This window comes from Nostoc sp. XA010 (assembly GCF_020829625.1).
In the GTDB taxonomy this organism is placed as follows: Bacteria; Cyanobacteriota; Cyanobacteriia; order Cyanobacteriales; family Nostocaceae; genus Nostoc.
Genome location: NZ_JAIVFX010000010.1, coordinates 1 through 81,681, shown reverse-complemented (window position 1 = coordinate 81,681; position 81,681 = coordinate 1). Strand labels below are relative to the sequence as shown.

Genomic DNA, 81,681 nt, shown 5'->3' with positions numbered 1-81,681 from the left:
GATGGAGCACTTATGACGTTTTGACAGGTGACGTTAATGGCGATGGTCGGACTGATTTGATTTGGAACGAAACAGGAGACATCAATCGCACTTACGTCGGACTTGCTAACAGTAATGGAACTTTTACATTTCTGGGGGCACAAGATCGCCCGGAAGGAGGATGGAGCACTTATGACGTTTTGACAGGTGACGTTAATGGCGATGGTCGGACTGATTTGATTTGGAACGAAACAGGAGACATCAATCGCACTTACGTCGGACTTGCTAACAGTAATGGAACTTTTACATTTCTGGGGGCACAAGATCGCCCGGAAGGAGGATGGAGTAATTATGACGTTTTGGCGGGTGACGTTAATGGCGATAGGCGGACTGATTTGATTTGGAACGAAACAGGAGACATCAATCGCACTTATGTTGGACTTTCTGATTTCTAAATTTGCCTATAAGGGGTAATTTAGATGTGTTTCCTCTGGAGTTTAAGGGAGGGCAAACACATCTAAATTCCTCTTTCTTGATAACAACCAAGGTTAAGAATCAACGCTCATAATCAGCATTTATCTGCCCTTCGGGCAAGATAACTAATTTTGAGCTTATTGATAATAAAATCTTTTTATTGACATGATGCGCCTATTAATAGATGTTAAGCTACTTGCTTTAACTGTGATTTCGCTAATTTATCAGGTGCGATCGCTCCATTCTCTGTAATGATGGCTGTAATCAACTCTGCCGGAGTCACATCAAATGCTGGGTTGTAAAAATCTACACCCGCAGGAGTGAGAATGGTATCGCCAACTTGATAAATTTCTGTTGGTTCGCGTTCTTCAATAGGAATTTTGCTACCATCGGCTAATTCAAAATCAACAGTGGAAAGCGGTGCAGCTACAAAGAAAGGGATATTATGTGCTTTAGCTGCGATCGCCACACTATATGTACCAATTTTATTAGCAGTGTCACCATTAGCAGCAATGCGATCGGCACCCACAACTACAGCATGAATCAAACCTTGTTTCATGCAATGGGCTGCCATATTATCAGTAATTAATGTAACTGGAATACCTTCTTGTACACATTCCCAAGTGGTGAGTTTTGCGCCTTGCAAACGAGGACGAGTTTCATCGGCAAATAAACGTTCTAAACGTCCTTCCCTCCATGCAGAACGCACCACACCCAAGGCTGTGCCATAACCAGCAGTAGCTAACGCCCCAGCGTTACAGTGAGTGAGCAGCCTCAGCTTTTCTGGGGTAGACGGTAAAACAGCCAAACCATGATCACCAATCGCTTGACAGGTTTGTAAATCTTCAATATTAATTGCTTGGGCTATTTGGAAAAGAGTTTGCTTGATGTCTTCTACTGTTCCCAGCGTTTCGTAGGCGGCTTTCAGCATCCGGCTAATTGCCCAAAATAAATTTACCGCCGTTGGACGAGTAGAACGCAACAACTGAGCTACTTTATCTAAGTGTTGCAAAAATTCGTGGCGATCGCTTGTTTTAATTTCCCTTGCACCAAGATACATTCCATAAGCCGCAGCGACACCAATTGCAGGCGCACCCCGGACAATCATGGTTTTAATCGCCCGCGCCATATCTTCACTGCGGTGAATTTCTACAAATGTATATTCGTTGGGTAAGCGAGTTTGGTCAATTAGTGACACTGAGTCATTGTGCCAAATAACGGGATAAACCTGGTTTGTAGAAGGTGTCATAGAGAGAGGTAGTTAGTAGATGGGCAATATTTTTTACTTTAACAAGAAAGAATTTAGGAGCCAGAATTTAATTCTAAATTCTGCGCGACTGGTGAGGCAGTGCGCCCTTGCGGTTCCCTAATTTGTACCCTTACGGGGAAGCAAGCTACGCTCAAGCGCGTTCCCGCTCTTTAGCAACTGCCGTTAACGAGGAAAGAGTGTCACCTCTTGTAGAGAGCGTTTGAATAACCGTGAAACACCACACCAAATTTTCTTGTTTTGTAATCAACTTTCGTAGTGGCGGGTCTGAATTCCCCACTTAATTTATTATGAATTCTGCATCTTGTTTAATGCACTTTGATGATTGAATTTTAAAAACCAAAATTCAATTAACTATTTCTAGCTTTGCTGCGTGGATGGCTACTTAATATTGTTTAACTAATTTCCTGCTTATCTATTTTAACTGTCCTTGCCTTCTCATTAAAAAAGTGAGATTATGTTTCGCTAAAGCGTTGATAAAAATAGACATATTTTTAGCATATAAAATACCTTTGCTTTAACTCTATGCCGAACTCACACCTTGATGAAAAATTGAACTAATTACTCAAAAGTTTTAAATATAACTATGAAACGTATTGTGATTTGCTGCGATGGAACTTGGCAACAGTTAACAAGTCTTTACCCAAGCAATGTAGTTAAGCTAGCTCAATCCGTGAAACCGATCGCTAGTGACGGGGTTACACAGATCATATTTTATGACGAGGGCGTTGGAACCGAGAGTCAAAAGGTTTTAGGGGGAGCTACCGGACTAGGAATTGATAGAAATATAGAAGATGGCTACCGATTTCTTAGCCTCAACTATGTTCCTGGTGACGAAATCTATCTGTTTGGTTTCAGTCGTGGTGCTTACACAGTTAGAAGTCTGGCGGGAATGATCTATTGCTCCGGTCTTCTAGACCGCCCCCATGTCACCAAAGCACATGAAGCTTACGAGCTTTACCGTAACCGGGGTGTTAAACCCAAGGATAAGACAGCAGTGGAATACCGTCAAGCTTACGGCGATCGCGTCCCGATCACATTGCTCGGTTGTTTTGACACAGTTGGGGCCCTTGGTATTCCTGGGATACCCGGCTTCAGCAAGTTACACGAGCAGCTGAATAAGCGGTACAGATTCCATGACACTACTTTAAACAAATGTATTCAAAATGCATTGCACGCGATAGCGATCGACGAAATCCGCGAAATCTTTGATGTTACCCCCATGAAAAAGCATCCTGAGGCCGACGAAAGCCAGAGGATAATTCAAAAGTGGTTCCCAGGTGGGCACGGTTGTGTTGGTGGTGGAACGGAAGAACATAGTGGGTTATCAGATGCTGCCTTACAGTGGATGATTGATGCCATCGGTGAAATGAAATTGGGGCTTGACTTCGATACAAGTGTGATTCCGACAGGTATTAACCCTAATTATGAATGTGACTTTAAAAACGATGTTGGATTCTTTAAATTCGCAGGAATCAAGTTTCGTGAGGTTAGTGATGCCATTGAAGACCTTCATGAAAGCGCGATCAACCGTTTGAAAAGTCGCAAAGACTATCGACCAAAAAATCTACAAAATATTATTTCCAAACTGAAATAATTGGAATTGATTTTGTTAATAGAAACAGATAAATTTCGAGTCTATTTAATACAGAATTGCAAAAAATTAGGTAAAAATTTATGACGGGAAAAAGAGATACATCTAAAGACGGTTTAGATAACAAAATTCAAACATACGTTTTAACGAACTTTAAACCGATTTGGCAACTTCTCCAAAGTAACAAATCTATTGCACGTAAAGTTAATAAAACTTTGCTTAACAGCCTCATCTATAAAATTCCGACTCGTCCTAACCCCTACAGTATGATGAGTCTAGATGAGCATATTCCTGATACTGAAATTCCTAAAAAAACTGATACTTATACTTCCTGGGAATCACTCAACGATCGCACTTATACAGGACGACATCTACCACCCGATCCCAAGCTAAACGCTGAAGGCAATTTACCTAAAGTTGAAGACCTAGCTGTTTTATTTCGTAAAAGAGATGGTAAAACCATTTACTCTAGCAAATCAACTATGCTGTTTCCCTATTGGGTACAGTGGTTTACAGATAGCTTTCTCCGCCTCGATCACTACAATAAACTAAAAAATACTTCCAACCATGAGATTGATTTGTGTAATGTTTATGGTTTAACCAGAAAACAAACACACCTTCTAAGAAGGTTTAAAGGAGGCAAACTAAAATCTCAAAAACTTAAGCGCCAAGATGGTGTAGAAGAAGAATATCCCTTGTTTTATTATGCCGATCCAGCACAGGGTAAAGTTGACGCTCAATTTGAGGGTCTTTATGAACCTGTGAATGATGAAAAAAGGCAGCCCGTAGATAAAAAACAATATATGTTTGCGATGGGAGTAGAACGAGCAAATGTGCAAATTGGCTATGTCATGCTCAATACTCTATGTTTCCGGGAACATAATCGGCTTTGTGATGAATTAGCAAGCAATTATCCAGATTGGGATGATGAACGCCTCTTCCAAACATCGAGAAATATTCTCATGGCGATTATTCTCAAAATCATTATGGAAGAGTACATTAACCACATCACTCCCTATGACTTTAAGTTGTTTGCTGATCCTGAAGCTTTTACTAAGGAAAGCTGGCATCGTCCCAATTATATGGCAATTGAGTTTGACTTTGTATATCGCTGGCATAGTGCGATTCCAGAGACTTTCAACTATAACGGTCAACCAACCCATATAGTTACATCCCTTTGGAACAATAAGATGTTTATTGACCAAGGTTTAGGGGCATTGATGGAAGAAACTTGTTCTCAACCAGGTACAAAAATTGGTTTATTTAACACCCCTGATATATTGGTTGAGTTAACTGAATTACCCTCAATTCGACTGGGACGGCAGTTGCAATTAGCAAGTTACAACGATTATCGAGAAATATGTGGTTTTCCCAGAGTCACGACGTTTGAGCAAGTTACTGGTGATAAGTTTGCTCAAAATAAACTCAAAGAATTATATGGTCATGTTGATAATATTGAGTTCTTTGTAGGACTTTACGCTGAGGATGGGCGGAAAAATTCAACTATCCCTCCGCTAGTAGCACGTTTAATTGGGATTGATGCTTTTTCTCAAGCACTAACGAATCCTTTATTATCACCCAATATCTTCAATGAAAAGACCTTTTCTCCTGTGGGTTGGGAAATTATTCAAAATACCAACACTGTCTCTGATTTACTTAATCGCAACGTTCCTCTCTCAGGCAGAAAGTACAAAGTTAGTTTCGACCTTCACTTAAGATCGGCTTTTAATGCGATCGTACCCTAACTTTTAAAAGCTTGTTATGCATAACATATTGTAAAGAAGACGTTAATGGAGCGATCGCTCTTAATAATACTCTTTTCAATCTATCACTTGAAGCTGACTTGACAATAACTGCAAACAAGCGATGTCTAAGCAGCTTTAAATAAACTCAATTGATTAATTAATCCTACCTAAAAAAATGAAACTATTTACCGAATACCCAGAAAAGGACGAAACCAAATATTCCGATCTTATGAGTGAGCTAGTCAAAAAGAACATGGAAAATCTTTACGGAGGTAAAAAGAAAGAAACTGCAAAGAGAGATACCCACTCTAAAACTAACGCTGCTGTACAAGGGACTTTAAAAATCTTTGACTTTGATGAAGCAGCAATTAAACAGGAATTGAGCAAACGCACCTCATTAACTGAAGCTCAACTTCAAGCCATTTCCCTAAAACAAGGTTTATTTGCCAAACCCAAACAATATCCGGTTTGGCTACGATTTGCAAATGGAGCGTTTTCAGTAAAGAATGATTATGAAGGAGATACACGCTCCATGGCCGTAAAGGTGATAGGGGTAGAAGGAAAACGACTACCGCAAAGTCACGAGTTAAAAACCCAAGATATTATTGTCCACAATACCGAATTCTTTTTTGTTAGAACCATCAAGGACTTCCATAGCTTTTTTGTGGCGGTTTATCGAGCAGGGCTGTTTCCGCTTTTTAAGCTGTTGGTGCTTTTTTGGCTAAAGTTGCATCCCTACGAATCCACTCTTTTACAAACTAGTTTCAAACGCTTTCCCAAGAGTTTGCTCACAGAACGCTATTGGAGTGCTTCGGCGTTTTCTTTGGGACTCAAATCTGATTTTGACCCATCTCAACCAGGTCGAGTTCCTGTGGAATATCCGGTTGTAATTAAATATGCATTTACTCCAGTTTCCAGTCAACCACCTCATCAACAACTTCCTCTCGAATCCAGACCAGAAAGTGAGCTTCAGCGTGCCAAAGCCTCAGGTTCAGAGGACAACTACTACCGAGATGATATCATTCAAGCTTTAGCAAAGCCTGATGCTGAATATTGTTGGGATTTTCAAATTCAATTTCAAACTAGCCCAGAAATGTCTATTGATGATACCACTATTGTTTGGAATGAACAGGAATCACCCTTCATTACAGTTGGTCGCCTAACAGTTAAGCATCAGAAGGTTGATTCTGCTAAAGATAATGACTTTGGGGAAAATCTCAGTTTTTCTCCTGGGAATGGTCTAGCAGTGCATCGTCCTGTCGGTGCTATCAATCGGTTACGCAGCATTGTTTATCCTATCGTTGCTAATGACCGTCATCAAAAACGAGGAGTCAAATACCAGGAACCAACTGTCTGATTTTCAGTAGAGTAAAATGACAGGTTTGCAAATCTTCAGCGATCGCACAGTTGCAGCAGTACCGTTTTCATAAGCAAATGAATCGCCCACACCTGAGTCACAAGTGTGGGCAATTCATTCTACAAAGAATTAACTAGACAACAGCAGCTACTTGCTGCTTAAAGAAAGCTTGCAACACTCTCTCTGCTATTTGATGGCTGGTTAAACCTAATTCTGTCTTAGATTCATTGGGTTCAGCATGATCTACTAATACATCTGGTACACCGAATCGCTTGACAGGAACGAGAATATCTGCATCTAGTAAAGCTTCAGCGATCGCACTACCAAAGCCACCCATGACACAGCCTTCTTCTAAGGTGATAACGCGGCCGATTTTCTTAGCTAAAGGTAAAATCAACTCGGTATCCAAAGGCTTAACAAAACGGGCATTAATTACAGTTGCTTCAATGCCGTGTTCACTGAGAATTTCCGCAGCTTGCATTCCTGGATAAACCATTGTGCCATAGCCGACGATTAACACGTCATCGCCTGTACGCAGAATTTCTCCTTTGCCGATTTCCAAAGGTTCCCAACCTTCTTCCATCAAGGGAACACCGTAGCCATTGCCACGAGGATAGCGCATAGCGATCGGGCCACTATGGTTAACGCCAGTTACTACCATGCTTTGCAGCTCTGCTTCATCCTTGGGTGCCATTATTGTCATATTGGGAATACAACGCAGATAGGCAATGTCATACATACCTTGGTGAGTGGGGCCATCGGCACCGACAATTCCGGCTCTATCCAAGCAGAAGAATACCGGCAGGTTTTGGATGCAGACATCATGAATTATCTGGTCATAAGCGCGTTGCAGAAAGGTAGAATAAATAACCGCAACGGGGCGCATCCCTTGAGTTGCAAGTCCTGCTGCTAGGGTGATTGCGTGTTGTTCAGCAATGCCGACATCAATATATTGATTGGGCAGTTTTGCTTGAAGTTTATCCAAGCCTGTCCCCGTTGCCATCGCCGCAGTAATCCCAACGATTTTCGGGTTTTGTTCGGCAAGTTTCACCAGAGTGTGAGAAAAGACTTTGGCATAAGCTGGGGGTTTGGGTTTGCTGGAAGGAATGGCTTTGCCAGTTGCTACGTTGAAGGGGCTTTGGGCATGGTAGCCAACTTGATCTAGTTCGGCAATTTCATAACCTTTGCCTTTCACTGTTGCCACATGTACTAAGACTGGGCCTTGTATCTGATGTGCTTGTTGGAAGGTGGCAATCAATTCTTCGATATTATGCCCATCCACTGGCCCAATGTAGGTAAAGCCGAGTTCTTCAAAAACTGCACCTACCTTTGGAACAGCCAAGCGTTTCATACCTTCTTTGATGCGTCCGAGTTCGGGAGACAAGGATTCACCCACGAAGGGAATTTGCTTAAATTGTTCTTCAAGATTATCTTTAATAAATTGCACCGGCTGGCTGAGGCGCATTTTGTTCAGATAGCGGGGAATCGCGCCGACGTTGCGAGATATAGACATGTCGTTGTCGTTGAGAACAACCAACAGGTTAGTTTTTGGCAAGTGTCCGGCATGGTTGATGGCTTCTAAAGCCATACCCCCAGTTAACGCCCCATCCCCAATCACAGCAACGGCTTTAAATTTTTCTCCTTTTAAGTCTCGTGCTAAAGCCATGCCCAATGCTGCTGAAATACTTGTAGAAGCATGTCCAGCCCCAAAGTGGTCAAACTTGTTTTCACAGAGTTTGAGATAACCTGCAACTCCGTCTTTTTGTCTGAGGGTGTGGAAGCGATCGTATCGTCCTGTAAGCAGTTTGTGGGGATAAGCCTGGTGTCCTACATCCCAAATCACTTTATCCCGATCTAAGTCCAGTGTCTGGTAAAGTCCTAGTGTTAATTCTACAACACCCAACCCTGGCCCTAAGTGCCCACCATTAACTGCTACGGTTTGGAGATGCTTATCTCGAATCTGACGGGCAATCTGTTGCAGTTGGCGAACAGATAAACCGTGCAACTGATTAGGATGGGTGATTTCGCTCAGATGCATATTATAGGGTTTTCCTCTCTAACTTCAGGTTTTCGGTATTTTGATTTTCCCACGGACGGGTTGTTCACATAATCAGACTCTTACATTGTTACTAAGTTGTAGCGGAAAGTATAACTTCGTAATCGATAATAGTGAAAAATTTGTTAACCATTAACAATTCGGTCAAAAAAGGTTGAAAAAAGTTAAACTCAAAGCACATTTGTCAATAAGTGATGCTACTTAAAGATAGTTGGTAATCCGTAAAAAAAATACATGATCCAGCAGCAGTTTGCGGAGATGCCTTAGCTGGATCGCTCACTTTATCTAAAGTCAGTATTTTTTTAGTAAAATAACCTTTCTAAATTAATAATTATAAAATTTTGTATTACTTTTAAGATAACTAGCAAATAACATGCAGATTAGAATCACAGTATAAAGTTTATAAATTAATCTGTGCAATAATTTAAACTTTCCTAAATTATTTGTAAACAGCAAGATTCCCGACTTTCTACAATAGTCGGGAATCTAAGACTTTCGGTTTGAACGAAATCAAATAGGATTACTATTTACCAAAAGCATCTTTGATATTATCAACAGTGCGCTCAACAACATTCTTTGTGTTGTTTACTGCTTCTTTAGTCCGAGTTGCATCTTCGTTTGCTCTTTTCTGAATTGTAGCCGCATCTTTCTTTGCTTTGCGCTCAACAAAACTACCATTGTCTGTTGATTCATCAACTTTACTGGCATTGCTCTTTGCAGCTTCCTTAACTTTATCTGCCGTATCGTCGATGAAATTTTTGGCTCGTCCAGCATCTTTACTGGTTTTTTCTTGAACTTTATCGCCTGCGTCTGATGATGCGATCAAGGTTGCAGTAGGAGCAGCCATTGCTGAAGTGTTCGATAAAAATGCCCCTTGCCAAACGAAAGCGATCGCTAACATACAAAACAGTGTTGTAGCCATCCAGCGTTTTACCGTAGAAAGCTGTTTTGTAACATAATTCAATTTCATAGAATACAATCTCAATGTGACTTAGTATACTATTTCTACTTCATTTAGTTTATTCGCCATATCGTTCCCTAGATAGAAGTTCTTGCGTCATTAGTTATGAAATGAATTCACTATTTTGATAGATTGAATTTTGAGCCAAGATTTTTTTGTTGGTAATTAAGGAGCGAATTAAACAGTTCACAGATTTTATACATGAGCTTAGACGCGTAGGAGCTTGTTGTTAAACACTGCGCTTAGAGAAAAGTTAGCGATCGCCCTTCAATTAATTAACTTGCGATCGCACCCGCAATGCTATTGTCCAGGCTTTTGGCCAAGCAAGTTAATACTCTACCTAACCGTAAATAACGCTTCTAAAAGGTTATATTTTGACTAATTAATCGAGCGGGCAAATGGCGTATTTTATTCTGAGCAGGCATATATTATATATATTTTTATAAAATACATATATGTGCCCATTAAAACATAAAAACTAACAGTGAAGTGCTGTGAATTCGACAAACCTCTCTATGCTTTAGTGTTGTGTCATCGTCTGAACTTTCTGCACAGACTAACACCAAGAAAGCATCACGCTGACATCAATTGCTGAAGGCGCTGTGGCTCCTCTCCTAGCCAATCTGGATTTTGGGCAGTGCTATCGAAAATTGATGAGGTTTTGAAAGGCTCAAACTCGCCGCGTGATGCCGCTTCTGCTGTTTTTGCTAAAAGCGATCGCACCTGCTGGTCATTCATTGGCTGGAACGTCCGCACTGCTTCAAAAGTTTGCTCTAGAATCTCCATGTTGTCAATTCCGGTAATCACAACCGATGTAGGCAGATTCAAAGCATAGTGTAAACATTCAATTGGCGTTACAGTATTTGACCTTAAAATAATACCGTTTGCCAAGCTTTTCATTCCCAGAACGCCGATGTTTTGTTTAACCAGTTCTGGCACAACCAGCTTTTCAAAGCTCCGGTAGTGGGCATCCATCACATTGAGCGGCATCTGTGCTGTATCAAATTTAAACCCGTTAGTGGCTGCAACTTCCAGCATGTGCAAATGAACATACGGGTCTTTGTGCCCAGTAAAACCAATATATCGGAGTTTGCCAGCTTTCTGTGCCTCAATCAAGGCAGCATTCGCCCCTTCTTCGTCAAAAACTCGATGTGGGTCTTCGTGCCGAAGGATTTCGTGGTGCTGAACGAGATCGATGCAATCAACTTGCAGGCGTTGGAGTGATTCGTCTAGCTGTTTTGCTGCTGCTTTTTTAGAACGACCATCGATTTTGGTCATCAAGAATACTTTATCTCGATAGCGATCGCGCAACGCCTTTCCCATGCGAATCTCGCTGACTCCACCGTTGTAATCCCAACTGTTATCCATAAAGGTAATGCCACGATCAATGGCTGTTCTAACAATTCGGATTGCTAATTGCTCATCAACGTGCTTCAAGGCGATGTGCCAACCACCCAATCCAATGGCGGAAACTTTTTCTCCTGTACTGCCGAGAACTCGATATAGCATTTCTGAATTTGACGTAGTTCCTGCCATCTATTCTCCAAGTCTTTCAACTATTACTTAAATACATATAGATATGTGCCAATTCAAACACAAAGATAAGTTGACAATATCTTGCTGAAGATACACTTTTCAAGCCGATCAGGAAATTATTGAAGAAGCCAAAATACCGATGGCAATTTGGAATGTGTGAGATAAAGAATTGAATGGGTGAATTTCGAGAAGCGACTTACATCAATGCACCGCTATGTATTCCTACGAACGTCCTTGTATTCAAAATAAAACCGTTATATAACAAGTATTAACGGTCAGCTAATATATTCAAGTCTTGTCTCAATTTTAAATGCACTATTACCAATTAGTTTTGGTAACAAGAGAAACTATTGGAACCTCTTTAAGGATCAGAATCTACTGATCTTTTTTGTTGTAATATAGCAATCCGATAGCGAAGCGGTAGCGAGTCAGACGCTCCTGCGTCGCTAACGCTGCGCTATCGAGCGTCTTTGATTTCTGAATCACTCGTAGAGGTAAGGGACTGGGGACTGAGGACTGGGGACTGGGAAGAAGGAATAAAGGTGTACTGAGTTTTGTTCAAAAATCAAATATGAGTCCTATATTATCCCGATATGAGCGATCGCTTTGGATCAAAATCCCATTGATAGGGCACAGTTAGCCGTGCCCATATCAGGGTTTCATACCAGTACCTATGGGGTGTCTAGTAAATTAGCTGTTGCGGGTGAGTCGGTACAGGGCATTTTTACTGTGGAGTGGTGGAACAAAGTTTCCAGATAGACTCGAGCAGCACGGCGATCGCTATCTCCATTTTGGAGTAAAAACAATGATAGCGCCGCCGTTAATACTCTGTTTTCATCCCAATCGGGATGGCTTTCTAAGTAGTTTTTTAAGGATTCGTGGAGTGTTTCAGGAATTTCTGTAAAGATGCTAACCGTTGCTTTCATGAGATTTTCCTCCTATGAGGATAATCAAGAGGGACAAGTTGCTTGCGCTGAAGCGGCTTAGGACTACTTCACACGCTCTTTTGCCAGCCCGCCAATCTACGCTTACATCTGGTAGTAATATATTTTACACATTTGATGCGAACGGTTGAACGGATTACAAAAGCAAGCCGAATCATTGTGCGCCAAGAGGGGGTGGGTTTGTCAATGCTGCGAAATGTTAAAAACGAGTGTATAAAAAATAAATGCGAACGAAATAATCAGCATTAGAAGCTCTTTTTCGTTACGTAACTTTATAAGAACTCAGTCCTTTAAGTTCCTTACCACTGTTTATCAACAATCCCCAACAGGAGAGTAAGAAGCCTATTAGCTCGTAGAGAACCTGTGGAAAACTGTTAAAATCCCTGTGGAAACCCTGTGGAATGAGTGAGTAAAATAGCAGCCAATGATAAGAATTACAAAAATGTCATGGTTTCGTGACATTTAAACTTATGAAATTAGCTTCGCAATCGCAGTTATCATCGTGGCTGCCTTCGATACATCCCCAGGTATGGATTTTTGCAATTGGTAGATTTCTATCGGAAGTTGGTACTGGCTGTACTCTGTTTTACGCTCCGATCTTTTTTGTAAATCAAGTTGGTTTATCTGCAACCAGTGTTGGGGTAGCCTTGGGTAGCGCCTCGATTTCCGGCATTGTAGGGCGGATTGTAGGTGGTTCTTTGGCTGATTCTGAACACTGGGGACGTCGCCGCACTTTGTTGCTAGCCACGGCGATTTCCGCAATTGGTTCTCTGGTTTTAGCTACAACCAATAATTTTACGATTTTGGTAATCGGTAGCTTGATTAGCGGTTTGGGGATAGGTTTCTATTGGCCGGCGGCTGAATCTGTTGTTGCTGACGCTAGCCAGATTGACAATCGCCGCGAAACTTTTGCGATCGCCCGCCTAGCTGATAATCTTGGGTTAGCGATCGGAATTATCCTAGCTGGGTTTTTGATCGCGATAATTGGAAGTTATCGATGGCTTTTTGTGATTGATGCCATCTCTTTTCTGGTATTTTTTGGGGTTGTCTATGCAGGAATTAGTGAAACTGAACAACAGCAGATAGGGGAATCTGAAAAGACAGAATATATTGCTTCTTGGATGGCAGTATTAAGAGATGGCCGTTTCTTAGTCTACATAGGGGTTAATATATTCTTCACAATCTATATTTCTCAAATCCACAGCACCCTGCCCCTTTTCTTCAAAAACTTTGTTATAAAAAGTACTAGCGAAGGATTTGCTCAAACTACGATTAGCGTTCTATTTGCTTGGCATCTGGTGTTCGCCATCATCTGCCAGTTGCCTGTAACTAGCATTTTAAAACGCTGCTCTCACACACTCGCGCTTACTGTTTCCGCTATTTTCTGGGCAATTGGTTTTGGACTGATTTGGGTAAGCGGCACTGCCCCATCTGATAATCTGGTTTGGGCAATATTGGCATTAGGAGTGTTTGCTGTGGCGATTGTCTCCTATACCCCATCTGCTGCCTCTTTAGTGACTGAGTTAGCCCCGGAAAATCAACGCGGCGTTTATTTTTCCATCAATGCTTTGTGCTGGGCTGTTGGCTCTTTTATTGGTCATCCCTTGGGTGGATGGGCATTAGATCAACCGCAAATTCTTACCAATAGTTACTGGCTATATTTTATCTTGAGTGTAGCGATCGCTATGGCAATTTTACAATACCTGAATCGAATTTTGTCTGAGTAGGGGCGCAGAAGAGGCAGGGGGGCAGGGAGCAGCGGGCAGAGGAGAAAGAATACTGGAATTTTCCTGCAAAAAGGGTTTCATATCAAGTCCTGCTAATCACTTAATGATTACCGCATCTGTGCAGAAATCGGAAAAGCCTCTTTCCCCCTGCCCCCTGCTCCCTGCTCCCTGCCCCCTCTTCCCTGCCCCCTTTCCTCCTCATTGACGACGTTCTTGTAACTTACGATATACAGATTTCAAATCAACTTGATGGTGAGCTAAGGCAACCAAAGTATGATATAGCAAATCAGCCACTTCACCTGCGATCGCATCTGCTTCATCATCCTTAAAAGCCATTACCACCTCGGCGGTTTCCTCACCAATCTTTTTCAAAATTTTGTTATCGCCACCTGCGAATAGTTTACAGGTATAAGAACTTTCTGTCGGATTATCGCGGCGATCGCATATTATTTGAAACAATTGTGACAATGTATCCCCTGGTGGTGAGGCAATTTCCCCTTCTATTTGGTGAAAGCAACTACGTTCTCCAGTGTGACAGGCAATATCTCCTAATTGCTCTACACCTATGAGTAGCGCATCACTATCACAGTCATAACGGATACTTTGCACTTTTTGAATATGTCCAGAAGTCGCCCCCTTATGCCACAATTCTTGCCGGGAACGGCTCCAAAACCAAGTTTCTTCAGTTTCTAAAGTTTTTTGTAACGACTCCTGATTCATCCACGCCATCATCAGGACAGTACCATCCAAATAATCTTGCACAATTGCAGGCACTAGACCCCGTTCATCGTAGCGAATTTCCTCAACAGGGATAGTGTAATGAAGTGAGTGCGAACCGTTAGAAGACATACCAGCTAGTTTGCTCTAGTGAGAATAATTCATGGATTCACGATACCATTCTCAATAGGGCAACTGGCATGTTTTTTTGAATTGAACTATTTTATCTAGCTCTAAACAAGAACATTCCGTTCCATAGCAGACTGCATCTTTACAGCACTCAAAGCGACTTTGTGAGCTTTTGAGGCTTCACCATACCAATGGATTGCCGAATTAAAAGCTACTCGGTAAAGATCCTGGTATGCTTCAGATAATCGAGTTTGAATATCTAGAGGTAAGTCTTTATTCGAGTTGTATAACATATTATTATTTTTTGGTTCAGCAATTTTTATAGGATAGAAATTCTAAGTAGTTTTTGACACTATCCTAAGATAGAGCTTTTTATTGCCCACTGTTAGGAGAGAACCTTGGTAAATACCACAATTAAAACAACAAAATCACAAGAAATCTTCGCTGCTGCTCAAAACCTGATGCCCGGAGGAGTCAGTTCTCCAGTTCGTGCCTTTAAGTCTGTGGGCGGACAACCCATTGTTTTTGATCGTGTTAAAGGCGCATATATTTGGGATGTAGATGGCAACCAATATATAGACTATGTAGGCACTTGGGGCCCAGCTATTTGCGGTCATGCTCATCCAGAAGTAATTGCAGCTTTGCATGAAGCTTTAGAAAAAGGCACGAGTTTTGGCGCTCCCTCAGTCCTAGAAAATGTTTTGGCAGAAATGGTCATTGATGCCGTTCCTAGCATCGAAATGGTCAGATTTGTCAACTCTGGAACAGAAGCCTGCATGGGAGTTTTGCGACTGATGCGGGCTTTTACAAAACGAGACAAAATCATCAAGTTTGAAGGCTGCTACCACGGACACGCCGATACCTTTCTAGTCAAGGCAGGTTCTGGTGTCGCCACACTTGGCTTGCCAGACTCACCGGGAGTTCCGAAAGCGGCAACTAGCACCACTCTAACCGCGCCTTTTAACGACTTAGAATCTGTCAAAGCCTTGTTTGAAGAAAACCGCGACGAGATTGCTGGTGTAATTCTTGAGCCAGTTGTCGGCAATGCTGGATTTATTGCACCTGACGCTGGCTTCTTAGAAGGATTACGGGAACTGACTCACGAACATGGAGCGTTATTGGTATTTGACGAAGTGATGACAGGCTTCCGCATTGCTTACGGTGGCGCTCAGGAAAAATTTGGTGTGACTCCCGACTTAACAACTTTGGGTAAAGTGATTGGCGGTGGTTTGCCAGTAGGAGCTTATGGCGGTCGCCGAGATATTATGTCAATGGTTGCCCCCGCCGGTCCCGTATATCAAGCTGGGACTCTTTCTGGTAATCCTTTGGCGATGACTGCTGGTATTAAGACTTTAGAATTGCTGCAAAAGCCAGGTACTTACGAATATCTTGACCGGATTACTAAGAAGCTAGCAGATGGTTTGCTGCAAATTGCCAAAGAAACTGGTCATGGGGTGTGCGGTGGTCAAATCAGCGCCATGTTTGGCTTATTCTTTACCTCTGGCCCAGTTCATAACTACGAAGATGCCAAAAAGTCTGATACAGCCAAATTCGGACGCTTCCATCGGGGTATGTTAGAGCGTGGTGTTTACTTAGCACCCTCTCAATTTGAAGCTGGGTTTACGTCTTTTGCTCACACTGAAGAAGATATTGAGCAGACTTTAGCAGTTGCACGGGATGTAATGTCTAACCTGTAAGGGACTTCCAAATAAAAAAATACCCAGAAAACTGGCGAATAAAACTCTCTCCTCCTCATTGCTCTGTGTCGCGCCAGTTGCTACAACGGGGGGAACCCCCGCAACGCACTGGCTTCTCTGTGTCTCTGTGGTAGCCTGCGGCAAGCCGCTCCGCGTCTACGTTTATTTATAGCGGTTCTCGAATGGAAGCAATACACTTTGACCTCACTTCCATTCCTCTCTCCTAAAAAAAGAGAGGCTTTGAATCTTACTCCCCTTCCCTACAAGGGAAGGGGCTGGGGGTTAGGTCTGTATTGCACTCAACAGAGAAGCGCTATATTTGGGTAATTTATTTCTTGGAAGTCCCTAATACGAATCTAGTCAAAGTAGCGGAGCCAGGGCCTTGCCCAGAGAAGTGTGAGCGGAGGCTTCCTCCGTTCAGAGCTTATCTTCGCTTCTTTACGAAAGGTTTAGCTTGTTTCTCCGGTGTAGCAACTGGCATTGTGTTAGCTGAAAATAAGTACCTTGAATTGTTGATGGTGCGTTACGCTTTCAGCTAACGCACCCTACATTTAAATTTCTTAACTAATCAACAACCACAGCCTCCATGACTACAGCCTTTAATGGTTTTGTGACCTTCAGCACAGCCTTGGGAGCAATAATTTTTGCCGTCTTCTTTAATAGCATCCTCAAGTGAAACGATACACAGGCAAGTCGGACAGGCGCATTTCATTTGGGTTACGGTAGTCATAAATTTCTCCATTTCGTGTTGAGATTACTTTAAGAATACATGAATTGTTTCTGTCTGGTATGCGTCACATAAAGACTTATCATTTAGGCTGACGCGAGGGCACGGGGGCGCAAAGAGATTTTAATGATAAGTGATTAGCCGAACTTAATATCAATCTGCTCTAATTTGTAGGCGGGGTTGCCAATTTAACTCACTTTTATTACAAAAAAACCGTCCAAAACTAACATCTGAACGGGGTTTTTTCCTATTAATATTTAATGCCAACCTAGTCTGCTACAAGTTGTATTTGTACCTAAAAACTACAAGTCAGGAGGCAAAATTACCTGATCAATTGCGTGGATAACACCGTTAGTGCCTGTGATATCTGCCTGTGTCACTTTAGCATCATTGACAGTTACACCAGTCGCAGGATCAACTTTAACGTTGATTGTCCCACCTTCAAGGCTTTTAACTTCACCAGACTTTAAATCAGTAGACAATACCTTACCAGGTACTACATGGTAAGTTAAAATCTTGAGCAATACTTCTTTGTTGGCTGGATTTAACAATTCTTGCAAAGCATCTTGTGGCAACTTAGCAAAAGCTGCATCAGTAGGTGCAAAAATGGTTAAGTTATCTTTGCCTTGTAAAGCTCCAGTCAACCCTGCTGCTTTCAAAGCCCTAGTTAAGGTTTTAAAAGAAGCGTTTGACTCTGCCAACCCTAACAAGGTTTTACCTTGATTGCCCGTTGCTCCTGGTGCTGATGGAGTTGTAGGAAGTGTCTCAGTGGGTTGAGTTCCTGGACGTGGGGTGACGGGTGCAGTTTCACTAGGTGTACCGCCACCACGATTATAGGGCGGCTCGTTGAAAATACTTGGTCTGGGATTTGTTACACTACCTTTTTGCGCTACTTGTTTAGGTTTAGTATTACCCTTTTCCGTTACGGAAGCAGCTTCACTAGATGTGTATTGAGTGTTTACTTGAAGACGTTGACCCTTGTTATAGGGAGCTTCGTTGAAAATACTGGGGTTAGGATTTAGTGCCTCTTTAGCTTCAGATGGTAAAGTAATAACAAGGCTGAAACTACCAAATCCTGCTATGCCTGCCAACGTGATCAGCAATTTGCTGTAACTTGTCTTCATAAATTTTGTTTGTCTTTTTGTCCACACATTACATAAAGATTTATAACATTTTGCTATGCACAAAATCTAACCAAAGAGGGTAGAAAAATTTTCCCACAAGGGTTTGTGCTGGTCAGGTAAAATATCAAACATCGGCTCACGCTGAGAATAATGAAATATATTTAGCACATATTTTATGTAATCAGTATATTTTTTCTTTATACCAAAAAGAGTTAAAAAGCCTAAGTTGCTATAGGGTCAACTCTCAGAAAGTGTGAAAATATTACATCTACAAGGTATGATTTACAATAAACTGTGAGAAATATTTTACTTATTTAAAAGCCAATTTATACACAAAGCTCTACAAATTAATAGGTAATTAGAAAATAGTGAATCCCATAAGGAATAAGGGAATATCCCTGAATTAACCATTGATTATTCAACAAAAGCACAGAAAGTAATTATCTAGATATCTTAACCTAGCCTAAACAGTGACGGAAATTAAAGTAAGTGCTGAAGACTTACAACTGAACTGTTAAGTTTATCTATGTATGCTAAATTGAATTATTTAATTATTTGATATTTTAATCAGAAAATAATACTTTTAAATTGGATGATTTTGCTAAAAATCAGGCATAAGTTCAATCAAAATCTCAATTAGATAGCCAAAAAGTAAATAATGTAAAGAAAAATTACTTTAACTAAAGATACAATTGTAAACTTAAGAAGTTGACCAGTTATAAGGTATACAACATGCTGGAATTATACCAATGGGAACTATCTCAATACTCAGAGAAAGTGCGCCTAATTCTAGATTTCAAAGGACTAGATTACCGCAAAATAGAGGTTACGCCTGGGATTGGACAGGTAGAACTATTCCGGCTGACTGGTCAGAAACAAGTCCCGGTATTAAAGGATCGTAATAGATATATTGCAGATTCTACGGAAATAGCTAAGTATTTAGACTTAGAATATCCCGATCGCCCAATAATACCGCAAGATCCCAAAAAACGGGGTTTAACTTTATTAATAGAAGAATGGGCGGATGAATCTATAGGCATCAAAGGTCGCAAAGCACTATTTGCAGCCATAAGTCAAGATCAAAATTTCCGCAAGTCTTTATTACCCACTTCAACACCAGATATATTTAAAAGTCTGGTCGGAGGAGTACCCACTGACTTACTGACAGTGCTAGGTTTTGGCGTAGGTTATAGTCCAGATATTATCCAGTCAGCGATCGCATCTTTAAAACAAGACTTGGAAGCGGTAACGTTATTATTGGCAGATAGTCCTTATTTAACAGGAGATGAGCCAACTTTAGCTGACTTGGCAGTAGCTGGCTTATCGATATTGCTGAAGTTCCCCTCTGGCCCCTATCTGGATTTACCAGCTTCTATTAGAGGTAAAGGATTACCTATCTTTTCAGAGAATATAGATTATGAACCATTCTTTACCTGGCGCGATCGCCTTTACGCCCAATTCCGCAAACCATTAATCAGTACCACTCCCCCAACGGGAAGTGCGCCAACCTCGATTCAGATTGACTAGTACCGCAAGGCGGAAGTCAAAAGTCAAAAGTCAAAAGTCAAAAGTTTTGTATATCAAGGCTTCTGCAAATTTTAAAATGGTAGCTTGATTGACGTCGCGCTGTACTAGGTAATAGGGCATTGGGCATGGGGCATGGGGCAAAATAACTAATGACTAATGACTAATGACTAATAAAATGAATTCAGAACAGCCATTAGGTTCGGTTATTCAAGGCTCTCTAACTGAAGGCTTAGAAGTACGATTGCATCCTGACATTTCTGTGGAAGATATGCGGGTAGGTAAATTTCTTGTTGTGCAAGGGATGCGATCGCGCTTTTTTTGTATGCTGACAGATGTAGCATTGGGGGCTGCTAATGCCCGAATTATTGCCAGTCCCCCTAGTTGGGAAGACACTTTTTTACGAGATGTTTTAGCCGGAAGTGGTACTTATGGTACTATCAACCTCGCGCCGATGTTGATGTTCACTCCCGAAACTGAAGAATCTTTCTCCCCAACAAATGGCAAATCGGCCAATCCCTTTCTCCCATCGGTGACGGGTTTGGCTTCATTTGTGCCACAAACCAGCACTACAATGGAATTGTTGCCTGTTAAAACTATTCCTAGCCATTTTAGCCAAGTTTACGATGCAAGTGTTGACGATTTTCGCCGGGTATTTGGTTGGGAAGATGACCCCCAAAGGCGTAATTTTTCCATAGGTAAACCTTTGGATATGGATGTGCCCGTTTGCATCGATTTAAACCGCTTCGTAGAACGGAGTAATGGGGTTTTTGGGAAATCTGGTACTGGTAAATCCTTTCTAACACGGTTACTTTTAGCTGGCGTTATCCGTAAAAATGCAGCAGTAAACTTGATTTTTGATATGCACTCTGAGTATGGCTGGGAAGCCGTTGCAGAAGGGAAGAACGTAAATACAGTTAAGGGTTTAAAGCAATTATTTCCTAGCAAAGTAGAAGTTTACACCCTCGACCCGGAATCGACAAAGCGCCGGGGTGTGCGTGATGCTCAAGAACTTTATTTGAGTTATGAGCAAATTGAAGTTGAAGATATTAAGTTATGTAGCCGAGATTTAGGACTCTCTGACGCGGCCCTGGATAACGCCAATATTCTCTATAGCGAGTTTGGCAAGTCTTGGATTGTCCAGTTGCTGAACATGACTAACGAAGAAATCGAAATGTTCTGCGACGAGAAGCGCGGACACAAAGGCTCGATTATGGCATTGCAGCGTAAACTCTTGCGGATGGATAGCTTGAAGTATATGCGAGCGGTTTGCCCCCAAAATTATATTAGTAAAATTGTCCAGTGTCTGGAAGCTGGGAAGAATGTTGTGATAGAATTTGGTTCCCAGTCTAATATGCTCTCTTATATGTTGGTGACGAATATGATCACCCGACGTATACATGAGCATTACGTCAAAAAAGCAGATAAATTCCTGCAAAGCAAGAACCCGAATGATCGCCCCACGCCATTGATGATTACTATTGAAGAGGCGCACCGTTTCCTTGACCCGGCTATCGTACAAAGTACTATCTTTGGGACTATCGCCAGGGAACTGCGAAAGTATTTCGTCACACTTTTGGTAGTTGATCAACGTCCATCGGGTATTGATAATGAAATCATGTCCCAGATTGGGACTCGGATTACTGCTTTGCTTAATGATGAAAAAGACATTGACGCGATTTTTACGGGTGTATCTGGTGGTGGAGGACTGCGATCGGTATTGGCAAAGTTAGACTCTAAGCAACAAGCTTTAATTTTGGGTCATGCTGTTCCTATGCCAGTAGTAGTACGTACCCGTCCTTACGACGCAACTTTTTACGAGGAAATTGGTGAACCAGCTTGGGAAGAAAAGCCTGACGCAGAAGTATTCGCTGCTGCTGAACTAGCCAAAGCTGACCTGGGATTCTAGATAGTCATTTGTCAGTTGTCCTACCCTGCGGGAAGCCACTGGCGCGTCTATGTCTTTTGCAAATGACCAATGACCAATGACCAATCCCTCATTCGTAACATCCCTCCATTTTCACAGGAAATTAAGTTCGGTTATCCGGCTAATTTTGGCAACAGAAGAGAGGTTTTTAGCGTCACTATAGATATAGTCAGTAATTTCAAGGAAGTTTATTTTTTTTTTGCAAATCGGCAATTTTGAATTATAATTAAAGATTTTATCTTAAAGTACTTTACTATTTGCCTGATTTATCGTACTATAAAGTAAAGGGAACTCATACCGACTTCGGATTTCCAGTTGCTATTAGTAACTGCCTAAAAGAAGAATTCTCCAAAACAACCAGCGTGCTTATATAGAAATTGAAAATTTAAGAGATTGAAAATTTAGGGAAGGTAGGGGAACCTATCATTGGGAGTTTACGTCTGAACTACGGCTAGATAAATTGATAATTACTTTTGATAGCTCCCGATATTTAGTGATAGATGTACTACCTTTCTCCCATCGATTTTAGTAAGAAAACATACATTGTGTTTACGGAGTAGAGGATAACACATCAATGCCTACTGTCAACACCCAAACGGAAAACCTCAATACCAAATTCACGGCTGATATGGTGCGAACCTATCTGCGAGAAATTGGTCGTGTACCACTGCTAACCCGTGAACAAGAGATTGTCTATGGGAAGCAGGTGCAACAAATGATGAAGTTCATCGACGCCAAAGAAGCTTTGGCGAAGAAACTGCACCGCGAACCGAATATGTCAGAGTGGGCTGACCACGTTCAACAATCGGAAACCGAGGTACAACAAACGGTAGCGCAAGGGAAGCGGGCGAAGCAAAAAATGATCGAAGCGAATTTGCGCTTGGTCGTTGCTATTGCCAAAAAGTACCAAAAGCGGAATATGGAATTTCTGGATTTAATCCAGGAAGGAACACTAGGATTAGAGCGGGGTGTGGAGAAATTTGACCCAATGAGGGGTTATAAGTTCTCAACCTATGCTTACTGGTGGATTCGCCAAGCGATTACCCGTGCGATCGCTCAACAAGGTCGTACCATCCGCTTACCGATCCACATTACCGAAAAACTGAATAAAATCAAGAAAGTGCAGCGCGAGTTGGCTCAAACCTTGGGGCGATCGCCCACTCCAGCCGAAATTGCGAAAGAACTGGAAATAGAACCTGCTCAGATCCGTGAGTACCTGAACATGGCGCGTCAACCAGTATCTTTGGATGTTAAAGTTGGCGATAACCAGGATACTGAGTTGCAAGAAATGCTCGAAGATGATGGCCCATCACCAGAGTATTACACCAACCAGGAATTCTTACGCCAAGACTTGAACAACCTGCTAGCAGAACTAACCCCGCAACAGCGACAAGTTTTAGCCCTGCGCTTTGGTTTAGAAGATGGTAACGAAATGTCATTGGCGAAAGTGGGTGAGAGATTGAATCTCAGCCGTGAACGCGTCCGTCAGTTAGAGCATCAAGCTTTGGCTCATCTGCGTCGCCGTCGTGCCAATGTCCAAGAATACGTTGCTAGTTAAAATGAGAGACGCGAAATGCCGCGTCTTTCCACCTCCTTGGTGATGCGCCTCCTGAATTCAGGGGGCTATTTTTTTATGCTGATAATTAATTACGCTTGAGTTAAGCATTTTCTCTGTGTCCTCTGCGCCTGTGCGGTTGTCAAAAAATGACAGGGCGCACAGATGTGCGCCCCTACGGAGATACATCTGATAAAAAACATACACTATTTTTATCACCTGAAAAATCTCAAAGGCAAGATGTCAAAAAATTGAATGTTAATTCAGAAGGTTTAATTTGTGATTAACCTCACGCAATGGTATGAATCTATTGAATGAAGAATAAATACTCTAACTGATGCTAATCTAAGCTTGTTGAGCTAAATTAAATAAAAAATTTAGTTTTTGACAGTTTTCTTTTTTGGACAATAGTAATATAAGTCTTTAAGAAAGTCTTTGATAATTAAGACTAGGTTATGCTTTAAGCAAGTTCTAAAGAACTTGGTTCGTTTTTTAACAGGAGAAGTAGGGTGCTTAACAACCTTCATCAGTTCTTATCTCCCCGTCAATGGGGAATTTCCCTCGCAGGCTTAGGCTTACTTCTCGGTTTGGGCTTTATAGCCAAGCAGACTCAAGTAGTACCAGTTACAAATTCTTCATTATCATCGGCTCAAATTCAGAAAACCAGTGAAAACTCTCTTTTGTCGCAGCTAAGAAGAGTTCGAGAGCAGAGAAGTCAACTCAATGCGGCTTCTGGAGATAGAGGGTTTTTTGCCCATAAGAGCGGAAAAACATTACCTACAACCACAGCGTTGGTTCCAGATTCTCAAGGAGCTACAAAAGACGCAGGAGTTTTACCAAAAGTGGATTTTCCTGTAAAAGATGGGATTTACCTCTATGGTCAATCCCCAAAATCAAACCAGCTTGGTCAAGGTTATATCATATTTCAAAAGCAGCAGAACAAGGTAACGGGTGCATTGTTTATGCCCCACTCAGAGTTTAATTGTTTTCAGGGTACACTCAACCCATCAGGAGAGTTGGCGATGACGGTTAATAGTTCGTCAAATGAAGCCAGTACTGCTCAGTCGAATCAGGTAGCTGCAAGCAATAGACTACCTCAAGTGAGTGAAGATGAGTTAAGCAGTTATCCTTACTCGCTGGCTCTGCAAGACTTTTATCATTTAAGTTCTATCACTGCTAGCGATCGCCACACGTTGCAAATGTGCAAGTAATCATCAAGTTAATACTCAATTCCTGGTTGCGCCTTAACGCCTTGATCGCGGAAAGGGTGCTTGACTAAGGTCATTTCAGTTACCAGGTCAGCACGCTCAATTAAAGCAGCTGGTGCGCCTCTACCTGTAAGAATAACGTGCTTATCAGCTGGTTTTTGCGCCAAACCTGCTAAAACATCGTCTACTTCTAAGTAAGACATTTTGAGCGCGATATTGATTTCGTCTAACAACACCATGTGAAAGTCTGGGTTGCGAATATATTCTAATGATTTTTGCCAAGCGGCGCTAGCTTTATCGAGATCGCGATCGCGGTCTTGAGTTTCCCAGGTAAAGCCTTCGCCCATTGCGTGAAATTCTAACTGGTCTTCCCAATTACTGAAAACCCTTTTTTCTGAAGGTTCCCAACTACCTTTGATAAATTGGACGATCGCTACTTTATACCCGTGACCTAGCGATCGTAACACCATCCCCAAAGCCGCAGTAGTTTTACCTTTACCATTACCAGTATTTACAATAATTAATCCTTTTTCTGGTACAGCTTGTGCTATGCGTTGATCCTGCACTTCTTTGCGTCGCTGCATCTTTTTGCGGTACTGTTCATCAGTCAGAGATGAAGACATTACCTGATCAATCAAGCGCCCAATCTCTTTGTCTGGGTTTAGTTCTTCTGGGTTATCGTTTTTCATCAATTTTGTGTGCAAATAACTGTTAAAAGTTTCGAGAATGAACTGAAATTCAGTTTATTCTTTGATTTTACTTAAATTACATAATTGAATATGTCCAGTAAGATTTTACGGAAAAATATTGATACCGTGTTAACTTGTTTAACATCACTAGCAGACAACTAAGTAAAACTCTATGATATACAAACTAAGGTTATAATTTGAGTTCAATATTGCTATTTTAAATAATTTAATAGATTTATTAAATCATTTTACTAAGATTTCCTTCGGCAGGACAGTTAGTTAGGAGAAAGATTATCATTTCATCACTTGTTTAGAAAGTTACATTAGTTTTACCAAAGTTACTATTTTAGAAATCGAGTTACTAAAATAGTACAATTACTCACCCTCATTCTCCTCATCTTCATCCTCACTCCGATACTGTTGAGGTGCATTTCCGTGAACTTCTAAAATCTTTGGTTTTTTGATTTTATTATCAGGCTGATTAATTGCTTCTAACTGCACATCAAATTTCCAGTTATCACCAAAATCATAAAGATAGGTCATTTTAGCACCCGGTTCTAGAGACAAGTCACCAATCTGTACTTGGTCAGCAAATGGGGGTGTTTCCATATAGGGATGACCTATTTTAATTGTGCGACCAAAACGGTCTTTATAACTAAACTCATATAAATGGTCGTAGTCAAAATCAAAAGCATCGAGAATTGTTTCTGCTAACCAGCTTAATGTTTTTTTCGCTGGTATGGCAATGCGTCTCCAAGCGTGAGAAATAGACACTTTAAAAATATAAATGCCATCGGTAAAGCCTTGCTGTGGAACAAATAAGTTATGCTCCCATTCTGGAAAAAATGGTTGTAAATGTGACTGCAATTTTCCAAAATTCACATTTACATCATCCTGTAATTCTCCTTGTATCCCTAATGGGAATAATAATTGTAACAGAGCATCCCCAAAGGGCAAGCGTTGTAAACTGGTAATACGCCATCCCTTACCTTCTTGCGGTTTTCCCTGCTTGATAGATAACAATCCAAATAAGTCTAACAGAGCAACGTTATGCAAACCAGGGTAATAACTAATATTGTGTTGGTCTTCATACTTAGGAAATTTTAAACCTTTATCTGGGACGCGAGGCCAAAGTTGAATACATCTAAATAAATTACCGAATGAGTCTTGATGCTCACCCAAAATTTCGTTATTTCCCCAAATCAACCAGGCTTCTAATAAATTGAAATAGCGTTCTGTTGGGTTGAGATTTGACCATGATTCCAAGGTGGCTGTGTCTAATACTAAAATTTGCTTCTTACCTTGGGATCTAATTTGGGCTAACCCAGAACTGCGTAATAACAGATATAGTCCATTAATGTAAGGGTATGATTTCTGTACAGGACGTTTAAGTTTAGTTTCAATTGGGTGACTTAACCGAGAATTAACTTCTGATAGTACTTTCAGTGGTAAAAGGTTATTAACACTACTAACTTCCACTCCATTTGGTTGCAAGAAATCTATTAGGATTTGAAAATCATGCAGAATCGTACCAGGTTGATTTTCATCAATGTTGAGTTCTTGTAGAAGTTGTTGTTGTGACTCTGCAAGGGTTGGCAGTTCAGGATTGAATGTGCTTTCTAGCCGCGCAAATAAATCTTCCATAAATAAAAGTTATAAATTCACAATTTAACCTTCCGTAAAATCCTGTTCTCTATACTATGACTTCAGCAGTTACCCTAATAAACCTAGAACTGCCAAGTGTCACCGTAGGACTATCAAGACCGTAAGCTTAATGAGATGTGAATAATAATATTTTCACCTTCTAGTTGATCATCCCAGGAATTTGATATGAATAATAACACTCATCTACAGATGATTTTAACTGATACACCTATTGATACAGTATTAAGAGCGATCGCTCAACTAAATTTACCTAACTGGTGGTTAGCCGGGGGTGCAGTCCGAAACACGGTTTGGTCTTCAATTTTTGGCAATGAGTGTAAATTAGGTATTAAAGATTTTGATATTGCATTCTTTGATATAGAGGGAAACCGTTCTCAAGAACTAGCAGCAAAGGCAACTCTCACAGAACAATTTCCTCATGAACAGTTTGATGTAAAAAATCAAGCTAGTTTTGCTCGTTGGCGGCTTGGTAGCAGACCCTACACTAGTACAGAAGATGGAATCACAGATTGGCTACACACTGCTACTGCTGTAGGAGTGCGGCTAGATGCACAAGGCCAATGGCAATTTTTTACTCCCTACGGCTTAGATGACCTGTTTAGTGGCATTATTCGACCTACGCCAGCACATACTCATAACCTAGATGCCCACAATAAGGCAGCTACATTCTTGCAAAAGTGTCCTTATCTGCGGTTGGCGTAAAAGTTACAGTCGGGTTGTAGCCACTAGTTTCCGTTACAAGGGAAATCAGCTTTTTAATTTACAACCCTTGGGTATGGAATGCCATGTTAATAATTTTCTTCCACTGGGAATAATTAAGCTAGAACCCCTTTTACAACAAGCCTAGTACAGGTCGGCGGAAATAAACCTACCATTTCATTACAGCCAGAAAGCCCAAAATTAAAACATGCGTGACTTTTCCGTAGGGACTGGCTTCCGCCTTGCAGTACTAGGGGTGATGCTAATTTTGTAATTTGATAGTTAAAAATCAATGCCAAATCGTACTGGATATCAAATCAACTCGACCATCCACGAAGGATTCCAAACAATTATTTATTTGGGAAAAAGGTAAGGGGTGAATTAAAATATTCACCCCTTTTTACTTTGCCACTTAAGCAAACTATAGTACAATATCAAAAAACACAGTTTAGCATTCAATTATTTAGTGAAAAAATATCCTAATCTGTGCGTTACCAAAGCTGTAAAGTCATCCTTTATTCTGTTTGATGTATGAATAAAGAAGTTCGCGTAGGCGTAGCCCGTCGTAGACATCGCTGTGAGGATTTACAATTAAGCATGGGCTATTTCCACTACTTCCATTACTTACAATAACGACAGTAATGCCAGATTTTGGACAAATCCCTAAACAACTGGTGCTAACAACCCGAAATTCTCCCCATAATCCCTCAAATTTTAAACGAGATTTTAACCAATTCTCTAAGTCTTCGGAAGCTGTTGAGCTTTTGCTATTTGGATGAAAACTATTTGAGCGCTCGTTTGCACATTGTGAACACACAAGCACCAAACCAGATTCCCATCGGGGAGAAACACTAGGAATAGAAGTTTCTAAGGGGCGAGAATTTATTAAGGGCGATGTCTGCTGAGAATTGGATGCAAACTTCTTGAAGATACGTTGCAGCAATTTTTTAATACGCCGGATCAGTTTTTTCATGGACGATCCTATTTATTTCTCTGAACAACTTAAAAAGACCTCTCCCTGGTTTTACTACGTAAAGCCGTCCCTCTCCGAGGCAAAGAGGGATAAAGGGAGGGAGAGGTTTGTTGAACAGGATAGTGTAATTTTCGGGTTTAGTCTGTTCTGGTAGATCATTAGCTGGTGAAAAAGAATTGTTTTGACGTAGCATTGCTACGTCAAAACAAGGGTTCTAGATAACGCATATTTAATTTCACCAGATGTCTATTAAATAATCAGCGTTTCTGAGCAATTTGCTGCAAGTATGCAATTAGCTGTTCTGCTGCGGTGTCAATGTGTCGTTTCAGTAACCTGACAGCAGCTTTTGTATCCTGCTTTTGACAAGCATCTAAGAGTTGATAATGTTCTTTTTGCGATCGCCCCTGGTAATCCATCTGCGCTAATTGTACTCGGACATAGCGATCGCAATTAACGTGTAAAGTTTTAATCATTGTCAGCAACCGGGGACGTTCAGCAGTGGCGTACAGCGTCGCATGAAATTCCCAATTGAGTTTCGCCAACACACCTGCATCAGTTGCTTGATCTGTCGCTTCCAGAATTACAGCAGCTTTTTTTATATCTGTTTCCCTGAACTTGGGTATTGCCAACTGCATCGCTTTCACTTCCAAGGCGCTGCGAATTTCACAGATTTCTTGCGCCTCTTGTGCTGTCAACACCGATACGATCGCACCACGATTTAAATGCAGTGTCACCAATCCTTCTGCTTCTAGCTGCTTGAGCGCTTCACGCACGGGAATACGACTAACTCCAAACTGAGTGGCGATTTCATCCTGTCTCAGCGATTGTCCTTCCTGAAAAATGCCGCGCAGAATAGCTTCCCGCAAAGCATCGGCAATTAAATCTGGTGTACTGCGTTGTTGTTGCAGCACATTTGCTGCCAAGTCATTTAAGTTCATATTGAATATTGTATACAAAATACAAAAAATTGTATACAATATCCAAAGTAAGTTTTTTAAGCATCCCTTCAATACCACGGGAGACAATTATGAGCATCGCATCTCAACCAGACCGAGTTATCATCTTCGACACCACGCTACGGGATGGCGAACAGTCACCGGGCGCAACCCTCAATGTAGAAGAGAAATTAGCGATCGCTCATCAACTAGCTCTCCTTGGTGTCGATGTGATTGAAGCCGGTTTTGCCGTTGCGAGTCCGGGAGATTTTCAAGCTGTCAAAACCATTGCTGAACAAGTCGGAATACCCGGTGGGCCAATCATTTGCAGTTTAGCCAGAGCCATTCGCCAGGATATTCACGCAGCCGCCGAAGCCTTGAAGGGCGCGGCTCGTCCCAGAATCCACACGATGATTTCTACCTCTGATATTCACCTGAAATATCAGTTGAAAAAATCTCGCAGCGAAGTATTAGCGATCGCATCAGAAATGGTTGCTTATGCTAAGTCGTTTGTAGACGATGTAGAATTTTCACCAATGGATGCTAGCCGCACTGAACCAGAGTTTCTTTATGAAGTTTTGGAGATGGCGATCGCAGCAGGTGCAACTACAATCAACATTCCTGATACCGTTGGTTACTGCACACCCAAAGAAATCGGAAATTTGATTCAGGGAATTCGAGAACATGTTTCTAATATCGATGGGGTGATTCTTTCCATTCACACTCAAAATGATTTGGGTTTGGCGACAGCTAACGCTTTGGCAGCAATTGAATATGGTGTGCGTCAGGTGGAATGTACCATTAATGGCATTGGAGAACGGGCTGGAAATGCAGCATTGGAAGAAATCGTGATGGCGTTGCAGGTTCGCAAACCATTTTTCAATCCTTACTTTGGTCGTCCGGTTGATGACGATACACCCTTGACTAATATTAAGACTGAGGAGATTTACAAAACCTCATCCTTGGTTTCCCAATTAACCGGAATGCTGATTCAGCCCAATAAAGCGATCGTGGGAGCAAACGCTTTTGCCCATGAGTCTGGTATTCACCAAGATGGGATTATCAAACACCGCCAGACTTATGAAATTATGGAAGCTGCTGCGATCGGTTTGCCAGAAAATCGGATTGTTTTAGGCAAGCACTCTGGACGAAATGCTTTCCGTACCAGGCTCAAGGAATTGGGTTTTGAATTGAACGAGGCGGACTTGAACAAAGCCTTCAATCGATTCAAAGATGTTGCCGATAAGAAAAAAGAAATCTCAGATTGGGATTTAGAAGCGATCGTTCGAGATGAAACGCAGATTCAAGTAGAAAGTGGCTTCCAAATCGAACACGTTCAGGTAATCTGCGGTGACTGCACTTGCCCAACTGCAACCATTACAATTGTCACACCTGAAGGCAAAATCCTCACAGATGCGAGTGTAGGCACTGGCCCAGTGGATGCGGTATATCAAGTAATCAATCAATTGGTACAGATTCCCAATCAACTAATTGAATTTTCCGTCCAATCTGTGACTGGAGGGATTGATGCACTAGGAACCGTCACAGTTCGCTTGAAACATCAAGAGCGGATATTCTCTGGACAAGCATCTGATACTGATATTGTGGTAGCCGCAGCTTACGCTCATATCAACGCCCTGAATCGTCTTTATCGTTACTTGCAAACTGAGAAATCCGAGTTTCATGAGATAAACTCTGCCGTTGTCTCTGGGTAGATTCAGATGCATTGTTGAATACAGGTATGAATCATGTAGAGACGTAAAATTTTACGTTTCTACAAGGGTTTTGGTTGCACAACTAAGTACAGTTTTGCATAAAATCTTAGCGCATTACCATTGCAGAGGGATGTATTGGCATTGCAGAGCGACGCATTAACATTGCAGAGCGATGCATTGGCATTGCAGAGGAATGCATTAGCATGGCAGAGCGACGCATTAACATTGCAAAGCGATGCATTGCCATTGCAGAGGAATGCATTAGCATTGCAGAGCGATGCATTGCCATTACCAAGTTTAATTTGTTACAAACTTAATGAAATTCTGTACTAAGGTGACTCAAACACGCCCATTGGCCCAAGCCTAATCGTGAGTATTTCCACATCCGTGATCGCTATGTGAGGCCCTTGTTGGGTGTGGGCTGGGGTAAACCAAAAAATTCCAGCAGAACAACTCTTTCCTCCAGTTTCCACAACTCCTTTCATCACATAAACATACTCATCACAAGGATGAGTATGAATAGGAATCGTTGTACCCGCCTTCATTTGACTAATAACTGCATGTAAGGTTTTCAATAATTCTTGCGTCGTGTAGGGTTTGGGTAAAAAGGCTGTATGTTCATCTCTTTTGTCGATTGGTACTTGTTCACTTGTTACAAGTCCGCTCACAACAATAATCGGCAATAACGGATTGATAATAGAAAAAGCCCATATAATAATACGATCGCAGTTATGACAACTACACTTACCTCTGCTGTTAAACCAAGAGCTGAAGATAGTTTTGCCATTAGCTTTGCACCATTGTCTCTTGAAGAAATCTATGCCTTGTCTAACGATCCAGCCAACGGTGCTGTGGTTATGATGAGTGGCGTAGTTCGCAATCAAACTGATGGTAAACCTGTAGTTGCTCTAGAGTATCAAGCTTACGAACCTATGGCATTGCGGATATTTTATCAAATTGCTGCTGATATTCGCTTATCTACGCCTGATGTGAATCGGGTAGTGATTCATCATCGTACTGGACGTTTGCAAGTTGGAGAAATTAGCGTTTTAGTCGCAGTAGGTTGTCCTCATCGAAGCGAAGCATTTGAAGCTTGCCAGTATGCTATTGATACCCTCAAACATAATGCCCCCATTTGGAAAAAAGAACATTGGGAAGATGGTTCTAGCCGTTGGGTAAGTATTGCTGCTTGCGAAACATCAGGAGAAAATTGTTAAAATTTCTGAGGTTATTGAACACGCTCAATTTATCCAGCAATTAGCGAACTATAACGTGTGCTTGCTAAGTGCTGGATGACATCAACCAGTACTTTACCGTTTGGGTTTTAAGTTTCCCAAAGCATAGTAAAAAATACGCGAGTTTTTTATTTGTCCAAAATCTAAACTAATCAGTAATCTCTAATTCCCAAATACCTACTTAACAGAAATATTTAAATTTTATTAAAAATATTTATATTTGCAAAACAACAATTTATGTTGCATTTGTTTACAGAAAAGGCATGACTCTATTGAGGTTTGTAAATAATTTGTATTTCTACAAGGAATATTCCTTTAGACTGATCTTCAAGTGAAAAATGTGGGGATAAACACAAATGCATTCGTTAAATATATTTTGTCACGAATTTGTAGTTGCTGTTTCCTTTGTAGCTTGCATTGTTGGGCTGGTGTTACTGTGGGACAGTAAGCAGCAAAAAAATGATGTAGAAGAGACAGAGCGGATTTTATTTAGAATGAGCTTTACTTACTGGCTAGTTTACTGTGTAGCCTTTGGTATAGAAAAAATAGTTTTACCCGACTGGGAATCTGTGATCATGAGTTTGAGAATAACTACGGCTCTGTCATATTTCTTAACTTTTTCTTGCATTGTTAGTCTGCCACTACACAAATTTGCAGTCCACCGTGTTGAAGAATAGATATGGGGCATGGGGAATTGGAAATTGGGCATGATTATTTCATAGCGATCGCTAATGCCGTTTCCAATTCTGACTGCACCAAAGGGGTTAAAATAAAGACCTCTTGTACCGTCTTTCCCTGCCGTGCAATTACTTTATAGCCGCCGCGAATCGGTACTGAAACGCGCAGTTGCATTTTCGGGCAATGGCCTTTTGCCCGCCCAATCACTCCCGGCGTCACGGTTTGGATACCATCTTGCTGACAAAGACGATCTAAAATGGGAATTAAACCATCAAGGTGTGTCGAGTGATTCCAAACTAGTCTGCCAGCTTTTTGCGTTCGCGTAGCGTCTCGTAGAGAAGCCGATCGGAGGGAATCTGCGGTAGGTTTGCCCATGATAATTAAGCTGCTTCTAGAGGTGCCATTGTCAAACCTGCTCGGTGCAGCTGCTGGTGATAGAGTTCCGCAGGTTCTTGGGGCCCGACCCAGACGATCGCTTGACCTTCATAGTGTACCTGATTAGTTAGATCCCATGCGCGATCGCCAGTCATCCCTGGAATATATTTCATCAAACATTCACTCACATGTTGGAATGTATTGAAATCATCGTTTAATACAATCACTTTGTAATTCGGATAAGTCTTACGGGTAACTTGATTAGACCGTTCAGGAGCTTTAGTTGGTGCTGTGGCCATGCCGTAAACATCTGCTGAAAGTGTCATAAGCATAGAACAATTAAGCAAGATAATTTTACAAAACTACACTACAAGCAACTAGTTTAGTCCATTGCCAGTTGTCATTCGTCATTCGTCCGTTGTCCGTTGTCCTTAACAAATGACCAATGACCAATGACTAATGACTATCTATCGCCAATTATCCCAGTTTTCGTTAAAAATGGATGTATCGGGGAAGGCTGTGGGGTTGCCATTTTGTTCCAAAAGCCGTTTGAGTGCTTCCAGTTGTAGCTCTTGTTTGGGTAAGTCATCGACTAATTGGTAGGGTGCGATCGCATTTTTCAGGGCAAAACTAGCAACAGTTCCGGCAGCTGCGCCAGACGACCATTCAAAGGAATGGACTCGATAAGCAGCAGCAGCAATATGACTAGTAGCAATACTTTTGCCACCTACCAGTAAATTATCAATTTTCTGGGGAATCATTGCCCTCAAAGCAATTTGGAAGGGATAAGCTTGACCTGCACCACGCCTTTCGCCTGGACGTTCTGTATTACCAGGGGCTTCTGGGGGACTATTCACCATACAAGGATGAAAATCTATAGCGTAGTGACCAATACCCACAGCATCGGGGAAGATGGTAGAACGAGTCCGTCGCATTGCTTTTTCTGGTGAAATTTTACCTTCAATTACTGATACTGCTTCCAAACCTGCAAGTGCTGCTCGTAGCCTTCGATACATATCTGCTGGTAGAGTCTGGGAATAATACTGATCATTGTAATCTCGTCGAGAAATATCAATTTCCCAAATACCAAAGCCACCAGGTTGTCCCCAACTGGGGCGGCCAATTATCCGCCGTGCTTCGCGCATATAGGGATATTTCGATAAGCCATGCACTGTCCCCATTGGGGAATTTAACCCGGAAACAAAGCGGTTATTGCTTTGCTGCTGCTTTACACCTTCCCCCAACTGGGAATCTGTAGTCCCAGCTACCAACCAATAATAGAAAGATAGGGCATTTTCCTCAGCTTTGCGGAGGGTTTCTGTTCGCAATCCCCCCATCCAACCACCTGGGTTTAACTGCCCAGTACTTTCTAACTGTTGGCGACTGTAAATCAGGTTATCTTGGGCTGTTCCGGGGCGGTAATCGTTACCCCAAGTCCAGTTTTGCATAGAGATGTCCCCTGGTGTAGCAGCAGTAAAACTTACACCACCAAATTTTTCTGGTTTCCCTTTGTTTGGACTCAAAATGCGACGATAGGTGAAAACTAAGTTAAAGTTAGCCAGTCGCGTTAATTCATAGCTGAAATATGGTGCGTATTGTGAATAAAATGGGGGCATCGTCTGCGGTTGTGGTTCCTTAGTTGCCTCCATTGCAAAGGTGTAGGTAAAGCCTTGAGGGCAATAAGGGTCGTTGTTGCTTCTAGAAGCCGAAGGTTCTAGGTAAGAAAGGGCATCAATACCCAATCGGTAGGGGACATCAGCAAGGGCGATAATTTCTCCAGTTTCGCTCGCGTCTACGACATACCACTTAGGAGCATCCCCTTTATCTGCTTTGGGGAGGAAACGGACAATAGTTTTGGTAAACCGAGATGAGTTTTCGTAGCTATAAGAATCTTCAATACTTTGAGATAAAGTAAAGGTATTGAGTGGTGGTGCGCCTTTTGGTGGTTGATGTTGGATTGCGATCGCACCATTAATTATTTTGCCATCAGCAGCGATTTCCAAATCCTTAATTACCGTGTTGGGAAACCATTGCAACTTCCCTTTGCCTTGCTTCTCGGCATCTTTGAGCATCTGGGCCAAAATGGCGTGAGCATCGTGGGGAAGAAAGCAGGATTCACTTACCCAACAGTCACCGGGGTTAAGTTCACCGTATTTGCGCCCAATGCGGTTTCGCAATTCTAGGTAGCCGCGAGAATAGAATTTGAGAGCACGCTGAGTTGGGCGTTCGTCTAACGCAGATGTCCCTTGAGAAGAAATTTGTCCTCCCAGCCAGTCAGTAATTTCCGTGAGGCAAACCGTTCGTCCGGCTAGTAACCCCTCGTAAGCTGTGGCGACACCCGATAGTCCACCACCCGCAACTAAAATCTCGCAATTGACAGTTTTATCTGGGGTTCTCGGTACTGTGGCGTTCGCCTTTGGCATTGGCGTAGCCATCGCTCCATCAAATGCAACTAAGCTAGATATTAAGTTGAGACTGATCAGCGATGTTAAGCTATAAGCTACTTTGTGTCTGCGCTTCATGGTTAAAAAACTGCTCCAAATCCTGTGTCACCTTGTAGACGGTAGCATCCGAGAAATGATCATCACAAGTTTATAAGCGTAAATATATTTAAATCCAATTTTTACACCTAAAATACTGAGTATGTAGCTAAATTTACCCTGAAGTTATTAAAGCTGAGTTAAAAATACTTATTGCTCAGTACTTTTTTCCGGCGCGATCGGCCTAAATGTTCCCGTTATTGAGGTTGAGCCGATATCTTTGCATATTCGGAAATAGGGTCTTAAAATCCTGTCTTTGTAGAGGTTGTTTACAAACTGTTGTTACTGTACCCCATTAAACCTGCGATACACTGCACGTATAAATCTCTGCCATTTCATATCTAAAATAATAAGGTAATTAGATACTAATAAAGAGCAAGCTAGACAAATAAAATATGTAATTATTAACAATAAATAGGTAGGAATTTTTTGCCATCCTAAGATAAAGATCCAACTACCTACAGAAAATAAACTTAAAATGTGTATTACATAAAATGGATAAGATATTTTGCCTAGATATAGGAAAGGTTTTTTTGTTAAAAATTTTAGTAAAAATTTTGACTGCAACAAAGCAATTAATACACAAGCAGAAAATGTATAAACATATACAATATTATGTTTTGATGCTAAAAAATGAGGTAAAAATCTATAAAAACCTTGATTCTCCTTAAATCCTAAAATTAATATAGATCCGACAAATACAGAAATAATTCCTAAATTACTAAATTTATTTATATATTTTTCCAAGTGATAAATCCTACAAATAAAAGATGTTATCATTCCCATTAAAAAACAATTCATGTAAATATTGAACTGATTAAATAACATGAAATATGTAAAACTAAGAAGTAAGAGACTTAACTGAGATTTCCTGAACTCAAGAAATATGACAGCAACAGGAATAACAATTAAGCTACCTGTAAATTCTGTTTTGATTGTCCAAAGCGAGCTATCAAAATATGCCTCACCTTGAAAAAATACACCGAATATTCCTTGATAAATAGCTGATAAGATTGAATTATGTGTAGGAATTTGACTGGCATAGCCAAAAGTTGCAAGCCAGTTAGAGCCTGTTATTTGAGCAGCTTCCTTAAAATTATAAATATTTAATCTAAAGAGAAACCAAGAAATAGTAGTTCCGGATAAAGTTAATAAAGAAAGTCTGAACCATCTTTTTATAATTCTCTCTGCTAGAATCTGAACTTTTTCTTCTATAAAAAATTTATCTACAAGTATATAACTTGACAATACATAAAATACTACAACGGCAGATGAACCATTAATAAATACAAAAATTGGTAGTTTAGTCCATGAATAATCTGAGTTAGAAGCTACTACGCCTGTAATTACTGGCATAAATCCTAACGCAAAATGCCAATTATAGACAATTAAACAAGCAATACCACGTAGTGAATCTAAAGAAAATATTCTCTCTATAGTCTTATCTGTGATTGAATTCATAAATAGTATGTTTAAATTAACACTAAGTATAAGATATTTAATCAGTTTTTTCTAATTTTGTAAATGGGGTTTCACCACCTATGGGGTGATACGGCGATCGCAATGATGCCGCAAAATATTAACATTCGCCCGATCGGATTCCAAATTTAGAGCCAGAGCAAGTAGCAGTATTACTTGCTAGTGATGGGTGGGAGCAATTATAAGCGATCTCGCCCGCTCTGAATTGTATACAACCCCCGTCATGCACCTACACGGTATAAATCAAATCTGATGCATGAAATAGCTCATTTGTTGCTGAATCATAAGCCTGTTGGCTTTGATTCGGTAACTGGACTACCAAAACGTAAACAAAACAACGACTGCCAATAAACAGAACTTATTAATCAATAACTAATAATCTTTAGCTGAAACTGTAGTAATTTCGTCTCTTCTTCTGAAATTAAAAACTGCTCTTGCTGAAAGTAGACAAGAGCAGCTTTTAATAGCAAAGCCCAAAATAAGAATTTAGGCATCTTCAAGTTCAAATTGAGCGACTGTAACGGCGTTAAAAGCGAAAGCCAAAACTAATGGCATTGGTGACTGCAACCAAAAGGTACAGAGAACAGCTAGGATTGTGCCAATTACTGCGGACATCGACCACAATCGTTCTTCAAAAGTCAATCCCTTCTCGGCTTTAATCACTCTGAGAACGTGAACTGGAATTGGTTCCGGCATTACCCCACCCGGAGGGAAAGCCCAGAAGTTATTACGTCGCTCGACAAACAAATCTGTCCAGCCATTTTCTTGGCACCATGCCTCAATCCATTGAAGTGAGTAATGATTCATCATCGGGTTTCAGAGTTCGGTTTGTGTAAGTTGTGTACTTGGTGAATGTAAACTCTTGGAGATTCCTGAACAACTAACTAATCACTATAAAATTAACGCTAATTATCCAACCTTTAAGCTTTGTTAAGCAGTTGAGACGCATATAATTACGCTCAAACCTTGCTTTCATTAATTAAAAGACTAACAGTTCATGGGGGCTGTTGAATTTAAAAGACAATAAACTTTACTTGAAACATTGAAAATCAAGAATTGTAAATAAGCTCATGAGTATTACTGCTTAAGAGAACTCCTTATATCCTGAAATTCAAATCTAACAGAAGAATTGTAAACAAATTCATGGGCGTAGGCTCAATCATAGGGTAAATAGAATTGCGGGTAAGGACAAAAGGTAAATTTTAAATTAATTTTCTTTCTCAAGAAAGATGATTTAAATTTCTATACCTCTCTGAGGGTAAATAGAATCAAAGTGAAACTAAGAGTAAAATATCTAAAGAAATAAAAACTTACTTGATTCAAATCAAATATATGTTGAGTATACTTTGGGGTATTGTTGTTGTACTCATTGCTTTTTGGGCATTAGGACTGGCACTTCATATTGCCGGAAATTTAATTCATGCAGTGCTACTTTTAGCGATCGCCCTTGCTATCTATAATTTTTTCAAAGCGCGTGATGTGTAAATATAGCGGTTCCCGATTTGGTAAGGTAGGTTTTCAAAGTTACTAACCTTGGCAAAAAAGATTTGAGTGTACCTAAGCTGCTTAGAAAACGCTATATTGCCGTCTAGCTACTAAGGGTGAGAAGCAATGTCTACCACAGGCTACGCATCCACCCTTTTTGCGTTACAAAATATTAAGCTAGGGAAATACACCTTCCCCAAGTCCAGTAGCAAGCCTGGGAGTCTTAATTAAGATGATCAGTCTTGCTAATATTCAAATGTGGTAGTTAAATGCAGCGATTAGACACTAAATTAGCTCTCAATATGTTATTGCGGCAAGGGTTGGCGTTCCTTCTAGGAATAATTATATGGTGCGTGGCAGACCCCGCACAGGCAGTAGACTGGACTCATCCGCTTTCATTTAGCAATGCAGAGTTGTCAAGGCGTGATTTTTCTGGTGACAGCTTGCAAGCTGCGGAGTTTTCTAACGCCAATATGGAACTGACTAACTTTTCTAACGCTGATTTGCGGGGAGCAGTCATGAGTGCTTCGGTGATGACAAATGCAAATCTCCACGGAGCAGATTTAACTAATGCAATGGTCGATCAGGTAAACTTGACTAAGGCAGATTTGAGCGATGCAGTTTTCAAAGAAGCTCTTTTGCTCCGCGCCATATTTAATAATGTGAATATAGACGGTGCAGATTTTACAGATGCAATTTTGGATAGAGCGCAAATCAAAGAACTGTGCGGTAAAGCCAGTGGTGTGAATTCCAAAACAGGCGTGCAAACTCGTGATTCTCTAGGATGTCAATGAAACGTGTTGGTGTAATTGGTGGCGGACAACTTGCCTGGATGATGGCAGATGCAGCACAGAGGCTAGGAATAGAATTAGTAGTACAAACTCCTAGTGAACACGACCCGGCTGTGTCAATTGCGAAAGAAACTGTTTTTGCCCCAGTTGATGACGCAACTGCTACGGAAATATTAGCTCAAAAATGCGATGTCATCACCTTTGAAAACGAATTTGTTAACTTAGATGCTTTATCTGTTTTAGCACACCAAGGCATTTGTTTTCGTCCCAGATTAGAAGCTTTAGCTCCTCTTTTAGATAAATATCATCAGCGTTGCTATTTACGCGACTTGGGCTTACCTGTTCCCCAATTTTTAGCCCTTGACGAGGTAGAAAATCTCAAATCCAAAATAGAATATCTAGGTTTTCCAGTAGTCCTAAAATCGCGCCGCCACGGTTATGATGGTCAAGGTACTTTCATAATTCAGGATTTTGCTACTTTAGAGCAAAAGCTAAGTGATGAAACCACAACAAGTTTAAATCAATCACTTTTCTTGTTAGAAGAATTTATTCCTTTTGAAAGAGAACTAGCAATAATTGCAGCTCGTTCTGTAGAGGGAGAAATTGTAACTTACCCAGTGGTAGAAACCCAACAAGAACAACAAGTCTGTCGGCGGGTAATTGCGCCTGCTGAAATTACGCCTAATCAAGTAGCAGAAATCCAAGCGATCGCACATACTCTATTAAATAGCCTAGAAGTAGTGGGCATTTTTGGAATTGAGCTATTTCTGGGTACTAATGGCAAAATACTGGTAAATGAAATTGCACCCCGTACCCACAATTCTGGGCATTTTTCTATTGACGCCTGTGAAACTTCGCAGTTTGAGCAGCACCTGAGAGCCGTTTGTGGTTTACCTTTAGGAAATCCGGCTTTGCAATGCGCCAGCGCTGTGATGGTGAACCTACTGGGGTATGAAAACTCTCACAGCGACTACCAAAGCCAGCGTCAACAAATAGCAGAAATTCCTCAGGCGCACGTTCACTGGTATGGGAAGACAGAATCACGTCCAGGGCGGAAGTTGGGACATGTTACCGTTTTGCTGGATAATCAGAATCGAGAGCAAGCGATCGCCATCGCCCACAACATAGAATCTATCTGGTATCCCAGGTAAATAGATCGGAAACTTTCGATATTGAACACACAACATCTTTTTGAAAGCTATAATGAGTGAAGTTGCACTACGACGTTGGTGACTGCCATCAAGTTTTTTGATCTATGCCTTTAATGACAAGGGAGTCAACTGTTCTCGTGGCAGTATACCGGGCATGTACCCGGAAACTTTAAACGAGGAATTTAGGTTCCCACCTGGATAAACCCAGGTCATAAACTTAGGTAAAACGGCGTCGCGGTGAACTTAAAATTATTAGCTCCTAAAGTCAGTTAGAACTTAGGAGCTTTAATTATTTGGTATTACAGAACAGGGGGAGAGTTTTGGAAGTTGCTAAATCATCTCGCAAATAGGCAACCCCAATTCTTTAAATAAGTATTACTTATGTCAAAAATAAGGAAATCTAAACTAAAAATCTGAAACAACGCAGATTCAGCATTTTGGCTATATTAATCAAAAAAATTTAATTAGAAATTAGTAATATTTGGAGATAAAAACAAAATCTGTATAACTTGATTCTAAATTAGGTATCGTTCAGAGTTAAGATGACAAAATTATCTGAAATTGTGGTTAAAGCTACAGAAAATTGTCACAGAAACTAACTAATACAGTATTTCCAGCCTCGGTCTTCCGATTAGACAGTGGTTTAACTTTTATTCATCAAGAGATTCCCACTACCCCTGTAGTTGTGGCGGATGTTTGGGTGCGTGCTGGAGCAAGCATAGAGCCAGAACCGTGGTTTGGCATGGCGCACTTTTTAGAACACATGATTTTTAAAGGTACGGCGACGCTACCCCCTGGAATGTTTGATTCCCAAGTTGAAAATCGGGGAGGCGTGAGTAATGCGGCGACAAGCTATGATTATGCTCATTATTCACTCACCACAGCTGCCCCTTATTTAAAAGATACTCTGCCCTACTTGGGAGAGCTACTGCTCAATGCGGCAATTCCAGAAGATGAATTTAGCCGCGAACGGGACGTGGTGCTAGAGGAAATTCGCTCTTGTCAGGACGATTCTGATTGGATAGGCTTTCAAACGCTGATTCAAAGCATCTATCCGCATCACCCTTACGGACGTTCGGTGTTGGGTACTGAGCAAGAACTGATGCAGCAATCGCCAGAAGCAATGCGCTGTTTTCACCGCACTCACTATCAGCCGGAAAACATGACGGTGGTAATTGCAGGAGGTATAGCCCAGCAACCAGCTTGGGAAATGGTAAATAGTTCATTTGCTGATTTTGCTGAACGCTCTAATTGTCCGCAGTTTGAGAAAGTGACAAAGCCAGTAATAACGGGTATTCATCGTCAAGAACTGTGTTTACCACGCATAGAACAAGCGCGATTATTGATGGCGTGGCTGGTTCCTGGAGCAGAAGAAATCCGCGCTGGCTTTGGTTTAGATTTGTTGTCAGTGTTATTGGCAGAAGGGCGGACTTCGCGTTTAGTGCGTGATTTACGAGAAGATTTGCAATTGGTACAGGGGATTTATAGTAGTTTTTCTCTACAACAGGAATCGAGTTTATTTACAATTACTGCCTGGTTGGAACCAGAAAATTTGGAGGAAGTTGAGTCCTTAATTTGCGCTCATTTGGATGATTTGCAGACTACAGGAATTAGCGAACAGGAAGTTGCTCGTACACGCAGGCTGCTATGTAATGAGTATGCGTTTTCTACAGAAACGCCAAATCAGCTTACAGGGCTTTATGGATATTACAACACCATCGCCCAAGCTGAATTAGCTGTGACATATCCTCAGCAGATTCAGTCTTTTGATGCCAAAGAACTGCAAAAACTAGCTAAACAATATCTCTCGCTTGAAAATTACGCGGTTACTGTACTTAAGCCCTGTTAGTCATTAGTCATTAGCAAAAGACAAATGACAAAGGACAAACGATAAATGACAAAGGACAAAGGACAAACGATAAATGACAACCTTGCTGCAAAAATCGCCTATCCATCGTACTGTATTGAACAATGGCATTGTAGTGCTGGTGGCAGAAAATCCTGCTGCGGATATTATTGCGGCGCGAATTTTTGTGCGTGCTGGTAGTTGTAACGAAAACCGGGAGCAAGCAGGGTTGGCACATTTGCTCTCAGCAGTGATGACAAAGGGATGCGATGGTCTTTCTAGTTTGGAAATTGCAGAAAAAGTCGAGTCTGTAGGAGCGAGTTTGAGTGCAGATGCTGGCACTGATTATTTTCTGCTATCTTTCAAAACTGTAACATCCGATTTTGGGGAAATTTTAACATTAGCAGGGCGGATTTTGCGATCGCCTACTTTTCCCGAAACTCAAGTGGAACTAGAACGGCGTTTAGCACTCCAGGATATTCGTTCCCAAAAAGAGCAACCGTTCAATGTCGCCTTTGAACAAATGCGGCAGGTAATGTACCAAAATCATCCATACTCCATGTCGGTGCTGGGAGATGAAACCACCATGAGTAGCTTAACTCGTGCGGATTTAGTGGAGTATCACCAAACTTATTTCCGTCCAGATAATGTAGTAATTAGTATTGCTGGTAGAGTCACAGCCACAGATGCAGCTGCGTTGGTAGAAGAAGTTTTTGCTGATTGGCAAGCGCCAGCCCAAGCACCGCCAATACTGAATTTACCTGAGATTAAGGTGGAACCGCAGGTAAGGGTTAAGCCAATACAAACACAACAATCAATCGTGATGCTTGGGTATTTGGGAACGTCAGTGAGTTCTGTTGATTACGCCGCACTGAAGTTACTGTGTACCTACTTGGGAAATGGGCTTTCTAGTCGCTTGTTTGTTGAATTGCGGGAAAAGCGTGGTTTAGCTTACGAAGTATCCGCCTTTTACTCCACAAGGCTATTTCCAGCCTCGTTTGTGGTTTACATGGGTACAGCACCAGAAAATACCAGCATTGCCCTAGAAGGACTGCGTACAGAAGTAGATTTATTATCTACCACCGAAGTATCCGAAAGCGCACTCAAAGCTGCTAAAAACAAGATACTGGGGCAGTACGCTTTGGGTAAACAAACAAACGGGCAAATTGCTCAGATATACGGTTGGTATGAAATTTTGGGCTTAGGAATTGATTTTGATACAAAGTTCCAAGAATTGATTGCGGCTGTGAGTGCCCAGGATGCCATCGCTTCAGCTCGTAAGTATTTAAAAGAGCCTTACTTGTCTTTAGTTGGTCAAGAAGAAGCAATTAATCGAGCGATCGCATAACTGAAAATGTAGAATCGTAAAATGCAGCAGCTGTTTTTTAGACCAAGCGGCTGTACCATTAGCATGAGAATATTCTGGGAGTAAATTCCATGCAAAGCAGCCTGACAGCAAGTATTTTGAGTTACTTAAAATTACTAGACCCAACTGTAAATCGCTGTAGGATGGAAAAACGGCCAAAAGCTTGGTGGACAAAGAGGTCTAAATCTTTATTAGCCAGTGAAATACTCTTGTTCTCCATTACGCCTCTGCTTATTGCCTCAACAGCTGTAGTATCAATAGCAGCGCCACAAAAAATTGCCCAAGTAAATCCTCAAGATAGCATCAACCGCCCTATCCTCAAAGTTGGTAGCCAAGGCGAACGCGTATCTGAGCTTCAGGCAGCTCTGAAACTTTTGGGTTTTTATTCTGGTGCCGTAGATGGTACATATACTGAGAATACAGCCAGTGCTGTTTCCCGGTTTAAACAAGCTGCTGGTTTGAATCCAGATGGCATTGTTGATGCCAGCACTTGGCAACGACTTTTCCCTAATAAACCAGTAGCAGCATCAACCGTTCCTTCATCCCAGCCAAGATTTAACTCAGCTACCAATTTTCCTGTTCCAACCCAGGCTAGCAACCTCACCAACGTTGCAAATCCCAATCCTCCAAGGCAAGCTGTAACACAAGTTCCAACTAACCCCGAACCAAGACCTACTACCCCAAGACAAGCTGTAAAACAAGTTCCGAACAGCCCTGAACCAAGACCTGCTACCCCACGAAGAACTACAACTTCAAGCACACAAAAAACGCCGAATCGGACTACATCAACTACTCGAAATCCGTCAACAACACGGACTAGACAAACTACTCGAACTCAGCCAAACACAACTACTAAGCGAACCCCTGGTATTCAATACACCTCAGAAGGAATGCCAATTTTGCGTATAGGATTACGTGGTTCTGAAGTTGTTAAGTTGCAACAACAACTGAAAAAGCTTGGTTTCTTGAAGGGCGATGCCGATGGAGACTTTGGCGAGACAACCGAAGCAGCTGTGAAAGCTGCACAAAAGCGCTATGGTTTAGAAGCTGATGGTGTAGTTGGTGGCTCTACCTGGGAGGTTCTTTTGCGGCGTTAGTCCCAACAGCTTTAGGCTGATACTAAAGTTGCTATCCACTATAGTGCAATTTTGGGAGTTCCGTTAATGACTTTGGAACTTGCTAGTGGTAAATACCCTGTTTTAGATACAAAGGTTTCTCTTGCAAGAGAAACCTCTGTAGAAGTTTTGCTGCTCTATTAATTTTTGATGAATTTAATTCGTGGTACATCCTGCAATACGATAAAGATACACCGATTAAAAGTATCTCTCTATGCCAGCACTGAAAAATTACATTGCTTTTGGGCTGACAAAAAATGATGGCACCTTTAAGAGTCAAGCACAACGACACCTGATAGTGTTACAGATCACAGCTGTAAATAGTGAAATTAATTAAACTTACTGCTAAATCCTCTAAAAAAACTTATGCAACACTTTTTATTAACTTGGCTCGGTACTGCGGTAGCGTTATTTCTGACTGCTAATATCGTTCCGGGATTCTTTATCAAGAATTTTGTGACTGCCTTAATAGCTGCCCTTGTTATTGGTCTGGTTAATGCATTTGTTAGACCAATTTTACAGATTTTGACGTTTCCGATTACCTTACTCACCTTTGGTTTATTTACATTGGTAATCAACGCTTTAACCCTTTGGTTAGCAAGTGCCTTGACTCCTGGTTCTGGTTTTGAGATTCAGGGCTTTTTACCTGCTTTGTTAGGTTCAATTGTGCTAGCTATTGTTTCTAGCGTAATTAACTATTTTTTGAGAGTTGTTGACTAGAAAGATTAGTTAAGTTTTGTAATATTCATATTTGAGGCTTGGTCAACAGCTAGTGTTACTTTAGCTAATGACCAATGACCAATGACCAATGACTAATGACTAATAATATTTGAGGCTTGGGCAACAGCTAGCGTTACCGCTCCTGTTTGCCCTTCTAGCTGGAAAATCTGTTTAGGAACTAAGAACCTTACTCCCAATGCTTCTGTGCTGTTAAAAGGGGAAGCAGTCAACAATGGAGTTTGAGTAGCTGCAAGAATAGCAGCTGCCTCTGCTACGCTAGGTGTACCTACTTTGTGGTCGGTAATTTTGGCAGGGTTGGGGACACAGACAGAGCGAAGGATTTCGGCAGAAAAAGTTTTTAGGGGCAAATTGCGTAGGTTACAAAGTTCTAGTAAACCAACTTCTGAGGATTTAGTGTCAATGGTAGCAAAACCTGCGATCGCACTTTGAAAAAGTTGATTTTCTCGAAAGACTTGCTCAATTGCTTGATCAATCAACTGCCATGAGGTTCCCCGTTTACAACCGATTCCTACCCATAAAACCTGTTGCACTTGGTGTATTTCCTTATTCAATTCGTCAGGGTTTGGTTTACTCCAACAGCCAACCAAATAAATCTCCCACCGTCAGCCTCAACTCACTTGCAAAATCTGGCACAGGAAGTAAAGCTTCTAATTCATCCAACATGACTGGCTGTTGATTGCGGATGTACACAAATACTGTTTGTTCTTCTGGATCGATCAGCCAACCCATTTGTGTTTCATAATTCAGGCAATGCAAAATATTTTTTGTAACTTTCGTTTGTCTTTGGTCAGGTGATAAAATCTCGATAGTCCAATCGGGAGCAGCTTGGAATACGTTGGCAACTTGGCCATTTTCATCACGAGGAATTCTTTGCCAAGTAAACACAGAAACATCTGGCACTATCGACCTTCCGCCAAAAGTACACCGCAGTTCTGGATACGCTCGTGCAATTCGCTTGGGCTTCAGCGTTAAGTTAATAGTGCTAACCATTTCACCTTGAATTGTACTGTGCTTCCCCTGTGCCATTGGTTTTTGAATAATTTGACCATTGATGTATTCACTAGCGGGTTTCGTTTCTGGTAGCTTCAGAAACTCTGCCAAAGTTATGCTTTTTGATGCTGTCCGTACCATTTGCGATCGCCTCCAAGGACTTCCAATTAAAAAAATAATCAATCGTCGTTGTGTATGCAGGGGAGCAAGGGGCAGGGAGCAGGGGGCAGGAAGCAGGAGGAAATATAAAAATATCATCTGAATAAATTGGGTAATTTATTCTCTGGAAGTCCCCCAACAAAACCTTTCTTCCAACTCCACCAATTACGAATTACGAATTATGAATTAGTCTTACATCCTCTCTAATACCTGAATTCCCAATAAAGACAATCCCAATTTCAGAGTTCTAGCAGTCAAATCACATAAAACCAAGCGTGATGTTCGCTGCGGTTCCTCAGCCTCCAAAACCTGAACTCCCTGATTCCGGTCATAAAACTGATTAAACTTTTTACTTAATTCATACAAATACTCACATAAACGATTAGGCAGCAAATCTTGCTCTACACTACTAATAACTTCATCCAGTTGAAGTAAATATTTTGCTAGAGCTAATTCTGTTTCATGCTCCAACAAAACAGCATTGTTTCCTAACTCTTTAAAGTTAATATCACCCTTGCGGCTAATCCCCTGAATCCGCGCATAAGCATACAGCATATAAGGTGCAGTATTACCTTTGAAATCCAGCATTTTGTCATAGCTGAAAATGTAACTACTAGTGCGATTTTGGCTTAAGTCTGCATATTTAACTGCACTGATCCCAACTACCCTAGCAACTTCATTAATGAATTCTTCAGTTTCTTGGCGTTCTTCTTCTTGTAATCTGGTTTTTAGGTCAGCATGGGCACGAGCGATCGCTTCATCTAATAAATCCCGCAACCGCACAGTATCCCCAGAACGAGTTTTGAACTTTTTACCATCTTCTCCTAACACTAACCCAAAGGGAACATGCACTAATTCCACATCATCGGGAATCCATCCAACTTTGCGTGCCACTTGCAAAAATTGGGCAAAGTGATTTCCTTGTCCAGCATCTGTTACATAAATTATCCGCTTTGCTTGATCCTGCTGAATCCGGTAGCGGAGGGATGCTAAATCTGTTGTGGCATAGTTATAGCCGCCATCTGATTTCTGTACAATTAAGGGCAAAGGTTCACCTTCTCTATTTGTAAACCCTTCCAGAAATACGCATTTTGCCCCTTGGTTTTCTACCAGCAACCCCGATTTTTCTAAATCTTCCACAACGCCAGATAGTAAAGGGTTGTAGAAAGATTCGCCGCGTTCAGTTAAGTTAATATCTAGCAACTCATAAATTATTTGAAACTCTTGCCGTGATTGTTCGCACAGCAGTTTCCAAGCATGAAGTGTATCCTCTGCACCTGCTTGTAATCTTACGACTTCTTGCCGCGCTGTTTCTTGAAAAGCTGCATCTGTATCAAAGCGTTGTTTGGCTTTGCGGTAAAAAGAGACTAAATCACCAATATCTAAAGCATTAGCGGTGGTAAGCGCGTCTGGGTAAACTTCCCGCAGATAGGCGATTAACATGCCAAACTGCGTACCCCAATCACCCACATGATTTAACCGCAAAACATCGTGTCCTTGAAATTCTAAAATTCGGGCGATGGAATCACCAATAATAGTAGAACGCAAGTGTCCAACGTGCATTTCTTTGGCAATATTCGGACTGGAAAAATCGACAATTTCCCGCTTGGGCGTTTTCGCGGCTGGAACTCCCAACCTGGGATCAGCTTGAATCTCATTCAGTTGTGCTTCCAGGTATGCTGTTTTCAGTTTTAGATTGATAAATCCTGGCCCAGCGATTTCTGGCGGTTCGCAGATTTCGGATACATCTAGTTTCTCAACGATCGCACCTGCGATCGCTCTTGGTTGCTTTGCTAACTTTTTACTCAGGGATAAAGCTACATTCGCCTGATAATCACCAAATTTAGGATTGCTAGCAGAAACCAAAATTGGATCTACTCCACCAAAATCAGCGCCAAAAGCCGCAACTATTGCCTGCTCAAGCTGAACTTTTAGTTTTTCTTGTGTAGCGTTCATATATAAATTTTATCTGTGAGAGAGGAAATATAGCTCTGGAAAAGCTTGATTATTCACTTTAGAAATCTGGAGATTCTGAAGGGAGATAAAAAATCAATACGCCGCTTGCAACAGTATTTTTACTAAGCACCTTGCTGTAAAAACAACAAGGTGTTGACGCTGGCGACTTACCTTGAGGTATTTTCGAGCCAATTTCTTTCTAAACTATCACAGGCATCGCTAAAAACTCAACTGCCCCAACGGTTTGATTGAGGTGCGTTAAATACCTAGCTACGTGACACAGGTATAGATTAATCTCAACGGCTAACCCGTAGTCAAAAACTTTAATCCTATAAATAATGTTAATAATTCCAGGAAAACTAATTATTATGAAGAAAGCAATTCTAACTATTGTTTTGGTTATGTTATTTTAAGAGCAGCAAATGGTTTACTATTAAGTGTCATCCTTTTAAAGGAGTAAATTAGTTATCCGCATTCACCGATGATCTAGCTAAGTTTAAAAGCTGTCATTTTTAACTCGCCAACTCTTACCAAGAACTGAATAACTTTGGCTTTTAATTCCCGAAAAGCAAATTTCCCAAATGAGAAAATAGGAAATCTTATTGAGTTTTGACTTCTCAATTAGCGATATCTGTAACAGAAATTTCAACTGTACAGATAAGTAGTAACATGAAAGTACGTGATGTGATCAAGCGAGTGGAAGCTGATGGTTGGTATCTTGATAGAACTAAAGGTAGTCATCGACAGTTTAAGCATCCAGATAAACCAGGTTTAGTTACAGTTCCAGGTAAATTGTCTGACGACTTAGCCCCTGGTACTCTCAGTAGTATTTGGAGGCAAGCACAGTTATAAGGAGAACGGCAATGCATTACGTAGTGGTGATTGAAAAGGCGGATAGTAATTACTCTGCTTATGTCCCTGATTTACCAGGTTGTGTAACTACAGGTGAAACCTTAGAAGAAGTCAAGCAGATGATTGCAGAAGCTATTGAATTTCATCTAGAAGGAATGCTAGAAGATGGTTTACCTATTCCTAAACCTACAAGCATCGCTCATGAGGTTGAAGTTGCAAACTACATCAAAACCTAATTATCGGAAATCACGAAATTAGCCCTAAACAATCCTTCTAGTACAGATTGGCAAAAATTCGCACCGCACTTTTAGCTTACAATTTCACACCGGATACACAGCAGCTATTTGGTGTTAATGGTGGTGCTACAGATTTTAAATAACAAACAGCATTAGTACCTTGTACTCCTGGTCGAACATAGGTATAAGCACTACACCTGCTATCATCAATACAAAACTTTTGGCAGTCTGAAGCAAATGCTGAAGTCGGAAAAGATGTGTAATCGCTACCTGCTCTATCTCTACCAAATTCAGCAGTTACGGCATAACGTGGAATAGTGGTTGAGAATGGGCCCACTTGAGCTGTGGCAGGTTGAGCCAATGGTGTGAAGTTTAAAATCGTACTAAAACCTAAAATTAGCAAAAGTACCAACCCAAAAAATATAATATTTCTTGGGAAAACAAAATTTTTCTTTGCATATTGCCAAGCTGTGACCATTTTGAATTTCATAAATCTCTCCTGGCTGCACAGTATTATTATCAGCTGTGTATAGTACAGTTATTTGCTATAAAATACCAAAATTGTTAATAATTTTACATAATGAATTCACTGTGTGACTTGCAGCTACACAGTGAATTAGTGGCGTTCCTGAATTGATGTATGAAAATGATTTTGCGTGATTTCAAAACTTTTGTAAAAACGTTGCATTGCAACATCTCTACACCAAGATTCATACATTGTAATCAGCAATGCCGAATTAATTAGGCAGAGGAGATGAAAGAATCGAATTGTATTGAACCTTCTGTGCTTGCGCCCAAGCAAGGCACAACTGACGGAAACGATCGCCCCGCACCTCAAAATTCGGGTATTGATCGAAACTTGCACAAGCCGGAGATAGCAACACCACAGGCGCTTCATACTCCTTAGCTAATTCCGCCGCTCTAGGAACTGCCCTTTCCATAGTTTCTACAATGTGGTAAGAATAATACCCCACCTCTTGGAGGCGTTGGGCAAATGTGGGTGCAGCAGAGCCAATCAATAACACAGCAGCAGCTTTGGTTTGAATTTGTGCTAGCCAGCTAGTATCATCACCTGCTTTAGCTTCTCCACCAGCAATTAAAATCGCTGGACTGTTAACGGATGCTAAACCAACTTCGGCAGCATCGTAGTTAGTAGCTTTACTGTCGTTAATGAAATTAATACCTTCCCAAGTGCAGATATGCTCCAAACGATGAGCAACGCCAGGAAATTCTCGAATTGCAAGTGCGATCGCATCACGATTAATTCCCGCTAATCGTGCCGTTGCTACTGCCATCAAGAGATTTTGCTGATTATGTTCTCCCACCATCCGCAAAGTGGATACTTTCACAATCGGTTCTGGTACAGAGGTTGCAGTCAATTTTCCCACAACCCAGTCGTCCTCGATGTAAAAGCCTTTTTCGCTAATCAGGAAATCTTTTCCTTTGGCACTTGTCCAATAAGCATCAGGCCAAGCACTTAAACCTTGCTGCCTCAAGTAGGCATCATCACCATTGAACACTTGCAATTCGGACTGACGCAACAGCTTGGCTTTAATGTTGTAATAATTCTCTAAAGTCTTATGGCGACTAAGATGATCCGGTGTAAAAGTCGTCCAAACACCGATACGTGGCGCAAGAGAACTCGAAGACTCTACTTGATAGCTGCTAATTTCCGCAATCACCCAATCGAGTGAAGAGTGAGGAGTTAAAAGTGAGGAATTAGGAGTTAAGAGTGAGGAATTATCAAATGCTCCCCCTGCCTCCCCTGCTCCCCCTGCTCCCTGCTCCCTGCCCCCTGCCCCTCTCCCCCTCCAAGATAGGGCAACATCACAAGCGGCGTAGCCAATATTACCGCAGGCAGGGGCATTTAAGCCTGCTGCTTGAAAAATGGCAGCAATTAAAGCTGTGGTAGTAGTTTTGCCGTTAGTACCAGTAATTCCTACCCAAGGTAGCCCTTGCAAATTTCGCCAAGCGAGTTCCATTTCCCCAATGGTTTCTATACCTAATTGGCGTGCCTTGATTAATACGGGAATATCCCAAGGTACGCCAGGACTAACGACTATTAATTGGGGTAAATTAGCACCATTCAATTCTAGGGATTGGCCTAGTTTTACGATTATTTGCTCGGCAGCGAGTTCTTGTTGTTGTTGTAGGAGGGTTTCGGAGGTGTTGCTATCACTTAGCTCTACCTCCCAACCTTCCCGTTTCAACAATCTCGCCGCAGCAACACCGGACTTTCCCAATCCAATTACAGTAGCTCTGGACATAGATTGCAGCAGAGTGTCCCTGGTTAAGCACTCCCTATAGTAGCGTCTATTGGCAAAAATTACACAACTTTTTGTTGATCTACGCTACAGATTTTTGACGATCGCCCCAAAGTCAGCTAAAACACGGGCATGATTGCGAACTAATCCAAGTAAGTGCAATCGATTACGTTTAACTTCTGGATCGGAGTCCATAACTAATACGCTATCTGGGCCATCAAAGAAGTTACTAACTGTCGGAGCAATTTTTCCTAGTGCTGCTAGTAACAATTGATAATTTCGTGTCTGCTGTGCTGCTTGAGTTTGCGGCACTGATTCGATTAAGGCATTATACAAAGCTGTCTCAGAGGGCTTTTGGAATAATTCTTGACGGACTACGGTTGTCGGTTCTAGCTGTTTTGTATCCAAATCACCTTGGGCGGCTAATCGTGTGGAACGGTTAACGGTTTCGTATATGTTATCTAAGGTACTGTCGTTGCGGATTTGTTGTAAGTATAAGGCGCGATCGCGTACATCCAATAAATCTTTTAACGCCCGTTCTGTGTATTCTGGGTCATTTTCTCCCAAAACTGCATTTACCAAGTCGTAATCAATCTTTTCTTCTTGTAGTAAAGTGCGGATGCGTTGTAAGAAAAACTCTTGTAACGCTGCGGTTAATGATGCCTGATCTTTGTGATATTTTGCTGCAAAGTCTGTGGATATTTGCGCTAATAAATTATCTAAATTTATCGGCAAATTATAAAACCAAGTAATTTTAACTACAGCGTTAGCCGCACGGCGCAAAGCGAAGGGATCAGACGAGCCAGAGGGAATTAAACCTAAACCAAAGATACTCACCAAGGTATCTAATCTATCTGCCAAACCGACAATTTGACCCGTGAGTGTTTCGGGAAAATTATCACCGGCTCCTGTTGGCAAATAATGCTGATAAATTGCCTTTGCTACTTCGGCATCTTCACCACTGGCTAAGGCATATTTTTCTCCCATAATGCCTTGCAATTCGGGGAATTCATACACCATTTGAGTAACCAAATCTGCTTTACATAATAAAGCAGCACGTTGGATCTTTTGGCTTTGATTTTCCGCTAATTCTAATTGGGTGCTTATTCGCTCGGCAACTTTGACTACTCTATCTACCTTGGTACGCACCGAACCCAATTCTTCTTGGAAAGTGACTTTTTCTAATTGCGGTAAAAAGCTATCTATCGGCTTAGTTAAATCAGCTTCGTAGAAAAATCTGCCATCAGCTAATCTGGCACGAATTACTTTTTCATTTCCGACAGCAACAATATCTGATTTCTTGGGATCAGCGTTAGAAATTGTGATGAAATTGGGCAATAATTCTTGCTCAGAACTATCTGGTTTGAATACAGGGAAATAACGCTGATGAGTAACCATGACTTCAGTAATTACCTCAGTTGGTAATTCCAAAAATTCTGGTTCAAATTTACCAACAACTGCGGAAGGATGTTCTACAAGGTTAGTTACTTCCTCTAACAAATCGGGGTAAAATACTGTATACCCGCCTAAATTTTCTGCTACTGCTTTTACTTGCTCTTTGATAATATTTACCCGTTCTTCTGGGTCAACGGTCACATAAGCAGACTTGAGAGCGGTAACATAATCAGTAGCTTGGGCAATTGTCACAGGTTCAGGATGTAAAACCCGATGACCTTGAGAAATGCGATCGCTCTGAATCGTTGTAGAACCATTCACTAATTCTAAAGGCAGTACCGTATCATCTAACAAAGCTACCAGCCAACGAATTGGTCGGGAAAACCTCGCATCTCCATTTCCCCAACGCATTAACCGCTTACCTTCTAAACCCCAAATCCACTGGGGAATAAGTTCTGTCAAAATTTCCGCCACAGGACGACCGGGAATTCTTTTTTGCACAAAGACAAATTCCCCTTTGTCAGTGGGGCGAAGCAACAGCGCATCTAATTCCACGCCTTGTTTTTTGGCAAAGCCTACTGCTGCTGCTGTCGGCTGACCATCTTTAAAGGCGGCTTGGGCGGGGGGCCCTTTAATTTCTTCTTCTCGGTCTGGTTGCTGGGATGGTAGACCTTTAATTACTACCGCCAAGCGCCGGGGAGTACCGTACACTTGGACACTTTCACCCTTGAGGCTGTTTGCTTCCAGGCTTTGGGGAATGCGTTCCTGCCATTGCACTAAAGCATCACTGAGAAAACTTGCAGGTAGTTCTTCTGTACCAACTTCTAATAGAAACGCAGGCATATAACACTGTTTTCAACTTTGCGTAGCTCAACTTTATCAGTTATTCTCAAGCGATCGCTTGTGATTTTTAGGTAATTAGTACTGCAACGCGGAAGTCAAAAGTCAATCTTGAGCCAGTGCGCCCCTGCGATGCCGACTTGTAACCCTACGGGGAAGCAAGCTACGCCCTTAGCGTTAAGGCAGGGTAGCAACTAGCTCTCAAAAGTTACGCATAATTGTATTCCGAGCTTCTTATGCCATTTCAATTAGCTAGACAACAAGCTGCTGAAGCTACTTGTTAAAATTAGGCAAACTCCCGCCACATTTTACTAGAGTTTGGATGTTTTGCGTAAGTTTTTAACTTAGATAAACTTGGCATTTTATGCAAAACTTCACAAAAAAAGTGTTTCACTTTATTGATTCATTACATTTACTACCGCAGTTTTATGCGGTATTTACGGCTACATATTTCTATCGTAAGCTTAGTTTTGTCTGATGCATTGATATTTGCATTATTTCAATCAACTTTGGAGCTATGACCATGAAAGATATTTTTAGCAAAATTCTCGCTCTATCCAGGTATCCAAAGTTCATGAACCTGCTTCTATGCTGGGTTTGCTAGCATTTGCTGCTTTGGGTGTAGGTTCATCTTTGAAGAAAAAGCAACCCTCTTGCTAGAAATTAGGGCTTTCTAGTCAGAGCTTGCCAAATTTACTGAATCTCTATCCTAGCTCTACTAGTTCAGTGAATTGATAGGGCTATCATTAAAACTCATTAATTCTCATCAACACTATGTGCCAGTTTAAAGGGCGGAATGCGGGTTATATGCACGATCTTGAATATGATGGTAAAATCCCCCAAGTTCTAAACTTAGGCATTAGTTCAGAAACAACCAGGACAAATATTGTCATAAATAAGCAAAAACTAAAACCTATGTCTATAAAAGGATGTTTTCAAAGGGTCTTTTACTCTAATTGTAAACACAGCAAAATATACAGCGCATAGCTGAAACTTTGCTTTTTCGTTGTAATTCATTTAAGTCAGAACCAGAAAATTATACCTTCTGGAATTTTTACAACAACCTTTAAGAACCTAAGCTGTTTACACAAAGTGATATTTGAATTTTTAAGTGCTTTATGCAGTACACAAATTCTCTTTTAAAAACCACTAAAAAATTTATTAACAATGTTTAATGCACTGTTAATGAAGCAAATTTATAAATTCAAATAACGAATAAAATTAGCAGCCCATACTGACTATGAAGGAATAAATCCGATTATCTCAGGCTGTCTTCACAAAAATCACAAATAGCTCATGCACATTCTGATTTATTCCTACAACTATCATCCAGAGCCGATTGGTATTGCTCCGTTAATGACTGAATTAGCAGAAGGATTAGTAAAGCGAAGTCACCAAGTGCGGGTGGTTACGGGAATGCCCAACTATCCTCAGCGCGAAATTTACGATGAGTATCGGGGTAAGTGGTACGTTACTGAACAAATAAATGGCGTCATCATTCAACGAAGTTACATACGAATTAAGTCTAAACCTAATCTCCTAGATCGGCTGTTGCTGGAGTTGAGCTTTGTTTTCACGAGCTTACCCCAAGCTTTTAAAGGCGGACGCCCTGATGTAATTCTTTTAACAGTCCCGCCTCTTTTCGGTACTTTACCAGTAACAATATTTGGTTGGTTATATAACTGCCCAGTAGTTCTGAATGTGCAAGATATCCTACCAGATGCTGCGGTACGTATCGGGCTATTGAAGAACAAGTGGATGATCCGAACTCTTGCAGCCCTAGAAAAATTTGCATATCGGTCGGCACACACTATTAGTGTCATTGCCGATGGGTTTCGTGAGAATTTGGTAAATAAGGGAGTACCTGTTAATAAAATCGTTTGTATTCCCAATTGGGTGAATGTAAATTTCATCTGCCCATTACCAAAACAGAACAACTCGTGGATATCTAGCCATCAACTTGATGGAAAATTTGTAGTACTTTATTCGGGCAATATTGCTCTAACGCAAGGCTTAGAAACAGTAATAGAAGCAGCAGTTTGCTTGCGTCATATCAAGGAGATTGTCTTTGTTATCGTTGGCGAATCAATAGCATTGCAAAGGTTGCAGAAATATTGTCTTTTAAATGGAGCAGAGAATGTTTTGCTGCTACCGTTGCAGCCGCGAGAAAAACTACCCGAAATGCTAGCAGCATCTGATGTAGGGTTGATTGTGCAAAAACGCAATGTCATTTCGTTCAATATGCCTTCAAAAATACCACTATTGTTGGCGAGTGGTCGCCCAATTGTGGGTTCAGTTCCTGCCACTGGTACTGCTGCAAAAGCAATCCAACTCAGTGGTGGTGGAATAATTGTTGAGCCAGAATCACCCAATGCAATGGCTGCTGCGGTGCATGATTTATATGCTAATCCGACTCTAGGGGCGAGGCTAGGTAAGGCAGGAAGACAGTTTGCCGAAGAAAACTATTCCTTTGACCAAGCACTTAATCGGTATGAAGGGCTGCTTTCTCATATTGTTGCTAACCGAAAGTCACCTCTAGGTATCTTGCCAAAATTAAATTCCAAGAAATCAGTTGTAGATGGTTGATATGGCTGGATAGTGGAGATTTTTTCCCAAAATGAGATGCTTCTTAATTAGCAAACATTAAGCGGTTGAGAAGACAAAACCGTAATTAGGAAAAATTAAATCACCCATTCGGGTGAGTTGAAAATCAACCGATCGGGTGACCTAAGTGTAGGAAGTTGAGACTGCTCAAAAATAGGAATCTAGAGAACAATGGTTAAATTGCACGTCGTTCTTGATGAGGATAACTCGATGAAACTTGCAACGTTACTTAAATAAAGCTGAGTTAATAGCGTTGGCGTACTACTAGGCCGAAGCAAGCTACGTGCAGCGTGTCGCAGACAAGCCTCTCCAAGAGTTGGCATTGCTCCATACTTTTCTCTTCCCTAAGATCAGTATTCACTACTACTTAAGAGCGATAAACTCATCTGTAACTTATATTCATCTCATCTTTTATGTGGTTATAATGCAAGCAAGCACTTGCAAACGCTTATGAAAAACTTAGCATCAAGGACGGCACAAACTCATGCACGCTTGATCAAGGCAGCAACTCAGGTGTTTGCAACAGCAGCTTTAACAGGAGCGATAACGCGAGAAATTGCTCGTGTTGCTGCGGTCAATGAGGTAACTTTATTTCGTCATTTCCAGAACAAAGAGCAACTATTAGCTATAGATTTAAAAGCATCTGTGGATAGTTTCACAGGTATGTTGCTTCACGGTATCTTACGTTTTAGCCATATCTCCACCGCACTAGAATACAGTCGTGAATGCTACGTGGAAACTTGTGTGAATTTATTTGTGCGCGGTATTAGCACTTTGCCGTTGCAGGAGGTAGGAGGTTCAGTTGATTCTTCTACAACAAAATAAACTCTGTTTTCTCTTTCAGCTAAGACACTAAGTTGATACTACCTAAAAAAGTTTTATAAATTACACTTTGAAAATGATTTGAGCTAAGTAATGTACAAAATAAACATAATGTGCTAGACAACATTTATTTCAGGTGCTAGACAACGTGAGCGATCGCCCAAAGACCCAAATATATATTTGTTACCAACATCAATAAAAAAGAGCTAAAAACTATTTAAATAATCCTTTTTTAGCAAACATTAGATTGCCCAAGTCTAAATCCACAAGACGAGAAACCGAATATGCCTCATTCTGAGTTCCCTGATTCTACCCTACCTATTGAAACAGAACAGGCTTCTGTTAATGATTCTAATCAAGAGTCGCAACCATTGCCAGAGCGATCGCCAAAGCCACCTCAAAAGCGGCGTTGGCCTCTGCTGTTGGGAATCGTCCTATTAATTGCAGGTGTTGGTATTGGTTGGCGCTGGTGGCAAACTACTAATGCTAGCAATGCACCACCGGGCGGGCCTGCTGCTGGTCAACCTATGGCAATTCCCGTTAAGCTAGCAACTGTGCAAACTGAAACTGTGCAGGAAAGCTCAGAGTTTATTGGCTCCTTAGAGGCTCCACGTTCGGCAATCATCAAGCCACAGGTTGAAGGACGAATAACCCAGATTTTCATCCAAGAGGGCAACCGTGTTCAACAAGGGCAAGCTATTATTAGCCTGGAAAGTGATAATGTCCAAGCTCAATTATCACAAGCCAAAGCCGGACTAGAACAAGCCCAAGCACGTCTTGCTGAACTCCAAGCAGGTACGCGACAAGAAGAAGTTGCCCAAGCCAGAGCGCAGTTAGCCCAAGCCCAAGCTCGGTTTAGAGATGCCCAATCAGGATCGCAACCAGAAGAAATTGCTCAGGCTGAGGCTCAAATTCAGTCAGCTAAATCTGATGTTGAACTAGCACAGTCACGAGCCAAGCGATATTCACAATTGAGAAAAGAGGGTGCAGTTTCCCAAGATGTCCTAGAAGGATATGTCAAAGAACAACAAAGTGCTGAAGCTGCCCTTGTCGTAGCCCAGAAACGCCTAGATCAAGTCCGCAAAAGTAGAAATTCAAGTATTAATGAGCTAGGTGGTGCCCTGGAACAACAAAAACAAAACTTGAGGCAACTACAAAATGGTTCTCGCCCAGAAGAAATTGCCCAAGCGCGATCGCAAGTAAGTCTAGCAGCTGCCCAAGTCCAAGCTGCCCAAGTCCAAGTACAATACACAAAAGTCCTTGCACCTTTCACTGGCATTGTTGGTGATATTCCAACAAAGGTGGGAGATTATGTAGAAAAAGCAGACCAGCTGACTACACTGACTAGAAACGACTCATTAGAACTGAATATTTCCGTTCCCCTAGAAGAAGCCAAAAAGCTGCGCTTGGGATTACCAGTGCAAATGCTCAACGCCCAAGGCAAACCCACAGCAAGGGGTAAGGTGAATTTCATCTCTCCAAATGCCAGTTCAGATTCGCAAACAGTTTTGGTAAAAGCCAACTTTGGTAATTCTAGAAGTCAACTAATCAATCGCCAGTCAGTCCAAACCAAAGTGATTTGGAACCAACGTCCAGGAATTTTAATTCCAGTTACAGCAGTATCTCGCCTAGGTGGAGAGACTTTTGTGTTTGTAGCTGAAGCGCCAACAGAAAAGAAAGCTGAAGCGCCAGCAGAAAAACAAGCTGGAGCACCTAAACTCGTAGCTCAACAAAAACCTGTGAAATTGGGAGTTATTGAGGGGAATAATTATCAAGTTATCGAAGGACTAAAAACTGGGGACAAAATTGTTGTTTCCGGTATTCTTAACCTAACTAATGGCGCTCCCATTACCCCTGCACCGGAAGAAGTGGGTAGTCGAAAGCTTTAGTTGAAGATGAGAGATGAGGGAGTAGAGGGGCAGAGGAGAGAATAAAAAATTAGCTCTTTCGCCTCTGCTCCCTGCACTCCCCCTCTGCCTCTTTTCAATGCCAAATACCCAATGCCCAATTTTTAAGCTATGTTTGTTGACTTTTTTATTAAGCGGCCAATCTTTGCATCGGTCTGTGCGATCGTCATCCTTTTAATAGGATTAATTAGTATTCCCTCACTACCGATCGCAAGATTCCCAGAAATTAGTCCTACCCAAATCACTGTAACTTCCAACTATAGCGGAGCTAGTGCAGAAGTCGTAGAAAACGGAGTGACAAATATCTTAGAAAGGCAAATCAACGGAGTTGAGGGACTAAGATATCTCACTTCCAGCAGCAGTAACGATGGTACTAGTACCATTACAGCCACCTTTGATTCATCACGGGATAAAGATATTGCGGCTGTGGATGTGCAAAATCGGGTTTCTGTTGCCCAACCACAACTACCAGATTCTGTGCAGCGCACGGGAGTGCGGGTATCGAAAGAATCTAGTAACATTCTCTTGGCGATTGGTTTATACGCTGAAAATAAAGAGTACGACAATATATTCTTAAGCAACTATGCCGACCTTTACTTAGCAGATGCTTTAAAAAGAGTCAAAGGCGTAAGCAACGTCCAAATTTTTGGCGAACGCCGCTATGCAATGCGCCTGTGGTTAGATCCGAGTCGCCTTGCCAATCGGGGGCTAACAACTCAGGATGTAGCAAATGCTTTATCTGAACAAAACTTGCAAGTTGGTGCAGGGAGAATAGGACAAGAACCGGCTCCTGAAGGACAAAGGTATCAACTTGATGTGCGTGCTGCTAGCCGATTAGCAGAACCATCAGAATTTGAAGAAATTGTCCTCAAAACTGGAGATGATGGCACATTAGTCAAGCTCAAAGATGTCGGTAGAGCAGAACTGGGCGCAGAAAACTACAGTTCATTTCTACGATTTCGTGGTAACTATGCTGTCGGTCTAGGGATTTATCAGGTTCCTGGTAGTAATGCCTTGGATGTAGCCAAGGGAGTCAAAGCCGAAATTGCGCGATTGGCTCCAAGTTTTCCCCCAGGTATGAAATATCAGGTAGCTTTTGACACAACCATGTTTGTGGAAGAGTCGATGGCAGAAGTGCTTAAGAGCCTGATTGAATCGGTAGTGCTGGTTGTAATTGTAATTTTTGTGTTTTTGCAGGACTGGCGAAGTACCCTAATTCCCGCAATTAGTATTCCGCTTTCCTTCATTGGGATATTTGCCTTCGTCAAAGTTTTTAACTTTTCGATTAATAGTTTGACTTTGTTTGGTCTGACTTTAGCATCAGGGATGGTGGTAGATGATGCGATCATTGTAGTAGAGCAAATCAGCCGTTTTATTCAGGATAAAGGTATAAATCCTCGTCAAGCCGCCAGTGAATCAATGGCGGAACTATTTGGAGCAGTTATTGCAACTTCACTGGTATTGATGGCGGTGTTTGTACCAGTGGCGTTCTTTCCGGGAACCACAGGCGCACTTTATCGGCAATTTGCGCTGACTATCGCCTTTTCCATTGGGATTTCGACTTTTTTGGCTTTGACTCTGATACCTTCTTTGTGTGGGGTGTTGCTGCGTCAAGGACAAAGACCTTCCGGCTGGCTGGGTTGGATTTTTGGCCAGATAAATCGCTTTCTCGACTGGGTACAGCATAGTTATAAGCGATCGCTTACCTTTCTCGCACGCATCAAAGGTATTGTAATTGGGTTGTTTATTGTTTCCTTGGGAATGACTGCTTGGCTGTACATGACAGTACCGACAGCTTTTCTACCCGATGAAGACGAAGGTTACTTCATCACAATTATCCAAGGACCGCAAGGGGTTTCGTTGCAATATACCAGCGATGTGATTGCACAGGTAGAAAAAGAAATTCTGCAAATTCCTGAAGTACTAGGAACTTTTGCGATCGGAGGATTTGGTTTTAGTGGTAGTACCGCCAATAGCGGCATCATATTTACCACTTTAAAATCATGGGATGAGCGTTCAAAACCTGATCAATCAGTACAGGCGATTATTGGCAGCTTGCAAGGCAAGTTGATGGCAATCCCAGAAGCCAGAGTTTTCCCTGTGAACCCGCCCCCAATTCAGGGTTTAGGCAACTTTGGCGGCTTCGTCTTTCAACTGCAAGACCTTAGAGGTAACAGTGGTTTAGAAAATTTGGTGCAATCAATGGGTAAGTTGCTAGGTAAAGCTAATCAAACACCAGGATTACAAGCTGTATTTAGTACCTTTGCCGCAGATACACCACAATTGCTTGTGGAAGTAGACCGCAATAAAGCCAAATCATTGCAAGTTTCTATAGATGATGTCTTCAGTACTTTACAAACTGCTTTAGGATCGCAATATGTAAATGATTTCAATCTCCAGCAGCGCAATTACCGGGTGTATATCCAGGCAGATCAACAGTTTCGTTCCAACCCAAAAGATATTGGTAAACTATACGTTCGTTCTCAAAACAATCAAATGATTCCTTTGAGTAACTTAGTCACAGTTACTCCGACTGTGGGAGCGCAAACTATCAATCACTACAATCTGTTCCGCTCAATTGAAATTAATGGTGCCGCCGCCCCTGGCTCTAGTTCGGGAGACGCAATTAAAGCAATGGAACAAGTTGCAAAAGAAGTTTTACCTGCTGGTTACGGTTACGAATGGTCAGGGACTGCATTAGAAGAAATAGATTCTGGTGGTTTAGCACCCCTAATTTTTGGATTAGGATTGGTATTTGTATTTTTGGTACTAGCTGCTCAATACGAAAACTACATTGACCCCTTTATCATTCTGTTATCAGTTCCCTTAGCTATTTTTGGAGCGCTTGTAGCTCAATCGTTACGGGGTTTTTCTAATGATGTTTACTGTCAAATTGGTCTAGTAATGTTGATTGGTTTGGCTAGTAAGAACGCTATTTTGATTGTTGAGTTTGCTAACCAATTGCGAGATCAAGGTCTTTCGATGACTAAAGCAGTAATTGAAGCTTCACAAGAACGGTTACGTCCAATTTTGATGACTGCCTTTGCTACTCTTTTAGGAATTTTCCCCTTGGCTAATTCCACAGGTGCAGGAGCAGCGAGTCGCCAATCTTTGGGAACAGCAGTTTTTGGTGGGATGTTAATTGCGACTTTCTTGAGTTTGTTTGTAGTGCCAATTTTGTATATCGTGATTAAGACGGCGACAGAGCGCTTTATCAAACCAAATCGGCATCAACAACTGCAAACAGAAGCAGTGCCCTTGGATGGTAAAACTGTTGCATATTCAACAAAAGCTGAGGATTGAGTCTCTGTTTTTTGTAGTTCATTTCACCCAATTGTAGCGGCAGTTATCACCCTCTTAACTGTCGCTACATATCTTCTTCAACAAGCTGCTAGGCACCCTGCGAAAACAGCACCCGCTCCCACGAACGAATAACATTGCTCAGTCGGAACTCTTCTTTTGCTCTCACAACTGGCCGTCCACCATTCTTCCACAACCTGAGACGCTCGATGATTGCATTTGTGTCCCTAGCGTCAACCAATTGCTCTGGGGTGAGCAGTTCGGGAGCAGCTCCAATGGGATGAGTCAGCACCGGTGTTCCAACGGCGTTGCTTTCTGCAAATACAAGGCCAAACGTCTCCGGTACTTTGTTGGCTGGATAGAAAACACACAACGCTGACCTCATTTCATGCAGAACTGCGGCGTGTGAAAGGCTTCCAAGAAAAATAACGTTTTCGGTTAACGACTCGTCCAACTTTTCAGCCGGCTGATATCCATATCCAGGGCTTGCGACATGCAACTTTAGGTCAGGAATATGTTGGCGGATCGTCTTGAAAGACTTCAAGACCATATTTAGCCCTTTCCAGGGTGCGCTGACGAAGATAAGTTTCGTCGGATCATATGCAGCGCTTTCAGGTAAAACATTAATATTTTCAGGAATAGAGTTATAAACATAGTCAAGTCGCACGCGATCGCGAAGGGGGCCGATCAGCCGTGTCTTGTTGAGGCTGTCACGGATGTTTTCCATATGAGTGCGAGACACTCCAACGTTAACTGCGTCGTAACAAGCATGAAGCAGGAAACGCATCTCAATTTTCGCACGCCAAGTTAAGCTCGCACGCGAGAAGCCTGAGGGGCCGGGAAAGAGCCAATCGTGGCTCCAAACGAATAGCCGAGCGCGTGGGTGATACCACTTCATTAGAGGTAAGTCGCCGACCCTCCTGAGCACGACGACGACATCGACATCCAACGAGGAGTCAGTGGCTTCTTTTTTGGTCAGCCAGTGGATGTTGTGGTCTGTAGACTTTTCGTGTTTGATCCGGTTGTGCTGTCCAACACTGACTCGGTATCGTTTGCTCAATCCCTCGGCAATGCGGATGACCGACCCCTCTGTGCCACCGATCTTGCTCCCTGGCACCAGCAGCGACTCACTGGAGTAGGGAAAGTTGCACTCCGAATCATAAAAAAGAACATGTTGCACGGCACTGGGGGATTATTGAATGATGTTTCTATGAACAATACCTTAGGTGGCGACACGATTAATATTAATATTTATAACAATATAGCTATCATTACACCATGATAGATATATTGTTGATTCACTATTATTGACTTTTAGGCGTTGCTGAATCATAGGATAATTTAGCCGAATTTGGAACGAGTTATCAATGCTTTCACGCGCCAATTTATCCCGTATTTATGCAACCCGACTTTTAAAAAATTAACATGGTGATAGCTGCTACTTACAGAAGCGATCGCAAAAGAAATATAACGTTGCAGAACAGTGGGATAAATTGGGGGAAGCAGGGGGGGAATTTTAGAAGTTGCTAAATCATCCCGTTTTTTCTGCAACGCCAGAAATATTAGATGCCTAATTTGGCATAGCCTATTATGAAAATGTGTGCAACCTCTCGCAAATAGAGCGCTTTATTTCAGCAATCTTAGACCACTGAGGGTAACTAACACTGTAGAGCCTTCATGCCCAATTACGCCAATGGGTAGGTTAATACTTCCGAGAAAGTTGCCCACCAAAAGCAACATAATGAAACCCAACGCTACGACTATATTCTGTTTGACTATGGATTGCGATCGCCTTCCCAAATGCATCGCCACCGCAATTTTTTCTAACCTGTCTGCCATCAGTACTATATCTGCGGTTTCTAATGCCACATCACTGCCAGATATTCCCATCGCTATACCTACAGATGCTTGGGCTAGAGCTGGTGCATCATTAATTCCATCGCCCACCATTGCAACTGTTTGATATTGTTGCTGTAGACTGCGAATAACATCAAGCTTATCTTCTGGTAAGAGTTGAGCATATACCCGCTCGATTCCTACTGCTTTGGCGACACTTTGAGCAGTTTCTTCATTATCCCCGGTTAAGATGACAATTTGCTCAATTCCCAGTTGCTTTAAGCGGGTAATGGTTGCGGCTGCTTGCGATCTTACTTCATCTGCGATCGCAATTACACCCATCACCTCTACTCCCTGTGCTACCCAAACCACAGTTTTACCCTGTTGCTCCCAAAATTGAACTATTTCTTGCAATTCTTCCGGTAAATTTGTCACATACTGCTGCACAAAAACGGCATTGCCAACAATTACCTGTTGTTGTTGTAAAATTCCGATAATTCCCTGTCCAGGTATAGCTTGCACTTGGATTGCACCAACCCAATTTAAATCACCAGCTGCCTGCACAATTGCCTTACCAATGGGATGTTCGGAAGATGATTCTACACTAGCAGCAATTTTTAATACATCTGATTCTGTGTATTCATTAACTGAAACTACCTGGAATACCTGCACCTGTCCTGTTGTTAGAGTACCAGTTTTATCAAATGCGATCGCTCGGACTTTGCCAATTTTCTCTAACTGCGCCCCATTCTTAAACAAAATCCCTTGTCTTGCACCATTGGCGATTCCTGAAAGCAGGGTGGGCATAATTGCAGCCATCAGCGCACAGGGAGAAGCCACCACAAGGAAAGTAAGGGCGCGATAAATTGTTGTTTCCCAATCCCAGCCCCAGAGGAATGGCGGTAAAATTGCCAGTAATATCCCAGCGACTACAATGACTTTGGCATATCCTTTCTCAAAGCGATCAATAAACTCTTGCGAAGGTGGTGCTTCTGTCTGCGCTTGTTCTACCAAGCGAATCACACGCTGAATTAAACTACTTTGGGCTGGTTTGTGTACCTTAATCTGCAATGCACCATAACCGTTGAGTGTGCCAGCAAATACTTCTTCGCCCACTGTTTTCTCTACAGGTAAAGACTCGCCCGTGATTGCAGCTTGATTGAGGGTGCTGTAACCAGATAAAATTATCCCATCAGTAGGAATTAACTCTCCAGGTTTGACGACAATCTCATTACCGACTTTTAGCTGACTGATAGGAATTTCTTCTTCCCTTCCCTGAAGCAAAACCCTTGCTGTATCTGGTGTCAAACTCATCAAACTCCTGATACTCCGCTCAGTTCGCTGCATGGCGTAACCTTCTAGTGCGCCACTGATGGCAAAGATGAGAATCAAAATTGCCCCATCAATAATTAGATGATATTCTCTTCGCCATAAACCGAGACTAGCAGCACCAATCGCCGCCACAATCATCAACAAATCTACATCGAGTTCTTTTTCTTTGAAGAGAGTAGTCAATCCTTCCCGCGCACTTTCGTAACCACCAATTACATAAGCAGCAGGTAGCAGCAGGAATGCTAATCCTAAAGCGCCAAGATGTAAGGCGAACCATCCGAGAAATAGCAGTAACCCACAAAGGAGGGCTGCTAAGGTATCTGCGTGTTCTCTGGTGAATTGGTTAAAACGCTGTGGGTAGAGCATGAGATGTGAATTAACAAGGACTCTCTCATGCTAAACCTTGACATTAATGTTAATGTCAAGGTTTATAATGATTTTGAAATGCATAGGCGTTTCTCTACGAGACGCTACGCGTAGCTTGCTTCCCCGTAGGGGTACGCCTTCCCGCAGGGTAGGGGCGCTAAGGGAAGCGCAGAGGTACGCAGAGTTAAATTTTTATCTGGGTTCTGGGAGTGTTTTTCAAAAGCGGGATGTAGGTAAATGGGACGATTTAACTGTTAGCTTTAAAATTGCACTAGTAGGAAAAAATCTATGCTAAAGCGAATATATATTGATAATGAACGCTGGTTGCTTAACTATTAAAGAACTTACCGATGCAGTGGGCGGCAGTTTAACTCCGCGCATGGTGCGCCATTACCATCAATTAGGACTATTACCGCAACCCGTGCGATCGCCTAGTAATTACCGTCTCTACACCAAAAAAGATGTCCTGCGGTTGCAACGGATTGTAGCACTCAAGCAGCAAGGGTTTCAGCTAAACCATATCCGCAATATTTTGGAGGTGGAACCAGAAGCCGATACAACGGTTAACCTGATGGGACAACTCCAGCAGCAATATCGCGCGGTAATGCAACAAATTTCTCAACTGCGACAAACTGCATCAGCATTAGAAGGATTATTGGGGCGCGATCGCCATTGTCAAATTATGCAGGCGGAAGTTTTGGCGCAACTCAAGTTACTTGATGTCGAAACTCAAGCTGGATTGGGGGGATTGGAAAATCTCTGGAGTGGCTTGGATGCAGAAATTCATACCCACTCGGAAGCTTTTTCAGAATCGCTACAACGCTTACTACCTGATTTATCTCACCGTTCGGAAATTGAACAACACTTAATTTCTCAGTTGGTTTTAGCTTGTGGCGATGTGAGTTTAGTATCCTTTATTAAATTGAGTCCAGGTGCGATCGCAGCTAGTCGAGAAGCTTTATCTTCAAGGTGTCAAATTGTTGTCGATACCCAAACGGTTGCTGCTGCTTTAGATCAAACCCGATTACTTCACTTGGGATGCCACATTGAAACCTTGATTGATAATCCCCATATTACCACCGCTACAGAAGCAGAAGTTGCCTTTTGGCAGCATCGAGAATGGCGAGAAAAATTGCAGCAAGTAAGTAAGGCTTGTATCCTGGTGGTTGGTTATGCTCCCTCAGTACTTGTAGAAGTTTGTGAGGCGATTACCAACCAGAAAATTCAGCCTGCATTAATAATAGCAATGCCCATTGGCTTTAGTCATGCTCCCGCAGCCAAGCGACAACTGATGCAACAAGAGATACCTTTTATTACAGTTGCAGGCACTTTGGGAGGTGGCGCTTTAGCTGCTACTGCTCTGAATGCCTTGGTGGAGTCATTGATTGATAAACCAGATTGTCATTGTTATCTCAATCAAAGTAATTCATAGAATAAATTATCAATTTTTAGTAGCTCCAATCTTGCTGTTTTTGATAAAGAACATAAGATTTATTACGGTAAGCAACTGGCAAATATAGCTGATGTTGAATGCGAGTTACTAAATACGAAGCGTGATATTTTATGATTAGTGCCTTAGCCTGGTCAGTTGTCAAATTATTGTAGCCGTCTGTAAGTAGTTTTTCATTAAATTTAGTTAATGGATCAACCCCGTTAAAGTTACCACTCAAGTCACGCATACGTGAAAACCATTCTAATGTCGCAGTTTTAGTCTGAGCCATGAGCTTATATTTAGCAATGGTTGGACGCTCTGTTAGCCAGATGAAGTTAGCAAATTCAACCGGTGGAGATATGAATATGGCATTTTTTGAGGTGTTTTTTCGCACCCAAGCAGCCATATCTTTCCACTGCGGATCTACCTTTTGCACTTCGTTAGGAAAATTAAGTGTGGACTGAAAATATTTCTGAAAGTTATGGAATCCTTTGACAATGCTTATACTCAACGCCAGACTACATAGAAATACCAACACTTTTTGTTGTTTTCTACTTGTGAAGATTTGATCCAAAGCACAGACAAACAAAAAGCAGGCATTGAGGTGCAACATTACGTCACCTACGCGGAAAAGGTAATATTGTAGCAAGCTTCCTTGAGAGTCGAATGGAGCAACGACTACTCCCAGTAGATATGGGATTAGACTGATCAGGGTAAATTCAAATAGTCCTATACGAGCTTCGTACTGTTCAAACTGTTGAGATAGCGCTTTAGTTGGACGATTGAACCAAAGAACGCCAGCACTGCTCACGAGCATTACAAGAAAAAATATAGGAGTTATCCACCAATGTGCAGGCCATGATAAGGGATTCAGATGGTGGGGCATCCTGAGAAAGACATATATATAAGAAATCGATATGGGGCTTGTAGGGGTTGGGCTGGACAACTCTTCGATTATCGGTTTTAGACCGAATACACTTGCTATCAGGTATAAAGGAACAATAAACCCCAATTCTCGCATACTAGGAAAACGGGTTTTTCGTCTTAAAATCACCCACACTAGTACAAACAGAGTTGCATAACCGCCTACTAGAACATGGAATGAAGTTCCTAGCCCTAACAGAAAAGCCGTCAGGCGATAACGTTTCCTTAGCATGAACGCTATGGCCAACAAAACCATAGCATAAGCAAATATTTTTGTTTCTAGCGCTCCTATGATCCTTTCCCCAGCAGCAACACCTTGATTTCCTGAGAGGAACATTGCAACCGCCAATATCAACAATAGCAAATTCAATCCTAGTTTTCGACCTATGAGTACTAGTCCCCAAGCTATCAAGCTGTAGCAAAATAACCGCCCTATTATCGAACTAGCCAGAAACCCCAATTTTCCTATGATCCAGCCAAATAAAGTTTGGAACAACACTCGATAAACAGGTGGTTGGTTAACAGACCAATCTCCCGGAACCCAGCTATGATCGGCGAACTGTCTTGCTAAAGGTAGAGCGTCAATATCATTACTTGCCATGATATCAAACAACAAATTCTTAAGACAGATTAATGCCAAGACTGCGATGATTTCTAATACTAGCCAAGCCGGATCTGCCAAAGCTGATTTTTTGTGTAGATTTTGTTGACTCATCTCTGGCAATTTAAACATCTTAAAAAGACCTAAAATGTATAATTATTACACTATTTAAGTAAAGCTTAAACTAGTGAATAGTCAACAGTTATCAAGCGGATAATAGGGGGTTTAAAATAGTTATCAGTTAATTGTTTGCTGATAGAGTAGTGTACTTAAACCCAATTATGTTAACTGATAACTGTTGAATTTGATACCAAACAATATACTTAATTTGTTTATAGCGATATCTCGTTTCAATGAGTAGTGGGTATGGACACGGCAATACCGAGTCTTTATGAGTATGTGTGTTCATTGGTGGTTAATTATTTTTTCTGTACCTTACTCATGCGGGAACCGCTATATACTATCTTTATTATTTATTTAGCTAGTTTTTCCAGCATGACCATCATTCAGTAATGCGTAATCAAAGTATATATAATAACACTTAAGCATAAAATTTAGTTAAATAAATTTTGTCCAGCAAAGTAAAAAGAGTTAACAGACCAGGTATATAGTGACACAAATATTTACAATAACTGATAAGAAATATAACAGGGATGTATAATTAGCGCGTCTCCTGCATAATCCATAAAAAGATAATGATTAAGGCTGGCAGGCTTTCTATTTTTTACTTTAATTAAGAGGCATATGTGGCAACAAGAAAAAAAAGATATTTCGATAGTCCGACTGGTATTATGGCTTACCTTAGCCACCACCCCTATGGCAGCAAGTTTACTGGTGTCAGAACCCATGCTGGCACAATCTAAACCTGAAGCTCCCTCTTTTACACTGCCGCAAACAGTGCAGAATGGGGCGACAGTGCGGATTGATGGTTCAACTAGCTTGGGTGCAATCAACCAAAGCCTGAAAGAAAATTTTGAAAAACAGTATCCCGGCGCAAAGGTTGAAGTTGCTGCTAACGGCACTGATACGGCACTGAAAGCATTACTAGATGGCAAAATCGACATAGCAGCAATGGGACGTGGGTTGACGCCAGCAGAAAAAGCCCAAGGACTAGAGCAACTTCGCTTGCGCCGTGAGAAGATTGCGATCGTGGTTGGTGAAGATAATCCTTTTAAAGGAAACTTGACTAGTAGGCAATTCGCCCGGATTTTCCGAGGACAAATTACAAACTGGTCACAATTAGGAGGCCCTCCAGGGAAGATTCGGTTAATCGATCACCCTAACACGAGTGAAACTCGCAATACTTTTCGGACTTACCCAGCCTTCAAGACTGCTGAATTTACTACAGGGAACAATGCTACCCAACTAACTGAGGATAATACCGCAGAAATTATCAAACAACTGGACAAAGACGGCATCAGCTATGTATTAGCTAATGACGTATCAAAATTGAAAGGTGTGCGAGTTCTGCAATTAGATAAAGCCTTACCAGGTGATGAGAAATATCCCTTTTCGCAACCTTTAGTCTACGTTTACAAAAAAAATCCGAGTTTAAGCATAGTAGATTTTCTCGGCTTTACCCTTGCAGATCCAGGAAAGAAGGCTATAGAACAAGGTAGAACTGCCGAAGCAGAGGCGATCGCAACCAACGTATTACAAACTGTCACGGCTTCCCCCGGTGTCCAGACGACACCTGCTGCTACGCCTTCCCCTAGTGCAACTACTTCTGCATTTGCCGAACAGCCATTTGTGGCTCCTGCTACTGCACAACCCAGTCCAATTATCAATAGAGAAACACCATTCTGGTTGCTCCTACCTTTGTTTTTTACTCCTGTAGCTGGAGCGTTTCTATGGTGGGTTTTGGGAAAACGCCCATTGTCTACTGAGAAAATAGACAACTTACCAGAATCAGATCCTCGTCCACCCAGCACAGAAGATGGAGAAATGGCAGTCCTCAACGCCAGCACATCTCCCTCCATTAACGGAGCGATGCTTGAGGAGCAGGCAGTGCCGCACTTGCAAGAGCAAGAAAGCCCTGAGCGCACTCCTTTCAACATCTATGCTCAAACAGAATCTGACCTAACCCACAATGCTACTCAAGGGACATCAAATTTAGTCCGAGGAACTAATGGCACCTCTAATTCCTATGAAAACACAACATCAGGCGTAGCTAATGGCTCAGAAAATAATAACTTAGGAGCAGCAGCTTTAACTAATGGTGCGGCTTTAGCAACGGGTATCGGGGCGGCTAGTTGGACTGCCTTTAACAACAAAGAAACAGAAACAGATGCAATTGCTGAGACAGATAATCAAAGTAATTATACTGAGACTAACAATCCTGAGTCTGATTCTGATGAAATTGCCTGGGATTCTGATGAAATTGAATGGGACATAGAAGCCCCAGCAGCTGTAGTAAATACTTCATATCCTCACCTGCTTAATATTCCAGAATCTGATGTAGAACTGCCTTTATCTGAGGAGACAACCCCAATCCCAGAATTACCAGATGTGCCAGAAATAACATCTGATTTTGCATATTGGGACACAGAAATTAATGAAGAGCAGATAAATGAGCAACTTCAGGCAGAATTGAACTGGCTACAGAGTATTACCTCAACTGAAGATACAGACTCAGTAGATGAATTGCCCTCACCAGAATCTGAGGAAGTGACAGCCAATGTAGAACCATCAACGGCACAAACATCCTCACTGCTCGATTTGCCAGAATTATCAGAAGAAGATTTATTCAATGTGGTAGCGGATGCTGCTGAACCCACTGTCAATTTGCCAAAGGAAGAATCTCAAGCAGAGCCTATTGTTGAAGAAAGTATTGCTGAAACTGACTCCACAGATTTAGCGGGTGCTGCGGTAGCAGCAGGCGTAGGAATTGCAGGCTGGACTACCATTTCTGGATCAGATACCCAAAGAGAAAGTGATACTACAGTTGAAAATGTGCCAATCGCAGCCGAAACAGCCGTTGATTTGGTAGATGCAGAAGAAGAGAGCAGTGTTTTGCTCACACCACATACTTCTACATCGGCTCATGTTTGTTGGGAAATATCCGAACTTAAAAAGGCAGCGTTGCGCCAACAGGGTGGCTCTCAATTGGTAGTGCAGCTGTATGATGCAACTGGAATTGACTTGAGTTACCAAAGCCCTCAGTTTGTCCAGCAGTATGAATGTGACGAGACAGCACACGATCGCTTGGTGGAAATTCCCATTAGCGATCGCGACTACATAGCTGAAATTGGCTATATCAATGATGGCGATTGCTGGTTGTTCATCGCTCGTTCAGCAATTGTTCGTGTCTTCAGTCCAGTCCTTCCAGATCCCGTAGTTGATCATGTAGGGATTGCTGATGAAACAGATATTCACTTGCCAGATGCCCAAGAAGAGATCAGTGAAGAAGAGAGCAGTATTGTCCTCACACCGCATACTTCTACATCGGCTCATGTCTCTTGGGAGATTTCCGAAACCAAGAAGGCAGCGTTGTGCCAACAGGGTGGCTCTCAATTGGTAGTGCGGCTGTATGATGCAACTGGGATTGACTTGAGTTATCAAAGTCCCCACCTGGTGCAGGAGTATGAATGTGACGAGACAGCACACGATCGCTTTGTGGAAATTCCCAGCAGCGATCGCGATTACATAGCTGAAATTGGCTATGTCGCTTATGGCGAGTACTGGTTGTTCATCGCCCGTTCAGCGATCGTTCGTGTCTTCAGTCCAGTGACTACAGATCCCATAGTTGAAGATGTAGCCTTAGCAAGCGAAACACCTATTGTTCATACAGATTCCACCGTTGAAGATGTAGCATTAGCAAGCAAAACACCTATTGTTCATACAGATTCCACCGTTGAAGATGTAGCGTTAACAAGCAAAACACCTATTGTTCATACAGATTCCACCGTTGAAGATGTAGCGTTAACAAGCGAAACACCTATTGGCTTGGTAGATGTCCCAGAAGAGAGTAGTGAAGAGGAGAGCAGTATTTTGCTCACACCCCGCACTCCCAAATGGGCTTATGTCTCTTGGCACATTTCCAAGGCTCAGAACGAAGCAGTGCGACAACAGGGCGGCTCCCAATTGGTAGTGCGGCTGTATGATGTGACAGGGATTGACTTGAGTTATCAAAGTCCCCAGCTTGTACAGCAGTATGAATGTGAAGAGGTAACACGCGATCGCTTTGTGGCTATTCCCGTCAGCGATCGCGACTACATGGTTGAAATTGGCTATATCGCTGGTGGCGATGCCTACGGCGGTGAACTACGTTGGTTACTCATAGCCCGTTCACCTAATGTTCGGGTTTTCAGCCGTTCCCACGAAGATTTTTGGTTTGTAGCAGATGCTGAGTTGATTATTCACGGAGCAACCCAACCAAATACAAGCGTAAACATTGGTGGCCATTCCATCAAAATCAAACCTGATGGTACTTTCCACCTACGTCTTCCCTTTTCAGATGGTTTAATGGACTATCTCATAACGGTAGCTGCTGATGGGGAATCTACTAAAACCATCCATAAGAAGTTCTCCCAGGAAACTTCCGAAAGCTAGTAATTTCCTAAATTATCCCCTCGAACCCCAATACGGTTCGGATAAGCAGGGGAGGGAAGAGAGTTATTATTAAGCAATTTCTCTTCCTGTGCTTCTCTTCTCCCCCTGCTCAAGAACAGCTCGTCTCAACAGATAACTTTGTTAACCGAACCGTATTGAGAGATAAGGAAGAGAAACTTAAAAACTGATTTACTCTTCATAACTAATGCGATATACCATTAGTGGTTTATCGCATTAGTTATGAGGGCTGAAAAATTTCGTAGTAAGGACTTTAGTCCTAGATTTTTAAGTAATTCAGTACTTACTACGAACACAGCAAAATTAATGGGACAGACCACTACTGTGCAAAGTTCAAAATTCAAAAAACCTTTGGGTCAGGCAATGGAAGAGATGAGCTTATGGTATCAATTGAAAACAATTAATCACTGCCACTTAGTTTGCCGTTAAATACCTGCTAATAATTTAGCAGAGTTATTTACAGATAGATAATTTTAATTTTACAATTCTCTTTGCTTTATGACTTTCCTAAAACCATCTCCACTTGGCGGGCAAAAAAATACACGTACAGTCGGACGGAGTTTCCAGCCAATATTTTTAATTATATTTACTCTATTGATGCTGACAGGAATCAGCATTCGTTTAGCATATTTGCAAATTACTGAAGGAGCAAGCCACCGAAAACGAGCTGAGTCAAATCGAATTCGGATGATCCCCAAACAACCAGAACGAGGCAATATTTTTGATCGCAATGGCAAACTTTTAGCCAGTACTCGCTATCCCCGCTCTGTATATTTGTGGCCGATGGCACATACCAAGCCAGCATGGTCAGTTGTGGGAGCGCGTCTATCTCAAATTGTTGACGTTCCCCAAGAAGAGATTGAAAAAAAACTAGAAGAGGCAGGTGCTAACTCTTCTTCACTCATACGAATTGCTCGTGACTTGAACGAAGGGCAAATCACAGCATTGAAGGAGTATCAAACCGAACTTAAAGACGTAGAAATTCATACAGAAGCCGTTCGTTACTATCCCCACGGCAAGCAATTAGCTCATGTATTAGGCTATACGCGAGAACTGACCGCCGACCAGTTAAAAGAAAAGAAGCAGGAAGGCTACAGATTAGGTGATGTGATTGGTCAAATGGGAGCTGAAAAAGCTTATGAGAAAAGCCTGCGGGGCGAATGGGGCGGTCAGCAGATCGAAGTGGATGGTGCAGGTCGGCCACTCCGGGTTTTAGGTGAGAAGCAGGCGAAACCTGGTCGCGATTTGCACTTGACTATAGATGTAGATATGCAAAAGACAGCAGAAAAAGCTTTAGGCGATCGCGACGGTGCGATCGTGGCACTTGACCCAAAGAATGGTGCCATTTTAGCAATGGTATCTCACCCTACCTTTGATCCAAATATTTTCTCGAAACAGAAACTTACCCAAAAAGATTGGGAAACTGTACAAGGTGCAGATCATCCCTTGGTTAATCGCGCTCTCAGTGCCTTTCCACCCGCTAGCACCTTCAAAATTGTCACCACCACAGCCGGGTTAGAATCAGGTAAATTTTCTCCTAGCACAGTCTTGCAAACCTACGGTTCCTTAAACTTTGGCGGTACCCGATTTGGTGAATGGAATCACGCCGGATTCGGGCCATTGGGTTTTGTCGGCGCATTACAGTGGAGTAGTGATACCTTCTTCTATCAAATTGGTCGCGGAGTCGGCGGCCCAACTTTAATTGAATGGACTCGCAAATATGGATTTGGTAAAAAAACCGGCTTTGAGTTTGCCAACGAAGAGGCAAAAGGTTTAGTGCCGGATGAAGCATGGAAGCAGAAAGCTTGGAAAATACCTTGGACTGTAGGCGACAGCATTAATATGTCAATTGGTCAAGGTGCTTTACAAACTACACCTTTGCAAGTCGCCATTATGTTTGCCGTGCCTGCTAATGGTGGCTACCGCGTCCAGCCACATTTGCTTAAAGACAATGAAGAAGCAAAAAGCTGGCGAGAATCTTTAAATATGAAGCCGACAACCATAAGTGTTCTCCGTCAGGGATTGCGGAAAGTAGTAGCTGAAGGTACAGGTAAGGCTTTGAAGCAGCCAACAGTTCCCCCAGTCGCTGGTAAGAGTGGTACTGCTGAAGCGTGGAAGGGGCGTGTTAAGCAAAATCACGCTTGGTTTGGAGCCTATGCACCTGCTGAACAGCCAGAAATTCTGATTGTGGCATTTGCTGAACATTCCGGCGGCGGGGGTGGTAGCATTGCTGCACCGATGATCTTGCAAATTATGGAAGAATATTTTCAGCGCAAATATCCAGGTAAGTATCAGAAACCAGCGATTGAGAAGCCAGGAAATAGCCGTAGGAGTTGAATAACGGTCTATTTGAGCAGAGGTAAGTAAACGTGAGTTCGATGAACCTCTCCCTCCCAGCCTTCCTCTCCGAAACGGGAGGAACAACGAAAAATTCAGCTTTTTGCTCCCCTCTCCGACACGGAGAGGGTTGGGGGAGAGGTCAAATAAGACTTGTCGAACTCACGTTAAGTAATCTTCGCATCTTTGCCGAACATCTGTGTTTGATATTTTGAATACTTTAGTCTGTAGAACTTTTGTATTCAAAATACTAGGCTTTTTCTTTATGCAGCCCAGTAAACTAGACCAAATTTTAGGGCTAGAACTACAGCGTCATCGCACAGAAAAAGGTTGGTCACAGGAGTATCTTGCAGAAGTGACAGGTCTGCACAGGACTTACATTAGCCAGCTTGAACGAGGGCTAAAAAGTCCATCTGTTAGAGTTCTCAGCCATATTACTAATGCTTTAGGTATCACAATGAGCGAGTTTTTACAAGCTGTAGAGGAATCCCTCAGTGTTGACGGACAACGAGATTGAAAGATTAAGCCAAGCCATTATTGCTACCATTGCATCTCCAGTCATCGGCTCGATAGAAGATTATACGTGGGAAGCAATTTTTCATTATGTTAAGGATATTCCTTTATTAGATCCCGCTTTGGGACGTAGCAAGCTTCTCTATGATGCTGTTGACTTAGTGACTAAAACTGGTTGGTCACTCAAATCCCTCCAACTGAATAGCCTCAACTTTACAAATCCATTTTTGTTTGTCATTCAGAGAGCAGATGTTATCAAGAAGGCTGTCCAACTGGGTTTTCCTGGTCTGACTGAGCAATCTTTGCCTAATGAGCTTGGATCAGCGATTGTCCAACATTGGAACGAGAAGATTATTTTGAGTCAGGCAGCGCAAAGCGTTGTAAATAGTTATGAAGGCATATTACTGAAAACTATCAAAGGCTACGAGTATATTTACTGCGAGTTTCCACTCAATCCTCTTGACCCAAATACCTTTTCTTGGGCTTGGACGGTAGATAGAACTACTGGGGGATTAGGGGCTGGACTACAGGGAAGCATTGCAGGCAAAATAGAATTAGTTTGGTACAAAAATCAGAAACAACTTTTTCGAGCTAGAACTATTCCTACACAGGCGGTTCGTATTACAGTTGAAAGAACTCGTCTTACGCTTGATCGATATGTGGAGACAGTTCTCTCTGCTTTGCAAGATCAAATCAATACCCAATTTTCTGAGGATAAGCTTGAAGAATAGATGAGGCTATCACTTTACCTAGTAGGGGAGGTACAGATTCACCAATTTGAGAAGCCATATCAGTATATGTTCCCAAAAAGTGGAAATCATCTGGATAAGAGTGTAATCTTGCAGCTTCGCGTATTGTAATTGTTCGATGTTGAGTAGGATGAAAAAACCTACCCGATCCTGGATGGAAGACCCATCTGGTGATAGTTCTCGCTGGTTTATCCCAGTAAAGTCTCCCGTATGCACCACTGTAGTGTTTCTTGGGAGCTAATTCAGAAGGTAAGTCCCTAGCATCTTGTCCTTCAGAAAGAGCACGAGCTCTCGAAAATTGAATTGGACTCAAAGCACGAGCAACATGATTAACAATTTTTATGCTTTCATGACGCATCATCGCTTGATATGTACTTTGTGGAGGAGAAGGATAAACTTCAGCGTCATAGTCTTGTCCTGCATTTAATGGTGGCAAGTCTCCAATCGCATCTCTGACTGTGACAAGTGGAGAAATATTTGCTTCTAACAAATTAAGTTGATTACAATGTTTTGTAGTTCTATAGTCACTTCTAATATCACCAAAATGTGTTGGTTTAGGAAAATGAGGGGAGTGATCCAGGCTAGCTAGAAAAAAAGCTCTGGTTCTGGTTTGTGGTATTCCATAGTGTGCAGCATTTAATGATGAAGAGACAACTTTATAGCCCAATGATTCAAGTTTTTCTGTTATTTCTTCTCTAATTACGCCATTGTAAGCTTTCAAGATTTCAGGCACGTTCTCCATTACAACATAAAGGGGTCTAAACTCCTCTACGAATTCCAAAAACGTTCGATATAGCAGGTTACGGGAATCATTGAGGTAGCGGTAACCAGCAGGGATATTTCTAGAAAATCCCTGACACGGGGGGCCGCCAATCAACAGAATTGGTGCTTCTTGCCGTAAGCCCAACGCTAATCGTAATTCATCAGGACTAACCTTACGTATGTCCTGATGAATTATTTTAGTTTTTGGGTAATTGTACTTGTAGGTCGCCAAGGCTTTTGCATCTACATCGATTGCACACAGAGATTCAAAGCCTGCCATGTGAAATCCTTTTGTCAAACCACCCGCACCAGCAAATAAGTCAATAATCTTATGTATCATTTTTGAATACTATAGTACTCAAAGGATATCGTCAACCAACTCCTTTATAAAAAGATAGTAATCTCTAGTTAAACTTTTATTAAGGCACTTTAGCTGGTTTCAAATTTCTGGCTTTGTAGAACATTTCTAAGCTATTGCGATCGCCTACAAAACGCCAGTGCCACGGTTCATAACTCACACCTTGAGCATTATCTTTAGGAAATGACATTTCAAAGCCAAAACGCGGTGCATTTGCTTGCAGCCACTGATAAGCCTTGGTATTGTCAAAGTTAGTTTGGAGATTAGTTGCTGGTACTGATCCGTCTCCAACATCCACAGCATAACCTGTGTGATGTTCGCTATGACCAGGAGGAGCGCTGAGGGCAGCTCGTTGTGCTGGCGTTTGATTTCGTTGGGCACCGACAGCAAAAAACAACTGCTCCTGGCCTTTGACTGAGCGAAAGCCAGAAATTGGTACTAAAATTACACCTGAACGCCGCGCTGCTGCTACCATCTCCTGAAACTTTTGGGCAGCAGCTTTTCGCATTCTGAAGCCCCTATTTGCGGAGATGGTTATTAGTTCTGACTCAGGGGCTTCTGGGTATGGAAAATGCCCTAACACAGTATCGCTGGAATTATTAGCTGCTGTTGGGTTTGGAGTTGTAGGAGCAGAAGTTGCTGGTAAAGGTTGAGAATCGGCGGTTTTTTTAGGTGCAGTGACGAAATACAATAAACCGCTAATTAAAGACAGGAGGATAAATCCTGCAACTCCCCCAAAAAGCCAAATTCGGGGTTGCAACCAAATTTTAGGCGCTGCATCAGGGGTATCGCGTACAGCCACTGGAATATCATCACCAAAGTCATTCGATGAGTTTTGCGGTTTTCCAGAAAACCCAGCCTTATTCAAGGGTAAACTCCTGTTTTTGTGGGATAACCATAACAGATTTTGCACTGGACAAAAGTAAACGTAACAGGTAGCATTTTACATCTGTGGTTCTTAGGCACAATCTTGACAAACCTTTTAGAACTATACGTCAAGCTGGGAGGATTAGTCCTGGTAGGTTTTATTCTGGGACGCAAACTTCCTGTGACAGTTCCTACACGTTTGGGACAGTTTCTTTTTTGGGTGGGAGTACCCATCAGCATAGTATCGTTTTTGCGTCAATCTAGCTTGTCGGGGCAAATTTGGATTGCACCTGCGATCGCTTACCTCGCCATTTTACTGGGAGCATTTTTAGCTTGGTTAGGGATTAAAGGACAAGCCTATTTTAGAAATACTGTCCCCCAACCACCAACTCAGGCTAGCTTGATATTAGCAGCAATGTTGGGTAATACAGGTTATCTTGGTTTTCCGATCACCTTAGCAATACTAGGCAAGGAATACTTTGCTTGGGCGCTATTTTACGATTTATTAGGTTCATTCCCAGGAGCTTATGGCTTGGGTGTTCTAATAGCAGCCCGTTTTGGCGGCGGTGTCCAGAATCGTTGGCAGATTATTAAGGCCATTTTAATTAATCCTGCCCTATGGAGTTTCGGATTTGGCTTGCTGGTTCGAGAAGCGACAATTCCCACAGTAGTAGAATTCTGCTTGGAGAAATTTGCTTGGAGTAGTGTAGCTTTATCTCTAGTGTTAATAGGAATGCGGCTAGCGCTGCTCCAATCTTGGCGTAGCCTACCACAAGCAGGGATGAGCTTGGGAATCAAAATGCTGTTAATTCCTTTGATATTGGGCAGTATGTTACCACTGTTTGGATTAACTGGTTCCACAGCAAAGGTAATTGTCTTACAAATGGCGATGCCTCCAGCTTTCGGCACGCTGGTAATTGCTGAGACATTCAATCTCGATCGCGATCTGGCAGTTACTGCCTTAGCTGCTGGAACTATACTATTGCTGCTTACTCTTCCACTTTGGCTGTGGCTATTTTGATTATAGATTTATGGACTGTGATGCGATCGCTTAAAACCCCAGGAAAAATTCTCTCACTTTTCTAAGGTTCTTACACTCAGCACTTGCGGTGGTGTCGAATCTGGCGGATAAATCACATCTACCTGTACTATCCGCTTAGTCGCAGGTGGAAGTACAAGCTGCACCAACGGTTCTAACACCTGACCAGTTCTGTGCCATAGATGTATGTAGCGCGTCTTTTGTTCACCTTGGTCATCAAAGTAGCGTAGCCGCACTGTACCACGGAAGAAAGGAAAATCTAGGGATGGTTTGCGGAAACGCAGACCACCTTGGGATAATTTATCTTCCTTCAAAGGTGTTTCCAAAGTAACAGTCACAGTCTGGTTTTGGTTAGTATTGTTGCTTAAGGGTAAGGTGAGTTTATGAGACGTGATGCGTAAAACCCCCGAATTCTATTCGGGGGATATAAGCGAATGAGCCAAATTTATTTGGGGTTTTTATGCGAATCATGATAGCATAAGATCGTAGTTGGTTGGTCGAGCCGATGATAATTCACGAGTTTAAAGTTAAGGGAAAAGACAAACAGTATAGAGCAATAGATGACGCTATTCGCACGTCTCAATTCATCCAAAACAAATGCTTGAGGCAATGGATGGATGTTAAAGGGTTGAGCAAATACGACCTCAATAAATATTGTGCTGTACTTGCTGCCGAATTTCCTTTTGCTGATGAACTCAATTCAATGGCTCGGCAATCTGCGGCAGAACGTGCATGGAGTGCGATTAGCAGATTTTACGGTAGCGACGCGCAAAGAGCGAGTCCGCGTACTCTTTCAGAGAAGCAAGCTACGCTTTTAGCGTCTCGTAAGAGAGCGTCTAATTGCAAGAAGAAGTCCAAGGGTAAAAAAGGGTTTCCTAAATTCAAAAAACACTGTCGTTCAGTGGAATATAAAACAACTGGATGGAAGCTTTCTACTACTGGTAA

65 protein-coding genes, 1 other RNA gene and 3 pseudogenes are annotated in these 81,681 nt (G+C 41.9%); 37 read left to right on the top strand and 32 right to left on the bottom strand.

Annotation, left to right across the window (positions count from 1 at the left end; all coding sequences use genetic code 11):
• Positions 1–434: VCBS repeat-containing protein (locus tag LC608_RS16595; protein ID WP_229554581.1), on the top strand; the 434-nt coding region annotated here is incomplete at its 5' end.
• 206 nt (positions 435–640) lie between these two features.
• On the opposite strand, the gene mtnA is transcribed toward LC608_RS16595, so the two are convergent.
• A complete protein-coding gene (gene mtnA, locus LC608_RS16590) occupies positions 641–1,702 on the bottom strand; it encodes an S-methyl-5-thioribose-1-phosphate isomerase (protein ID WP_229554580.1) in 1,062 nt (353 codons plus the stop codon).
• A gap of 604 nt (positions 1,703–2,306) precedes the next feature.
• Between mtnA and LC608_RS16585 the strand changes: the two genes are divergently transcribed.
• The 3 genes from LC608_RS16585 to LC608_RS16575 all read left to right on the top strand — a co-directional run bounded on the left by LC608_RS16585 (position 2,307) and on the right by LC608_RS16575 (position 6,416).
• Positions 2,307–3,317: a DUF2235 domain-containing protein gene (locus tag LC608_RS16585; RefSeq protein ID WP_229554579.1), complete on the top strand. Its 1,011-nt coding sequence runs from the start codon at positions 2,307–2,309 to the stop codon at positions 3,315–3,317.
• Positions 3,318–3,397: 80 nt separating this feature from the next.
• On the top strand, positions 3,398–5,059 hold the full coding sequence (locus tag LC608_RS16580) for a peroxidase family protein (RefSeq protein ID WP_229554578.1): 1,662 nt from the start codon (positions 3,398–3,400) through the stop codon (positions 5,057–5,059).
• Positions 5,060–5,234: 175 nt separating this feature from the next.
• A complete protein-coding gene (locus LC608_RS16575) occupies positions 5,235–6,416 on the top strand; it encodes a catalase (RefSeq protein WP_229554577.1) in 1,182 nt (393 codons plus the stop codon).
• Positions 6,417–6,549: 133 nt separating this feature from the next.
• On the opposite strand, the gene dxs is transcribed toward LC608_RS16575, so the two are convergent.
• The 4 genes and pseudogenes from dxs to LC608_RS16555 form a co-directional block, all read right to left on the bottom strand.
• A complete protein-coding gene (dxs, locus tag LC608_RS16570; protein WP_229554576.1) occupies positions 6,550–8,454 on the bottom strand; it encodes a 1-deoxy-D-xylulose-5-phosphate synthase in 1,905 nt (634 codons plus the stop codon).
• A gap of 541 nt (positions 8,455–8,995) precedes the next feature.
• A complete protein-coding gene (locus tag LC608_RS16565; RefSeq protein ID WP_229554575.1) occupies positions 8,996–9,442 on the bottom strand; it encodes a hypothetical protein in 447 nt (148 codons plus the stop codon).
• A gap of 564 nt (positions 9,443–10,006) precedes the next feature.
• Complete coding sequence (locus LC608_RS16560) at positions 10,007–10,969, bottom strand: aldo/keto reductase (protein WP_229554574.1); 963 nt, start codon at positions 10,967–10,969, stop codon at positions 10,007–10,009.
• A 734-nt stretch (positions 10,970–11,703) separates the two neighbouring features.
• Positions 11,704–11,895, bottom strand: a pseudogene (locus tag LC608_RS16555) (DUF2811 domain-containing protein); the annotation flags it as partial.
• Between the two features lie 488 nt (positions 11,896–12,383).
• Between LC608_RS16555 and LC608_RS16550 the strand changes: the two are divergent.
• A complete protein-coding gene (locus tag LC608_RS16550) occupies positions 12,384–13,640 on the top strand; it encodes an MFS transporter (protein WP_229554573.1) in 1,257 nt (418 codons plus the stop codon).
• Between the two features lie 198 nt (positions 13,641–13,838).
• On the opposite strand, the gene hisIE is transcribed toward LC608_RS16550, so the two are convergent.
• Together hisIE and LC608_RS16540 are read right to left on the bottom strand one after the other, a co-directional pair.
• On the bottom strand, positions 13,839–14,489 hold the full coding sequence (hisIE, locus tag LC608_RS16545; RefSeq protein ID WP_229554572.1) for a bifunctional phosphoribosyl-AMP cyclohydrolase/phosphoribosyl-ATP diphosphatase HisIE: 651 nt from the start codon (positions 14,487–14,489) through the stop codon (positions 13,839–13,841).
• A 101-nt stretch (positions 14,490–14,590) separates the two neighbouring features.
• Positions 14,591–14,779, bottom strand: coding sequence for a ChaB family protein (locus LC608_RS16540; RefSeq protein ID WP_229554571.1), 189 nt, complete (start codon positions 14,777–14,779; stop codon positions 14,591–14,593).
• 105 nt (positions 14,780–14,884) lie between these two features.
• Between LC608_RS16540 and hemL the strand changes: the two genes are divergently transcribed.
• On the top strand, positions 14,885–16,183 hold the full coding sequence (gene hemL, locus LC608_RS16535; RefSeq protein ID WP_229554570.1) for a glutamate-1-semialdehyde 2,1-aminomutase: 1,299 nt from the start codon (positions 14,885–14,887) through the stop codon (positions 16,181–16,183).
• Positions 16,184–16,751: 568 nt separating this feature from the next.
• Here hemL and LC608_RS16530 read toward each other — a convergent pair.
• Entirely contained in the window at positions 16,752–16,913 is a 162-nt protein-coding gene (locus tag LC608_RS16530) for a metallothionein (RefSeq protein WP_229554569.1), read from the bottom strand.
• Between the two features lie 299 nt (positions 16,914–17,212).
• Complete coding sequence (locus LC608_RS16525; protein WP_229554568.1) at positions 17,213–18,034, bottom strand: fasciclin domain-containing protein; 822 nt, start codon at positions 18,032–18,034, stop codon at positions 17,213–17,215.
• A 732-nt stretch (positions 18,035–18,766) separates the two neighbouring features.
• Here LC608_RS16525 and LC608_RS16520 point away from each other — a divergent pair.
• The 5 genes from LC608_RS16520 to LC608_RS16500 all read left to right on the top strand — a co-directional run bounded on the left by LC608_RS16520 (position 18,767) and on the right by LC608_RS16500 (position 24,251).
• Positions 18,767–19,561, top strand: coding sequence for a glutathione S-transferase family protein (locus LC608_RS16520; RefSeq protein WP_229554567.1), 795 nt, complete (start codon positions 18,767–18,769; stop codon positions 19,559–19,561).
• A gap of 175 nt (positions 19,562–19,736) precedes the next feature.
• Positions 19,737–21,467, top strand: a complete 1,731-nt coding sequence (locus LC608_RS16515) for an ATP-binding protein (RefSeq protein WP_229554718.1) — start codon at positions 19,737–19,739, stop codon at positions 21,465–21,467.
• Between the two features lie 592 nt (positions 21,468–22,059).
• Positions 22,060–23,043 (top strand): RNA polymerase sigma factor, RpoD/SigA family, encoded by a 984-nt coding sequence (locus LC608_RS16510; protein WP_229494351.1) that lies wholly within the window; start codon positions 22,060–22,062, stop codon positions 23,041–23,043.
• Positions 23,044–23,189: 146 nt separating this feature from the next.
• Positions 23,190–23,327: a hypothetical protein gene (locus LC608_RS16505; protein ID WP_229554566.1), complete on the top strand. Its 138-nt coding sequence runs from the start codon at positions 23,190–23,192 to the stop codon at positions 23,325–23,327.
• A gap of 222 nt (positions 23,328–23,549) precedes the next feature.
• Positions 23,550–24,251, top strand: a complete 702-nt coding sequence (locus LC608_RS16500; RefSeq protein WP_229554565.1) for a hypothetical protein — start codon at positions 23,550–23,552, stop codon at positions 24,249–24,251.
• Positions 24,252–24,259: 8 nt separating this feature from the next.
• On the opposite strand, the gene cobO is transcribed toward LC608_RS16500, so the two are convergent.
• Together cobO and LC608_RS16490 are read right to left on the bottom strand one after the other, a co-directional pair.
• Positions 24,260–24,937, bottom strand: a complete 678-nt coding sequence (gene cobO, locus LC608_RS16495) for a cob(I)yrinic acid a,c-diamide adenosyltransferase (RefSeq protein ID WP_229554564.1) — start codon at positions 24,935–24,937, stop codon at positions 24,260–24,262.
• 375 nt (positions 24,938–25,312) lie between these two features.
• A complete protein-coding gene (locus tag LC608_RS16490) occupies positions 25,313–26,581 on the bottom strand; it encodes a plasmid pRiA4b ORF-3 family protein (protein WP_229554563.1) in 1,269 nt (422 codons plus the stop codon).
• 186 nt (positions 26,582–26,767) lie between these two features.
• Between LC608_RS16490 and LC608_RS16485 the strand changes: the two genes are divergently transcribed.
• Positions 26,768–27,304: a nucleotidyltransferase family protein gene (locus LC608_RS16485; protein WP_229554562.1), complete on the top strand. Its 537-nt coding sequence runs from the start codon at positions 26,768–26,770 to the stop codon at positions 27,302–27,304.
• A gap of 505 nt (positions 27,305–27,809) precedes the next feature.
• Here the strand turns inward: LC608_RS16485 and LC608_RS16480 are convergent.
• Together LC608_RS16480 and LC608_RS16475 are read right to left on the bottom strand one after the other, a co-directional pair.
• The gene (locus tag LC608_RS16480) at positions 27,810–28,274 is read right to left on the bottom strand and encodes a (2Fe-2S) ferredoxin domain-containing protein (protein WP_229554561.1); all 465 of its coding nucleotides are present in this window, start codon (positions 28,272–28,274) and stop codon (positions 27,810–27,812) included.
• A 257-nt stretch (positions 28,275–28,531) separates the two neighbouring features.
• Positions 28,532–29,212, bottom strand: a complete 681-nt coding sequence (locus tag LC608_RS16475) for a GntR family transcriptional regulator (RefSeq protein ID WP_229554560.1) — start codon at positions 29,210–29,212, stop codon at positions 28,532–28,534.
• 89 nt (positions 29,213–29,301) lie between these two features.
• Between LC608_RS16475 and LC608_RS16470 the strand changes: the two genes are divergently transcribed.
• The gene (locus LC608_RS16470) at positions 29,302–30,924 is read left to right on the top strand and encodes a 2-isopropylmalate synthase (RefSeq protein ID WP_267871101.1); all 1,623 of its coding nucleotides are present in this window, start codon (positions 29,302–29,304) and stop codon (positions 30,922–30,924) included.
• Between the two features lie 106 nt (positions 30,925–31,030).
• On the opposite strand, the gene LC608_RS16465 is transcribed toward LC608_RS16470, so the two are convergent.
• Positions 31,031–31,213 carry a hypothetical protein gene (locus tag LC608_RS16465; RefSeq protein ID WP_229554559.1) on the bottom strand — a complete coding sequence of 61 codons (183 nt, stop codon included), beginning with the start codon at positions 31,211–31,213 and terminating at the stop codon, positions 31,031–31,033.
• A gap of 40 nt (positions 31,214–31,253) precedes the next feature.
• Positions 31,254–31,592 carry a cupin domain-containing protein gene (locus tag LC608_RS16460; protein ID WP_229554720.1) on the bottom strand — a complete coding sequence of 113 codons (339 nt, stop codon included), beginning with the start codon at positions 31,590–31,592 and terminating at the stop codon, positions 31,254–31,256.
• 63 nt (positions 31,593–31,655) lie between these two features.
• On the opposite strand from LC608_RS16460, the gene LC608_RS16455 reads away from it, so the two are divergent.
• Both LC608_RS16455 and LC608_RS16450 read left to right on the top strand, forming a co-directional pair.
• Positions 31,656–32,141: a molybdenum cofactor biosynthesis protein MoaE gene (locus tag LC608_RS16455; RefSeq protein WP_229554558.1), complete on the top strand. Its 486-nt coding sequence runs from the start codon at positions 31,656–31,658 to the stop codon at positions 32,139–32,141.
• A gap of 374 nt (positions 32,142–32,515) precedes the next feature.
• On the top strand, positions 32,516–32,836 hold the full coding sequence (locus LC608_RS16450) for a hypothetical protein (protein ID WP_229554557.1): 321 nt from the start codon (positions 32,516–32,518) through the stop codon (positions 32,834–32,836).
• Between the two features lie 34 nt (positions 32,837–32,870).
• Here LC608_RS16450 and LC608_RS16445 read toward each other — a convergent pair whose 3' ends face one another.
• The 4 genes from LC608_RS16445 to LC608_RS16430 all read right to left on the bottom strand — a co-directional run bounded on the left by LC608_RS16445 (position 32,871) and on the right by LC608_RS16430 (position 37,213).
• Entirely contained in the window at positions 32,871–33,212 is a 342-nt protein-coding gene (locus tag LC608_RS16445; RefSeq protein WP_229554556.1) for a DUF2103 domain-containing protein, read from the bottom strand.
• A 5-nt stretch (positions 33,213–33,217) separates the two neighbouring features.
• Complete coding sequence (gene clpS, locus LC608_RS16440; protein WP_109007573.1) at positions 33,218–33,544, bottom strand: ATP-dependent Clp protease adapter ClpS; 327 nt, start codon at positions 33,542–33,544, stop codon at positions 33,218–33,220.
• Positions 33,545–33,679: 135 nt separating this feature from the next.
• Positions 33,680–35,734, bottom strand: a complete 2,055-nt coding sequence (locus tag LC608_RS16435) for an FAD-dependent oxidoreductase (protein ID WP_229554555.1) — start codon at positions 35,732–35,734, stop codon at positions 33,680–33,682.
• A 300-nt stretch (positions 35,735–36,034) separates the two neighbouring features.
• Positions 36,035–37,213, bottom strand: a complete 1,179-nt coding sequence (locus LC608_RS16430; protein WP_229554554.1) for an acyltransferase family protein — start codon at positions 37,211–37,213, stop codon at positions 36,035–36,037.
• A gap of 222 nt (positions 37,214–37,435) precedes the next feature.
• On the opposite strand from LC608_RS16430, the gene LC608_RS37560 reads away from it, so the two are divergent.
• Positions 37,436–37,582 carry an ImmA/IrrE family metallo-endopeptidase gene (locus LC608_RS37560; protein ID WP_374108406.1) on the top strand — a complete coding sequence of 49 codons (147 nt, stop codon included), beginning with the start codon at positions 37,436–37,438 and terminating at the stop codon, positions 37,580–37,582.
• A 135-nt stretch (positions 37,583–37,717) separates the two neighbouring features.
• Here the strand turns inward: LC608_RS37560 and LC608_RS16425 are convergent, their stop codons facing one another.
• Positions 37,718–38,041 (bottom strand): hypothetical protein, encoded by a 324-nt coding sequence (locus LC608_RS16425; RefSeq protein ID WP_181373898.1) that lies wholly within the window; start codon positions 38,039–38,041, stop codon positions 37,718–37,720.
• A 522-nt stretch (positions 38,042–38,563) separates the two neighbouring features.
• On the opposite strand from LC608_RS16425, the gene LC608_RS16420 reads away from it, so the two are divergent.
• The 8 genes from LC608_RS16420 (at position 38,564) to LC608_RS16385 (ending at position 45,705) form a co-directional block, all read left to right on the top strand.
• Complete coding sequence (locus LC608_RS16420) at positions 38,564–38,716, top strand: lmo0937 family membrane protein (RefSeq protein ID WP_096607063.1); 153 nt, start codon at positions 38,564–38,566, stop codon at positions 38,714–38,716.
• Between the two features lie 302 nt (positions 38,717–39,018).
• Entirely contained in the window at positions 39,019–39,510 is a 492-nt protein-coding gene (locus tag LC608_RS16415) for a pentapeptide repeat-containing protein (protein WP_229554716.1), read from the top strand.
• Complete coding sequence (locus LC608_RS16410) at positions 39,507–40,658, top strand: 5-(carboxyamino)imidazole ribonucleotide synthase (RefSeq protein ID WP_229554553.1); 1,152 nt, start codon at positions 39,507–39,509, stop codon at positions 40,656–40,658. The genes LC608_RS16415 and LC608_RS16410 overlap by 4 nt, the downstream gene beginning before the upstream one ends.
• A 61-nt stretch (positions 40,659–40,719) precedes the next feature.
• Positions 40,720–40,903, top strand: a non-coding RNA gene (gene ssrS / locus LC608_RS16405) — 6S RNA.
• A gap of 338 nt (positions 40,904–41,241) precedes the next feature.
• Positions 41,242–42,507: a pitrilysin family protein gene (locus LC608_RS16400; protein WP_229554552.1), complete on the top strand. Its 1,266-nt coding sequence runs from the start codon at positions 41,242–41,244 to the stop codon at positions 42,505–42,507.
• 73 nt (positions 42,508–42,580) lie between these two features.
• On the top strand, positions 42,581–43,852 hold the full coding sequence (locus LC608_RS16395; RefSeq protein WP_229554551.1) for a pitrilysin family protein: 1,272 nt from the start codon (positions 42,581–42,583) through the stop codon (positions 43,850–43,852).
• A gap of 89 nt (positions 43,853–43,941) precedes the next feature.
• Positions 43,942–44,967, top strand: a complete 1,026-nt coding sequence (locus tag LC608_RS16390; protein ID WP_229554550.1) for a peptidoglycan-binding protein — start codon at positions 43,942–43,944, stop codon at positions 44,965–44,967.
• A 384-nt stretch (positions 44,968–45,351) separates the two neighbouring features.
• On the top strand, positions 45,352–45,705 hold the full coding sequence (locus LC608_RS16385; protein ID WP_229554549.1) for a phage holin family protein: 354 nt from the start codon (positions 45,352–45,354) through the stop codon (positions 45,703–45,705).
• 92 nt (positions 45,706–45,797) lie between these two features.
• Here the strand turns inward: LC608_RS16385 and LC608_RS16380 are convergent, their stop codons facing one another.
• The 3 genes from LC608_RS16380 to argS all read right to left on the bottom strand — a co-directional run bounded on the left by LC608_RS16380 (position 45,798) and on the right by argS (position 48,831).
• Positions 45,798–46,256: a cobalamin biosynthesis protein gene (locus LC608_RS16380; RefSeq protein WP_229554548.1), complete on the bottom strand. Its 459-nt coding sequence runs from the start codon at positions 46,254–46,256 to the stop codon at positions 45,798–45,800.
• 37 nt (positions 46,257–46,293) lie between these two features.
• Positions 46,294–46,857 carry a Uma2 family endonuclease gene (locus LC608_RS16375; protein WP_229554547.1) on the bottom strand — a complete coding sequence of 188 codons (564 nt, stop codon included), beginning with the start codon at positions 46,855–46,857 and terminating at the stop codon, positions 46,294–46,296.
• Between the two features lie 210 nt (positions 46,858–47,067).
• Positions 47,068–48,831, bottom strand: a complete 1,764-nt coding sequence (gene argS / locus LC608_RS16370) for an arginine--tRNA ligase (protein ID WP_229554546.1) — start codon at positions 48,829–48,831, stop codon at positions 47,068–47,070.
• Between the two features lie 669 nt (positions 48,832–49,500).
• Here argS and LC608_RS16365 point away from each other — a divergent pair.
• Both LC608_RS16365 and LC608_RS16360 read left to right on the top strand, forming a co-directional pair.
• Positions 49,501–49,683, top strand: a complete 183-nt coding sequence (locus LC608_RS16365) for a type II toxin-antitoxin system HicA family toxin (protein ID WP_193950722.1) — start codon at positions 49,501–49,503, stop codon at positions 49,681–49,683.
• An 11-nt stretch (positions 49,684–49,694) separates the two neighbouring features.
• Positions 49,695–49,919: a type II toxin-antitoxin system HicB family antitoxin gene (locus LC608_RS16360; RefSeq protein ID WP_229554545.1), complete on the top strand. Its 225-nt coding sequence runs from the start codon at positions 49,695–49,697 to the stop codon at positions 49,917–49,919.
• Between the two features lie 76 nt (positions 49,920–49,995).
• On the opposite strand, the gene LC608_RS16355 is transcribed toward LC608_RS16360, so the two are convergent.
• The 3 genes from LC608_RS16355 to glyS all read right to left on the bottom strand — a co-directional run bounded on the left by LC608_RS16355 (position 49,996) and on the right by glyS (position 54,421).
• Positions 49,996–50,409 carry a PAN domain-containing protein gene (locus LC608_RS16355; RefSeq protein ID WP_229554544.1) on the bottom strand — a complete coding sequence of 138 codons (414 nt, stop codon included), beginning with the start codon at positions 50,407–50,409 and terminating at the stop codon, positions 49,996–49,998.
• A gap of 247 nt (positions 50,410–50,656) precedes the next feature.
• Entirely contained in the window at positions 50,657–52,186 is a 1,530-nt protein-coding gene (gene murD / locus LC608_RS16350; protein WP_229554543.1) for a UDP-N-acetylmuramoyl-L-alanine--D-glutamate ligase, read from the bottom strand.
• Between the two features lie 84 nt (positions 52,187–52,270).
• Positions 52,271–54,421: a glycine--tRNA ligase subunit beta gene (glyS, locus tag LC608_RS16345; protein WP_229554542.1), complete on the bottom strand. Its 2,151-nt coding sequence runs from the start codon at positions 54,419–54,421 to the stop codon at positions 52,271–52,273.
• Positions 54,422–55,714: 1,293 nt separating this feature from the next.
• On the opposite strand from glyS, the gene LC608_RS16340 reads away from it, so the two are divergent.
• The 4 genes from LC608_RS16340 to LC608_RS16325 all read left to right on the top strand — a co-directional run bounded on the left by LC608_RS16340 (position 55,715) and on the right by LC608_RS16325 (position 63,054).
• A complete protein-coding gene (locus LC608_RS16340; protein ID WP_229554541.1) occupies positions 55,715–57,004 on the top strand; it encodes a glycosyltransferase family 4 protein in 1,290 nt (429 codons plus the stop codon).
• A 468-nt stretch (positions 57,005–57,472) separates the two neighbouring features.
• A complete protein-coding gene (locus LC608_RS16335) occupies positions 57,473–57,847 on the top strand; it encodes a TetR/AcrR family transcriptional regulator (RefSeq protein ID WP_229554540.1) in 375 nt (124 codons plus the stop codon).
• A 281-nt stretch (positions 57,848–58,128) separates the two neighbouring features.
• A complete protein-coding gene (locus LC608_RS16330; RefSeq protein ID WP_229554539.1) occupies positions 58,129–59,733 on the top strand; it encodes an efflux RND transporter periplasmic adaptor subunit in 1,605 nt (534 codons plus the stop codon).
• Positions 59,734–59,862: 129 nt separating this feature from the next.
• Entirely contained in the window at positions 59,863–63,054 is a 3,192-nt protein-coding gene (locus LC608_RS16325; RefSeq protein ID WP_229554538.1) for an efflux RND transporter permease subunit, read from the top strand.
• 88 nt (positions 63,055–63,142) lie between these two features.
• On the opposite strand, the gene LC608_RS37290 is transcribed toward LC608_RS16325, so the two are convergent.
• Complete coding sequence (locus LC608_RS37290; protein ID WP_229554537.1) at positions 63,143–64,231, bottom strand: glycosyltransferase; 1,089 nt, start codon at positions 64,229–64,231, stop codon at positions 63,143–63,145.
• 446 nt (positions 64,232–64,677) lie between these two features.
• Complete coding sequence (locus LC608_RS16315) at positions 64,678–66,585, bottom strand: heavy metal translocating P-type ATPase (protein ID WP_229554536.1); 1,908 nt, start codon at positions 66,583–66,585, stop codon at positions 64,678–64,680.
• A 313-nt stretch (positions 66,586–66,898) separates the two neighbouring features.
• Between LC608_RS16315 and LC608_RS16310 the strand changes: the two genes are divergently transcribed.
• On the top strand, positions 66,899–68,017 hold the full coding sequence (locus LC608_RS16310; protein ID WP_229554535.1) for a precorrin-8X methylmutase: 1,119 nt from the start codon (positions 66,899–66,901) through the stop codon (positions 68,015–68,017).
• Between the two features lie 16 nt (positions 68,018–68,033).
• Here LC608_RS16310 and LC608_RS16305 read toward each other — a convergent pair whose 3' ends face one another.
• Positions 68,034–69,656 carry a DUF6798 domain-containing protein gene (locus tag LC608_RS16305; RefSeq protein ID WP_229554534.1) on the bottom strand — a complete coding sequence of 541 codons (1,623 nt, stop codon included), beginning with the start codon at positions 69,654–69,656 and terminating at the stop codon, positions 68,034–68,036.
• A gap of 630 nt (positions 69,657–70,286) precedes the next feature.
• Between LC608_RS16305 and LC608_RS16300 the strand changes: the two genes are divergently transcribed.
• The 4 genes from LC608_RS16300 (at position 70,287) to LC608_RS16285 (ending at position 77,692) form a co-directional block, all read left to right on the top strand.
• The gene (locus tag LC608_RS16300) at positions 70,287–74,093 is read left to right on the top strand and encodes a DUF4912 domain-containing protein (RefSeq protein WP_229554533.1); all 3,807 of its coding nucleotides are present in this window, start codon (positions 70,287–70,289) and stop codon (positions 74,091–74,093) included.
• A 516-nt stretch (positions 74,094–74,609) separates the two neighbouring features.
• The gene (mrdA, locus tag LC608_RS16295) at positions 74,610–76,448 is read left to right on the top strand and encodes a penicillin-binding protein 2 (protein ID WP_229554532.1); all 1,839 of its coding nucleotides are present in this window, start codon (positions 74,610–74,612) and stop codon (positions 76,446–76,448) included.
• A 265-nt stretch (positions 76,449–76,713) separates the two neighbouring features.
• The gene (locus LC608_RS16290; protein ID WP_229554531.1) at positions 76,714–76,965 is read left to right on the top strand and encodes a helix-turn-helix domain-containing protein; all 252 of its coding nucleotides are present in this window, start codon (positions 76,714–76,716) and stop codon (positions 76,963–76,965) included.
• A complete protein-coding gene (locus tag LC608_RS16285; RefSeq protein ID WP_229554530.1) occupies positions 76,943–77,692 on the top strand; it encodes a hypothetical protein in 750 nt (249 codons plus the stop codon). Before LC608_RS16290 ends, LC608_RS16285 begins: the two co-directional genes overlap by 23 nt.
• On the opposite strand, the gene LC608_RS16280 is transcribed toward LC608_RS16285, so the two are convergent.
• Positions 77,655–78,812: a DNA cytosine methyltransferase gene (locus tag LC608_RS16280; RefSeq protein ID WP_229554529.1), complete on the bottom strand. Its 1,158-nt coding sequence runs from the start codon at positions 78,810–78,812 to the stop codon at positions 77,655–77,657. The genes LC608_RS16285 and LC608_RS16280 overlap by 38 nt on opposite strands.
• A 79-nt stretch (positions 78,813–78,891) precedes the next feature.
• Entirely contained in the window at positions 78,892–79,698 is an 807-nt protein-coding gene (locus tag LC608_RS16275) for a D-alanyl-D-alanine carboxypeptidase family protein (protein WP_229554528.1), read from the bottom strand.
• A 102-nt stretch (positions 79,699–79,800) separates the two neighbouring features.
• Here LC608_RS16275 and LC608_RS16270 point away from each other — a divergent pair, with 102 nt between their 5' ends.
• The gene (locus tag LC608_RS16270; RefSeq protein ID WP_229554527.1) at positions 79,801–80,718 is read left to right on the top strand and encodes an AEC family transporter; all 918 of its coding nucleotides are present in this window, start codon (positions 79,801–79,803) and stop codon (positions 80,716–80,718) included.
• Between the two features lie 53 nt (positions 80,719–80,771).
• Here LC608_RS16270 and LC608_RS16265 read toward each other — a convergent pair.
• Positions 80,772–81,122, bottom strand: a pseudogene (locus tag LC608_RS16265) (DUF3370 family protein); the annotation flags it as partial.
• A 119-nt stretch (positions 81,123–81,241) separates the two neighbouring features.
• Between LC608_RS16265 and LC608_RS16260 the strand changes: the two are divergent.
• Positions 81,242–81,681 (top strand): annotated as a pseudogene (locus LC608_RS16260) (RNA-guided endonuclease TnpB family protein); the annotation flags it as partial.

Bases quoted from the DNA above. Each gene is read 5' to 3' on its own strand.
- mtnA (WP_229554580.1), bottom strand. From the start codon at position 1,702: ATGACACCTTCTACAAACCAGGTTTATCCCGTTATTTGGCACAATGAC.
- LC608_RS16585 (WP_229554579.1), top strand. From the start codon at position 2,307: ATGAAACGTATTGTGATTTGCTGCGATGGAACTTGGCAACAGTTAACA.
- LC608_RS16580 (WP_229554578.1), top strand. From the start codon at position 3,398: ATGACGGGAAAAAGAGATACATCTAAAGACGGTTTAGATAACAAAATT.
- LC608_RS16575 (WP_229554577.1), top strand. From the start codon at position 5,235: ATGAAACTATTTACCGAATACCCAGAAAAGGACGAAACCAAATATTCC.
- dxs (WP_229554576.1), bottom strand. From the start codon at position 8,454: ATGCATCTGAGCGAAATCACCCATCCTAATCAGTTGCACGGTTTATCT.
- LC608_RS16565 (WP_229554575.1), bottom strand. From the start codon at position 9,442: ATGAAATTGAATTATGTTACAAAACAGCTTTCTACGGTAAAACGCTGG.
- LC608_RS16560 (WP_229554574.1), bottom strand. From the start codon at position 10,969: ATGGCAGGAACTACGTCAAATTCAGAAATGCTATATCGAGTTCTCGGC.
- LC608_RS16550 (WP_229554573.1), top strand. From the start codon at position 12,384: ATGAAATTAGCTTCGCAATCGCAGTTATCATCGTGGCTGCCTTCGATA.
- hisIE (WP_229554572.1), bottom strand. From the start codon at position 14,489: ATGTCTTCTAACGGTTCGCACTCACTTCATTACACTATCCCTGTTGAG.
- LC608_RS16540 (WP_229554571.1), bottom strand. From the start codon at position 14,779: ATGTTATACAACTCGAATAAAGACTTACCTCTAGATATTCAAACTCGA.
- LC608_RS16530 (WP_229554569.1), bottom strand. From the start codon at position 16,913: ATGACTACCGTAACCCAAATGAAATGCGCCTGTCCGACTTGCCTGTGT.
- LC608_RS16525 (WP_229554568.1), bottom strand. From the start codon at position 18,034: ATGAAGACAAGTTACAGCAAATTGCTGATCACGTTGGCAGGCATAGCA.
- LC608_RS16520 (WP_229554567.1), top strand. From the start codon at position 18,767: ATGCTGGAATTATACCAATGGGAACTATCTCAATACTCAGAGAAAGTG.
- LC608_RS16515 (WP_229554718.1), top strand. From the start codon at position 19,737: ATGAATTCAGAACAGCCATTAGGTTCGGTTATTCAAGGCTCTCTAACT.
- LC608_RS16510 (WP_229494351.1), top strand. From the start codon at position 22,060: ATGCCTACTGTCAACACCCAAACGGAAAACCTCAATACCAAATTCACG.
- LC608_RS16505 (WP_229554566.1), top strand. From the start codon at position 23,190: ATGACAGGGCGCACAGATGTGCGCCCCTACGGAGATACATCTGATAAA.
- cobO (WP_229554564.1), bottom strand. From the start codon at position 24,937: ATGAAAAACGATAACCCAGAAGAACTAAACCCAGACAAAGAGATTGGG.
- LC608_RS16490 (WP_229554563.1), bottom strand. From the start codon at position 26,581: ATGGAAGATTTATTTGCGCGGCTAGAAAGCACATTCAATCCTGAACTG.
- LC608_RS16485 (WP_229554562.1), top strand. From the start codon at position 26,768: ATGAATAATAACACTCATCTACAGATGATTTTAACTGATACACCTATT.
- LC608_RS16480 (WP_229554561.1), bottom strand. From the start codon at position 28,274: ATGAAAAAACTGATCCGGCGTATTAAAAAATTGCTGCAACGTATCTTC.
- LC608_RS16475 (WP_229554560.1), bottom strand. From the start codon at position 29,212: ATGAACTTAAATGACTTGGCAGCAAATGTGCTGCAACAACAACGCAGT.
- LC608_RS16470 (WP_267871101.1), top strand. From the start codon at position 29,302: ATGAGCATCGCATCTCAACCAGACCGAGTTATCATCTTCGACACCACG.
- LC608_RS16465 (WP_229554559.1), bottom strand. From the start codon at position 31,213: ATGGCAATGCATCGCTCTGCAATGCTAATGCATTCCTCTGCAATGGCA.
- LC608_RS16455 (WP_229554558.1), top strand. From the start codon at position 31,656: ATGACAACTACACTTACCTCTGCTGTTAAACCAAGAGCTGAAGATAGT.
- LC608_RS16450 (WP_229554557.1), top strand. From the start codon at position 32,516: ATGCATTCGTTAAATATATTTTGTCACGAATTTGTAGTTGCTGTTTCC.
- LC608_RS16445 (WP_229554556.1), bottom strand. From the start codon at position 33,212: ATGGGCAAACCTACCGCAGATTCCCTCCGATCGGCTTCTCTACGAGAC.
- clpS (WP_109007573.1), bottom strand. From the start codon at position 33,544: ATGCTTATGACACTTTCAGCAGATGTTTACGGCATGGCCACAGCACCA.
- LC608_RS16435 (WP_229554555.1), bottom strand. From the start codon at position 35,734: ATGAAGCGCAGACACAAAGTAGCTTATAGCTTAACATCGCTGATCAGT.
- LC608_RS16430 (WP_229554554.1), bottom strand. From the start codon at position 37,213: ATGAATTCAATCACAGATAAGACTATAGAGAGAATATTTTCTTTAGAT.
- LC608_RS16425 (WP_181373898.1), bottom strand. From the start codon at position 38,041: ATGATGAATCATTACTCACTTCAATGGATTGAGGCATGGTGCCAAGAA.
- LC608_RS16420 (WP_096607063.1), top strand. From the start codon at position 38,564: ATGTTGAGTATACTTTGGGGTATTGTTGTTGTACTCATTGCTTTTTGG.
- LC608_RS16415 (WP_229554716.1), top strand. From the start codon at position 39,019: ATGTTATTGCGGCAAGGGTTGGCGTTCCTTCTAGGAATAATTATATGG.
- LC608_RS16410 (WP_229554553.1), top strand. From the start codon at position 39,507: ATGAAACGTGTTGGTGTAATTGGTGGCGGACAACTTGCCTGGATGATG.
- LC608_RS16395 (WP_229554551.1), top strand. From the start codon at position 42,581: ATGACAACCTTGCTGCAAAAATCGCCTATCCATCGTACTGTATTGAAC.
- LC608_RS16390 (WP_229554550.1), top strand. From the start codon at position 43,942: ATGCAAAGCAGCCTGACAGCAAGTATTTTGAGTTACTTAAAATTACTA.
- LC608_RS16385 (WP_229554549.1), top strand. From the start codon at position 45,352: ATGCAACACTTTTTATTAACTTGGCTCGGTACTGCGGTAGCGTTATTT.
- LC608_RS16375 (WP_229554547.1), bottom strand. From the start codon at position 46,857: ATGGTACGGACAGCATCAAAAAGCATAACTTTGGCAGAGTTTCTGAAG.
- argS (WP_229554546.1), bottom strand. From the start codon at position 48,831: ATGAACGCTACACAAGAAAAACTAAAAGTTCAGCTTGAGCAGGCAATA.
- LC608_RS16365 (WP_193950722.1), top strand. From the start codon at position 49,501: ATGAAAGTACGTGATGTGATCAAGCGAGTGGAAGCTGATGGTTGGTAT.
- LC608_RS16360 (WP_229554545.1), top strand. From the start codon at position 49,695: ATGCATTACGTAGTGGTGATTGAAAAGGCGGATAGTAATTACTCTGCT.
- LC608_RS16355 (WP_229554544.1), bottom strand. From the start codon at position 50,409: ATGAAATTCAAAATGGTCACAGCTTGGCAATATGCAAAGAAAAATTTT.
- murD (WP_229554543.1), bottom strand. From the start codon at position 52,186: ATGTCCAGAGCTACTGTAATTGGATTGGGAAAGTCCGGTGTTGCTGCG.
- glyS (WP_229554542.1), bottom strand. From the start codon at position 54,421: ATGCCTGCGTTTCTATTAGAAGTTGGTACAGAAGAACTACCTGCAAGT.
- LC608_RS16340 (WP_229554541.1), top strand. From the start codon at position 55,715: ATGCACATTCTGATTTATTCCTACAACTATCATCCAGAGCCGATTGGT.
- LC608_RS16335 (WP_229554540.1), top strand. From the start codon at position 57,473: ATGAAAAACTTAGCATCAAGGACGGCACAAACTCATGCACGCTTGATC.
- LC608_RS16330 (WP_229554539.1), top strand. From the start codon at position 58,129: ATGCCTCATTCTGAGTTCCCTGATTCTACCCTACCTATTGAAACAGAA.
- LC608_RS16325 (WP_229554538.1), top strand. From the start codon at position 59,863: ATGTTTGTTGACTTTTTTATTAAGCGGCCAATCTTTGCATCGGTCTGT.
- LC608_RS16315 (WP_229554536.1), bottom strand. From the start codon at position 66,585: ATGCTCTACCCACAGCGTTTTAACCAATTCACCAGAGAACACGCAGAT.
- LC608_RS16310 (WP_229554535.1), top strand. From the start codon at position 66,899: ATGAACGCTGGTTGCTTAACTATTAAAGAACTTACCGATGCAGTGGGC.
- LC608_RS16305 (WP_229554534.1), bottom strand. From the start codon at position 69,656: ATGAGTCAACAAAATCTACACAAAAAATCAGCTTTGGCAGATCCGGCT.
- LC608_RS16300 (WP_229554533.1), top strand. From the start codon at position 70,287: ATGTGGCAACAAGAAAAAAAAGATATTTCGATAGTCCGACTGGTATTA.
- mrdA (WP_229554532.1), top strand. From the start codon at position 74,610: ATGACTTTCCTAAAACCATCTCCACTTGGCGGGCAAAAAAATACACGT.
- LC608_RS16290 (WP_229554531.1), top strand. From the start codon at position 76,714: ATGCAGCCCAGTAAACTAGACCAAATTTTAGGGCTAGAACTACAGCGT.
- LC608_RS16280 (WP_229554529.1), bottom strand. From the start codon at position 78,812: ATGATACATAAGATTATTGACTTATTTGCTGGTGCGGGTGGTTTGACA.